Annotated in this window: 55 protein-coding genes (2 of these 55 running past the window's edge); 13 read left to right on the top strand and 42 right to left on the bottom strand. The window is 41.7% G+C overall.

What is annotated here, in order from left to right; genetic code table 11:
* The 4 genes from HFD85_RS16235 to HFD85_RS16220 all read left to right on the top strand — a co-directional run.
* Positions 1-747: the end of a fasciclin domain-containing protein gene (locus HFD85_RS16235; protein ID WP_167612236.1), read on the top strand. 1,212 nt of this gene lie to the left of the window's left edge; the window shows 747 of its 1,959 coding nt (coding positions 1,213-1,959); its start codon lies beyond the left edge, outside the window; it ends in the stop codon at positions 745-747.
* A gap of 113 nt (positions 748-860) precedes the next feature.
* Positions 861-2,399 carry a fasciclin domain-containing protein gene (locus tag HFD85_RS16230; protein WP_167612233.1) on the top strand — a complete coding sequence of 513 codons (1,539 nt, stop codon included), beginning with the start codon at positions 861-863 and terminating at the stop codon, positions 2,397-2,399.
* 55 nt (positions 2,400-2,454) lie between these two features.
* Positions 2,455-5,655 carry a SusC/RagA family TonB-linked outer membrane protein gene (locus HFD85_RS16225; protein ID WP_167612230.1) on the top strand — a complete coding sequence of 1,067 codons (3,201 nt, stop codon included), beginning with the start codon at positions 2,455-2,457 and terminating at the stop codon, positions 5,653-5,655.
* A 58-nt stretch (positions 5,656-5,713) separates the two neighbouring features.
* Complete coding sequence (locus HFD85_RS16220) at positions 5,714-7,369, top strand: RagB/SusD family nutrient uptake outer membrane protein (protein ID WP_167612227.1); 1,656 nt, start codon at positions 5,714-5,716, stop codon at positions 7,367-7,369.
* A 145-nt stretch (positions 7,370-7,514) separates the two neighbouring features.
* On the opposite strand, the gene HFD85_RS16215 is transcribed toward HFD85_RS16220, so the two are convergent.
* The 8 genes from HFD85_RS16215 to HFD85_RS16180 all read right to left on the bottom strand — a co-directional run bounded on the left by HFD85_RS16215 (position 7,515) and on the right by HFD85_RS16180 (position 30,003).
* Positions 7,515-11,483: an MG2 domain-containing protein gene (locus HFD85_RS16215; RefSeq protein ID WP_167612224.1), complete on the bottom strand. Its 3,969-nt coding sequence runs from the start codon at positions 11,481-11,483 to the stop codon at positions 7,515-7,517.
* Positions 11,484-11,639: 156 nt separating this feature from the next.
* Positions 11,640-13,643, bottom strand: a complete 2,004-nt coding sequence (locus HFD85_RS16210; protein WP_167612221.1) for a family 43 glycosylhydrolase — start codon at positions 13,641-13,643, stop codon at positions 11,640-11,642.
* 264 nt (positions 13,644-13,907) lie between these two features.
* The gene (locus HFD85_RS16205) at positions 13,908-14,612 is read right to left on the bottom strand and encodes a TonB family protein (RefSeq protein ID WP_167612218.1); all 705 of its coding nucleotides are present in this window, start codon (positions 14,610-14,612) and stop codon (positions 13,908-13,910) included.
* A 290-nt stretch (positions 14,613-14,902) separates the two neighbouring features.
* Positions 14,903-18,361, bottom strand: a complete 3,459-nt coding sequence (locus tag HFD85_RS16200) for a LamG-like jellyroll fold domain-containing protein (protein WP_167612215.1) — start codon at positions 18,359-18,361, stop codon at positions 14,903-14,905.
* Between the two features lie 179 nt (positions 18,362-18,540).
* Complete coding sequence (locus HFD85_RS16195) at positions 18,541-23,760, bottom strand: LamG-like jellyroll fold domain-containing protein (protein WP_167612212.1); 5,220 nt, start codon at positions 23,758-23,760, stop codon at positions 18,541-18,543.
* A gap of 383 nt (positions 23,761-24,143) precedes the next feature.
* Positions 24,144-26,807, bottom strand: coding sequence for a glycosyl hydrolase (locus tag HFD85_RS16190; RefSeq protein WP_167612209.1), 2,664 nt, complete (start codon positions 26,805-26,807; stop codon positions 24,144-24,146).
* A gap of 102 nt (positions 26,808-26,909) precedes the next feature.
* Positions 26,910-27,173, bottom strand: a complete 264-nt coding sequence (locus HFD85_RS16185; RefSeq protein WP_167612207.1) for a hypothetical protein — start codon at positions 27,171-27,173, stop codon at positions 26,910-26,912.
* A 34-nt stretch (positions 27,174-27,207) separates the two neighbouring features.
* On the bottom strand, positions 27,208-30,003 hold the full coding sequence (locus HFD85_RS16180) for an RICIN domain-containing protein (protein ID WP_167612204.1): 2,796 nt from the start codon (positions 30,001-30,003) through the stop codon (positions 27,208-27,210).
* A gap of 304 nt (positions 30,004-30,307) precedes the next feature.
* On the opposite strand from HFD85_RS16180, the gene HFD85_RS16175 reads away from it, so the two are divergent.
* A complete protein-coding gene (locus tag HFD85_RS16175) occupies positions 30,308-31,312 on the top strand; it encodes an arabinan endo-1,5-alpha-L-arabinosidase (protein WP_167612201.1) in 1,005 nt (334 codons plus the stop codon).
* Positions 31,313-31,325: 13 nt separating this feature from the next.
* Positions 31,326-32,936, top strand: coding sequence for an alpha-N-arabinofuranosidase (locus HFD85_RS16170; RefSeq protein ID WP_167612198.1), 1,611 nt, complete (start codon positions 31,326-31,328; stop codon positions 32,934-32,936).
* A 153-nt stretch (positions 32,937-33,089) separates the two neighbouring features.
* Here the strand turns inward: HFD85_RS16170 and HFD85_RS16165 are convergent, their stop codons facing one another.
* The 6 genes from HFD85_RS16165 to HFD85_RS16140 all read right to left on the bottom strand — a co-directional run bounded on the left by HFD85_RS16165 (position 33,090) and on the right by HFD85_RS16140 (position 50,002).
* Positions 33,090-37,823, bottom strand: a complete 4,734-nt coding sequence (locus tag HFD85_RS16165) for a rhamnogalacturonan lyase family protein (RefSeq protein WP_167612195.1) — start codon at positions 37,821-37,823, stop codon at positions 33,090-33,092.
* Positions 37,824-38,041: 218 nt separating this feature from the next.
* Complete coding sequence (locus HFD85_RS16160) at positions 38,042-40,537, bottom strand: glycoside hydrolase family 2 TIM barrel-domain containing protein (protein WP_167612192.1); 2,496 nt, start codon at positions 40,535-40,537, stop codon at positions 38,042-38,044.
* A 58-nt stretch (positions 40,538-40,595) separates the two neighbouring features.
* Positions 40,596-41,597 (bottom strand): glycoside hydrolase family 43 protein, encoded by a 1,002-nt coding sequence (locus tag HFD85_RS16155; protein WP_167612189.1) that lies wholly within the window; start codon positions 41,595-41,597, stop codon positions 40,596-40,598.
* A gap of 26 nt (positions 41,598-41,623) precedes the next feature.
* The gene (locus HFD85_RS16150) at positions 41,624-42,622 is read right to left on the bottom strand and encodes a glycoside hydrolase family 43 protein (RefSeq protein ID WP_167612186.1); all 999 of its coding nucleotides are present in this window, start codon (positions 42,620-42,622) and stop codon (positions 41,624-41,626) included.
* A 439-nt stretch (positions 42,623-43,061) separates the two neighbouring features.
* Positions 43,062-49,238: a cadherin-like beta sandwich domain-containing protein gene (locus HFD85_RS16145; RefSeq protein ID WP_167612183.1), complete on the bottom strand. Its 6,177-nt coding sequence runs from the start codon at positions 49,236-49,238 to the stop codon at positions 43,062-43,064.
* A gap of 218 nt (positions 49,239-49,456) precedes the next feature.
* Complete coding sequence (locus tag HFD85_RS16140; RefSeq protein WP_167612180.1) at positions 49,457-50,002, bottom strand: sugar-binding domain-containing protein; 546 nt, start codon at positions 50,000-50,002, stop codon at positions 49,457-49,459.
* Positions 50,003-50,352: 350 nt separating this feature from the next.
* On the opposite strand from HFD85_RS16140, the gene HFD85_RS16135 reads away from it, so the two are divergent.
* The 4 genes from HFD85_RS16135 to HFD85_RS16120 all read left to right on the top strand — a co-directional run bounded on the left by HFD85_RS16135 (position 50,353) and on the right by HFD85_RS16120 (position 64,482).
* Positions 50,353-54,390 carry a hybrid sensor histidine kinase/response regulator transcription factor gene (locus tag HFD85_RS16135; protein WP_167612177.1) on the top strand — a complete coding sequence of 1,346 codons (4,038 nt, stop codon included), beginning with the start codon at positions 50,353-50,355 and terminating at the stop codon, positions 54,388-54,390.
* A 686-nt stretch (positions 54,391-55,076) separates the two neighbouring features.
* Entirely contained in the window at positions 55,077-57,494 is a 2,418-nt protein-coding gene (locus tag HFD85_RS16130; RefSeq protein ID WP_167612173.1) for a glycoside hydrolase family 2 TIM barrel-domain containing protein, read from the top strand.
* 23 nt (positions 57,495-57,517) lie between these two features.
* On the top strand, positions 57,518-60,076 hold the full coding sequence (locus HFD85_RS16125) for an RICIN domain-containing protein (RefSeq protein ID WP_167612170.1): 2,559 nt from the start codon (positions 57,518-57,520) through the stop codon (positions 60,074-60,076).
* A 44-nt stretch (positions 60,077-60,120) separates the two neighbouring features.
* Positions 60,121-64,482: a family 43 glycosylhydrolase gene (locus HFD85_RS16120; protein ID WP_167612167.1), complete on the top strand. Its 4,362-nt coding sequence runs from the start codon at positions 60,121-60,123 to the stop codon at positions 64,480-64,482.
* A 130-nt stretch (positions 64,483-64,612) separates the two neighbouring features.
* Here HFD85_RS16120 and HFD85_RS16115 read toward each other — a convergent pair whose 3' ends face one another.
* The 14 genes from HFD85_RS16115 to HFD85_RS16050 all read right to left on the bottom strand — a co-directional run bounded on the left by HFD85_RS16115 (position 64,613) and on the right by HFD85_RS16050 (position 89,002).
* Entirely contained in the window at positions 64,613-66,103 is a 1,491-nt protein-coding gene (locus HFD85_RS16115; RefSeq protein ID WP_167612164.1) for a glycoside hydrolase family 76 protein, read from the bottom strand.
* 51 nt (positions 66,104-66,154) lie between these two features.
* Entirely contained in the window at positions 66,155-68,170 is a 2,016-nt protein-coding gene (locus HFD85_RS16110) for a beta-L-arabinofuranosidase domain-containing protein (protein ID WP_167612161.1), read from the bottom strand.
* Between the two features lie 25 nt (positions 68,171-68,195).
* The gene (locus HFD85_RS16105) at positions 68,196-69,191 is read right to left on the bottom strand and encodes a glycoside hydrolase family 43 protein (RefSeq protein ID WP_240925063.1); all 996 of its coding nucleotides are present in this window, start codon (positions 69,189-69,191) and stop codon (positions 68,196-68,198) included.
* Positions 69,181-71,043, bottom strand: coding sequence for a glycoside hydrolase family 127 protein (locus HFD85_RS16100; protein ID WP_206081997.1), 1,863 nt, complete (start codon positions 71,041-71,043; stop codon positions 69,181-69,183). Before HFD85_RS16100 ends, HFD85_RS16105 begins: the two co-directional genes overlap by 11 nt.
* Before the next feature lie 60 nt (positions 71,044-71,103).
* Entirely contained in the window at positions 71,104-72,186 is a 1,083-nt protein-coding gene (locus HFD85_RS16095; RefSeq protein WP_167612158.1) for a glycoside hydrolase family 43 protein, read from the bottom strand.
* Between the two features lie 5 nt (positions 72,187-72,191).
* Entirely contained in the window at positions 72,192-73,265 is a 1,074-nt protein-coding gene (locus tag HFD85_RS16090; protein ID WP_167612155.1) for a glycoside hydrolase family 43 protein, read from the bottom strand.
* Between the two features lie 489 nt (positions 73,266-73,754).
* Positions 73,755-74,750 (bottom strand): DUF4097 family beta strand repeat-containing protein, encoded by a 996-nt coding sequence (locus tag HFD85_RS16085; RefSeq protein ID WP_167612152.1) that lies wholly within the window; start codon positions 74,748-74,750, stop codon positions 73,755-73,757.
* A 102-nt stretch (positions 74,751-74,852) separates the two neighbouring features.
* Entirely contained in the window at positions 74,853-77,195 is a 2,343-nt protein-coding gene (locus HFD85_RS16080; protein ID WP_167612149.1) for an ABC transporter permease, read from the bottom strand.
* A 112-nt stretch (positions 77,196-77,307) separates the two neighbouring features.
* Positions 77,308-79,674 (bottom strand): FtsX-like permease family protein, encoded by a 2,367-nt coding sequence (locus HFD85_RS16075; protein ID WP_167612146.1) that lies wholly within the window; start codon positions 79,672-79,674, stop codon positions 77,308-77,310.
* A gap of 47 nt (positions 79,675-79,721) precedes the next feature.
* On the bottom strand, positions 79,722-80,795 hold the full coding sequence (locus HFD85_RS16070; protein ID WP_167612144.1) for an ABC transporter permease: 1,074 nt from the start codon (positions 80,793-80,795) through the stop codon (positions 79,722-79,724).
* A 181-nt stretch (positions 80,796-80,976) separates the two neighbouring features.
* Complete coding sequence (locus tag HFD85_RS16065; protein ID WP_167612141.1) at positions 80,977-83,325, bottom strand: ABC transporter permease; 2,349 nt, start codon at positions 83,323-83,325, stop codon at positions 80,977-80,979.
* A gap of 18 nt (positions 83,326-83,343) precedes the next feature.
* Positions 83,344-85,677 (bottom strand): ABC transporter permease, encoded by a 2,334-nt coding sequence (locus tag HFD85_RS16060; protein ID WP_167612139.1) that lies wholly within the window; start codon positions 85,675-85,677, stop codon positions 83,344-83,346.
* Positions 85,678-85,689: 12 nt separating this feature from the next.
* Positions 85,690-86,376, bottom strand: coding sequence for an ABC transporter ATP-binding protein (locus HFD85_RS16055; RefSeq protein WP_167612136.1), 687 nt, complete (start codon positions 86,374-86,376; stop codon positions 85,690-85,692).
* Between the two features lie 253 nt (positions 86,377-86,629).
* Entirely contained in the window at positions 86,630-89,002 is a 2,373-nt protein-coding gene (locus tag HFD85_RS16050; RefSeq protein ID WP_167612133.1) for an ABC transporter permease, read from the bottom strand.
* A 114-nt stretch (positions 89,003-89,116) separates the two neighbouring features.
* On the opposite strand from HFD85_RS16050, the gene HFD85_RS16045 reads away from it, so the two are divergent.
* Entirely contained in the window at positions 89,117-89,827 is a 711-nt protein-coding gene (locus HFD85_RS16045) for a DNA alkylation repair protein (protein WP_167612130.1), read from the top strand.
* A 165-nt stretch (positions 89,828-89,992) separates the two neighbouring features.
* Here HFD85_RS16045 and HFD85_RS16040 read toward each other — a convergent pair whose 3' ends face one another.
* The 14 genes from HFD85_RS16040 to HFD85_RS15975 form a co-directional block, all read right to left on the bottom strand.
* Positions 89,993-92,392: an ABC transporter permease gene (locus HFD85_RS16040; RefSeq protein WP_167612127.1), complete on the bottom strand. Its 2,400-nt coding sequence runs from the start codon at positions 92,390-92,392 to the stop codon at positions 89,993-89,995.
* An 11-nt stretch (positions 92,393-92,403) separates the two neighbouring features.
* Positions 92,404-93,882 carry a DUF4933 domain-containing protein gene (locus tag HFD85_RS16035; RefSeq protein WP_167612124.1) on the bottom strand — a complete coding sequence of 493 codons (1,479 nt, stop codon included), beginning with the start codon at positions 93,880-93,882 and terminating at the stop codon, positions 92,404-92,406.
* A gap of 6 nt (positions 93,883-93,888) precedes the next feature.
* Positions 93,889-95,427: a DUF4933 domain-containing protein gene (locus HFD85_RS16030; protein ID WP_167612121.1), complete on the bottom strand. Its 1,539-nt coding sequence runs from the start codon at positions 95,425-95,427 to the stop codon at positions 93,889-93,891.
* Positions 95,428-95,437: 10 nt separating this feature from the next.
* Positions 95,438-96,976 carry a DUF4933 domain-containing protein gene (locus tag HFD85_RS16025; protein ID WP_167612118.1) on the bottom strand — a complete coding sequence of 513 codons (1,539 nt, stop codon included), beginning with the start codon at positions 96,974-96,976 and terminating at the stop codon, positions 95,438-95,440.
* A 143-nt stretch (positions 96,977-97,119) separates the two neighbouring features.
* A complete protein-coding gene (locus HFD85_RS16020; RefSeq protein ID WP_240925062.1) occupies positions 97,120-97,533 on the bottom strand; it encodes an endonuclease domain-containing protein in 414 nt (137 codons plus the stop codon).
* A 90-nt stretch (positions 97,534-97,623) separates the two neighbouring features.
* A complete protein-coding gene (locus HFD85_RS16015; RefSeq protein ID WP_167612115.1) occupies positions 97,624-99,999 on the bottom strand; it encodes an ABC transporter permease in 2,376 nt (791 codons plus the stop codon).
* A 265-nt stretch (positions 100,000-100,264) separates the two neighbouring features.
* Positions 100,265-102,658, bottom strand: coding sequence for an ABC transporter permease (locus HFD85_RS16010; RefSeq protein WP_167612112.1), 2,394 nt, complete (start codon positions 102,656-102,658; stop codon positions 100,265-100,267).
* A gap of 224 nt (positions 102,659-102,882) precedes the next feature.
* On the bottom strand, positions 102,883-105,249 hold the full coding sequence (locus HFD85_RS16005) for an ABC transporter permease (protein WP_167612109.1): 2,367 nt from the start codon (positions 105,247-105,249) through the stop codon (positions 102,883-102,885).
* Between the two features lie 446 nt (positions 105,250-105,695).
* Positions 105,696-108,095 (bottom strand): ABC transporter permease, encoded by a 2,400-nt coding sequence (locus HFD85_RS16000; RefSeq protein WP_167612106.1) that lies wholly within the window; start codon positions 108,093-108,095, stop codon positions 105,696-105,698.
* Between the two features lie 264 nt (positions 108,096-108,359).
* Entirely contained in the window at positions 108,360-108,821 is a 462-nt protein-coding gene (tnpA, locus tag HFD85_RS15995; protein WP_167612103.1) for an IS200/IS605 family transposase, read from the bottom strand.
* 324 nt (positions 108,822-109,145) lie between these two features.
* The gene (locus HFD85_RS15990; protein ID WP_167612100.1) at positions 109,146-109,841 is read right to left on the bottom strand and encodes an ABC transporter ATP-binding protein; all 696 of its coding nucleotides are present in this window, start codon (positions 109,839-109,841) and stop codon (positions 109,146-109,148) included.
* Positions 109,842-109,903: 62 nt separating this feature from the next.
* Positions 109,904-110,272 carry a four helix bundle protein gene (locus HFD85_RS15985; protein WP_167612097.1) on the bottom strand — a complete coding sequence of 123 codons (369 nt, stop codon included), beginning with the start codon at positions 110,270-110,272 and terminating at the stop codon, positions 109,904-109,906.
* 163 nt (positions 110,273-110,435) lie between these two features.
* Positions 110,436-111,686, bottom strand: a complete 1,251-nt coding sequence (locus HFD85_RS15980) for an efflux RND transporter periplasmic adaptor subunit (protein WP_167612094.1) — start codon at positions 111,684-111,686, stop codon at positions 110,436-110,438.
* Between the two features lie 15 nt (positions 111,687-111,701).
* Positions 111,702-113,057 (bottom strand): TolC family protein, encoded by a 1,356-nt coding sequence (locus HFD85_RS15975; RefSeq protein ID WP_167612091.1) that lies wholly within the window; start codon positions 113,055-113,057, stop codon positions 111,702-111,704.
* Positions 113,058-113,528: 471 nt separating this feature from the next.
* Here HFD85_RS15975 and HFD85_RS15970 point away from each other — a divergent pair, with 471 nt between their 5' ends.
* Positions 113,529-114,893 (top strand): sigma-54-dependent transcriptional regulator, encoded by a 1,365-nt coding sequence (locus HFD85_RS15970; protein ID WP_167612088.1) that lies wholly within the window; start codon positions 113,529-113,531, stop codon positions 114,891-114,893.
* A 6-nt stretch (positions 114,894-114,899) separates the two neighbouring features.
* Positions 114,900-115,343 carry the 5' end (the start) of a sensor histidine kinase gene (locus tag HFD85_RS15965; RefSeq protein ID WP_167612085.1) on the top strand. It continues 894 nt past the right edge of the window, so 444 of the gene's 1,338 nt are visible here — the first part of the coding sequence; its start codon is at positions 114,900-114,902; its stop codon lies off the right edge, out of view.

Genomic DNA, 115,343 nt, shown 5'->3' with positions numbered 1-115,343 from the left:
TATCACGAAATTGACGGTATTCTTGTTTTTAATGGAGAGGTGGAGCGGATGCTTTCAACGAAGCGTCTCAGAATGGATGTGTCCAGTTTCTTTCCTGAGTTTGTCAATAACAATATACGTATTGGAAATTCCCTGATCGGTGGTGGTTTATATTCCGAACGCTGGCATATTCCTAATGGATTTTGTGAACGCATTAATGCGTCTTCAACAACCGAAGTTCATTACTTTAATGCTGATGACCGTTTCTGTGACTATCAGGGAGACGAACTCTTCCTGGCCGGTTTATACGATTTCGATATTACTACAGTAACCATTCCACCCGGAACCTATGAAGTGCGCTTTGGTTATCAGCCAACAGGTGGCCGTGGTGTAGCCCAGTTATACTGGGATGGAGTACCTACCGGAATTCCGCTTGATTTACGTATCTCAGCGAACGATCCGGATATAGGCTATCAATATCCCGGTACCGATGCCCGTGATCCTGAAGGCTTTGAAAACGACAAAGCGATGCGTAACCGGGGTTATATGAAAGGCCCTGCCAGCTTTAGAGTTATTGCAGAGTGGTGGTACAGTGGTGCGAGTGCACGTATGGAAGAACAGGCTCTTCGACGGATTTTGGGTATCTATACCTTCGATGAGTGGAGTACACATACTTTTTCGGTGAAAGCTGTTAAATCAGGTGAATTTATGTTCGACTACCTCGAGTTTGTACCGCTTGAAGTACTCGAATATGAGGACATTTATTAGAACTCAAACGAGCATGGTAAAAATTATTATTCAATACAAAAGATGTAGCTCTTGCGAGTTTCGTGAACTACATCCGCAAATTGAAAATATAAACGACTGAAAAGCAATTAGAAATGAAATACAAACGTTTAAAGGGCTTCGTCCCATTATCGGCTTTAATAGGTGTAATCCTTGTAACAGCCTGTACAAAGGAATGGGATGATCATTACGATGAAGGTTCTTTTGATTTACCAGATAAAACTGTAACAGAGTACATAAAGGAGCAATCAGATTTGAGCACCTTTTACGGCATGCTGGAGACGGCGGGTTACGATGATATTTTGAATGCTTCGCAATCATATACAGTCTGGGCTCCAAAAAACGAAGCACTGAGTGGCCTGGACCTGTCCGACACTGAGTTGGTAACAAGAACGGTAAGGAACCACATTGCCCGAAGCAGAATAACCACATCGGGAGTCGATAATTCCTTTATTCGAATGCTCAACAATAAATACGTAAACTTCGCCCAGGAAGGATCGGGTTACACTTTTGGAGAGCACAATATCTCTAATGCCAATCAGCCGGCAAAAAACGGCTTGGTCCACGTGGTCGACGGATATGCACCATACGTATTCAATCTTTGGGAATACATAGGACAAACCGATGGTCTCGATTCATTGCGTGAATACATTTACGGCCAGTCGAAAGTAGTATTCGATGCCGAGAACAGTACAGAAATTGGTACTGATGAAGAAGGAAATGTACTATACGACAGTGTTTTTATTGTATCGAATCCGGTTTTGGAACGGCTTGGTAACATTGATATTGAAGACAGTACTTACACTGCAATTATGCCGGATAATACCGCCTGGGATGAAGCCTATTCAAGAATAGAAGGTTATTATAATTTTCCGGAGGATGCCGGTGGTATCGAGCGTCAACGTGAGGTAACCCGTTACACGGTTATCCAGGATATGTTCTTTCGTGGCCGTATCAGCCAACCCGAGAATTATGATTCGCTCAGATCAACCTATGGAAATGTATTCCACAATCCGGCTGAATTATTCAAGGGATTGGATTATGAATCGCTCAGCAATGGTCTTGCCTATGTAACAGATCAGATGCCATTCGAGGATACTACTTCCTTTTTTAAGGAAATTAGAGTTGAAGCAGAATACGGCTTTGGCAGAACTAACACAGGAAGTAATATATACACACGCTCAAGCTACGGAACAGAATTTACAACTTCGAACAATTATTACATACTGGTTGAACCGACATCAACCGCTCCGCGTGTGGAATTCTCGATACCGAATACGCTTTCAGCGAAATACAATATTTACTGTGTGTTCGTTCCGGCCAAAATTGTGGATCCGAACAATCTCACACCAACCAAAGCAAAATTTCAGCTCACCTACATAAGAAGGGCAAGTGGAAGTACCTTCATCAAACGTGTTACACCGGAAAACAACATAACTGATACTGAGGGACTCACGAAGATGTTTGTTGATCAGTTTGATTTTGAATTTGCCAATGTTATCGATGCTGATAATGACAAAATTTCGGTAAAACTGGAAGTAATTAACGATGTGTCAACGCAGGAAGAACAGTCAGGTGAATTCGACAGAACAATGCGCATCGATTGTATCATTTTAGAACCTGTAATGGAATAGGGTCTAACTAATTTATGAGATGATAATGAACATAGACACTAAAATAACTAATACGATGAGGAAGCAATTCTTGCGAAAATTCCTGCGTTCGATCTTTATAGCCGGATCATTGGCAATCGGTTCTGTAGCTTATGGACAAACGGAAAACACAGCGGTTGTTAATTCTACGGATAATGATACAACAGTTGTCGATCCATCGGCATACATGGTAAAGGGTATTGTTCGTGATGCGAAAACTCAGGAACCGATTGTGGCGGCACAGATTCGGTCACAAAACCATAAGTCAGCGGCTACTACCGATGAAAAAGGAAATTTTGAGATCGAGGTTACATCGCCCGGTGAAATTCTGATAATAGTTGCGTACGACTACAACATGCGTGAGGTTCCTGTACAAGGCCAAAACAGCCTCGAAATAGATCTTTATTCTGACGTATTTAAGAATACCTATAAAGATATTGAAAGCTTTGCGGGACCTATCCGTTCCGCCTCAACCATTAATGCAATCAAAGGTTCGAAGGAGATTAATTATCCAAATTATCTTTCGGTTGATAATGCTGTCCAGGCGCAAATGAACGGAGATTTACGTGCTTTGAGCCGTTCAGGTAGCAATAGCATGGGATCCAGTTTATTTATCCGGGGATTAAATTCGGTAAACATGAATGCACAACCACTGTTTGTTGTCGACGGGGTTATCTGGAACAACTATTTCGACGTACAAACGGTTCACGACGGTTTTTACATCAATCCGTTAAACGATATTGACTTGAGTGATATTGAAAGTTTTACGGTGATCAAGGACGGAACATCAATTTATGGTTCGAAAGGTGCTAACGGTGTAATCCTGGTAACAACCAAACGAGGTGTTGATGTGGCTACCAAAATCGTTTTTAACGCCTATGCCGGTCTTACCGAACCTGCATCGTCACTCCCAATGATGAATGGTGATCAGCTTCGGATATACACTACCGATATTTTGGCTACCGCCAACCTGAATATGCCAATTGAGGACATGCCTTATTTGAATGACGATCCGAACTTCATTGATTACAAAAAGTACCACAACAATACCGACTGGGATGATGAAGTCTATCAGCGAGGTATTGCCCAAAGCTATAACATTGGCGTAAGTGGTGGTGACGACAAAGCCCTTTATTACTTCTCACTGGGTTACACCGGTAACTCGGGTATTGTTAAGACAACCGATCTGCAACGCATGAATGCCCGTACCAATGCCGACTTCTTTCTTTCCGAGAACATTAAACTGGGCATGAATGTAGGATATACCAGCGTTGACCATACCTTACTCGACGAGGGTATAAATCACTATACGTCGCCAACTTTTTTGGCCATGGAAAAAGCTCCGTTTCTGAATCCTTATTCTTTCACACCAACGGGAACTTTAACAACCGACCTCGAAGATGCTGACTTTTTTGGTGTTGGTAATCCAACGGCAATTATTGAGAATGCGCTAAATACCAGCAAACATTACCGCCTTTCTATCGGTTTCAAACCCGAATTTAGATTATCTCCGGCACTGGTTATTAGTACACAATTCCAATATGCCCTCGATAAATTCAAAGAAACTTACTATAGCCCGATCATAGGTGCAGTTGACCGTGAAATACCAGGTATTGGAATTTCAGAAAACGTATTTAAGGGTCAGCAAATGCGTAACATTTCCATTTTTGATGATACACAGTTGAAATTTGACAAACAGATCAACGAAATTCATACCATAAATGCCATTGCGGGTGTTCGCTATATTTCAGACTTTTATGAAGCAGATTATGGAGAAGGACATAATTCCGGATCTGATCAAAAACGTAACTTGCTGGATCAGGTTATTCGCTTCACTCATGGTGCCAACAACCGCATAAAATCTATTTCCAACTATCTTTCAGTAGATTACTCTTACGACAACAGATACATGCTTTCTGCTGCCGTTGCTGTTGACGGATCGTCGCGGTTCGGGCGCGAAACCCAGGGAGGGTTCCAGTTGTTCGACCGCAGTTGGGCTGTTTTCCCTTCGCTGAATGCAGCCTGGCTAATCTCTTCAGAGACTTTCATGGCTAATAGTAAAGCATTCAACTTGTTAAAACTTCGGGCCGGTTACGGATTATCAGGAAACGATGATATCGAGCCTTACGTTTGGAGTGCATATTTTGAATCAACCCGTTACATGGACAGGGCAAATGGATTGATTTTGGCCAATATCGGTAATACCGAAGTTCAGTGGGAAACAACAGCCAAAATGAGTCTTGGATTAGATGCGATTCTGTTTAATGACCGTTTGTCCCTGACTGCCGATGCATACTACAATAAAACAAAAGACTTATTGTTTCTGAAATCGCTGCCCGAAATTGCTGGTAACGGATATTATTGGGGAAATGGTGGTGAAATGTCGAACAAGGGTATCGAATTCTCTGCTGATCTGAAGCTGGTCAACCAGAATAATTTCAAATGGGAATTTGGAGCCAGCATCGGACATTATAAAAACAAAATAGAATCGTTACCCGAAGGTGATTACGTTACATCGATGTATGGCGCCGACATTCTTACATCAGTTGGAAATCCGGCCGGAGTGTTTTATGGCTATAAAGCTCTTGGGGTTTTCACCAGTGGAGATGCAGCCTCGGAAGCTAATTTGAGAATTATTGACGAAGACGGCAACTCGCATTACTTCGAAGCCGGTGATATGCACTATGAAGACGTAAACAGTGACGGTATTATAGATGATAACGACCGCCAGATTATCGGAGATCCTAATCCCGACTTTTTTGGCTCGTTTAACAGTACAATTACCATCAAAAACTTTTCTATTGATGCATTATTTACCTATTCGTATGGTAACGACGTGTACAACGCACTCCGCGCCAACCTTGAAGCTGGAAGCTCCCCGGTTAATCAGACAACGGCGATGCTTAACAGTTGGTTTTATGAAGGACAGCAAACCAGTCAGCCAAAGGTGAATTACATGGATCCGATGGGAAACTCAAGTTTCTCTGACCGCTGGATTGAAGACGGAAGCTTTCTACGTTTCAAAACATTGTCGGTAGGTTACACCGTACCTTTAAAAAGTTCTGTAATCGAGGGGCTCAAAGTATGGGTTTCAGCCAACAACCTGTTTACACTTTCAAATTACCTCGGACGCGATCCTGAAGTATCGGTTAGTAACGAGGTGTTGTTCCAGGGAATAGACGCTGGGATGCTGCCACAAACCAGAAGCTATTTTATTGGAATAAAAATGAACTTGTAACCGGCTGAAGAAATTGTTTGTAGCAAGCGGAATAGAAAACCGTATTAAAGAAAAAAAGATGAAGAAATTAAATCAAATACTACTCGGATTGATCGTACTGACAGTTTTTGCTACCAGTTGCGACACCTTACTTGATGTTGATTCTGAGCGTATCATGTATCCGGAAGATCACCAAATCGATTCACCGAATGACTCGATCTACTCGATGATTGGTATTTTTACACAATTCCAGAAGTTGGCTGAGCCCTATGTATTGCTGGGTGAGCTAAGAGGCGATCTTATGGATGTCACAGAAAACGCAGGTCTTGATCTGCTTGAGATCAACAATTTAGATGTCACTGTGGATAATCCATACAACAAGATTGAAGATTACTATTCGGTAATAAATCACTGCAATTACCTGATTAATAATATTGATACTGCAATCATTTCAAACGGAGAGAAATCGTTGTTAAAAGAGTATGCTGCGGCCAAAACAATTCGTGCATGGACTTACATGCAGATTGCTATGAATTATGGAACAGCCAAATATTATAACGAACCGCTTTTAACTGTTGTAGAAGCACAGAAAGATTTCCCTGAGTATTCTGTCTCAGAACTGGTTCCTTTATTAATTCAGGATCTTGAACCGGTAAAATTCGTAAAAAATCCGGGTGCAATTTCATTGGGTGTTGATATGACCAGCGAAAAGATATTCATTCCTGTTCCGCTAATGCTTGGAGAGTTGTACATGTGGAGCGGGCAATACGAAAATGCAGCCCGAGAATATTATTCTTTAATTGAAGATGAACGCTATGTTGTTAACGACAACTACAGTTCAACATGGCTTGTAGACAATGGTGTTTTCGTGGGTAGGCAATATATCGATTACATTGATATTTTCGAGCTCACGAATCGCGAACAAATTACCGTAATGGCCGGATCGAAAGAATTAGGGGAAGAAGATGAACTGTATAACATTACGATTGAGGATTATGAAGTACTTCCTTCCCAGGTAGCGATTAACAACTGGGATGCCCAAACTTACTACTACAACGAAAATGTAACAACTCCAGGAGATTTACGAGGTGATCTGGGATCATACATTGGCAGCGACTGGCGTTTAATTGTTAATGGCAGTAATGTTGTCGGTGGCAGTAACAATATGATTTTGAAGTATTTTCTAATGGGAGAGCGCGCCGAAGATGCGAAGGCGGCTATTCTTTACCGGGTAGCAACACTTTACCTGCGTTATGCCGAAGCAGTTAACAGAGCCGGTAAACCCAATCTCGCTTTTGCTGTGATAAAACACGGTATGAACATGGATGCACTTGAAGTGGATACCATCGTACCGCGTCACGAAAAATACAGCACTTACACCGACTCTACCGGTACCTTCCTTGATTACGTCGATTTTAGCAATATTGCGTTCGATGAAAACATTGGGGTGCATTCCCGTGGATGCGGAAACATGGACCGAGCCGCCGATTATGTAATTCCCGCATTCAGTTCATTAGCAGATTCAATTCTTTATGTAGAAGACAAGATCATTGAAGAACTCGCACTGGAAACTGCTTTCGAAGGCAACCGTTTTCAGGATTTGATGCGCATTGCTTTGCGTCGCGGAGATCCGGCATTTTTGGCCGATAAAGTGGCCGCCAAACATACCGGTAATGAAGCAGCCATCCGTTCAAAACTAATGGATGAATCAAATTGGTATCTTCCTAAAAAATAAAGTGTAGTTAATTAGTTCTAAGTGGATATTTAAAGTTAATAAGAAAGGAAGGCAGCGTTGTTCTGCTTTCCTTTTTTTTATGGAATCAATCCTTCAAAAGGAAACATAAAAGGCTTGTTACAGGCTATTAATGAAGTGGACAGTATTACTGCCTATATTCAGTAATATTAATCAGATACCTAACCTGATCCGGAATTTCTTTGGATGGAGGCAACAGCCAGGGTTTACGCCAGTCTTCAGGTTTATATTCCGGTGTGTTTTTGAAAACAAGCCGTTGATTCATATTCTCAGGGATCAAAGGCCTGTAATTCCTGCCATCTCCCGGGTTCCAGACTACTTCCCTCGATACCGTATTTTGCTGTTCCTTTTGACGGAATGAAACAGTTGAAATCGCAAACCGGGGTATCCATAATTCACTGTTATAACTCCAGCTGATTTCGCTGTGCTCATCTTCCAGTTCAAAAGTTTCCGGATCACCGCCGGCGCTCAGGAATTCATCTGGCATAAGGTACTTTTTACCTTTATCGCTTATGCACCAACTGGCCCACGCCAAGCCGAATGTTTCTGCATCGATCAGCAGTTCCCCACTGTAAAGCGCCCATGGAGAATCATCCACCTGATCAAAGTAAATATGGTACATTCTTCGCCCCTCGAACCACGTAACACCTTTTAAAATATACTCATACTGCTTTCTGGCTGCCCTGTTAAGAAACGACAAATTGGCAAACATGGGATCCATTACCGGGATGGCTCCATTGAACCTGTTTTGAGGAACGAAGTTAATTTTATCTTTAAAGTCATCCGAACGAAACCTTCTTCCGCTATTGATATGGTAATCTGCTAAGTTTGCAGATGATGGTCTTTTCCGTCTCTGCACAAAAGAATAGTCTGTCAACTGATGCAGTTCATTTCCGTTGAACAACAGTTCCCGATATGCTCCTTCAAGGAAATAATCCTTTTTATAATAATTTCTATCCGTATATCTGTAGAAGTTTGATAGTACTTCCATCACATCCAGAACTGAAGTAGAATCGGGTGAAGGAACCAACATAACCGCCCCAGACATAGTACTGTCAACTAATTGCGTCAAAGATTGATAACCTGATTTTGAAATCACTACTTCGCATGCATCCTCCAAACACGTTTCATCAACAGAAAAATAACCTTCAGGCGACGTGAAAGTGCACCAATTTTTGTTAGGGCACATAACCATTGCATAAGCTGCTCCCGAACTGTCGGGTAAAAGTATGCGATAATTACCTGGTAAAAAAGGAGCATTCACGGGATCCCTCGTGCTCATAAAATCATCAACGGAATCTTTATCGAACATTGGCTCCATCATTTTATACCTCAGGGCACCCATTGCTCCTGTACTCGATATTCCGTTTGCTTCAACACGAAAGGTGGCGGAGGCATCGGAAGTATAAAATGAAAAATCAGCTTTGCCTGAAGAGTCGGTACACAATTTTGGAAACCAGGCAAGCGTATTTCGAAGATCACTCACAATGCTGTCTGCATCAGCGCCGGAATAATTGGGCTGATAGAACTCTTTAACCCGTGTGAAACCATGAAGCGTAATATTGGACAGGCCTTTGTAATTAGTAGGGCTATACAAGCCAGCTCCGTCTTTGGTATAGATCGACAGAATAGCTGACGGGGTACTCATATTTTCCGAATCACCAATTAGAGCTTGCAATTCGTCCGGTGGATTTTCCGCATCCGAAACCTCACTTGTATTAAGAAACGAAGCATCACTGTTAAGTGTCGTGCGGGAACCATATTTCCTCGGAAAAATCAAATCGACTGAGGTAACCACATTCGGATCAAGAGAAATTAAATCGGAGAGTGTATAACTGCCCAGTGCCCCACGTATCAATCCATTTGTACCTGAAGCAGCAATTAACTCCCCGTCAACAAAAATAAAAAAGCGGTGCATTTTATTACCAATTAGCCGCATTGATATGCTGGGAGAATTTGAAAAGGTAATCGTTGAAGATTGAGGTGGCGGACCAATCCCGCCGTATCGATTATTAATTAAAGATGCCTGCTTAGTCTCCAAACGAAGGTTAGGAAAAGCATCAGAAAGGATGGTCAATAATCCGTACTGCCAGGGCTTCTCCTCTACCAGTTCACTGATCCTCTTTTTACCGACGGAATGCTCAGGCGAGCCATATTTTTCGGTCATTTCTTCTTTTTGTGACTTTGTTCTTTCTCCTTCCACGGTAACTTCTCCAATGGAATAGTCGGTGGTTACAACAAATGTATCTTTCGACATTGCCCTTACCAGTTGCTTTTCCAGAACACCTTTCTCAATTTTCGGATTTTCCGGTTTGATCTTAAAAATATCCGATGTTTGGGATTTTCTGTATGCTTCTACCTGATTTTGATAAGTGTCGACGGACCTGGCGTGGTAGTTGGTGGTCAGGTTAATCATTAAATCTTTTTTTGCTTCAATCCTGTTTTTTGTTTGAACAACCGCCCGTAATGTGTCCTCAAAGTCTTTCAGTAAAAAAGTAAATTTCCCATCCTCCCCTACTTTCTCCGAAAAAAGTTCCATATTCTTACCACCGGTGACCATCGTTACTACAGCATCTTCCGGGATTCGTTTACTTTTTGGCGATTTTTGAACCGTACCTGTTACATAAATTCCGGGTTCTTCAAGGAATTCCGGAATTGCAATGGTATCCGAGAGTACTTCCTGCCAGAAATAACGCCTCCATCCGTTTGTTAACATCAGAAGTTCAGATTTTACATTTCCTTCAACATTATTTTCAAAGAGAGAACTGTCCACACTTTTATAATCCGGAAGGTCGGTATAAAGTGTCAGGTATTGAAAAATATCAGGTGAATGATAAGCGGCATCAGGTATTCGATGGGCATCGGTTACCGACAGGGCAAAATCACCGTCAACAGGGTTCCCGTTTGAATCAGTAACCTGCATGGTCAGTTTCACTTCACCCCGGGGGCGGTCTGTCAAACTGCTTTCTATCAGATTAATGTTGAGTTTATCAGCCCCTTTAACAAAGAAAAGCCGCTCTGCCAAAGGATTTTTAGCTTCATCAAACAAAGTAAACTGAACAATACCGGATCTAAATTCCGACTTATCAATTACAATATCAACGTTCTGTGTGTTATCGAAATCAATAAAAAAAGCCTTTACAGGTATCCCGTTTTGCATACTCAAAAGAACGGCTGACTTTGTTAAAGACAAATTCCCTCTTCGGCTTACATTCACTTTAATCTGTTCTTGTTTGGTCATTTCCTTTACAGAAAATGCCAACCCATCGGACTGTGCGTCAGGAAGTTTATACTGTTGGGGATTTTGGTTTTCAGTGTTAACCCTGATAAAATATTCTTTACCCGTCTGAGGGGTAAGCATAAAAAATCCCTTTCCTCTCCATAGGGTTTTTGCCGCGCTAATAATTTCGCCGGTTTCATCTACAACAAGTGCATCCAGGTCAATTCCCTCCCCATTTTCATTAACAGCCTCAAAAGCTACTTTCGAGAGAATTCCTTCTATCAGGGTTCCTCCTTCGGGGAAGAAAGACAAATGGATTTCAGACGAATATGCTGTTTCTTCATATTCAACAGCAGTATCATTATTCCCGGCGCTTTGCAGTGCAATTATATCTGGCGGCAACTCACTTGTTTCTGCATCAATATGAATCTGTTTCGAAAAGTAGTAGTCACTTCCACTGTTTCTCATCCAGTTTGTGTAGGCGATCAAATGATAGTCGCCCGATTTCAGGTTTTGATCGAGTAGTATGCTCCCCCACGCTCTTCCTGCATTCAATTTAAATATGTTTTTTTGGCGGGTGATTCCTACCGGCGAAACCAGTTCCAAATACAAAACGCTCTCAGATTGATTGAGTTGCTGCGAAGAAGCGTTTAAGAGGAATGCACTGAACCAGAGTTCTTCGCCGGGCAAATATACCGGTCTGTCAGTTTGAACGAAGATTTTTTCGTGATGATTGATGGCATGGTATTTAGATACTTTGGGCAAGATATTTTCATCTGCATTCTGTGCTGAAGCTGAAAACACAAGAAATATTTGCAGGAATATTATACCACATATCCTGGAATTGGTTAAAGAGGCATGAAATTGAAAGTTCATTAATCAGGTTTTAGGCACATTATTTAACAAGAAGTGTATAACGAAACAATACTGCATCCTTCTATTTGTTAAATACAGCAGCAGGGAACAGCACTTAGTTACCCGTTCATAAGTTCGATGATGATCATACCTAAAACTCCCTGATCAGAAATCCCTCTAATTCTTTAGTATCTTTTTTACGAAGGATTCATGATCAGTTTGAATTACAAAAAAGTAAACACCTCCCTTATAACTACTGATATCTATCTTGTTAACACCACGTGTCGTTTCAAAATTACTTATTTTTTGTCCGGTCTGGGTAAGCACGGAAATCAAGGCATTCTCTTCACATTCAATGGTAACTTCATCAGAAGTCGGGTTTGGGTATATAAGAACTGTTTCGTTAGCGTTCGGATCATTAACAGAACTGGGTTTCCCCATTTGAGTAACCACAATCGTTTCTGATTTTCCACCGTTCGTTACCACGTAAATTCGGTTTCGTCGGTCAGCAGCAGTCGGATTTTCATCGTAAATGAGTTTTAAGGTGTCGTTTTGAACACCTGAAGTTTCTACACTCATCCAGGAGTCGTAAAAAACCTTGGCGCTCCACAATCCATTGCTTTCAACCAGGATGCTGCTATTTGTTCCGGCCGAGTGCTCAATTGTTAGTCTGCTTTCTGAAATTGACAGCGTTTCTTCAAAAGGAATCATATTCCAACGCAAAAGATCGTGCGAAATAACTGATCTGAGGTAAAGATTCACATCGCTGCTCGTAGCCGACGGAAGTCCCCAAACAACATCTTTTGTTGAAGGATATATGATGGTTTTGCCATTTGGGGAAGTTACCGTTCTGAATAATTGATTCACACTACCGTCATATTCGCCGGTAACCGCAAGAGAAGTGCTGCCGGCTTCTACATACATTCCTGGGTCAGCATAATTGTTTATGGAGTACTCGCCGCTTCCCATAGCATTAAATACCCACTTTTGAGTATCGAATACAGAGTCAGATGTATATTGATACAATTTCGCGCCTTCGGCTATATCATGCGATGAAATATCGATGACCTTATCACTGAATTCGTTCCTGATAGTATAAACACCTTCATCCACAAAATCAAGTGAAATGGATGGCCATCCATCCTCACCCCAAACCAGTTTAGCAAGCCCAAGCGTTGGCCCCCCCTGATTGTTCGCATCGGGATTGGGATAAAATCCATTCGGATCGTAGTAATGAAAAGTTACGTAATCCACTCCATTTTCGCTGTACATTCCAAAGTGGCCGGGACCAAAATAACGATCCTCCGTTCCCCGCGAATCATCATGTTTCAAAACAATCGTACCCCCGCTGGCTTGTCCGTTAATTTTAAGAGCCTTTCCCGTTTTATCGAGAAATGGACCACGCGGATTTGATGATCTTCCCATCACCATAAAATAGGTACTGGCAATTCCGGCACAACAACCACCCTTGTTGTAAAAAAGATAATAGTATCCATCGCGGTAAATCATTGAGGCTCCTTCTCCCTCACCATAGACGTAGCTTTGCGGACCAGTCCACGAATTGGCGATGCTCTTGCCGGGAAGATTTCCGTCGTATGATTTTGGTTTTCCGGAAACCGAATCGATCTCTGTTACTACAATACCCTCTTCATTAAAAGAGCCGTATACCATCCATATCTTTCCATCAGGGCCTCTCATTAATGACGGGTCAATGGCGTTCAATGCCAATCCCGGCTGATACGACCAGATCCCCAGAAAACCCTGATCGACCCATGCGAAATCCGGATCGTCGGGATTGAGTGTTTTATTGGTGACACAACCGATGGTGGATGTCATTGTCCCCCATTCTGAGCACGAATAATATAGGTAGTACCGGTCGTTCATGAAAATGATGTCCGGAGCCCAGAAATTTCCTCCAAATCCTCCGACGTAACTTTTTATCCAGTCAGGATAAACAGTTTTTGTAAATGGTGTTGGTCCCGCCTGCCATGTAATCAGGTCGGAAGAATACATGCTGTAAATGCCATCACCGGTTCCAAAAACCCAATAGGTATCGTCGCATTTAACAATACTTGACGGATCGTGAATACCTCCGGGCCATTTCTGCCCCAAGGCGGAAAACGTGATAAAAAAGAAAAACAGGGATGGGATAAATAGCTTAGTGTCAATTCTGAATGTCATTCAGTAAAAATACAGAAAGTTAAACAGTTCGCGTATTTATCCGTATCACTTTATTACTATTAATAACAGTTTTTTAGCACGTTTTTAAAGAAGTTAGCATCCTAATTTTCAACCATCAAATCTGAACTTCTCAGTCATCTGTTAAAGTCAATATAAGAGTTGGAGAAAATCATGAAATGAAGAAAAATGACACTCCCTAGCCGAAATTACAAAAACGATATTTTGCTTGTTTCAACTCCCTTTTACCTTCATATTCGCTTTATCCTATTTCGTCTCTTCTGCAAGAAAATGAAACGACTCATCAACACCGTCAATGTCTCCCACTCTTGCCCAATCCTCTTTTGCTTTATCAATATTGCCTAATTCGAAATAACAGATTCCCCGCATTATCAACAGGCTTTGATCATGGGGCAAATACATCAATCCGGCTGAATAAATATTTAAAGCATGCTTTGGTTTATCTTCCAACAAAAACTTTTTGTTCCCTTTCTTGTAATAGTACTCAGCAATCTCAGCGAATTCCTTATTGAAAACTTTCTCGTCTTGTCCCAGTTTGAAGGTAACCGACACTTCTTTTTCCATGGCAACGATATCATTGTTGTTTGTGCCAGGCTGCCACATTCCACCGGTTGATTTTATGGCTCGAATAACGGCATCATCAATATCTTTAGAGACGCTGTTTATGACTTTAAAATCCAAGAGTTCACCTCTTTCATTCACAACAAACCGTACCACCTCAGTACCTTCCAACTGACGATCATAGGCTGTCTTCGGGTACACAATCTGATCTTCAAGATACATATTGAAAGCGGCATTGTAAGACTTACTTTTCAAATCTGTTTCCTGTTCAGGTCCGGTAAACTTTGGTGGAGAAACCTTGATCTCTTCTAAAAAATTATTCATCCGTACCTGTCCACTCACAACGGAGGACGCCACGATAAAAAGCAGAAATAGTATTATAGCTTTCATGACTTTAAGTTTAATGTTTCCGAATTACTAATGCTCTACGACTATCCTGTACTTATTCAAATTGCAGATTAATAATCTTAGATACCTAATATCAATTCTATACACTTGTTCCTCTGTTCCAAATAGATCATACGAGATTTTGCCTAAAGTTGATGCAGTCTGCAATAAATTTGAATGAGCTCACTGCGTACAAGAACTCCGGCTTTAATTATAAGAAAAGCCATCGGTTAAAATGAAACCGATGGCTTTAAACAGACTTTATGTCTTTTCAGCAATGTAAACTATTGCCGTTATCTTGTTTTAAATACTTTGAATGTCTTTGAAGTATCTTCACATTCAACTTTAATCAGGTACATACCTCTTTCCTGAATAGTTAATGTTTCGTGGTTACTTTCGATTGTTTTTTGAGAAACCAACTTTCCAGGTAGATTATAAACGGAAATTATACCGCTTCTTCCAGATGTTTCAACAGTAAATTCACCAGACGAGTAGGTAGGATAAACTTTTATTGAAGCAGAATTAAATTCTTCGATTGAGGTTGTTAAGGAGAAATTAACGGTGTAGGTATTTATGGTGACACTATCCTCAGCAGTGACTTTTATGGTTGCCGAACCGGGCAATGCAGCCGGGCTATTTATAGCAGTGGTAGCATACTCGCTGGCAGCTACTGCTACTAATTCGGGAATGGCAGCGCTATCCAGTTCAACGTTATATTCCAGAATAGCAGGATCAAATCCCAAAACTGTGGTGCCGTTCACCCGAAGATCTGATAACGCAGCATCGGAAGATAGCTCATACAGTTCCCAGTTGTCGATATAACCGGTACCTGAGTTGAAGAAAACACCTTGCGATGATTTTAATTTAGAACCAGTTCTGAATTTAACGTCTACATCCTGCCATGATTCTTTTTCATCTACTTCGTAGTAAAGATCACCTTTGGAAGCATCCCAACCGTAAACCCCCAACCCAACTTTTGGATTATTGGTTGGTAAATCACAGTCATCAACCAGCATAGCTTTTATTAGTTTTACCGCATCAGCCAAGGCCTTTTTCTGCACTGCCTGAGAGCCCAGTCCGGTAATTTCTTCTTTTTGATTAATGCCATACGGCCAGTAATGAACCGGAGCCGGATTGTTATCTCCTGAAACAACCTGAGTAGATCCTCCGGTGATCGCTTTGACTACGCTGTTTCCGCTCTTACCGGTCCATTTTCCGTTAACCATGGTACTTTGCCAAGCCGTGGAAGTACCTGAGCCAAAATAATGAGCCATTTCGTGGATGGCTGTTCCCACCCACATATACCTTGAATTAGCACCAAAACCTATCTCACCATGATAACTGGCCTGAGCTGTAGGAATACCTGCATTGTACACTACCCTGATGTTTTCTATAAATGGAGTGTATTTGTTGAAATAATAGCAGGCACTGTCCATAGCTGTTTTTATCATCCTGTACTGCTCGGGAAATGCAGTACTGTCGAAAGCCATAGTAAAGGTAACATTCCCCATGTTTTCCCCGGTGGTACTGACTTTGAAGACTTTAGCTCTCATCCGGTACGAAGTGTTCGTTTTAAGTTTACCCGTCAGTTTTCTATCCAAAGATCCCGAGCCACTTACTTTTCCACTCCTGCTTCCACAATAAACATATTCAGGATCAGAATTAATGCTCTTATTTCCCCAGCCATCATTCAAATAGGTGTTACATGTCGGATCAACAATCAGATTTTCCCTGTCCGGAAACAAGGGTTGGAAACATTCATCATTTCGTGCTGCCAACACTTGGATGCTGTCTGCAGCTGAACCACTTGTCATGTATATAAACCCGGATGCAGCAGTGCTTCCGTCATAAGTTGCGGTAACTGTTTCTCCTGCTGCCCCAGATGGCAGTGATGCGACAGAAAGGGTAATTCCCTCGGGCGCCGTTAAGCTAATTTCGTTGCTTAAATTATAAGCTGTTACCTTAAATACGCCACTTGAACTGATCTCGTCAAAACCAAGGTAATCCACTGAAGCCTCAATGGCAGGATTTGAAGAGCCGATAACCTGCAAACTATCTTTGACGTCGCCACTTTCAAAATAAATATATCCTGAAGCCGAACTTTCTCCAACATAATTTACAGTTAATGAAACCCCATTTGCATCGGCGGGAATCGATGATTTAGAAACGGTGAATCCTTCGGGACTACTGACTAAAATGTCCTCGATCAAACTCATTCCGCTTACGGTAATAGTTTTTGATTCCGGGCTGTTAAATTCCAGAACAGACTGTGACAAATGAATGGCGGGTAAGGCATACATTTCCCAGTTATCGATATATCCTGTAGTTCCGGATAAGCCGTAGTTATTAAAAAAGATACCCTGACTGGCACCCAATGTGGCTCCGGTTGTAATTGTAAAATCTATATCCTGCCAGGTTCCTGAAGTGTTGAATGTTTTTACAAAATCTCCCTGCCCGTCCGACCATCCAAACATTCCGATTTGGAATGCTCCTCCAATGGTAAATACCTGTGCTCTTATTCGATAGACAGCATTTGTCCTGATCTTTCCGGTTAAAGTCACATCCAGCGAACCCCCATTCGTTCCGGTAACTTTTCCACTTGTCGCCCCGCAAAACGTGTAATCCGGATCACTGTTGATGCTTCTGTTTCCCCATCCTGAAAAAGATGAAAGATAAGTCACGTAAGGATCAGGGACCAAATTGTCAATACCTTCATACAGTGGAGTAAAACAATCATTCGAATATGATTTTACCGGAACATCAAGAACACCGTCACCACTGGAAAATGTAATATTCCCATCAACCACACTAGTTCCGTCATACGTAATTTTTACTGCAGAATTGCTTGCATTTGCAGGAAGTGTAGTTGGGTTTGCCGTAATTCCGGCAGGTGTTGAAACCGATATAATGGTGTCCAGGTTTATCCCGGTAATCGTAATTGTTTCTTCTTTGTAGCGATTATCAAAAGCTAAAGACTTAATAGATGCTGTAATCATTTCTGAAGATTCGGCCCCCTGTTGATATAAAAACAGTACCTCGTCATCTGAAAGTGCTTTATTGTAAATGGAGTATTTTTGTGTGTAGCCTTTCCAAAGTGGATCGCCACTGTATCCGCTCTTACATAAAAATGCCTTCGCTGAACTTACTGCCGAAAGTTGGTTAGATCCGGTTAATGAAGTTGAGCCTACTTTTGTTCCATCCACGTAAAAACTTACGGTAGTAGCATCAATTATACTCACCAGTTGATGTAACTGCCCATCATCAATAGCGCCCGACGGATTATTAACGCCGTTCTCGGCCATCCATGGCTCTGTAGTATTACCGGTTGAAATAGCCAGACGACAATTTCCCCCGTTCGAAGGAGCGGTAAAAATGTAGTTTGTCCCTTTCCAACCATCGACATCGGCATTGCCAAAATAGATTAACATTGTATTACCCGAATTCTGCCCGGCTGAAGATTTAAACCAAACTTCGGTTGTCAGCTCAGAATATGTATTAATTCCTATTTCATTGCCGGGAAATGAAAGGTATCCTCCGGCTGATGTATTTAAGGCTTTATTACTTATTGTTGCCCCACCCTGTAAGGTTCCGTTTGCTGACCCGATAATATCATTGGCCGTTCCATCATCAAAGGTCCACTGATGTTTCAGGTTCTCATTTCCAGGATCAGTTTGGGCTCCACACAGAATAGGATGAAATAAAAAGATAATTGCAAAACTTAAAATCCGAACACTTGTATTAAAACGATTCATAATCTTTTTTGAAATCTGAAAATTAGTGGAAGATCAAATTTTTAATTCAAGCAGCGCTAATAATTCAAAGTTGGTTGTTTCACCATTTCTGAACATAAAGGGCTGTCGAAATTAAATTCGACAGCCCTTAATATAAGCCTCTTGAACTTACCTACGAGCAATCTAAATTTTCAACAATATTATCTTGTTTTGAAAACCTTGAATGTTCTGTATGTATCTTCGTTTTCAACCTTCATAATGTACATACCTCTGTCGCGAACCGTAACAGTCTCAAGGCTGCTTTCGATTACTTTCTGAAGTACCAGTTTACCAGTAAGGTTGTAAACGGTGATTGTTCCATGACTTCCGTCGGTTTCCACTTTAAAGTCACCTGTTGAATAGGTTGGATAAACCCTAATTGCGGATTCATCAATATCACCTACAGAAGTTCCGTTGTCAACAAATACTTCGTAGTTATCAATGTAACAGTATGTACAATTTGATTCGTAATCACATTTGTTGAAACTTATGAAATCATCGGTAGGATTTTCTCCGGTTGTAAAGGTAGTGTCAATCTGCATCCATTCACCGTTAGTGTTGATAGCAAAGCCAAAATCAGGATCTGCTCCTTTAGCTAAGAATCCGATAGAACCATCAACAGTTTTTACCATCACACGTACACGGTAAGTAGTATTTGGCTGGAAATCGAATGGCGACATATCCAGAGCTGCATCACAACCATCGCCACCATTTCCAAGTTTCATCGATGAACCACCACAATAAGCTTCATGGCCGTAAACAAGGGCTTTTGATCCCCATCCCTGCCATTTACTCATATCTGTCATTTCAGGATCAGCTACAAGATTATTTGCATCCAATTCAGCTGAACATGAGCCATCTTCAATTACGATATCAACTGTAAAGTCTTTTGTAACTGTACCGTCTGCTGAAGTAACCTGAATCACTACTGTTGTTTCTCCTTCTGTTAAATCAACCGCGCCATCACCCGACACAGTTGCTCCGGAAGTAGTAGGAGTGGCTGTTAAAGTTACTGCGGTTGTACCTTCGGGAACCACCACTGCAAAATGGTTGCTTCCACTTGTGGCATCAGGTAATACAGTACCAACATTTGAACTTAAAGATGATAGATTAGCATCGGATGAAGATAAATACTCCCGTGCACGTTCTGCAATAGTAGCTTTGTCCATTGCACCCTGCCAGATATTAAATTCATCGATGGTACCCAACCATGTTGGGTCAGCAGTATATCCTCCTTTGCATAACCATGCATTGGCGTTACTTAAGTTGGCAATTGAATTATTCTCAGATAATGAATCTGTTCCAACCAATTCACCATCGATATACCAGGCGATTTCAGACTCCGTGAGTACACTAACAACATGATGCTTATCTCCAACACTTACTGGGTCACCCGTAACACCATCTTCTGCGTTCCAAGGTTCTGTAAGGTTTCCACACGAAATTCCGGTACGGCTTTCTGTCCAGCGATCGGGTGTAAAGAAATATCCATTACCACCAACAGCATTCTCATTTCCACCAAAATAGGCCATCATAGTAGCGCCGGTGTTATCAACATCTGAAAAGATAAAGCCTTCCAGCGTAATGGCTGTGTATGTATTTATCGCAATTTTGTCAGCCGGTAATTCGATGTAATCTCCATTGGCAGCGGCAGTATAAACACCGTTTTCGATTGTTCCTGCTCCTACCAGCGTTCCATCAGCATCGCCAACAACATCAATAGCTGTTCCGTCTTCGAAAGTATACGAGTGCATTTTAGTTAAACCGCCCAAATATTGGCTTGCACGTCGCGCGATGGTTCCAGCATCCATTACACCCTGGTAAATATTAAATTCATCGATAGAACCGTTCCAGCTCGGGTCGGCTGTATAACCACCCTTGCCCAACCAGGCATTATCATTGCTAAGCGCTGCAATCGAATTAGGCTCACTTACTGCAGCTTCGCCAACCAAAACACCGTCAAGGTAGAATTTGATTGCAGAGTTTGTCAATACACTTACAACATGATGCATCTCACCCACGCTAACCGGACTACCGGTAACACCTTGTTCAGCATTCCATGGTTCTGTAACGTTACCACAGGAAATTGCAGTTCGGCTTTGTGTATTTCTATCCGGTGTTACGAAGTACCCATTTCCGCCAACCGCGTTCTCATTTCCTCCAAAATAAGCCATCATGTTTGATCCGGTGTTATCAACATCAGCAAAAATAAAGGCTTCCAAAGTAATTTCGGTATAAGTATTGATCGCGATGGTAGTAGCAGGCAGTTCTACGTAATCTGAATCAGAAACTGAAGTAAACGCACCATCTGCAATAATTCCGCTTCCAAGAGTTCCGTCAGCGTCTCCCACTACGTCAGCAGCAGTTCCGTCATCGAAAGTGTAGGAATGCATCAGGGTATATTCGCTCGGAGCTTCAAACGAAACAATGTATGTTTTAGTTCTGAAGCCGTCTTCTGCAGTAACTACAATTGTATCCTTTACAGCACCTGATGAAACATCAATGGCACCATCACCTACTATTGTCGCATTCTGATCGTTAGGAACAGCAGTAACATTAACTGTAGTTGTTCCTAAAGGTACAACAACTGTATACATCGTTACTTCCGGATCGAATTCAGGAAGCAATTCACCGGCATCGACATTTATTGCCGACAAAGAGGCGTCGCGCGACAGACCTCCAAGAAATTCATTCGCACGTTCCAATATAGTGGCGTCATCTAATCCACCTTCCCAAATATTATATTCATAAATAGATCCATTGTAGTTAGGGTCGTTCCAACCGTCAACTCCTCTGAAAATATTGGCGACATCAGTACCAATAGTTCGGATAAAATCTGCTCCGTTAGTTGATACTTCAGAAACTACTTCCCCATCAAGATAATACTTAAGAGAAGACTGGTCGAGTACTGCAGCAACGTGGTGCTTCAGGCTGTCATCGATTTCATATCCTGGCAAAGCTGCTGTAATTGTACTGCTTCCGTTATTTGTTTCTATCCTTGACTCATTTCCTGACCGTGATGGTTGTATCCACAAACATCCGCTTCCAGGTGACGACGTTCCGAAATAAGTTAACATCGTGAAGCTTGTGTTTTCCATATCCCCTGCTTGCAACATCACCTCAATTGTAATATTGGAATAGGTATTAAGTGCAAGGGCTGCTCCATCCATTGAGATCCATCCATCGTTGTTAGCACCAGCTCCGGCTACCGTCGCTTTTCCATCTGCGATGGAAATCTTTTTACCACCAAGGGTACCATTAACCGAACCTACCTGATCATAAACAGTGGTTGCATCGTAAGTACCTTCTTCAAAAGTAAATTGATGTCTTATACCTGGCTCCACATAATGAATCATATATTCACGTGTATACTGAGGATCAGATGCCGCAACTGTAACAGTTATTGTTCCTTTTCCATCAGAAACACTAATGGTTCCTGTACCTGATACCGTAGATGAAGGATCCTTAGCTGTGGCGGCAACTTCAACAGAAGTCACTCCTGCAGGAATTGAAGCATAATACGTAGTGTAAGCAGGATCGAAAACAGGAGTAAACGTTGCACCGGTCATTGTAAGGCTTGACAGGTGAGTCTCATACGAACTCGCAACATCTTCAGGAAACTTAAGGTTCCATACGGTGTATCCTGCGGCATCCATTACTGATCCAGGCCCTTTATCAGAGAAAAGAGGTGAACCAAGCTGAGGATTGTTCGGACTCAACATATTATTGGTTGAAGGAATATTCTGTCGAGCTACCGAAATGATCTTAAACCTGCCTGGAGCAAATTCATTCAGTATAAAACGGGCACTGTCGAGTTCATTCGAAGGAAGATCAGGATAAACTTCCAGATCATAAGCAGCTCCGGTACGGGAAAGACACATATAGTGGCCATCCTTATTCTGAATATAATACTGTCCCTCTTCTCCGCTCTCCACAAATTGCCAAATCTGTGTAGTTGAGTCAAGAACAGCTTCTTCCAGAACAACCTGGTTAAAAGTAGCGCCGCTTTCAGCTGCTACAAAACCATTTGCTTCATGCACCAGGTAAAAGTCGGTTCCGGTAACAAAAACGGAGGTGTATACTTCAACAGTATATACCGATGTGTTTGTAGCATCTTCAGAGGTAACAGTAATCGTAGCCGACCCCATTCCATCAACTAAAGTAACTGTTCCATTCCCAACAACTGTTGCATTATTCCAGTTCGCCACACCTGTAACATCCACTGAAACGGTTCCGTTTGGTACAATGGCAACGTAAGCTGTATCATACATATCGAAACTGGTAGTAAATGCACCTGCCGATAGATCAATACTAGCTAAGGTTGCTGATGCTTCACCCGGTTCAGGGAAAACATCAATATAATAAGATTGTTCTGTAACACCATCAAGAGCTGTTACAACAATTTCAGCAAAATCTCCTTCTTCTTTGTCAAATGTCAAAACTCCATTTTCCAGTTCCTCACCCAAACCATTGTATATCGTTGTTGTTGCACCACCAATAGCTGGTTTTGCACCAATGGTTATCGATGTTGTTCCATAAGGTACTTCTACTTCATAAAAGTCATTATCAGCAGTAAAAGCCGGTTCCAAAGCACCAGGAGTAACTGTAATTGTATCAAGTGTTGCATTGTAAAGATCAAGGCCTAAATACACTCCGGCGCGCTGACCAATGGTAAATGCGTCGAGCGTACCGTCGTAAATATTGAATTCTTCCAGCCAGCAATTGTAGTTCGGATCTGGCCATCCATCCGGACCTTTAAAAAGTTGAGCGATATCAGTACCGATTGTACTAACATAATCTGCTCCGTCGGTTGGTGTTTGGGCAATTACAACTCCATCCAAATAATAGATGATTGCGTCAGCATTCAATACTGCAACAAGGTGGTGTTTTAATCCGTCATCCACTTCGTATCCACCTAAAATTGCGTTAATCGTGCTGCTTCCGTTATTTGCTTCAATCCGGGTTTCTGTTGCAGATCTTGTAGGCTGTATCCAGAAACAATTTGTTCCCTGGGATGTGCTACCAAAATAAGCAAGCATGGTGTAGGTTGAGTTCAGCACTTCACCTGTTTCCAGATATGCCTCCAGGGTAACAGCGTTATACGAAGCCAGCGCCAGTTCAACACCGTCGAAAACAACATATCCGTCGGTATTTGTGGTGGCACCGGAAACAACACATTTTCCACTGTCAATGGAAATTGCATCACCAACCATGGTTCCGTTCAAGGTTCCCGTCTGGTCAAAAATGGTAGTCCCCTCATATGTCCCTTCCTCAAAGGTATAAGAGTGTTTAAGAGTTGCCTGACCATGTGCCACGGACGAGCAGAGAAGCCCGGCAAACGTGAACAAGGTCAAAAGTCCAAGAAGTAAATTTTTCCTCATAATGTATAAATTTAATTTGATCTATAGGTAAAATTAGAATGGAAAGTTAGCTCTATAATATTTCCTCAATGATCACATTTTCGACAAATAACAGTTACTAATTCGTCACCGGATTTCAAGCGTTTATGATTTGTTTTAAGACATCAACATTATCAACCACTTAGTAATCGCTTATGTTGAAATAGCTTCTGCTTGCAGCTAGTGAAGTGGTATAATCCATTAAAAGACCTTGAAAGGACAGTGCATCAGCCAAGGTTGTTTTATCGTGTAATATTTTAGCAACTATTATCATTTTCAATCCAAATTTGATCCGTTCGTTTACTGCTAATCCGATCGTGCAAGTGCTACTTTAAACGAAAGAAAATATTCTTTTTTGTAGCTAATTATTGATTCACAATCAACTTAGCCGGCAGGCTTCCGGGTACTTTTATAACATAAATACCTGCAGAAAGCGAACTTATGTCTAATGAATTTGAAACAAGCGATTTTATCAATGTGCTTCCGGTCATATCCAGGATTTCTACCTGCATTGGTTCTACGAAATTGAAATACACCGTCTGTTTTGCCGGATTAGGATAAAATATTACCGGATTTTGAGAACTTATTTCCGGAACTGACGTCCCTACATCTGGCTGATCAGCAGCCAAGTCCATAACCATCCATCCGAATTCATCGGTTCGCATTTCTGATTCTCCTCCCGACAATTCACGTTGCTTTATTATTTCAAAACTTGTATCTCCCGTATAGGAATATCGCAAGGTGGAAGCAAAGTTATCTTCAGCCGATAATAAGCCTGCAAATATGGCTGGCTCTGTATAAGTAGAATCATACGCTATTTCAAGAGGTATCGAAGAAATACCATTGCCCCCGGCGTTTCTTCCTACCGTAATGCGTTTACCATCTATTACCCCTTTTCCTGGATCAATAGCAAAGAAGTTGACCGTTTCAGCACTTAATGTTGCGGTAATCGCCTCTTCGCTTTTCAAACTCATTTCGAATCCGTTTGCTGTAACATTTCTTACCGCAACTGTAAGTGGATAAAAATTTGTTCTTGTACCGATTGTACAAAAAACCACAGGAGCCTGTTCAAATGCTTTGTTAAAAGCAACAGTAGTCCATTCACGTGTGACACCTGTTACCTTTTGAACCTCAGCCTGCAATCCCTGGAATTCGTATGTCCCGGCGGCTAACGACAAAGAAGCTAATAACTCCGATTTTTTAACCTGAGGACTGCTAAGATACGTCCATGGATAAAAAACGAAATCAAATGCCGTATTGGACATGCTATTGATTCGTTGCGACATCGGAAACGAATTATTTGCACTTGGTATTCCTAAAACCGTAACTGGTGGAGTTGAAAATCTATTGGAAAAATACGCCGAATTTATATACAGGCTATTCACCTTGAAATTTCCAACCTGAACTTCATTTTCGCCTGCTGTTTGATAGTAGGAAACAACATTGGAAGTCAGGAAATTACCCTGTGCCGTTTGCAGCATTAAACGGTAGGAAATGTTTCCGTATACTTCCGGATCGAGCGGATCAAGATAAAAATCCTCTGAATAATCCTCCGTGGTGTAAATGGTTTCGAAATTGCCGTCATCTATTTTCCTCTGCAGAACATACTGTTTGGAAAGTTCTCCGTTAGGATCAGTCCAACTCACACGAATTGAATTTCTTAATGAAAAATACCGCATTGAAAGTTCAGGGGCTTGGAAATTCCAGTGAGGAATAACTTCAAAGTTTCTGTTGAAAGCTTCCGTCGACTTATTGGCGGCATAGTATTCTCCGGCTTTTGTAAGTTCTCCGTTTAGAACAACTGCTCTTCTGTCCTCAACCCAGTTATAGATTGAATAACGTTCTATCCATGGCGTTTCATCAAAGAAATCGACAATAGCTTTAATTTTATCGTAAGCATAATTTTCATTGGCTGGTGTTAAAGCCGGTGTATCATCAGGCCACCATTCGTTGGTCCAGTTTGCCCCATAATTCCATTCTGTTATCCAGATAGGTCTTCCTGTTGCCTGGTGTACCCAGTTAAGCGAACTATAATAACTGGATGGATTATTGCCCCAGTACGCATGAACAGCCACAAAATCGACCCTGTAATTCAATTCATCACATCTTTTCACAAAATCAATAACCCAGTTAAAATCGGTTGTTGCAGGGGCTCCAAGCCTTAATCCTGATTTCATATATTCAGGCCAGGCAGCTATGGCTTCAGCAACTGTAACATCCGATTGCTCTGTATGGTCGGGTTCGTTGTAACCCAGCAGATGCGAAACATTATTCTTGGAATTTATTACATCCCAACCAGGCCATCCCAGATTCTGTTTGATAGGAACATATTCCGTATTATTTGTTGTTACTCCCCCGGCGTTCCAATCGTATCGCCAGGTGCTTTGGGTGATTTCCCATTCTGCTTCGTTCCATCCTGCCCATCCTTTTTTGGTTACCCACTCGTATTTAAATACACGGATAAATGAAACTTTTCCGCTAAGTAAATCCGGCAGGTTAACTTCCAAATCTGCATCGTTGGCAATAAATACCCTGCTATAACCGGTTCCTTCCGAACTGGTGGCAAAAGTTACCATGTAACCACGTTTCAACTTAAACGATTGAATGGCATTATCAAATTCACCCAAACTGTTATTGTAAACATTTGGAGCATAGGTATTCTGATCGCCCTGATAATCTTTTCCTTTATACACAGTAAGCGGTTTATAATCACTTCCATGAGGTATAATTACTGTTCCATGCTCATAAATAGCCATACGGCCATTCACACCTATACTAAGTATTTCACCATTTATCAAAATGCCTGATTGGTATGCTGCAATCACTTCTGAGGGTCTTATATTATCGAAGAACAACCAGGCATCTTCGTGATCAAGGCTAACCGTACTGTTTATCAGCGCTGAATCGGTTGCGCTGATGTGTAATTCATGGGCCGATGCAAGCACCCTATTTTCATTTACCAGGCGATCAATTGTTTCCTTTTCGGATGCATAGGCAGAAAAGCTTAAACCAAGTAATGCCACCAACATGAAAATAAAATTGAATTTAAATCGCACGGAACTGAAATTCAAATTGATATTCAATAATTCTAATTTTTGTCTTGTCTTTACTAACTCCATGATTTGAATCTTCTATAAGTTACTTTTGGTCGATAGTACTAAATTCGAAAGCGTCGCTTCACTTTTCTCAATTTTCATCTTCATACAGTTTTGGTGTTGCATTCGAATTACATCTTTCTTTTCAACCGATAAACTGTTCAATCGCTCAAGCTTTTCAAAATAGTCCGTTAAATCCCAAAATTCTATGAACGGACAATCAGCTTCAACATCGTGAAACGGACAACTTGAAATAGGTATTACCAGGTCGGCGTAATCTATATTTACAACTGTGGCCATTTGTTTTCAATTTTAAATTCCGGTAGGAATCGGTTTAATGCCGAACAATTATTTTTTTAGTCGTTAATTCTTCGCCATTTGTGAGCGTTAACAAATAAATGCCTGCGGGTATAGCAGAAACATTTAATTCTCCATCGAATTTGTTGCCGAGTTGCTCTTCAAGCACTAAGCTTCCAAATACATCATAAAGTTTCAAACTGGCATCGCTTTTTAATTCCCGGTTCGAATAACTGAATTTCAATACCTTGTTTACAGGATTCGGGTAAACTGCAAAACTTGATTCAAAATCTTCAGCTACAGTAGCTACATCAGTTTTAATATCCTCGTAGATCGCAGCAATTTCTTCTCCGCTTAATTCGTAATTATATATCCTGAAGTCATCCAGTGAACCGTTGAACAAGCGAACAGATTTCTGGTCACGTCCAATGTAATTCAATATCGGTTTGAATTCAATCGGCCGGATATTTATTTCTGTGGATTCCTTCACCATTTCGCCATTCAAATACATGCGCACACCAGCTTCTCCGAGTGTTATGGCAATATGTGCCCACTCCCCTTCCGGCAAGGCTGTTGTAGTTAGTCTTTTCTCTGAACCACCATTCTTAATTGCAAATAGCATCGGAGTCAGGTACATGTATTCCGAGTCATCATTCGCAAACTCAAAAATGCGTTGAAGAAGCGATCCACCATTCCAGTGCACCCATGTTGCTATGGTGATTTTCTCCTGGCTGGCGATGGTTGCCGGTAACTGTATAAAGGCATCTTCACCGTTTAATTCAATGGCTGAACCAGCCGCTTTTCCCTGAACGTAGCCAATTGCTCCAAAAGTAGCACCATGATTTAGGTTAATACTGCTGTCGCGTGTATTTTCATTGAATTTATAATGTGCCACTAAATCATGATCTCCGGTGGTTATTGCTTCTACTTCGGTGGAATAATCAGAGCTGTTCAGTGATTTATCGACTGCTTTAATTTTGTAATAATACTGGCCGCCGATGGTACATGTATTGTCCACAAAAGCTGTCGACTTCACATTACGCGCTATGGTGTTGTATGGTCCACCAGAAGTCTCGGAACGAAAAATAGTATACTCCTCTACATCATCTTCGGGGCTTGCAGTCCAGTCCAAACGAACGGATTCGGCATTTGCCGTGGCAACCAGGTTTGTTGGGGCATCGGGAGCATCGAACTCTACCGGGGCATCAACAGGAACAAAACGCCACTGCTGGTTTGATCCGCCGTCAAAATCCCATTGCTGAATATTTGCTCCATTTGCGGTACTGTTATTTGCAACCTCTAAGCATTTTGCACTGTGACGACTTCGAATATAAAACCAGCCGTCTTCGGCATATTCAAGGTACCATTGCTGGTTGCTTCCTTTTGTATCGTCCCAGATTGCAATGTTTCCTCCATTTTCCAGCGACCAGTTATAGACATCAATTGATTTACCACTATTCACAACCTTAAACGAAAAATAGCTAAAATCGCCACCAACGCGTGCGTCAACAGGAGTAACATTCCATTGCTGATAAGTAGCTGCGGTACTGGTTGCCTGTCGTACGTTTGTTCCCGCGGCAGTTGATCCACCGGCAACTTCCATCACTTTCCCGCTGTTCCTGTTAACCAGAAGGTATCTTCCATTGATTATTGGCTGAATGTCATCGCCCCACGTAATGTTGATGACTTTTTCTGCATTGGTTTGGCCTTGCTGGTATCCGGTACCTCCCGGCATTTCCAGGATAAACTGTCGTTGAGGGCCATAACCATCATAATAAACGTCCCTGTCTTTAGAAATGTAAGTATATGTGGTGCTTACTGCCTGTCTTTCCGACGAGCCGCAGAAAGCCTGTACTTTACCGTCCTGCCCTCTGTAAACCGATGCAGCCGTCCAGTTCGGTCGATGTTCTGCATACCCCAGGCGTTCACCCTTGGTAACCTTACAAAATTCTCCGCGGGCATATTCTGCCCAGCCCCACCAAATTCCGGTCTGCAATCCGTATTCCAGTCCAACCATGGCATCCATCACATTATGCATTTCGTCGGCGGTTGCATGATCACCATTGGTCCTCACCGCCTGAAAAAATTCAGCATAGGTGTCAAAACTTCCTGCAAGCTGGTGTGTATTCCCTTCTTCCAGTCCGGCCGGATTCAGGTAATTGTACCAGTACAAGGCCTGATCATTATTAAGGGTGTTCCCCCCGGAAATACGAATGGAATCGAAGCGGGGAATTTTATTCAGCTCACGGATGATGTTGTAAAAGTCATCGATGGTGCCCTGTCCTGTATAAGAATAATCGGGTTCATTAAACGGCGAAACTGTAACAACATCGAAACCAGCCTCCTGATGCATTTTTGTTGTTACATCGATTAGATTTGCCCAATTTACGGCATTCCCCTGGAAATAAGAATGTACGCTTGGATGATCGCAGTTGAGTGCCACTTTGGTATTTGGGCCCAATAAATCGTTGATTATTTTGATTCGCTCTTTCGTATAAATCAATGCACCGCCTTGTAATGCAGTATCTCCAAGTAAAGGTTCGGTTGGCATGAAAGACGACCGGATAATATCCACATTTTCGGGTCCCATAAATGCCATACCCCGGATTATATTGTTTTTGTCGCGCCAGGCCAGATCCAGCCCCCAGTTTACGTCTTTATGTTCTCCGCTCTCAGAAAGATTAAAACTTAGGGTACGATCGGTAAGCGGAAATGCCTGAAGAATATCGCCGGCACTTGCGGGTACATCTGACAGTTCCGGGTTTTGTGCCGCAACCGGGAATAATTGAAACCCAAATAGTATTATTAGTATAGTTAGCTGTCGTATTCTCATTTTTTCACTCAGTAGGACTATTTAGTGAATCTAATTACTCGTCCGTTTTAGTTCAATAATTTGTACCTCACAAAGCTACTAAGAGCGTGGATTTACAAATGTCATGAATAGGTCAATCAAGAGTTAGAAACTCTGCAAATGTTTGCCACCGCTTGATAGTTAAGATTGCAGATTAAACAGTCAACCAATAATTATGAATTATAAAAGGTATCTGCTAAATTTAGTCAATTCTTGAAAATCGATTTCTAATATCAAATATTTAAGAAAGTCGTCCTGTCAAACGATGAAATAAAAACTAAAAATTATGAATAGAATTTACATTACGCTCCTGGCTTTACTTTTGTTTACGGGTATTTCCGAAGCACAGAAAATCAGTGTACACGATCCTGTGATGATACGTGAAAACAATACTTACTATTTGTTTTGCACCGGCTGGGGAATCAGCGTGTGGTCGTCGCCGGACATGAAGGAATGGAAACGCGAGCAAGCTGTTTTTTCGGAAGCACCTCAATGGGCGAAAGAGGCAGTAGAAGGTTTCAGAGGACATATTTGGGCTCCGGATATTTCTTTTTATAAGGGGAAATACTATTTGTACTACTCAGTATCGGCATTCGGTAAAAACACCTCGTGTATTGGGCTTGCCACCAACAAAACACTTGATCCGAACGATCCGGACTTTCAATGGATCGATCACGGAAAAGTAATTCAATCATTTCCGGGCGAGACCAACTGGAATGCCATCGATCCGAATTTAATCGTTGCCGATGACGGAACTCCTTACCTCACTTTTGGTTCGTTTTGGGATGGTTTAAAATTGGTAAAAATGAATCCTGAAGCCACAGCGCCAGCAGAAGATTTAAATGCAATTCCTACAATTGCATCGCGTAAAAAGTCATCGAAAGAACCTAATCCACCGTCTGTCGATGACAATCCGAAAGATGCAGGAGGTAATGCCATTGAAGCACCCTTCATTTTTAAAAAGGGTAAATATTACTATCTTTTTGCTTCCATCGATTATTGTTGTAAAGGTGTGAACAGCACCTACAAAATGATCGTTGGCCGATCGGAAACAATACCCGGCCCTTATCTCGATAAAAATGGAAATTCGATGGCAACCGGAGGAGGCACAATCGTTCTGAAAGGTAATGAAGACTGGTACGGTGTTGGACATAACGCCGCCTGTACTTTTGACGGGACAGATTACCTGATTTTTCATGGCTATGATGCACATGACAACGGAAAGTCAAAACTGATCATCAAAAAAATGGATTGGGATAAGGATGGATGGCCAATTGCAGAAGAACTCTAACAACAACTATACTATGAAACAAACGAACCAAATTTATGTATTGCGCTGCCTGGCGCTGACAATTATTGCCGGATTGATAAGTTCAACATTTTCGATGGCACAAAATGCGCGTATTAAAATAGATATCGACCGGCAAATTGGAGAGATTAACAACAACATTTACGGAAATTTTGTGGAACATCTTGGTCGGTGTGTTTACGGTGGCATTTACGATCCAGAGTCGCCTTATGCTGATGAAAACGGAATACGCCTGGATGTTCTGGACGCTGTGAAGGATTTGAACATCCCGCTTCTACGTTATCCGGGAGGTAACTTTGTTTCGAATTATCACTGGAAAGACGGTGTTGGCCCAAAAGATGAGCGGCCACCACGAATGGAACTTGCCTGGGCCCGGCTTGAAACAAACCAGTTTGGAACAAATGAATTTGTGGATTATGCCCGAAGGATTGGCACCGAACCATATTTTGCCGTAAACCTGGGTACAGGAACCATTGAAGAAGCACAGCAATGGGTAGAATACTGTAATGTAAAAGAAGGCCCGTATTCTGCCGAATTACGTAAAAAACATGGCTATGCAGAGCCCCACAATATCAAATACTGGAGCCTTGGAAACGAAATGGACGGCTTCTGGCAAATGGGCCATCTCAATGCTGAAGATTACAGTAAGAAAGCCCGTGAAGCGGCTAAACTTATGCGTTTAACCGACCCTTCGATAAAACTAATCGCAACCGGGGCCTCCAATTTCAGGCCGAATAATGATCCGCATGAATGGAACGCAACCATTCTTTCGGAATTAAAAGATGTGGTTGATTATATCGCTCTGCATATGTATGTTGGAAACCATCAGGACAACTATTACAATTTCGTTTCATCGCCACTGGTGCTTGAAGAACGGACCAAAGTTGTAAAGGGAATGATTATGCGTGAAATGGAAAAAGCTGACCGTGGAAACCGAGACCCGATATATATCGCATGGGATGAGTATAATATTTGGTACCGTTGGCGGCAGGAGGAAACAATGACCGGTGAACGTGCGCTCGAAGAGCGGTATAATCTTGAAGACGCATTGGTGATTGGTGGCTTTTTAAACGCTTTTATCCGAAATGCGGATATTGTGAAAATGGCCAATATGGCACAATTAGTAAATGTAATAGCACCCATTTTTACTGAGAAGGACGGAATGTTCCTGCAAACGATTTACTACCCGCTGCAACTTTTTGCCAACAACATGTTCGGAACCTCTCTTGACGTTTTTGTGGATTGCGATACCTACGACACCGATGAATTCTACCTGGGACTGGCAGAACAGGCAACCCAGCAAAAAAATGTACCCTACCTCGACGTTTCAGCTGCATATAACGATGGAGAAATAGTTATTACTGTAATTAACCGTCATAAAGACAAAGCCATTGCTACCGATTTATTTTCGCAGGAAGGCTTGTTCAATGGCGAGTTCGAAGTTTTTGAGGTTAATGGACCGGATATTAAATCGGAGAATGATTTTGGGAAAACAACTGTAAAAACAGTAAAGAAAGCTTCACTTACCTTAAATGAAGCAAGCTCGTTTACTTATGAATTTCCGGCACACTCGCTGACTATGATAAAAGGAAAAATCACACAATAATTCCATCCAATTCCACTTAAATAAGTTTTAAAAAATCAACATGAATTAAAACAGAACATCCGAAGAAATTATTCTTCGGATGTTCTTTAAATTATATATGATAATTGCTACGAATTGTCTATCGATACCGCAAACAGAGCGCTATGAATGAAATTATTTTTTCACCAGTTTTTCAATTATTTCTTTATCGGTGAAGGTTACTCTTAAGAAATATATTCCGGCCGGTTGATCCTGCAGGTCAAGTTCTATTCGTTCTGAAGAAACCGGGACATCAGAATAAATAATACGCCCATCCATATTCGCAACGGAAATGGATTTTATTGAATTCACCGTATTCCTTTTTAAATAGAATGTTCCTGTACCCGGATTAGGATAAACAACAATATCAGCTTTTTCGAAAGTATTCACAGAAGTAACAGAAGTAACACCAAGAATACCTGCTGAAATGTTCGAAAGATCCCACTCCAGCCCTTCACCGGGTGTTGCAGGTTCAATAACATCAAACTCTCCGCCAACACTATCCGCCTCAAACAGTTCAAAGCTGTTGCCGGCTTCAAACGCTACTCCACCCACTTCTGCTACTTTTAATGTTCCATCAAGTGTCAACATACCCGAAGTTTTAAGCACATCATTTTCTTTAGTAGCATTATTGATTTCAATTTCAAGAATGGCGTCGTTTACCAAAACTACATCTTTATCAAAAGTAAGTATTCCAAGTCCATCAGTTCCCGGTGCTACAATGGCGCCTTCATAAAGTGTTAAATTACCCCGTATGGATCCTTCTCCCGAAAGTATCCCATTACGTCTTACAATTACGGGCGCATTTATTATATTTTCGCCTTTACGAATACCTCCCGATAAAATGGTCAGCCTGTCATTAATATTTCCTTTTCCGACCAGGCTTCCCTGAATATTCACCATCCCATTTAAGTTACTGGATGCACCCATGTTGCAGGTTGCATCGGAATAAATACCCACCGTTCCGTCGATCGATCCGTTTCCTTCCAGCATGGCTCCTTCTCTTACAAATACGCCTCCCGAACCAGTGGCACTTCCGGAAATATTATCAACCGTTAAAGTACCTTCGTAAACGTTGGTTGAACCGCTGTAATCATTGGCGTGAGTAAGTGTCCAGTTACCTGTTCCGTACTTATTAATGTTTGCTACTCCGGTAATTAATCCGGAATAAGTTGCATCCTGATTATTGAATCCGACGCTCCAGGTTCCGGGTGCCAGCGTGGAACTACTGCTTCCTGAAAGTGATCCGAGCTTGGTTTCAACATTTATCAGGTTGTAGGCATAAACTTTACTGCTTAAAATAACCGAAGCATTTTCATATCCGTACCTGTTATTAATACGCCAATCGCCACCGTCTCCGTCGGCCGTTACCTGAATCGTTCCGGTAAAATTCGACCAATCGCCATTCAAGTCGTTTCGTATCCATGGGGAATAAAGGATTAGTTTTCCTGAACCAAAAAGTTTTCCGGTGAGTGAACTTCTGCTGTCTAACTTCAACGTTCCGGTTTTTCCTTCAGGAACAACGATATGCCAGCGACAACCATCGGTATAGGAATATGAATTATCGTTCATGGCAAGTGTTCCTCCGTTTAGGGTAACGGTATCTCCCAAACCCCAAATATTAGCAGGATCGTCGGCCAGTTGCAAGGTACCTTCATTAATTATTGTTCCCTTATGCGAGTTGCCGTTTTTCAACGACAAAGTTCCACTGCCGTTTTTTATGAGTCGTCCATTTCCATGAAGAGTACCTGCAAGCAATAAATTACCGTAGGTATTGGCAATTGTGATCGCTCCGTCGTTAATACCGAGTGTAATGTTTTTATCGGTCGACATGCCCGTGTTATTCGTCACTTCCAACTCACCACCATCTATAATTATATTTGCTGCTTCAGCTGAAGCGGCCCCGATAGCAGATGCGTAGCCTGCGTTTACCAATTCCTGAACACGGAGCGTTCCTTCTTCGATTATTGTGGCACCTGTATAAGAATTTTGGGTCAGGATTGTTAACCTGCCACTACCTTTTTTAATAAGATCTGCAGGTCCTGAAAAAGAACCTGATCCTTTAATCGTATAGTTTTTCTCCGCATCAAAAAGAAAATTTGAAATGGCATAATCATCCAGTATTTCAACGTTTGTCTGTAATCCGCTGTCATCAAAAATGACGGAATCCTCTCCAAGAAAATAGTCAGCAGTTCCTTTGTTCGACCAGTTTAACCGGTTAAACAAATCCCACTTATTATCTACTGCACCGCTCCATATAATTGTTCCCGGCATACGTGTATCTGCTACAACGAGTTTGAGTTTATGATCCTCAAATTCAAGCGTATATGGTGTTCCTTCAATGCCTTCAATCGCGATATCTTCCAGGTTTCCGGTCAGAGTATCGCTCACGGTCATCAACACATACTCACCTGCAGATAATTTCCCATCCACACGATTAATTGAAATGGTAGTCATGCCAGTAATAACGAGAGCTCCATCAACCATAATCATATCGTTGGTTTTGGATGACGCGGTAACATCATCAGTTAAATCCATATAAATGGTTGAACTCTCCCTTGTTTCAAGGACTCCGTTCACGCGCGTTGTATCGGTCTCGACAGTAGCTTTACTCACGATCAGATTAGCATGTTTTTCCAGAACAATGCCTTTATTAAAAGTACCGTTTCCGGCCAGTGTTGCGAACCTTTTTACAAGTACCTTACTATTTTCCAAAGTACCGTTGTTGGTTAGTTGACCATCCCAAACACGTGTTATGCCCGTATAGCCATTGCTATTGTTAAGGATTAGATTTCCACTACCCGATTTGGTAAGATCGGTTGTTCCATCAATACTTCCAGAGCCGGCAAAAACATAATCAATCGGCGAGATAACCCTTATATCTTCAGGTTTTAATGAACCTTCGAGAGTAATAGCCGAATTGTTATCGCCAGAAATATCGAAGAGCACTTTGTCACCTTCTTCAAAGTTTGCTGAATTACTATTCGAGATCCAGGCTGAGGTTGTTCCAATATCCCATTTGCCTGAAGTCCACACTTTCTGACCGGGGAAAAGTATTGGTGCGGGCGGTACCGAGTCCATGTCTGTTCCGATAAAAAAGCCTGGATGAGGTGGCTGATTATAGGAGTTTGGTTGCCACCCAATTGCTGCACGATATTGCGGATCGTGCATCAAGGTATAGATCTTTTGACTTGTAATATCTGTTGTTGTGTACAGTCGCAATGCCTTATTATCCGAAGTTCGCCAAATTACTTCCTCACGCCAGTCACCCAGAATATCGGCACTGACTGCCGGATTACCTTTTGTCCAGTTATCCGACAAGGTACCCGTTGCATACAGTAATTGAGTATTGGCGCCATTGTTGTATTTGGTAATGGTACCAACTCCATAATTGCTGTACCAGGCATGATCGAGCATTTCACGAGACAAATCACCATCCCACCAAATAAAAAAGTTCATGGAAGCTGGCGGTGTTAAATTTGTAATGGCATCGCCCGTTGAACTCAGGAACGGAAAACCGGATGGTCCCCACATTTCCATCCCCGGATAATCAGGAGTGATGTCGGCACAACCTGCCCGCCCCATGTCGCGACCAATATTGGTATAATGTAAAATTTCGCCGGTGCGTGCATCTCGGTAGTTACCTCCTGCAGAGTTTTCCAAACAGCCAAAAAATTCCAGTCCGTCACGGTCCGGATTAATATCCGTTAGATGTTGTGCATCGCCATGACCCAGTTTCGTTGAATATAGCCCTTGTCCATTATCATCCATAACCATCGAGCCGTAGTTAACTTCATCCCGACCATCAAAATCAACATCACCTTGTGTAAGGTTATGGTATCCCTGCTGTGCATAATCCGGATGATTATTGGAATCGAAATTCCAGTTTTTGCTTAAACTACCATTTTTAAATTTCCACGATTCCATCACAATTCGTTCGTATATTCCACGACTAATCACCACGCTCGGTGTTTTTCCATCCTGATAGGCGATCGTGAACATACACTTAGTTGATCTGTGACCTCCATCGTCCCTGCCCCAATCGGTGATATTACCTCTCGGAATGTACGATGCCCGATCAAGTTCCTTCCCGGTTTGCCCATCTAAAACCGATAGATAATCGGGGCCTTCCATGCGGTAACCTACACCTGAAATTGAATACCTGTAATCAATTACGCCATCGTTGTCGGCATCGCCAATATTATTTCCTTCGCCATCAATAAATCCGTCGGATGTTCTTAAGGTTACCTCGGCTTTGCCATCACAGTCAAGATCCCAAACCAAAAAATTAAATTCAACATCGTTATAGATATTTGGTCCCATGTTAACGGCCCAAAGAAAGGTTCCATCCAGTTTATAGGCTTCCAGGTAATGATAGTCGGAAGATTCTGCACCACCGGTTGCCAAACGCTTCACCACGATTTCGTATTCGCCGTCGCCATCAAGGTCTCCAACCGAAGCATCATTCAATATATAAGAAGAACTTCCGCCATTAATTTCACGAACCGGAATATCGATGTAATTCTTGTCCCAAACGCTGGCAGATTCTTCTCCTTCCTGCTCCACACCCTTAATCACGGTCTTAATCGTATAAGTTGCACTCGTCGTTCCGTGTGTATCCCAGAAATTACTGGCTCCGGTTATGGGTTCACTATTTATCATTGAACCGTCCCGGTAAAGGTTGTACGCTACATCATCCCATTCAGAACCAAGTACGCGCCAACTTACAAATACCCCTCCCGTCTTTTTCACAGCAACCAATCCATGATTAAGCTGCTCCATATAACGCTGAGCCATTACATTTGAACTAAAAATAATAAGGAATACAGGGATAAATATTTTTAAAAACTTTACTGAATTTTGTTTCATAAGTTGGAAAGCGAATTGACTTAAACCTGCCAATTCTTGAATTTAATGGTTAATAAAATATATTTAAAACGCTAAGGTCTTGTTTCATCAAATGTTCAGACTTAAAATCAACACTATCAATTAATTAATCATTATAGGATTGAAATTAAATCGTTTTATTTTTCAATGTTTTTATTTAGTACCGATACTTTCTGTCTTCATCTGAAAGTCACAGAGCACTACTTTACTTCTATTTCTGCAATTGCCGGTTTTAGCCAATTTGCTGAAAATCTCACTTCAATACTATCGGCTTCTGATCCTGCTTTTATATAAGCAATCATTCTACCATGAAAAACCCGTTGCTTATTGTCGGTATAATCCGACATATCGGAATTATTGCTGGCTTCGAGCCCCAGTAAACGAGCGTCACCATGAATCTGACACTTCACCTCATCATCCGACAACATTACCGGTGCACCTTGCTCATCCACAACCTGAATAACAACCTGGGCTACACCTCCCTTTTCAATGGTGCTTTCTTCTGAAATTACTTTAATGGCGTATGGTCGTCCTGAAGATTGAATCGCATACTTACTTATCTGATCTCCAGCTTCATTCAGGCCAATCACTTCAAGTTTGCCGGCCTTATAAGGAATGTCCCAATAAATGATACCGGTTTCTTCATCGTACGGCTTTTTCTCCCCAACTTTTTCGCCATTTAACAAAAGTTCGGCCTGAGCAGCATTGGTGTAGCATACCACGCGAATTGACTGTCCATCCTGATAATTCCAGATCGGCCAGGCATCCATCGAAGGCACTTTTTCTTCGCGGTTTCCACGGCCGCTTTCAGCTTCCAGTTGCGACCAAACATCATTCATCTGACTGATACTTCCGCGGCCCGGTGTTGGGTAGGTTCCCAGGTAAGCCATTGGTTTATCCGACCATAATGATTGACGATAGTAACCCCGTGGTTTAATAAATCCACCAAAATCGAGTAGGCCGGAATAAAAACCGCGGGATGGCCAGCGACCTGATTCTCCCAGGTAGTCGATACCTGTCCACAAGAACTGACCAAAAACAAAATCGCGTGAAGTCACTGCTTTCCAGGCTGCCATATCGTGACGGTTCTCACTTCCGAAAAGCACACGCTCCGGATATTCGGCATGATCGTGGTCGTATAAACTTTCGGTGTAATTATATCCTGTAATATCCAACGCAAACGGATATCCCGTCTGGTTCGACATAGCAACTCCGGCTAATCCTGCTGTTGTTGGCCGCGACTGATCGTACTGTTTCACCACTTTTACCAGACGCTCAGCAATATCTCCCAATCGTTTGGCATCGGGAGCGTCTTTTTTGTATCCTCCAAAAATGGGCTGGGTAAACCCGGTTTCTCCGCCACCATCCAAAACCGGATGCGAATACGGATCGTTCGGGTAATCCACTTCGTTGCCAATACTCCAGGCAAAAACCGACGGATGATTGCGGTCACGTTTCACCTGATCTACCAAATCTTTTTCGCCCCACTCTTCAAAGAAATCATAAGATCCCTGATAACCCGGTGTACCTACGTTCCATCCTTCCAGCCATTTCCGTTTTGGGAATTCCCATTCGTCGAAAGCTTCATCAAGCACCAGCAGGCCAATTTCATCACATAGCTCATAAAGATCTGGTGCCTGCGGATTATGGCTCGTACGGATGGCATTAACGCCAATTTCTTTTAAAGTAAGCAATCGTCTTTGCCAAACTTCACGAGGTACAGCAGATCCAAGTACACCACCATCGTGATGCAGACATACACCCTTCATCTTCATCCATTCTCCGTTGAGTGCAAAACCTTTATTCGGGTCGAATGTAAAATCGCGGAAACCTGTAACAGTGCTTGCTTCGTCAACTGGTTTCCCATCTTTCAAAACTGAGGTTTTCAGGGTATATAATGCAGGCGACTCAACCGACCAAAGCTCGGGATCCGAAACTTTAAGCGCGGTTTGTACTTTCCCTGTCTGATTGCTTTCTAAATTTATTTTATCGGATGATTTTGCGACGACATCGCCGGAGGCAGAGATCAATTCGTTTTTAACCACTAAGCCCGAAGACTGTCCGGTTTCGTTGGCTACCTCAACTTCAACATTCAGGTTGTAGCCTTTTTTCTGCTTTTCGGGCCAGGCATACACACCCCATTGCTCAATATGAACAGGATTGGCATATACCAGCCAAACGTCGCGATAAATGCCCGAACCGGTGTACCAGCGCGAATCAGCTGAGCGGCTATGATCAACCCGAACATCAATCTCATTTTCCTCACCAAATTTGATGTATGGCGTTGCATCGTACATAAACGAAATGTACCCGTTTGGACGTATACCCAGGGAATGTCCGTTTACAAAAACCTCACTTCGGTTGTAAACACCTTCAAAATACAGGTATACTTTTTCGCCTTCTTTTTCCTTCGGAACCATAAGATCCTTCCGGTACCATCCGATACCTCCGGGTAAATAGCCTGTTGCACTTGCCAAGGTAGGGCTTAACTGTCCTTTTACACTCCAGTCGTGTGGCAAATCAACCGTCCTCCACCGCTTGTACCGAAGATCACTGAGTTGTTCATTGCTATCTTTCTGCAGGATAAAACTCCAGCTATTGTTGATTTTTTCAGCTTTGCCAAAACCAGGTTGAGCCTGTAATGAGCCCGCAATGGCCCATATTGCAATAAGCACAAGTACAGTTTTTAGTTTCATATCATTTTATTCGTTAAAAATTAGCAGTTAAAGTTAGTATAAATCGCATCCCGAAAAACTAACGCAAACCTTCCGGCAATCCCCATTTATCAATTAATCGTTGATATTCCTTTTTTGTGATGGGCAAGACAGTACCGTGCCGTGGGTGAAAATTCATACTGATATCATTATCGATCACTTCAAAATGCTCAAGGTCTTTACTTTTTGTAAACTGATATCTACCCGATCCATAAACATCGTACATCAGTATCCACTCATCCGAATTATTCAGTTTAAAAACTCCTGAACCTTCTACCCGATCAGTTTCCCTGTCCACACGATTGAAATTTGGATAAGTGTACCCTTCGGTTAGCTTGTCAGAGATAGCCAGTTTAATTCCGGGTGCACCACTTTCCGATTTATGGAACATATAGAACTTGTTGTCTTTTTCAATTATATCCGCATCGATACATGCGTTATTGGTAGGATTGTACAACAACTGCTTCGGGGCAGATTCCAGGGCTGTAAAGTCTTTGTTTGCATATGCGAAATAGATAATATCGGGATTATGACCCTGCTTCATCGAAAAGTAAACCATGTACTTTCCTTCAGCTTCATCATAGATGGTTTGCGGAGCCCAAACCCGGTCTACATCGCCAAACTCATCCGGGAAAGTTTCCGGAATATTTACTACCGAACTTTCCCAGTTAATCAAATCGCTTGATTTCATGAGGATCATCGCGTAATTATTCCATCCTTGTTCGGGCACATACAAATCAGTTGCCACCATGTAGAATGTTTTATCGTCGCTTCCACGCAATATATGGGGATCGCGGACACCACCAGAAGTGCTGATTTTTTTGGAATCCAATATCGGTTGATTGTTATTCAGTGCCCGATAATTGTAACCATCGGTGCTCACCGCGTAGCGTATTGCTTCCTGGCCTGGTCCGTTTCCTGAAAAATAAGCAAACAAATAGGCCTCGTAATTTTCAGGCTGATTGCTTCCGTTTACAGCTACAGCCGCACTGACAAAGAATACGACAAAAAATATTTTTTTTAGTACTAAAAGAGATTGCATTTTATTTATCAATAATGGTTTTAAATTTATTTTACGGGCTCAACACCTTCAGTGGTCATTTGAACGCGCTTTAGAGAACCATCCTCGTTATAATACAAGTAATCGATACAAACCGACCGACGATAGCTCCCCCCTTGTGTCTGAATGGCTCCGTTGTGATACACGAAGTACCATTTGTCTTTAAATTCTACAATTGCCTGGTGGTTGGTATTGCTGTTACCTGCAATTTCATTCAAAATACCTTTGTACTCCCAGGGGCCGTTGATGCTTTTGCTCATGGCATAACAAGTCTTTTCCGGGAAACCGGAGGCGTAGGAAAGGTAGTACCAGTCATCCTTTTTGTGTATCCACGGAGCTTCGGTAAATGCAGGTAATTCAACCGGCATAATCGGACTGTTGAGTTCTATCATATTGTCTTTCAGTTTGGCATAGTAGCATTGCGTATTGCCCCAGAAAAGGTAGGCTTGTCCGTCATCGTCAATCCATACACTGGGATCAATATCATCCCAGGAAATTCCGGTCCACTTAGTCGTCATATCGTTAGTCACTAATGCCGAGCCCCTTGCATCGGTAAATGGCCCTGTTGGCGAATCTGACACCGCAACTCCGATGGCTTTACCATGAATAGTAGCATGTTCTGAAGTGGTATACCAGTAGAATTTACCGTTTCGCTCGATTACCTGACTGGCCCACGAACTGTTACCGGTAGCCCAGCTAAAATCGCTGCATTTCAGCGGCAGTGGATACTCGGTCCAGTTTTTCATATCTTTTGAGGAAAACACCAACCAGTTAGGCATGTTGTACCCTCTTCCATCGCCCGTATCTTCACCGGCATAAACATAGAAAACATCGTTATAAATAAGCGCAGCCGGATCGGCCGAGTATTTATGTGTTATTACCGGATTGCCGGCAGCTTCGAAATGAAACACTTCATTGTCTTCTGTTTGGCCGAAAGCTGCAGAAATTACAAACAAGCCTGCCAGAGTTGCCAATACTTTCATCATAGTTTTTCTCATCAAATTCATACTCACATATTTTACCCGGTTAATTCGACTCTGAAATTCGGTACAATTTTGCTCCGAGACGGTTAGTTTGCTCATGCTCATCTACTGGATTGGTTCCCGGCGACATTCTAAAAACCATAGGTATACCGGTTTGATCAATGGCTTTGCGGATCGTTTCATCAGGTTTGTTAGAATAGGTTTCATAGAAAAGCTAATTATTCACACTTTATTTTACGGCAGCCATATATAACACGACAAAAGTAATGCTATTCAACCTCAGGATTTGGAACAAACTCGTCAAACAATAATCAATAAATGAGCAATACAAAAACCAGACAAACACTTGTAAAATTACACGCAACGTTCAACTTTAAAGTTTTAGTGTTTATTCATGTAATTGTGAATTCAGAAAAAAGGGCTACCCAAACGGATAGCCCTTATAATTCATTCTGAAAAACTACTATTCGGTTTTTAAAACCTTCACAACTTTATTGAACCCTCCGGTTTCCACTCTTATGAAATACATTCCGGCGTGTGATACATTAACTTTCTCAATTGCAGAGGTAGCATTTATATCAAGCACGACCTGTCCGTACATATTATAAACTTTGATATTACCTGGCTGAATTCCATCAAATGCAACATTAAATTCCTTTGCAGAGATTGTTGGATAAACTTTAATCAACGATGTTTTAAAATCATCGATTGCCGTATTCGTATCAACAGTAATATTCACATTATATGTTGAAGTAGTACTTCCATCTTCAGCTGTAACAACAATTGTTGCGCTCCCCGATCCTGAAGTCATATCTACTGTTCCTGTACCTGCAACCGTAGCATTGGTATTATTTACAACGGCATCAACAAGGGCACTCTCTGTCCCTATAGGGAGAAGAACATCGTATGACATGGTATCAGGATTGAAACCATCAACTGTGGTTCCATCGATTGAAAGATCAGCCAGCGTCGCATCAGAAGAAAGTTCAGAAGAAACGGGGAAAACTTCCCAGTTATCGATCCAACCGACTTCACCATTCATACCTTCGCAACTGTTGAAATACATTCCAAAATTACTGATATCTTCCCCGGTGGTAAAGGTTGTATCCAGCATTTCCCACATGTCGTTGTGTTTCGATTCGATTACATGATCAGGCACTGCTGTTCCAAACCAGCCAATTTTGAATTTTCCTGATCCACCTACATATACCATAGCCCTCATACGATAAGTGGTATTTGGTGTAAGTTTACCGGTAGCATCAAGATCCACGTCCAAAGATCCTCCACAAGATCCCTGAACCTTCATGGAAGAAACACCGCAGTATGCCTCAGTGCCGTAAGCAATTATTCTTGTTCCCCAACCAGCATACATACTCAAATCTGTCATTTCCGGATCAGGAACAATATTATCAGGATGCAGCGAAGCTGCGCAAGTTGCATCATCGAAAATAATGTCAACGGTGTATTCATTGGTAATTGTACCATCAGCTGAAGTAACTTTAATAAGTACAATAGTATCACCTCCGGATAGGTCAATTTCACCATCACCTGAAACAGTAGCAGCGGATACATAAGGTATAGCCGTTAATGTAACAGATGTTGATCCTTCAGGAACCAACACAGCGAAATGAGTGGTTGTACCGTCTACTTCAGGAGCCACAGTACCAATATCCGAAGTTAAGGCAGAAAGTCTGGCATCAGAAGAATTAAGGAAAGCATCAGAGTGCTCCTGCACCATGGACGGATCCATAACACCATTATAAATATTGAATTCATGAATCGATGCATTATAATTTGGATCGTTCCAGCCATCAACCCCTCTGAAAATATTTGCAACATCGGTACCTATTGTACTGATATAATCGGCTCCGCCGGTTGATGCCTGAGCCAATACTACGCCATCGAGGTAATAAATAAGTGCATGACTGGAAAGAACAGCCACCAGGTGGTGCATTTTATTATCATCCACTTCGTAGCCACTTTTAATAGCGTTAATGGTGGTACTGCCATTGTTGGTTTCAATCCTGGTTTCAGTACCCGATCGGGTTGGTTGAATCCAGAAACAACCATTACCCGGTGTTGAAGTTCCAAAATAGGCTAACATGGTAAAGCTTGAATTCAGTGTCTGGCCTGTTTCCAGGTACGCTTCAATGGTAATACCGCTATGATAGGTATTCAGTGCGAGGTCTGCACCATCTAAGGAAATCCAACCATCACTATTTGTTGTAGCACCTGACACAGTGGCTTTGCCGTCGGCAATAGAAATTTTACTTCCACCCAATGTTCCGTCAACCGATCCGATTTGATCATAGACCGTAGTGGCATCAAAAGTTCCTTCTTCAAAAGTATAGGAATGCATCATCTCCAAATCTGAAGGCATTTCGAACTCAATAGTATAAGTTTTTTGAGTGGTTCCATCTTCGGCGGTTACTACAACTGTTGCTGTACCGCTACCCGTAGAAACATCAACAGCTCCAAGGCCTTCAACGGTAGCATTCTCATCGGTTATAATAGCTTCAACATTTATAGTATCCGCTCCTTCAGGAATTACTACCAAATAACTTGTTGTACTTGCATCGAATACTGGGGTTAATTCACCAGGATCAACTGTTAATGAAGACAATGTCGCATCATGAGAAGCACCTCCTAAAAATTCGCTTGCACGTTGTGCAATGGTAGAAGAATCGAGTTCGCCCTCAAAAATATTCAGTTCATCAAGTGATCCTTCCCACTTTGGATCTCCGGGGTAAACTGACGCTCCAATATAGGCAAGATTATTACTTACGTTTTCCAACATGTTTGCATCTGATAATAAATCAGTTCCAATCAGTTCACCGTCAATGTATAATTTGATTTCAGTTTTATTAATCACGGTAACTGCATAATGTGTTTCTGTATCAGCTATTTTTCCGGCATTGACTGCACTTTCAGAAGTCCATGGGTTGCTATAGTTTTCGCATGAAATAGATGTCCTGCTGTAATCATCATCATTCCGGGTAGGCTGCCAAATAATGTAATCTGCTCCCATCCAGCCATTACGGGTATCACCTGCAGAGAACAGCGTAGTAAAACCTCCTAATCCCTCTGCTTGTCTAAAAACCGATTCAATAGTAACTCCCCTGTATTTTGACATCTGAATTTTTTCAGCAGGCAATTCCACATAACCGGTTCCCGAGATTGTTAATTCTCCGTTTGCAACAACGGCATCGCCTTTAAGAGAACCGTCGGCACCGCCAATAACATCGTTGGCGGTACCATCGTCAAAAGTATAAGAGTGTGCTAAGCTATACGACTCTTTAGCCACTATACTAACTTTATAAGTGCGGGTAATGTTCCCATCCCTTGAAGTAACAACGATTTCTGCCATCGCACTGTCGTTAGTCAAATAGTAAGTTCCCGCTCCCGCCATACTGGCCTCCGGATCTCCCTTTTCCGCACTTAATTCAACAGAGTCGGTACCGACAGGTACGATCAATTCATAATCCATAATCTCGCTGTCAAAATCAGGTTCGAGAAATCCGGTACTGGTTGTCAATGAAAGTAATGAAGCATCATCAAAGTTGGGTTCGATCTGCACCACGTATGCTCTTCGGTTACCACTTCTCGATGTAACATATATTTGCACAATTGTAATACCGCCATCAACACGGTATTCACCGGTTCCAATAACAGTGGCAGATTCAAAACGTGGAACTGCATTTATCTCGATAATGCTATCCTGAACTGAGCTTAACGAATATTTTAAATAATAAGCATCTCTGCTTGGCATGATAGTCGGAGTAATCTCTCCTTGTGGGGAGGACAATGAAATTAGATCAGTATTGTCACTCTCTCTGTCATAGAGCTCCCAGTTATCGATGTACCCTTTCGTGCCATTTGCACCTTCGCAATTATTAAAATAAACAACTCCTGAGCCAGGATATGAATTCGTGGTAAAAGTAGCCTCAAAATCTTCCCATTCTCCATGTGTATTTGGTACAACCAGATTTTCGCTACTATGATTCCCCCATTGATCACCATAAACATTTTGTGCACCGATGGTAAATGTACCATTCGTTTTTACTTTGGCACGCACCATATATGTTGTATTGGGAAGCCAGTTAATTGTTTTGGTATCCAAAGAACCTCCACATGAGCCACTGGCATCTACTTTGCCAGCTGATGTCCCACAATAAGCTTCCAAACCATAAACAATACTGCTGCTTCCCCAGCCCCCCCAATAAGAATCATCAGTGATCTCGGGATCATCAATAAGATTATTTGCAAATGCCCCTCTATAGCAATAAGGATCTTCAACAATCAAATCAATGTTATATGTTTTATTAAAGTTTCCATCGAGGGAAGTTACTGTTATCTTAATGGATTTTGATCCACCGGACATATTGATTGTACCTGTACCGCTTATGCTTGCGCCCACTACTTGCGCAGCAGCACTGATATCTATGGAACTCAGGTCTTTGGGGATAACTATTACATAATCTGTTAAGGTTTTATCAAAGGCAGGAAAAAGTGTTCCAGCACTTGCACTCAGCGATGATAAATTGGCATTCGAGTTCTTTAGTAAATCAGCCCTGGCAGCAATGGTATCACTATCCATTACGCCGTCATAAATATTAAACTCTTCAATTTTCCCCTGCCAGGTTGGATCGCCCCAGGGTGCCAGCCCTAACCAGGCGTGAAGTTCCTCAATTGCATTATCCGGTGCAGCCGTTTTCCCAATTCTGACACCATCTGCATAAAATAAAATTTCTGAATCTGTCATGATGGCCACAACATGATGTAAGCCGCCGTCATCAGAATTATTTACTTGTATTTTTATATTATTGTTTTTGTATAGTCGATATTGTCCCCAGGTTCTTAATCCAGTCATTAAACTGTTTGCACCCCCGTCACCACCAAAATAAGCTGCCCAGTTCCAGTGTCCGTCATTCGCTCCAATCTTTGAGGAATAAATAAATTCCATGGTCATGCTATTGTAGGAGCTTAATCCTAATTCAGTAGGAACAAAGCTTACATATTCTCCCTCCTTATCAAGAACTAATTGACCACCAGAAATCGAAGCACCACCCACTAAAGTACCATCTGCATCGCCGATCACATCCATCACTGTATCTGAATTAAAGGTCCCATCTTCAAAAGTGTAGGAATGCATCAGCTCTATTGCTTTAAATACAATCGTATACGTCTTCTTTGTTGATCCATCTTCCGCTGTGATTTCAATATCGGTAGAAGCTTCACCATCTGTTAACGTAATTGTTCCGGTTCCCGAAGTTATTGAAGCATTTGAATCCGTTTTTGTTGCAGAAACATCAACCGAAGTGGTTCCCTGAGGTAACGTAGCAAAATAAGAAGTAACAGCAGGATCAAAATCCTGGACAAGGCTTCCTGCTGACAGACTGATACCTGATAATGTTGCATCGTTACTGGGACCTTCACCATAATAGTACAATCTAAAGTTATCAAAGGCTGTCCAGTTAACAGCAATAGGTGCCTTCAACTCATATCCAATGGTTAATGAGCCGTTCGTAACCGAAATATAATCAACGGAGTATTCGCCTCCTGCACTTACTTCGGTACTGGAAACACCTGCTTTAAGAAATGCACCGGAATGCAATGGATTGGTAGAACCAATGTTCCATGAATCAACTTTTTGTTTAACGGCATGTGCACTAAACACAAGTTCATAAATACCATTGTCAAGCCCATTTAGCGTTTGCGTGATTGAACTTGCCGGCAGATAAGTTGAAGCGCTTATCCATTGTTCAGAAAATTTTGAACCGTCTTTTGTCCAGCCAATACCACTGGTTGACTGAATCCAAAAATTATCATTTGTCCAACCTGCCAGGTCGCTTTCAAAACTTGGATTTACTATTGAATCGGTTACGTCGGTTGGCGTCAATTCGGCCAGAAGATTTGTTGCCGCTGTAGCGATATTGGCAGTCACATCCGAATTATAGATTGAAATATAAGATGTAATATCAGGCCCACCTGTAATTTTCGTCGCATAGTTCATGTACTTATCCAGCAATACTTTTGCTTGGTATAAATCGTAATTGGCCTGCGAAACAAATTTCCATTGAGTATGATCGCTCGCCGGCTCGTTATACCTTACCGAAACTGCGATGCCTTTGTTTGTGGTTCTTGAGGAAGTTTGTGCCCCCAGGAAAACCGATGAATTATAGTAAGATGCAGTACTTGAAACCTGAATGGCAAAAACATGATTGCTTCCATCTGTTTCTGTAATATTCCATTTATTATTGGAACTACCATCAGTAAAAATCCATCCGTTTCCATCATCAACTTGAAACAGGTATCGGCCACCTGCAGGAGTCCCGTTGTTAGTATATTGAAATGTCCATTCGCCGGCGGAATTCACACTAGTCCAGGAAACGATGGCATTCGATGCCAGATCTTTTGGTTGTGCAGATATAACAGCTTCCGCTGTCCATTCACCACCACGATTTAGGAAAGCATCAGCACCCACATTATAAATATAATAAGCGGTTCCTGAGGTAGGAACTTCCCCGTAATAACTGGGAGCCTCCCAGGTTTGTGCCCATGCACCATTGTTGATTATGCCAGCCAAAGCAAAAAGCATAAAACCAACCCAAATCTTTTGAAGTAGAGTCTTTTTGTTCATAAGTCTAGTTTTTAAAAGAATAGCTAAATTTTAATCCAATATTATTGAGTCAAATCTTTATTAAGGCTCATTTTTTCAGCAAATAACTGTATCATTTTCAGCAAAAGATTATTTAATGCACCAATACAAAACTCATTATTAAGCACTTAAAAAACCTTTCACAAGAATGATTTCCCTTCTGCGAAAATCAGAAATGGACATTTGTCGGCTAAATGTTATTATTTGAAAATTTGCCTGTTTTTCAAAACCGGTACATCTTTCACCTCTAACCAAACATGCTTAAAAATTCCAGTGGGATTTTGCCATCCGGTATCTTCTTTTTTTGGAATTGCAATACGAATAGCAATTACATTCATCCCTTCAAAATTTATATATGGAGTTAAATTGGTCTGCACAAGGTTATTATCAACGTTCCGATCGTCGATTTTCGCTCCGTTAATGAACATTTCGTTTGGATCGGAAATACCCTCAAAAACGATTACAATATCCTTATCCAGCCAATTTTGAGGAATCTCGAAATGTTTGCGATACCATACAAATACTGATGTGGCCGAATCATTATTTGCTTTCGGGTCCGGAATAAAAAACATTTCATCCTTGCTAAAATCGTATGGTAAATCAAAGGAACACCAGTTTTTATCGTTGTAATCGACTTGTGATGCAGAATAATTATTGTCCAGACTAAATTTCCAGTTTAAATCGAACAACTGTTTATGACTATCGCCGGTATATTTTACATTGCAACTCACAAAAAAGCATACCATCAAAAATAGTTTTATGGCAGAGTTTATATTGGTTTTTAATATGAAGAAGTTTCTTTTCAACTTATCTGGCCAGGTCTGATTATCATGTTCTATTTTGATCCTTACTTAATACAACTATTAAAGAAATATTAACCTTGTTTGCTTTAGATTGATTGCAATGCCGAATAATTCTTGCACCCGGAATTAAACTCCCCATAAATCTAATTATAGTCCATTAAAAGAATGCAACATAGATTCGTCATTTATATGTAAGGAATTAGTCATCGCTCAAATCACTTCAAGATTCCCAAATAGCATTGAAGATTTTGATTAATTTTACCCCTGGCAGAAGCAATTAACAGTAAAAAAGTATGATTTCCAGCAAACCAATTAAACTTGCGATTCTCATTATAATAGGGCTTTACATTAATTCCTATGCATCGAAAGTTGAAAAATTTGGAATAGAAAGAGGATTATCCAATGCCAACGTGGTTAGTATTACCCAGGACAGAGCAGGTTTTATTTGGATATGCACCAAGGATGGACTAAATCGGTTTGATTCAAATACATTCCAGGTATTTAGAGCATCTTCAACGAATCCAAACTCCTTGAAAAGTAATGTACTTAATTTTGTTTATGCCGATAAATTTGATGATGTGGTTTGGGTGGCTTCGGAGAAAAACGGATTAGATGCCTACAATTACAAAACGCACGAATTCACGCACTTCGAACACGACTATGCCAATCCTGAGACAAATGACCTGAGTGCAAACGGAGTTACCTATATTGATGCTGACGACAAAGGTAATTTGTGGATTGCAACTTATGATGGCGGTATTGATTTCTTAGACAGAAAGACTAGCCATTTTACCAATTACAGTCAATCAAATGTCGATGGTTTGATTTCGAATTATAACTGGTGCGTGATGTACGATTCTGACGACAGAATCTACGTAGGCCATGTCACTGAAGGATTCAGCATAATTAATCCGAGAACAAAAACGGCAGTTAATTTCAAACACGACCCCAACGATCCTCATTCTCTCACTGATAATACGGTTACCAGTTTTCTTAAGGATTCCAAAGACCGTATCTGGATTGGAACGCGAAACGGCCTTAATCTTTTTAATCCCGAGAACGGACGAATGATTAGTTTCAAGAATGATCCAAACAACAGCCAATCCATATCCAGTAATTTTATTCAGAAAATGATCGAAACTCCTGAACACAAACTATATATCGGCACCGAAGGGGGTGGATTGAACATTCTGAACTTAAAGGACCTGGCCTTTTATTCTGATCCTTCGGAAGTAGAGTTTGAACATATTTTGGCTTCTGAAACACCTGACGGTTTGTCCAATCTATCTGTACAAACCGTTTTTCAGGATTCATTTGGGAATATATGGTTGGGAGGATATGGTAGCGGCGTAAACTTCATCCCTAAAAAAGATCCATTTTTTAATACCATCAACTATTTACCATTGATAGGAAATTTAAACAGCCTGAATTATAAATCAGTCGAAGATATTTGCATCGATAATAAAAACAATGTTTGGGTAGCAAACGGTTTAGGAGGAATATGTATTTACAACGAAAACAAAAAAATCGGCCAAATCCAGGCGATCAATGGCGATCCCAAATTCAATGCAATGTGTTTACACGAAGACTATGAGAATAATATATGGATAGGCACAGCCGATGGACGAATTTACAAGTACGATGTTCAAAAAAAGAGCTACCAGCTACTTAAAGTATTTGATAACCTGAACAATATTCCCATTTACAATTTTTTTGAGGATTCGAGGAAAAATCTTTGGATGAGTACAGACATTGGCCTTTATTTTTATAACATCGAAACTAAAAAGTCGGGCATTTACACTACCCGGAATTCTGAACTGATTGATAATAACGTGAGGGCTATAGCAGAAGATGGAAATGGAAATATATGGGTCGGTGCACTCGGAGGCGGTCTTGCAGTGTACGACGAAAATTTCAAACGGCTTTATGACTTTGGCAGAAGCCATAATTTTTATAACGTAAGTTACATTTATAAAGACTCAAGAAACAGAATGTGGATAGGAAGTCAAAACGATCTCTTTATTTTTAAAAACTACAATGAAGATGAAGTTTTGCGAATTGGAAAGAGTTCAGGATTGGCAGAATCAACAGTAAGGGCAATAATTGAAGGTAGGTCGGATAACGAGATCTGGTTGAGCACCATCAACGGAATCAGCCACATCGACCTTAGTACCATGCACATTAGTAATTTCGATGTTAGTGATGGAATCGTTTATGGAGATTATGCCAACGGATCGGTTGCAAAAACAGATGACGGAGAAATTTATTTTGGTTCGCAAAATGGAATTACCTGGTTCAACCAGGTTCTTGAACAAACATCACGGGAAATCCCGACAGCTGTATTTACAGGTTTTTCAATTGCAAATACGAACAACTATCTAAGTCAGTTTTCCGATGTACCCTTCAATGATAACATGACTTTAAAACACAATCAAAATTCTTTTGAAATCAATTTTAATGTATTGGATTATTCGCTGGCTAACAAGGCTGAATTTGTGTATCATATGGAAGGTTTAGATGATGGATGGTTTCTTGTAAATACCGAGAATGAGGTAACTTTCAGAAATCTGAAACCAGGATCTTATGTGTTCAACCTAAAAACACGGATTCAAAACCGCGAGTCGGAAGAGGTAAGCTCTTTATCCATTCGAATTGAGCCTCCGTTGTGGTTAACCTGGTGGATGAAATCGATCTATTTAGTTTTATTTACATCCATGTTTTTGTATGTCATTCGATTTTACAAAAGGAAGTTGAAGGTTGAGAGCGACTTGATTCTGGAAAAAAAGAGTCGCCAGCAGGAACATGAATTAAACGAAGAGAAACTCCGGTTCTTCACCAATATTACGCACGAGTTGAGAAGCCCGATGACGTTGATTTTAGGACCTTTGGAAGATCTGATTTCAGACGAGAATTTAAAACCTGATCAGCTGAAAAAACTCCATATGATTCAGCGTGTGGCTAATCGTTTACTCCAAACGGTAACCCAGATTCTGGAATTCAGAAAATCAGAAAATAAAAGCCGCAAATTAACGGTTATCAAGGACGACTTTGCCAAATACCTTTACGAAATTGGAGAAAAGTACAAAGACCTCAATAAAAACAAAGACATCGATCTTCAAATAGCCATTCCTTCTGAACGGATCGAAATGTTCTTCGATACAGAGATCATTTCGATAATTACCGACAACCTCTTATCGAATGCATTTAAATACACAAAATCCGGTACGATTAAACTCGAATTAAAGTTATTCGAGGAATCCAATATTGAGTATGCTGAGATTCTTGTTTCCGACACTGGCTACGGTATTTCGGAAGAAGATCTTCCACATATTTTCGACAGGTACTACCAGGCTCGTCACGCAACTCACCCAACCAAGGGAACCGGAATAGGTTTATCTCTGGTTAAAAACATGGTTGAGCTGCACGAAGCTGAAATTAAGGTGACAAGTACATTGGGTGAAGGAACTGAATTTAAAGTCAGGTTCCTGGTTAAAAACAGTTATCCGGATGCGGTTCACTATCAACCTGAAGAGCCTCATATGGAAGAAGCCCAGGAGAATTCGAAGAATGTAATTCTGGTAGTTGACGACGATCCGGAGATTGTGGAATACATTAAGGAATCGTTGAGTGATACGTACAGCGTAATTACTGCAGAAAACGGTGAGGCAGGTCATGATGCAGCGGTAGAACAAATTCCTGACATCATTATTAGTGATGTAATGATGCCAATAATGGATGGGATTGAGATGTGCGAGGTTTTAAAAAAGGACGTTAGAACCAGTCACATTCCAATTGTATTGTTGACTGCAAAAGGATCGATTCACGATCAAAAAGTTGGTTACGATGCCGGTGCCGATTCTTACCTCACCAAACCGTTCAGCAGTAACTTATTAAAAAGCCGACTGAAGAATATTATCGACGCCAGAACTAAATATTCATTATCCACGTCTTCAAAATTCAAGCAAAAGCAACAGTTGCTTAACGACTCCATTGGTGAGCTGGATAAAGAATTTTTACGACAACTTACTTCGGTTATAGAAGAAAACCTGGAAGATGAAGAAATGAACATCTCTTATGTGGCAGCTCAGTTGAACATGAGCCATTCTACCTTGTACCGAAAAATTAAGGCGCTCACTAATTTAACAGCCAACGAGTTCATCCGGAAAGTCCGCATCAATTTTGCCGAACAGCTTTTAATTACGGGGCAGTACAATATTTCTGAGATCATGTACCAGGTGGGCATTAACAGCAGCAGTTATTTCAGGCAGTGTTTTAAAGATGAATTCGGCATGAATCCGAGCGAATACCTGCAGAAACTAAAGGAGAACTAAGAGCTTTTACTTTTTACTATTTTGAATGTTCTCCAACAAGAGGGTATTCTGCGAGCTTTCATTGCACCAAAGCCATCTTCCTCCTGTTAAAAAACCTCAGGTTTTAGAAACGAATCGCTTCCATTTTCGATTAAAACAGTATTGCCCAATTGCGGATCACCCAATCAAAGCAAAGGATGTACAAATGTTTGAAATCCACAAACACTCACAAACTCAGGAATCTTTTCATACTGGGTAAAAGCAGCATAAGAGATTTTCTAATTAAGCTAAATCGTTCCAAGCAAATACTTCCGGTTATACTCATTCGCTTTGCGAAATCTTTTTTTCAAATATGAATTAGATGGGATTAAACAGACATACGACGAAATTGTGACGCTTGTGTCCTAATATCAGTCCCGCACTTTTGTAAGAATTCCCCATCTTGCATCCATATTTTAAATCAATAAACCTGGTGAAAACAAGAATTCTGCGAGTGCTTTTAAAGTTAAGCTTCAATTTAGTTAATGCACAAAAATTTCAGTGGACCTCCAGTACCGATGAAAATTTTTGGAGTCAAACTTCAATTAAACCCGAAAAGAAATCAAATATTCAAGTAAAGTCTCTTTCGTTTAATAATCTCAATGCGGCTTAAAGTTGAATTGGCCTTTACGATCTTGTTTCAGAACTTTTAAAGCAAAATCGAATAAATGAAACTATACCTTGCCATCTTCCTGATATTGATTTTTGGATGTACTCAAACCGAAAATCAGCTAAGTACTGATCGCAAACAAAACTTCGATACCAACTGGAGGTTTTATCTTGGTGACGATACAGACGCATCGCAAACCGATTTTAATGATGAATCGTGGCGAACACTCGATCTGCCCCACGACTGGAGTATTGAAGGGAATTTCGATCCCGCGAATCCGGCAGGAAACGATGGTGCTTACCTGCCTACCGGAATTGGCTGGTACCGAAAACATTTTGAAGTTCCTCAGCATTGGGAAGGGAAAAAGGTTACTGTTTATTTCGGTGGCGTTTATATGAATTCCGAGGTTTTTATAAACGGGCAATCGCTTGGAGTTTATCCCTATGGTTATTCGTCGTTTTATTATGATCTGACACCTTACCTGAAAATTGGTAGTGAAAATACAATAGCCGTTCGTGTAGATAATTCACATCAAAAAAACTGCCGCTGGTACAGTGGTTCCGGAATATACCGTCATGTATCGCTGATCGTCACCGATCCGATCCACATCGCACAATGGGGAGTTGCCATAACGACTCCTGAAGTCAGCGAACAGGAAGCAACTGTTGAAATTAAAACGACTGTAAAGAATGAAACTTCCTCGAAACAGGAAATTACACTTTCAACGCAACTTACCGGAAACGAACAAGAGACGCTTGGAAGTGATGAAGCAAAAGTGGAATTAGAAGCGAATTCGGAACAGGAAATCATTCAAAACATTACTGTTGATGAGCCGGAACTATGGACACCCGAAACGCCTGATTTATACTCTGCAACAGTTAGCATCAAAAAGGGGGAACAACTCATTGATAAAACCAACCATTCATTTGGTATTCGAAGCATCGAATTCAGTGCAGAAAAAGGTTTTTTACTGAACGGTAAAGAGGTACTCCTGAATGGTGGCTGTGTGCATCATGATAATGGATGTCTGGGAGCTGCAGCATACGACCGTGCCGAAGAACGAAAAGCGGAATTATTGAAAGAGGCCGGATTTAATGCGGTACGTACCTCCCACAACATTCCTTCGGAGGCTTTTCTCGACGCCTGCGACCGATTGGGATTAGTGGTTATCGATGAAGCTTTCGATGGGTGGCGTGAAATGAAAAGCACGTTTACCCCAATTGAACATGATTATTCTACCTTGTTCGACAAATGGTATAAAACTGATGTTCAGGCTATGGTAAAAAGAGATCATAACCATCCGTCAATCATCATGTGGAGCATCGGGAACGAGATCATTGAACGAACTTCACCCGAGGCAGTCGAGACTGCCCGTAAACTGGCCAAGGCCGTAAAAGAAATCGATACAACCCGACCTGTTACTTCAGCCATGACAACCTGGGGCCAGGGCTGGGAAATTTTTGATCCGCTGATGGCCGAACACGATGTTTGTGGTTACAATTACCAGTTGCACGAGGCAAAAGCGGATCACAAGCGGGTACCCGACCGAATCATCTTCCAGTCTGAATCTTATCCAAAAGACGCCTTCTTCTGCTGGGATTTGGTGAAGGACAATTCATACATCATCGGTGATTTTGTATGGACAGCAATTGATTACCTGGGAGAATCGGGTATTGGACGCTGGTATTACGAAGGCGATGTTCCGGGAGAACATTGGGAAAGAGACCTTTATCCATGGCATGCTTCTTACTGTGGCGATATCGACCTGACGGGTTGGCGAAAACCGATTTCGCATTACCGCAGCATGTTGTATAATGAAACCGAAAAATTATATATGGCCGTTCGTGAACCTGAACAGAAAGATTCAAAAATTATTACAACGATGTGGGGAACCTGGCCAACATGGGAAAGCTGGACCTGGCCGGGTCAGGAAGGGAAAGACATCGAAGTGGAAATTTATTCGAAATACGAAAAAGTGAGGCTGTATTTAAACGACGAACTTATTGGAGAAAAAGCGACGGGCAGAAACGAAGAATTTAAAACCGTTTTCACTCTGGCATACCAGGTTGGTGATTTGGTTGCAGTTGGCGTAGACGGCGACAAGGAAATAGAGCGTACCATTTTGAAAACTGCCGGACAAGCATCCAAAATAAAATTGACTGCTGACAGAACTGAGTTAAAAGCCGATGGTCAGGATCTTTCATTTATTACAATTGAAATGACCGACGAGGCAGGGATCGTCGATCCAAATGCCGCAAACCGTCTCCATTTTGAAATTGAAGGCCCGGGAACAATTATTGGCGTAGCCAGCGGAGATATAAAAGATACCGATCCTTACGTGGCCAATTCACGGAAAGCATTTCACGGAAGGGCATTGGTAGTAGTGAAAAGCACAAAAAATACGGGCACAATAACTCTTAAAGTAAAAGACACCTCGATAGGTGATGCTGAGCTTAAACTGACCGCACTGGATTAAAAAGATTAATACAACAAATAAATATGCTGCTTCGAAATATAATTTATGCTTTAATAGTCCTGTCTCTGGAATTTGTTCCGGGAATTAGCAGGGCACAGATCACTGAACCTGATGCCGGTAAAACATATTACCTGATTCATTCGAGTGGAAATGTAGTGGCCGAAAACAGCGAAGAGCGGGCAGTCCTTCAGAACTATTCAGGTGCCGACAATCAACTTCTGGAGTTTATTTCTGCCGGATCGGGATATTATTCGATAAAACTTGCAGGTGAGAATAAATATATCGCGCTGAACGGCAGCTGGAACACCTATTTCATTACTGATTCATCCACCGATAATTCGAAATATGCCATTGAAAAAGTTTCCGGCTCTTTTGTTCGACTCAGGTGCAAAGCCAACAACAAATACCTTGGTACCGATAATACAACAAGCGGCTCGTCGATTTATTCCGATAAAAGCGGTAGCGACACCAGGCATTACTGGTACATTTCAGAACATTACGGCCCTGCACCGGTTGATACCATGAGGTATCTTATAAATCCCAATGCAGCTTTTACTAACCCTTTTGAAGGTTGGGGGGTGTCGCTTTGCTGGTGGGCCAATATGTGTGGTAAGTGGAGCGATGACAAAATTGATGAAATCGTTGACTGGCTGGTTAGTCCTGAAGGATTGAATTATAATATATTTCGTTACAACATTGGTGGTGGCGACGATCCACTAAACCGGAATTGTACAGCTCATCACATGGCAAATGGAAAAGGAATTCGAGCCGAAATGGAAGGATTCAAAGATTCGCCAAATGCTGAATACGACTGGAGCCACGATGCTGCCCAGCGTAAGATTATGCTGAAAATTAAAGAAAAACGGCCGGATGCTATCTTCGAAGCGTTCAGCAATTCTGCTCCTTATTATATGACATACAGTGGTTGCAGTGCCGGCAACGTTAATGCATGGGACGACAATCTGAAACCTGAGTTTTACGAGGAATTTGCCAATTACCTGGTTGATGTATGCAAATTTTACAAAGATTCATTCGGTATCGAATTCAAAACCCTTGAACCATTTAATGAACCGGTCACCAATTACTGGTCGGCAAATGGCGGACAGGAAGGTTGTCATTTCAGTACAGCTGCACAAATAAACTTTTTAAAAGTCCTGTCCCCTGTCTTGCAAGCATCAGGTTTGAATACTATTATTTCAGCTTCGGATGAAACAAGCACAGCACAATCGGTAATCGATTTTAACGCTTATATTCAGGATGGTACTGTACTTGGTCTGGTAGACCAGTGGAATACACATACCTATGGAGCTACCAACAAAGACAGGGCAAACCTGCGGGTGCTTTCAACAGCCTACAATAAAACATTGTGGATGAGCGAAGTTGGAGCCGGAGGTTCCGGAATTGCAGGAAACCTTAACCTGGCGCAGAAACTCATTGATGACATCCGATATATTCGTCCCGAAGCGTGGCTCGACTGGCAGTATGTTGAAGAAAACAACGATCAGTGGTGCACGGTTAAGGGTAATTTTGCCTTGCAAACCTATGCCAGGGTTAAAAACTTTTACGTGCGTCAACAATTCAGCCGTTATATAAAAGCAGGATCGAGATTTCTGTCAGTTCCAAACGATCAAATGCTGGCAGCGCTAAATCCTTCCAAAGACTCACTGACCATAGTATTACTGAATAATTCTTCTACCGAAGTTTGTCACCGGATCGATTTAAAGATATTCAGCCAGTTCGGCAATTCGATTGAAGCGACCCGAACTTCAGAAACCGAGAATAACGTAAGCATTACAGATTATGAATTAAACGATTCAACATTTGTAATTACGCTTCCGGGATACAGTGTAACAACAGTAGTATTACCTGTGACATTCGAAACAGCAGCGAATCAGATTAAGACAGGAATACCATACCTTATTCTGCCACGTACCGCCAGTTTGCCAATAAAATCGACCGACAATTCCGTAACAATCGGTAGTTATCTCTATGGCGATTCCACCCAGTTGTGGACTCTTACAAAATCAGGGAATGGATATACGATAATGATCCTCGCCGGAGAATACCTTACTGATGCCGGCACCTACAGAGCTCAAACATCCTCAATAGAAAATACATCAAATCAATCTTTTAAAATTGAAAGTGTGGGTGATGATTGTTACAGGATTCTTTCGAACAGTACAGGAAAATCACTGGATTTGGAAGGCGAGAACAATACCGCAGGTACCTATATTGGTTTTTGGTCGTATGGAACAAGTCCTGCGGTCAGTCATCGTCAATGGATGTTTGTACTGCCGCCATCCGGAAAACAAAGCGATATTCCAAACGGTATTACGGAACCGGACCTGGCAGATAAAACAGAGCAAATTCGACTGTTTGGTGCAGATAACTCCATAGTTTGCCTGCAAACACCCGGTTCAGCAACTCAACTTAAAGTTTACTCCATTTCAGGAGCTGAATTACTGCAACAGCATACAGAAGAAACTTACACCCGAATTCCCATTCGTTCAGGAATTTATATCGTGAGTTACAAAACGAATTCAAAAAATAAAACGGAAGCCCGAAAGGTTTTTGTTAGGTAAAAAACAATTGACCAGAAATCACCATTAAAATCCAAAAACAATAGATGACACTTATTAAGCAGCCAATATTCAAAAAGACCTACCTGTTTCTGTTCTTACTGACAACAGTTTTTATAAGCCAAGCACAAACGCTTAAACTCCATTATAATGCTGAACTGGGGACAATAAATGAAACCTCGATCAGCGATGCATCGGGAAATGGTTTTACCGGAGAATTATTGAACGGTGCTCAAATTGCACTGTACGACAACACAAAAGTTATGGATTTGGGCGCCAGCAATGGCTATGTTGATCTGGGCGCCGGTTTTGGAGATTTGGTAAATACCTTAGGCGATTTTTCGGTGTTTTGTAAGTTGTTTATCCCCTCCTCTACTTCCTTAAATGCGAACGGAAACTTTGTCTGGACTTTTGCCAATTCCAATAATATTGCGAGCGATGCAAACGGATGCCTGTTCTTCAGCGCAAAAAACAGCCGCTATGCCATTTCGCCTGACAGATGGACCGGAGAATCGGGTATTCAAACCGGATCAGCCACAGGAAAAGGGGCCTGGGTAACCATAACCTATGTACAGGAAAACGGAACCGGAACACTGTATTACGATGGTCTGCAAGCCGCAAGCGGTGCCATTTCCATGACACCTTCAGAATTGGGAAAAACAGCCTTTAATTACCTGGGAAGATCGTGCTACGCTGCCGACGCCTATCTCAGAGATGCCAAATATGCTGATTTCAGAGTATATGACGGAGCCTTGAGTTCGGAGCAAGTTGAAGCATTATCGGGCTTGAAAACCAGTTCGGCAGCAGTGGAAATTCTGGCAGAATACGATTTTACTTCCACATCCGACACCAAAGGGAATTATACCGGCTCGTTGCAGAACGAAGCCCAACTTACCACATTCGGATCAGTTCCTGTTCTCGACCTTGGCGATCAGAACGGCTATTTCGATTTTAGTGCAGCTTTGGGGAATATCATCGCTACGTTGGACAGCTTTTCGATTTCAACGAACATGTATATTCCGGAAGGAACAAACATCTCCGGTGCCGGTAACTTTATCTGGACATTTGCCAATTCTGATAATATGCTTGCTGATGCCAACGGGAATATGTTTCTCACAGCCAGAACAACGCGGTACGCTATCTCAAATACCGGTTACCGGGACGAAGTGATGGTGAATGCCAACCAGGCGATAACTAAAGGGAAATGGGTAAATCTGACTTACACTCAACTCAACAACAAAGGTTACATTTATCTGGATGGAGAGCTGCTTGCAAGCAATTCAATTCCGATATTGCCAAAGTCACTTGGCCAAACCACCTACAATTTTCTGGGACGTTCCTGTTACTCAGGTGATGGATATCTGAAAGGGGCACAATTCAGCAATTTCAGGATCTATCAGGGAGCCGTCAATAAAACTGAAATTGAAACGATTGGTGCTGAAAATTCAGTTCTGAATCGCGCACTCGACAGTATTATCGTCGCAGATGCCCTAAACTCTCTTACTATAGAAAATAAAGATTCAATTCGTTCGGAAATCACTTTACCGAATAACCTGGGTAATGCTATTCTGGTAACCTGGTCCAGCTCAAACGAGTCGGTTGTTACGCCCGACGGCACTGTATACCGCCCTGCTTATGGTTCTGATCCTGCAACATTGACTTTAACTGCAACTTTAACCCGTAATACTTATTCTGACTCTACGAAATTTGAGATTACTGTTCTTCCACAATATTCCGACGAAGAAAGTGTGGAGATGGACCTTTCAGGACTTGTCATTGGGGGTAATACCAGCAATGCACGCTCAAGCGTTGATTTACCTTATAAAACAGCAGAAGGATCAAAAGTAAGCTGGAGTACAGATTCTCCTGAATTCATCAATACCTCCGGTCGTGTACTGAAATTGTCGCCGCTCGGACAAGGCAAAAAACAGGTAACCTTAACAGCCACCGTTACTAAAGGGACTGTTACCGAATCACGCGATTTTACCATTTATATTGCTGAAAAAGAAGATCGATCGGCTTATTTGTTTACCTATTTTACCGGGAATACTCAGAATCAGGAACAGATTAGATTTGCGCTTAGCAACGACGGATTGAATTACACGCCACTCAATAATGGAAATCCGGTGATAAACTCAGCAGATATAGCCATGAAGCAGGCTGTTCGCGATCCGCACATCCTTCGCTGCGAAGACGGGAAAACCTTTTATATGGTAGTCACCGACATGAAATCGAGCGAAGGCTGGACCAGCAACCGGGGAATTGTTCTGCTGAAATCGACCGACCTTGTGAACTGGACCAGTGCGACTGTAAACTTCCCTACCCGATGGCCCGGTGAGTGGGCCAATGTGCTACGCGTTTGGGCACCGCAAACCATTTACGATCCGCTTGCCGGAAAGTACATGGTCTATTTCTCGTTGTTAACCAGCGATGGAAAGGTGACCTACGATAAGATTTTTTATTGCTATGCAAACGAAGATTTTACCGATCTGGAAGGTGAACCACAATACCTGTTCGACCGGGGCTCTGCAACCATCGATGGAGATATTATTTACAGCGAAGGTGATAATCTTTATCACATGTTCTTTAAAAACGAAGGCGTTGGTGGAATCAGCAAAGTAACTGCTAAAACATTGACAGCTCAGAACGGTGAACCGGCCGGCTCACAGTGGAGCAATCTTATCGATAATGTGGATCAAACCAGCGAAGCTGTAGAAGGTGCCGGAGTTTTCCGCTTAATCGATAAAGATGAATGGATTTTAATGTACGATTGCTACGGAGCAGGACATTACCAATACTGCCTGTCATCGGATCTGAAATCATTTCAATATGTTTCTGACAACTACGAAATTAATGCGCGTCACGGTACGAGCATTGCAATTTCCGACGAAGAAGTGCAAAGACTTATTGAGGCATTTCCATCCACCGCTTTAAATACCATTGATGGTATTGGAGCGCGCAATAAAAACATCAGAAACAGTGGCATCGATATTAATAACTCGACAAAAGAGATTCGTATTCCGCTTTATTACGGCATCGATTTAAGCTCTTTCAATCCCGAATTTTTCGCGACGCCGGGTACCACAATTACACCTGCCGGTGATCAGGATTTTTCGGATGGAAGTGTTACGTATACCTTTACGCTAAACGGAACCTCAGTAAGCTACAAGGTTTATGCTGAAATAAATGCCAATCCGGTGCTTGAAGGATTTCGCGCCGATCCGGAGATTATGTACTCCGAGCAAACCGGATTGTTTTACATCTACCCGACGAGCGATGGATACAGTGGTTGGGGAGGCTGGTATTTTGATGTGTTTTCGTCACCCGATCTGGTAAACTGGAAAAACGAAGGAACCTTTCTTGATTTGGGTAGCAGTCAGGTGAGCTGGGCCAGTGGCAATGCATGGGCTCCCTGTATTGAAGAAAAGAAAATTGATGAAAACCATTACAAATACTACTTCTATTTTAGCGGCGAAAGCGACGGAAAGAAAACAGGTGTTGCAGTTTCGAGTTCTCCGGGTGGGCCCTTTGTCGATTCAGGTTCGCCAATGATCAGTTCTAATCCGAACGGCATTGGTGGACAAATAATCGACAGCGATGTATTTACCGATCCGGTTTCGGGCAAAAGCTACATTTACTGGGGAAATGGATATATGGCTGTTGCTGAATTAAATGAAGATATGATTTCATTAAAAGAAGGAACGACAAAGCTTATTACACCACAGGGAGGCACCCTAAGTACCTATGCTTACCGCGAAGGCGCCTATGTTTTTTATCGCGCCGGCTTGTATTATTTCATGTGGTCGGTCGACGATACCGGGTCGCCCAATTATCATGTGGCTTATGGTACCTCATCATCCCCAACCGGCCCGATTACCGTAGCATCTGATCCGATCGTTATTGAACAGGATCCTGTCAATGAGATCTACGGAACTGGGCACAACTCCGTCCTTCAGATTCCGGGCAAAGATGAATGGTACATTGTTTATCACCGCATCAATAAAAACTATTTAAATAATGGCCCGGGTTATCACCGCGAGGTTTGTATCGACAAATTGGAGTTTAATGCGAACGGAACAATCAAACAGGTAACGCCAACTCATAAGGGGATTGACCCCGTAGTAATGGGAAATGGGACGGTCGGTATTGCTGATGTAAATCAGGCTAACAAGGTATTCCGAATTTATCCTAATCCCGTTCAAAACCGTTTGTATGTTAGTTTCTTTGATAAGAAAGAAAAAAGCGGTTGTGTTCGAATACTGGATTTAACCGGCAGGATTCTTATGGTAGAACCTTTATCTTCTATCGAAAGTGGTATCGATTGCTCAAATCTGAAGACCGGTATGTATTTATTAAATATCAATCAAATGGGAAAATCCCTGACAACTAAGTTCATCAAATCAGAATGAGATTATAAAAACACCCTAAATATAAATTAAACAGTGTCCTGCAAGAATATGACTCAGTAAATCGCTGAAACAAAATAAATTGCCCCTTATTTCAGAAAACCTCCTGTATTTTTTAAGCTATTGTCGAATTTTATTTTGATAGCTCAGCTTCGTATTTCGATAAAACGGCAAAAGCTGCTGCGTAGGCAAAACTAAACATGCCTTCCGTTTGGTTTTTTGCAGTATCAGCTTTCCATCCTTTTAACAGGTCGGTCGGCAATATGCTATTCTTGCTGAAATGTGCGTACCCATAATCAAGGTTTTGCTGAAAACTGGAAATGTACGGATCAACAGCCTTAATATGAGGATAGACATCAACATAGGCGCGTAACAACACACCGTTGAACCAGTTTCCAAAGCCTCTTGAATTGTATTCAAAATAACCAGGCAAGTTTTCCACTGGCTTTGCAAAATATTGAAATGCAGAATCGGCTAATTGCCTTGCATCCGACAGGTAGACATTTTCGGCTGTATCTCCAAACAAGTCGGCTGCCCCCGACAGCATAGTACCACTATTGTAAGAAATGGCAGGCCCAACGCGATCCTGACAAACGATTCCTTTGCGATAGGTTTTTCCGTTTATTCTTTCGTTTTGTGGTTTCGGCGGTTCACAACCACCCATCATGTCGTCGTAAACTCCATCGGCACGCAAAAGCATATCTTTTTGCCAGGCATAAATTTTCCGGGCAAAATTAAGGTAATATTCGCTCTTTTTTACCTGTTCTGTTTTTCGTGTTTGTTTGTCGGAAGCATCAATGAAATGATGAGTTATTACATCGTTTTTACCACGATAGATTTCCGAAAGCCAAACCAGCGGACTTATCATCGGTCCGTTACTGCAGGAATGTTTCGTCACATAGCCCGGTCCCCAGGTAATTCCGCCTACTTCCCTGCCCGTTTCATCACGCGTACAATCCCAGCCATCCAGAACATATTCAGTGAGGTATTCTGCTTTTTCAAGATAGGCCGGATTACCGGTTATTCTGTACGATTCAATCAATTCGCGTATCAGCCACATCTGATCGTCGTACACATTTTCGATGCCTGCGACTTTTGCCGCACCTATTTTATCAGCACGGTGCACGCCATAAACCGACCATTCTTTAGTCTGCGTATAAGAAACCAGCTGAAATGTGCCGAGGTAGTAATCAAGATTGTTGTAAAGGTTCTCCAGTAGCTTGCTGTAGCGGTCGAAATCCTGACTGAATACTTCCGCCTTTCCCAGCTTGTTTTGTGCCTGTATGGCATGTAAAATCGCGTTGACAGCCTCAATTACACTGGTGTACATCCAAACGCTTCCGGTTTCCTTCGACCGTTCTTCTGTGAATGGATTATAAAATCGTGCCATTGCCATGCCCTCTCCCGAAAAATGCATTTCAAATGCCTTGTCTGCAATTTCAATTGCATGTTGCAGGTTCTGTTCCGAGCGCTGCTTTTGCGGTTGAGGAAATTCAGGCAGTACATTGTTTACGTCCGTTTTTTCGGCCCTTGCGGTTTTAATTTTATCGCCCGCAGGCTGCCACCAGGTAAAACTCGTTAAGGCACAAAGTGCGATGAACAACACAATAAAACTTTGTTTCATTTTAGATTATTAGTTGGTTGAAATTATAAGCGTAAATAAATTAAAGGCAGGTTATTTAACCGATAACTGATAAACCGGAAACTGAGCGATGCGTAACGTAGTACAACCATAAGGAATTAAGGTGATCTCTTCCTCATTCTCTTCCACAATCCGGTATGGCCACGCCGGAGAAGGTGTTTTTCCTGCCATGTTCCGGTCCTCTGTCCAGATCGGCATTCTTTTCCCTTTTGTTTTTACTGTAATTGGTGCATTCTCGAGGTTCCAGGGATTGGGCTGAATCTTATCAGCAATTTCGATTTGAAAGTCGGTGTTTTCAACAGTCTTTTCCCAAATGGCGTAATTCCAGGGCGATTTCGGAAGCACTTCCCAGAAAGTATCGTCGTAAGCGTCTTTCGTAACTTCGCGCCATTCTTCCTTTATTTTGAGGGCATATACCAGTGGTCCGCGCTCGATACCCAGCGACATTTCGTGCCAGTAACTAAAACGAAAATCCATTCCCAGATCCAGTTCAACTTTATCACCGGGTTTCCATTCGCGATTCAGTATTACAATTCCGTTTTGTGCTTCAAGTTGTTGAGTTGCATTGTTAACTTTTATACTGAATGAGCTGCACCACTCCGGAATTCTCAGGTGAAAAGGAAATTTTACCGGATCTTCACTTTCAATAGTAAATTGAATTTGTTCTTTAAACGGATAGCCTGTTTCTTCTTTTATTGTAACTAAATCTCCGTTGGCAACTTTTGCAGTTACAGTAGTCGGGCCATAAACCAGTGCGGCCAATCCGTTGTCGGCTGTAGCATACCAGGTATTCTGAACAAACTTTGGCCAGCCCTGGTGCATGTTGGTCAGACAGCACGGATAGCCAGTGGTAGTTCCGAAAACGTTACGTCCTTCCCTGTCGTTAAAGAAATTACGCTCGTCATCGGAAACCTTTATCTGGTTTACCTGCTGAAAATATTGTTTCCGCATGTAATCGTCGGTACTTTGGGTTGGCAAGACATTGTATGCAATTTTTTCAAGATAATCGGCATAATAAACATCACCGGTTATCGGCAGAATACTTTCGAAGCAATACATCATTTCAACTGCTGAACACAATTCGGAACCTTGTGTCGGATCATTTCCGTGCATACGTTCATCGGCACCATACATCCCGTTCACAAAACCATGCACTTCCTTAATCGAAGTCAGGCCTTTTTTTACCGATTCCAGATATTTTTCTTCAGGATGTTGCTGGTAATAAATAATCGGTTCCTTCAATCCCTGAGCCACATTCACACAATGCAGATCGGGAAGCGGATTTAAGCGGCGGATCATGTCTCCGGCATAAACTCCGGTCCAGTCAAAAGTTTGTTTATGAATTATTTCTGCCAGGTCTAACAGGAACTTATCGCCGGTAATGTTATACAACCAGTAAACGACGGCCAGATTGTCTCCTCCCCTTCGGTTAGCCCAGAAAGTGACATAGCCCAACTCATTTTCGGGCAGCATTTTTAACTGGTATTGGAGATAATTTGTCATTAATTTGATAACACGTTCGTCGCCGGTAGCTGAGTAATATTGCTGCAGCACTTTCAACATCACCATTTTGGGCCACCAGTCGTTACGCATGCCCTGTTGTGTTCCCGGAATACGTTCGTAATTCTCGGGTAACGGTTTTGGACCGAAGTAACCGTCTTCCTGCTGATTATTGATGCTCCACTCGATCCATTTTTGAGCTTTGGCTTTAAGTGCGTCATCATCGAGTAAATAAGCCAGCGGCACTAATCCGTCGAGCCAGTATGGACCGCGTTCCCAACCATCGCCTGTTCCTCCGAGCCAGCCGTTATTATCGCCACACACCAGTTGGTAAATACTGTCGAGGTGACCGGTTAAACCATTAGCTTGTATCTTCAGCATTTCCTGCAAAAAGCCTTCGGCATGAATAGCACCAATTGGTAATGCAGTGTAAGGTTGTGCCACCAAAGGAACCCGGTTGGTAATGTAATGTTCGTTTCTTTTCTCTTTGCTAAAGGCAACCTGAACAACAAACAAAAGAAGAACTGAACTAAGGTAAATCTGTTTCATTGGTTAAGTTTTGGTTATTAGTTAGTTAATCCAGTGGTCGCGGCTGAACGCCTTCGAAAGTGATTTTCACCGGTTTGATCAAACCGTTTTCATCAAAGTACATCCGATCGATACAGGTTTCGCGGTGGTTTCCATCGGTTTCACCCAATGGACGGCGATGATAAACAATGTAATATTCATCCGTTCCGGGAACATGAATCACCGAATGGTGTCCCGCTCCAGTCGCCACATTCGGATCTTGTTTCAATATCTTTCCGATTCTTTTAAACGGGCCAAAAGGCGAATCAGCAATGGCATAAGCCACACTGTAATTCGGTCCTGTCCAGCCGCCTTCGCTCCACATAAAATAGTACTTGCCGTTGCGGATAAACATAAACGGGCCTTCCACATAACCTTCGGGCGTGATCTCTTTAAAAGTTATACCATCATCAAAAGGTACAAAACCGGTAAAATCGTCTTTCATTTTGGCAATATTGCAATGCCGCCAGCCACCGTAAATCATGTAATACTGGCCGTCTTTGTCGTGAAAAACAAACTGATCGATAGGTTGCGCACCGTTATGAAATTTATCGAGCAGTGGTTTGCCCAGGTAATCTTTGTAAGGGCCTTCGGGTTTATTGGCAACACCAATCCCGATTCCGCCTTCTTCGTTATCATTTTGAATATCGTTGGCGGCAAAAAACAGGAAGTATTTCCCATCTTTCTGAACAATGGCCGGAGCCCACATTGCACGCCAGGCCCATTTTACGGCAGTTGTGTCAATAATTCGTTCGTGTTTTTCCCAGGTCACCAGATCTTTCGAAGAAAAACAATCCATAAAAACCTGGTCATTGTAGGGTGCCGAATACGTCGGGTAAATCCAGTATTCATCGCCAAAAACGATTCCTTCGGGATCGGCGTACCAGCCTTCAAAAACCGGATTATGGTTATTGCCAACTCTTTTTTGTGCCTCTGTTTTTACAGACAACAAACTCAAACCAAAAATCAATAATGCGAGATACTTCATATTTTTAATCTTCATAATTTATCCAAACTTTCATCCTTCCCTCTTCACGATTATCCCAGGCAAAATAAGGGATCAGCGTAAAATTCGTGTCACCGGTTTTTCCTTCGATCTCCAACATTCCGGTCAGTTTACCTGAAGCTTTTACGGTTTTGAAAATGCTGGTTTTCGATAATTCAATTTTATTCCAATTAAGGTTTGCCTGATCCGTTTCTTCAACACAATAAACCAGTGGCCCGCGCTGTATGGCTCGTTTGCCGACATTCGCTTCTACACGTGGATCGGCAGCAACTACTTCCACCGGCATATCAAGAATCAACGATAGTTTATCTCCTTTTTTCCAGCTTCTATCCAAAGCAACATAACCGTTCTCTTGCCTGCTTATGTTTTGTTTTTTACCGTTTACCGAAAGCGAAAAACTTTTGCACCATCCCGGAATTCTCAGATTCACAGGAAAAGAAGCTTCCTTTTCAGGCTGAACTTTCAGTTCTACGTTTCCATCCCAGGGATAATTGGTGTGCTGAACAAGTTTCAGTTTTGTAGTACCGACTTCCATCTCTGCAGTGCTTCCGACATACAAGTTCACAAACACTCCTTTTTCATAGGAAGTGGCGTAAATATAACTTCCAACAGAGGGTAAAAAGCGCGAAACATTACTGGGGCAGCAGGCACATCCGTACCAGGCACGGCGATGATGATGACCCTCGGATTCGAGCGGATTTACATAGAAAAACAGGTCGCCTTCGAGCGAAACGCCTGCCAGCACCCCGTTATACATTGAGCGTTCCATCACATCGATGTATTTGGCATCCTGAGAAAACAGGTTCATGCGATTGTTCCACAAAACCATTCCGATCGATGCACAGGTTTCGCAATAGGCTTCCTTGTTCGGCAGGTCGTAATCGTTTGAAAATCCTTCGTTCGACCCCGAACTTCCGATTCCACCGGTGATGTACATATTCCGTTCCACCACATCTTCCCAAACTCGTTCAAGACCAGCCACATATTCCGGCAGATCCTTTTCTGCGGCCACATCCGCCATTCCCGAAAACAGGTACATAGCGCGTACAGCGTGACCTTTTATATCTTTGATTTCTGAAACAGGAACATCATCCTGGCAATATGCAGGGCCCCAGTCTTTATTATCCCATATGGCACCTTTCCCGTAACCGTGACCACGTTCTTCAAGCAGCCAGTAAGACAGATCGAGGTATTTCTTATCACCGGTTTCATGGTAAAGTTTTACCAGGGCCAATTCAATTTCTTCGTGCCCCGGAACCCAGTGTTTTTTACCCGGTCCAAAAGTTGCACAGAGGTAATCGGCAAAGTTGGTAGCCACATTCAAAAAAGTAGTTTTCCCGGTAGCTTTATGATGAGCCACGGCAGCTTCAATCATGTGTCCGCCACAATACATCTCATGCTTTTCCATGTCGGTCCACCTGTCTTCAGGATGGTTCAGGGTATAAAAAGTATTCAGGTAACCATCAGGCTGCTGAGCTTTGGCAATGTAACTAATCCATCTGTCGAGTAAAGCTTCATGTTCCGGATTTGGATTATTGATGAGTGAATAAGCAATGCCTTCCATTGCCTTGTACACATCCGAATCATCAAAATAAATCCCCCCATGCCTGCCTTCCATCAAACCGGCGGCTTTTATAAAATTATTGATGCGTTCGGTTGAATCCTGTGTTTGCGCAATACAGGTTTCCAAAGTGGCGTCTGCATGTGCTTTTAAGCGAGCGTTCCAGAATTGATCAGTAATCTTCACCCGGTTAAAAGGCACCGGCTGAGTGGAATAGGATTGTGCAAAAACATTCACACCCATCAATAGCGCAACTAATAAAAGTGTGATACGATTAGATATCTTCATTTTACAGGTTTATTGAATGGTTTAGTTGGTCGAATTTACAAATTACAACTGACTCTTTACCTAATTCTCTTTGGTTGTTGGCCCATGAACGATCAATTTTCCGTTGGCATCGATTTCCATCGGGTCGATAAAGACCACACGCTCATCTCCGGTTTTTGAAGTTCTTCCGTGATACACACAGAGCATGGTTTCACCATCAGGCGCCACAGTTACTGAATTATGCCCGGTACCGGTTACAACACCGCCCTGTTCCACATTTTTCTGTAATACCGGGTTATTATCGGCTTTTTTGAAAGGCCCGAGCGGTGAATCAGAAGTTGCATATCCTACGGCGTAGTTTTTCCCTCCAAAGTAGTTGGCTGAATACATGATGTAATAGGTATCTTCGTTTTTAAAGATGTACGAACCTTCTGTCCAGCGGCGGTTTACTTCGCCTGAAGTTACTGAACGACTCTCCCACTCGGCTTGTTCATCATCCATCTTAAGCGGTGGACGCAACAATAATTCCGGTTCTCCGATTATTCCTGAAAAATCAGGTTGAAGCTCCACGCCATACACCCAGCTTTCTTCAATCTCGTTGAACATTCCTTTTTCGCGAGCCCAATCGGCCACTTCACTTTCAACCGGATTTTTGTAGCAGCAACGCGAATAATACAAGTACGTTTTCCCATCTTCAAACCAAAGATTTCCGTCGATAACCGGATATCCCGGGTCAAAAATCGGACGATCCATCAGATCGGTGTATGGCCCGGTGGGATTATCGGAAACAGCCACACCGATGCGGAAGTTTTCGAGTTCGTTGGTGGGATTCTCGCGCCAGTCGGCACTAAACAGCAGGTAAAACTTACCATCTTTTTCGTACAATTCAGGAGCCCAGAAATTGGCAACATTCCACGAATCATCGGTATTCCCCTGGTAAATTCGTCCTTCGTCTTTCCAGTTTTTCAGATCGGAAGACGAATACATTTTAAAGCCGTCTTTTACGCCGCCGGTCCCGATCATATAATAAATCCCGTCTGATGCTTTCAAAATGTAGGGATCACCAAATTCAACGGGGATAGGATTTTCAGCCTGAAATTTATTCGGAGTACAGGCTGCCATGAAAAGCATAAGCACGAAAAACAAAAAATAATTCTTTTTCATATCAATTAGTTACTGTTAATTAGTTTTTCAACATCAATTTCTCCTGAAGGCCGTTTCAAAGATTCGCCGGCTTTTACGGCTTCTCCGAAGTCAGGCGTTCCATCGGCATTCCAGGTAAAGGGCTGCATGCGCACATCCCTGTCCCAACCTGGTTCGGTACTTTTTTTCGAATGGTAAATGATCCAATCCTCGGTTCCGTCGGGCGATTTTACAAACGATACATGACCCACGCCGTTTACCGAGTTGTTTCCTTCGAAAACCGGGCCTTTTTTTATCCAGCTTTTCGGATCAAGCGGATCGGCATCCTGACTTTTCAACTGCAACATTCCCTGGCGGTATTCTTTTAACCACGATTCACGACAAGAATAGACGATAAAAACCTGATCGTTCCGCATTAAAATCTGCGGGCCTTCATTCAGGTTAAGCGGGCCTCCGGTTTCCCAGCTTTTTTCGGGCGACGAAAGCAATACCCTTTTACCTTTTAAAGTATAAGGATTCTCCATTTCCTGAATATACAAGTGTTGTGGAGTTGCATCGGTATCCATTTGCTCGAGCCAACCCGACCAAACCGCATACAATTTCCCGCCGTGTTTGAAGACAGTCATATCAATGGCCCAGATATTTTTTGAAATGTCGCTGGGATCGTCGCCGGTATTCAGCATTCCCATATCTTCATAATCGCTATAAACATTATCGTTTGACGAGCGCAAAACCCCTGTTCGCTGATGAATAAAAGGTGGTCCCGATTCTCCTGCAGCATAATAAACGTACCAGTGCCCGTCGATAAAATGTATCTCGGGAGCCCATACACAGTTACTGTTCCAACCCGTTGATGGCGCTTTCCAAATGAATTTTGCCTCAGCTCTTTTGGTCATCAATTTAGAACTTGAAACAGCAATTCCATTGTTACTCGAATAGCAGTAAATATAATCGTCGCCCTGTTTTACCATCCACGGATCGGCACCATTCCAAACCGGATTGGTAAACGTGTCTTTAACTCCATCTTTTGGAAGTTCTTGGCTTTTGCTACAAGCAAAAAATGCGACTGTAATGAATATGGTTAAGAATCCTTTTAACATTTAATTTTCTTTAATGAACCGTACTTTAATGTGCTGTTAAAATAGTGGTTTATTAGCAGACTTTAGCCTTAAATTATTTCCCACTACTGTTTACCAAACTAATGCATGGCGCCAAATAATGTTGATGCTCAACCAAATGAGGGGTAAAAAAATAATCGTCAATTTTCATTATATCGTCGCCTTTTCTAATTACTAAATCAAATGTGCCGATATGAATTTTCCGTTCGACTTCCCATATTTCCCCACACCAAATAATCTAAAGATTAAAGATACTTTTCTGATTTGAAATTTTTATGTTAATGGTTCTAATGACTCTGAACATTGAAATTTCATAAAGCCTCCACGCCTTCTGCAGAATCTACCAACTGGTTGCAGAACGCTGGAGGCCAATGATAAAAATATGCCAGCTTCGCAAAAATAAAAGCCCGGCAATCTTAATACTGCCGGGCTTTCCCTTCTCTTTAATGTTATCAATAAATTTATTGTATTTTATTCATAGCTTACGTTTACATTACCACCCGATGAATGGATATAAACAGGAATTCCACCGTTGTTCATGGTTCCGTTGACACGATTTTTTTCTGCTTTCCCTGAAAAATTCTGAAGTTCAATATTTACACGGTCCGATCGTAAATCCAGGTCCATGCCCAGATCACGGCCACCATGAATTACAGCATCCACGCCACCACCGCTCGATTGAAGGTGTAACTCTTTTGATAAATTACTGATGTCAACACGCACCGAACCACCACTGGAACTCGCCTTAACATAGGCACACTCACCGGAAACACGCACGCCACCGCCGCTGCTTGAAGCATCCACATCGCCATGAACATTCGATACGGTTACTCCTCCGCCCGAACTGTGGGCGTTAATACGGCCATTTGCATCGGTAACAGTAACACCGCCACCACTCGAGCTCAAACGAATATCTCCGTTTTGGTTGGTAGCTGTAACGCCGCCACCTGAAGACCGGGCTTCGGTTGAACCACTAACATTTTCCAGCTTTACGCCGCCGCCACTACTCGAGAATTTATGTGTTCCTTCCACACCATATACTTTCACTCCGCCGCCACTTGAATGAACATCGCACGACATTTCCCGGGGAACGAGTATGGTTAATGAAATACCGACGTTGTTCCAGAAATTCATTCGCGACTTGCGCTCGACTTTGGCGGTTACAACAGAACCACTTTTTGAAAAATCGATGTCAAACGCTTCCAGTACCTCCTCCATCATTTCGTCGGACGACGATAAAACTTTACCATTCTTTCTAACAAAAGCCTGAATTTCAACTTTTGGCTCATCGTGTGTTTTTACAACTACTCCACCACCCGACGAAGATGCTTTTAGCGTGCCGGGCTGGTTCATATCGAAAACCTTAACAATTGTAGGTTCATCATCTTTCGAAAATACATTCAATGAAAGCAATGCCATCAGCATTACCAGCATCGGATACTTTTTAAAATTCATCAGGGTATTCATAGTCATTTCTTTTGGTTAATTAAGTTGATAGCTATAAGACGCTTAAGTTTCCGAAGAGTTACAATTAATTTGCATGAGTATATGAAAACTGACTATCGTGTTTTATTCGTACCTGAGTGCTTTTACAGGATTAAGTTGCGATGCCCTGATTGCCTGGTAACCACTCGACACCAAAGTTACCAGCAGCGATATTCCCAGAACAATAGCCACATCCACAACATGAAAGTGGTATTTGAAATGCCCTGGTGTAACATTCTCGAGTAAACGCCCAACCGGAAAAGAAATAATATTGGCTGCTACTACAAAAAGTACAAACTGCCGGGTTATCAACGGAAGGATCTGTCCGGCCTGCGCTCCCTGTACTTTTCTTATCCCGATTTCCTTTATTCTGCGTTGCGAGGCAAAAACAACCAGGCCAAACAGTCCCATGGCTGCGATGATTACCGCCAGCATGGTAAAAAAGGCAAAGGTATTTTTTGCATTGGTCCAGATTCTTAGAGCTACCCGATCGGCGCCGGCATCAAAACCTTCCACTTCGAATAAAATGTTCGGAAATATATCCTTTAAAACAGCATCGATCTGAGCCAGACTCTGTTCTTTTGCTGCAGGATTAATTTTAAAAGTTAAATCATTATAGCTCCCAAATCCAACTTCGCGCTTAATTAAAACATACGGCCTTATGGGGTTGTGAACATCTTCAATATTGAAATCCTTGATTACACCTACTACCGTACGTTTTTTCCCCTCAATGTCAATCCATTTTCCAAGTGGATCAGTCCAGCCGTAACGTTGAACAGCTGCTTCGTTTATCAAACACGAATTCTGATCGGAAAGAAAATCATCCGAAAAACTTCGGCCCTGAAGGATTTGCATTCCCATGGTGTTGATGTAACTGGCAGAGGCACTGTTCCACCGGGCATGTGAAAAATCATCCGTTGGCCCGTCTTCATATTTGATTCCTGTTCCCCAGTTGGAATGGAGGGGGGAATTAATAGAAATGGCCACATCTTCAATTCCCGGGTATCTTAAAATTCTTTCCCTGAACTGCTCAAAAGTTATATCCGATTTCAATTCAGGCAGGGAACAATACAAAAGATCATCTTTCACAAAACCAAGGTCTTTCTTTTTCATATAATCCACCTGCCGGTACATCCACAAACTTGATGAGATAAGCACAACGGACAAAATGAACTGGAAATAGACCATTGCCTGCAAACCTGTAATCCGGCCCATTCGATACGATGTCCGGCTCTTAAGCACTGCAACCGGTTTAAAGGCAGAGATCACCAAAGCGGGATAACTTCCTCCCAGAAAACCGGTAAGTAAAACAGTGAGTAACAGAAACAGTATGAATAAAGGTTTCTGAAACAGTTCCAGTTCGATATGACGATTTACAACATTATTAAACAAAGGCAAAAGAAGGTAGGAAAGCGCAATGGCCCCCACCAACGCAATACCTGACAATACAATAGCTTCGGCCAAAAATTGCAGACGTATCATGTTACGGTTACTTCCGGAAACTTTGCGTACACCTATCTCAACAGAGCGAAGTGTAGAGAACGATGTGGTAAGGTTCATAAAACTTACGCAAGCTAGCAACAGGGTTAGTATTCCGATAAACGAATAGAAATAAATGACGGATCCCCGGTCGTCGCGCGGGCCCTGGTTCAAATGCAATTTCGATAAAGGACGGAGATACACTACCTGTTTGGCATTCTCATCGAAATCATTCAGTACATTTTGAATCTTGCTGTTAACGGTTTCAGCCAAAACATTGGGTTTAAGTAGTACCATGCATCGAAATGAGGAATTGTACCAGTTGTCGCCCAGATCGCGAAGCAAGGCTTCGTTAGAACGGAAGTAAGTGGCCTCAATTGACGACTGCTCCGGAATGTCCTTCATTATTCCGGTTACCCGAAGTTTGTTTTTCTGATTATCGAGCAAGATTTTCCCCATGGGATCTTCGCCGGGGAAGTATTTCTGAGCCATTGTTTCGCTCAATACAACAGCATCAACATCGTCGAGTACAGTATTTTTATCACCACGGATCAGTTCGTAAGAAAACATATCGAAAATGGCCGACGGGGCAAAATAACCGTCAGGTTCGTAATATACATGCTCCTCATCGGGCGAAAGGTATTCGCCCCAGATTTCTCGAAGTATTATGGCATTTTCAACTTCAGGAACATTATCGCGCAGGTATTTGGCAAAAGGTACAACAGTTTGGTTAATGTCATCCATCCTGTCGCCTATCCGGTACGACTGTACTCTGTAAATACGGTCGAAATGCTCGTTGAATTTGTCGTAGTCTTTCTCGTATTGAATATAACGGGTGACTAAAATAAAGGCTGCCAATCCCAGCGAAAGACACATGATCTGTATAAATGACAGTGTTTTCCTCCTTTGGATATTTCGCCATGCTATTGTTAAAAAATGTCTGATCATTTGTTCTTCTGTTTTCGGTTCGACTAATTTCAACTATTGCTTAGTTTTTAAATTCATGTTATCACTCATATCTGAGTGTCTCCAACAAGACTATTCTGTCAGGATTATCGGCTTACTCATACCTTAAAGCCTCAACAGGATTCCGTGTTGCAGCCCGCCAACTCTGCCAGCTTACAGTTAGTAAAGCAATTCCCAGCGCCAGCACTCCGGCCAATGCAAAAATCCACCAGCTTAAATTGGTTTTCAAAGCAAAACCTTCGAGCCAGCGGTTTAACGCATACCACGAAATCGGCACCGCAATCACAAACGAAATGGCTACCCAACGTAAAAAATCACTGTTTAGCAAGGCAATTACTTCGCCTACTTTTGCACCGTTTACTTTCCTTACTCCAATTTCTTTAATCCGACGCGAGATGGCGTAGGATGAGAGGGCAAACAAACCGATACAGGAAAGTACAATGGCCACCAGCGAAAACCAGGTAATTATTTGTTTAATTTTTTCATATTCCCTGTATTGTTCATTCAGTTTATCCTCTGCAAAAAAGAAAGATAATGCAGACTCCGGCTGGGTAGTTTTCCATTCATTTTTGAGTAATTCAACCACCTGCAGACTGGTTCCCGGTTTCGATTTGACACACAGGTAACTCCAATTGGTATAATTTTCCTGTTCGGTAAAAATATGTGCAACCGGTTGCATTTCATACTGTGCTCCCTGATAAGCAAAATCCTCCACTTCTCCGATAATTTTGTTTGCAGTACCCGTTCTGACGCTTTCGTGAAGAATCTGATCTCCCACACTTCCGTAGCCCAGAGTTTCCATGGCTTTTTTATTTAAAACCAGGTTTCTCTCGTAATTTCGTGTTTCATCCGAAAATCCTTCTCCATCAAGCAGTTTAATTCCAAAGGTTTTGAAATAGTTTCTTCCTACATATGCTTTGCGAAGGTGAATACTTTCAACATCACTTCCTCCTTCAGTATAAAAGGTATTATAGTTATGGTTGTAATTTCCGGGAGTGCATTGCGAAAAGCAAACTGATTCGACAAACGGGCTTGATTCCAAATCCTCGGCAATTCGCTTATATTTTAGCGATGCAGCCTCTAAATCTTTAAACTCCCAGCCACTCAATTCGGCCACCACCACATTTTCCTTATCAAATTTGGGATCCTGGTTTATCATAAACCGAATCTGCTTTTGTACCAAAAAAGTACCTGAAATAAGCGCTATTGCAATTGCAAACTGCACAACAACAAGCGAGTATTTCGACATTCCGACTTTCCCATTTTTAATTGCCTGACCGCGTAAACTATCCATCGACCCCATTCGAGCTAAATACACTGCGGGTATGGTTCCCGAAAGCAAGCCCACCAAAAGCCAGATAAAAACAAGAACCGGCATCAAAAGCCTGTTTTGTGTGAAGCTAAAATGGAGCCGGGTATCGTACAACTGGTTAAACTGAGGAAGAAAGATATTAGCGAGAAGCACTCCGAGTAAAAGAGCAATAAAACTGACCATTAACGATTCTGTCATGATTTGGCGAATCAGAAAACCTTTTCCTGCTCCAACCACTTTTTTCACACCTATCTCTTTTGTTCGCCCCAGCGAATTGGTGATTGTCAGGTTGATGAAGTTTACCATTGCAATACTTAAAATCCCAATTGCAATTACTCCAAGAATGATAATGAGCGTCCGGTTTGATTCCTGTTCGGAATGATAATTTTTAAACGCAAGCAAATTCATTTCGGGTTTCTTATTCTCGCCTGTTAAAAAATTTGCTTCGGCAATTTGCTGCATTTTATCGTATATACTTTCCGGCTTTGTCCCGCTTTTTAGCAAAACATAAGTCATTGAGAATGTGTTGTACCAGTCGTGCACCTGTTTTACCCAGGGAGAGATAGATTCCCCGGTTTCATACGATGTAACAATGTCGAATTTTACCGAAGAATTATCGGGAATATCCACAACACCGTTCACGGTCAGGTAATTATTGCCGAATTGCACTTGCAACTTTTTCCCGATAGCCGACTCATTCCCGAAAAAACGCTCCGCAAAATCTTTACTTACAACTGCGTTATACTTTTCTTTAATATGATCACCGGTACCCTTTTCAATAAAGGGAAAAGAAAATACCGAGAAAAATCCCGTATCAACATAATGAACGTTTTCAGGTGAAGCTACGTCTTCGTAAGCAAGTCGGTATCCGTCCCAGTCAAAAATCCGGGTTCCGTTCTCAACTTCCGGAATCTGCTTAAGCATTTCAGCCAGCAACAAGCCTTTTGTTTGCTCTCCCTTCCCTTCACGTACACGATAAATATTCTCGAGATTCTTATTAAAATGATTGTAAGTAAAATCGTTATACACGTAAATGAAAAGAATTAAAAAAGCCGCTATTCCGATTCCAAGCCCCAGAATATTGATCAGGAGATAGCTTTTCTTTTTTAGTAAAAAACGGATGCTGTTTTTAAAATGCAAAAAATTCATCGATCTATATTTTGCTAGGTTTCACTTTTAAACTTTACAACTCAAAATTATTCGTATCGGAGTGCTTCAACCGGATTGCTCACGGCCACTTTCAAAACATGATAACTAATTGTTATGAATGCGATTATAGCTACCAAACCAATTGCTACCACGAATTCGCTTATTCCCAATGGTTCTTTATACGCACCCGGCATCGTTTTGTATATGTAAACTGCGGCCGGACAACCTACCAAAACGGCAAAGCCAAGCATGCCAATCACTTCAGTAGAGAGCTGCCAGTAAACGGATGACACTGAACTTCCCAACACTTTTCGGACGCCAATTTCTTTTGTCCGGCGTTTAATGGTGAACAGGATCAATCCGAACAAACCAATGGTGGAAATAAGCAGTGTAACTACAGCAAAGAACAAAAACATGCGCTTCATCGACTGCCAAAACGGAATGGCCTCATCCAAATAAAAAGCTACACTAAAATCCTTGAATTCAAAAGGATCGTTTGGAAAGATCGTTTCAAGCTCGCTGGTTACTATGGCCCTCGCTTTTTGTTCGTCGCCGTTAAAACGTACACTTAACAAGGTTGAACCCGAAATTATATTGCTATTCAGAAACATCACGTAGGTTGGTATCGGATTGTGAACCGAATAAGGGTGAAAATCCTTTACAACACCGATAACCGGGAAAGATCTTCCCTCTAATGTAACCTGCTTGCCGATTGAAAATATGTCGAAGATGGAATTCTCACTCCAGTAACCGTTAAGTTCGTACAACTGGCTGCCGTTGGGAAGCGTAAAAAATTGCCCCGAACCTTTCGCCCCTCCTGAAACCTCACGCATCAGTAATACCTTATCAACCTCCGGCACATCTTCCATCAGGTGAAAACGATAAGCCGCAGGGCTGTAAGTACAGAAGTTCGTAGGATAAGAATCTTCCTGTTTGGTCTGAACACGGTAGATTCGATCGTAATTGGTGTTGAATTTATCGTAGTTGATCTCATAACTGATCATCACGCTAAATAAAATGAACACCGCGAATCCGATAATTAGATTAGTAAGGTTGATCGCCGTAAAAACCAAATTATGACGGATATTCCGAAGAATGTTAAGGAAAAAATGCTTAATCATTGTCTTGGGTTTTAATAATCCTCAATTTGTTATTCTATCTCATTTAGTTGTATATGTTTGCTGCAACATCGCAGTATATTTTCATTGCTTAAAGTTTCCTTTCCGTTGCTCAGTCTTAAGTTTTGTTACTCATACCGAAGAGCTTCAATCCCGATGCTTCGATCGGGATCTCTGCTCTCCTCTATTCATATCGGAGAGCTTCGACAGGATTTCGCGTAGCCGCTCTCCAGCTTTGCCAGCTAACCGTTAACAAGGCTATTCCCAGGGCAAGTTTTCCGGCCAGTGCAAAAATCCACCAGCTCAAGTTGGTTTTGTATGCAAAGTTTTCAAGCCATCGATTCATGGCATAATACGCAACAGGTGTGGCAATTACAAAAGCAATTAATACCCATTTCACAAAGTCTTTATTCAACATTGAAAGGATTTCCGAGACCTTAGCTCCGTTTACTTTACGGATGCCGATTTCTTTTATCCGGCGTTGGCTGGCAAAAATCGACATGGCAAGAATTCCCATCGCACAAATAATAACTGCACTTATAGAAAACAATGAAAACGTCCGTCGAAAACGAACTTCAGATTCGTACATATTTTTAACTGCTGAATCAAGAAAACTTACCTCAACAGGAAATGCCGGGGAGATCTGTGAGGCAACTTGGTTAATTTTTTTCAGTGTTGAAGAAAGTGAATTAAAATCGCCTGCCTGAATAGTTGCCAAACCATAGGAAGCATAACCCTGATTAATAATCGCAAGAGGACCAATCGCATTTTCAACTGATTTAAAGTGAAAATCCTTCATTACCCCGATTATTTCATAATCGAAATTATTATTCATTTCGAAGGTTCCGCCAACGGGATTCTCAATATTAAATTCCTTCAAAAATGTTTCGTTAACAATTACCTTATTCTTATCCTTTTCAGAGGCGTCGGAATAAAGCCGCCCTTGCACTATTTCAAGGTTCATAATCGAAAAGAATTCGGCATCGGCACTAAAAGTTGTAAAATGGACTTCGTGTTCCTGTCCATCCAGCTTTAACCTGGTTCCCCAACTCGACAATTGTTTTCCCGGATAAAACTGAGACATCGACACATTTTGCACTTCCGGTATTTTCTCAAATTCATCTTTGATAATGTTTTTATCCAACTGCGGAGTAAGTTTAACCGCTATGGTATTCTCCTGGTTGAAAACAAGATTGTTGCTTCCAAATTCAACTTGTTTGTAGATAAGCGTTGTAAATGCAATCAACACAATCGAAATCACATATTGCAGCGTAATCAATCCGTTTCGCAAATACGTTTTTTTTGAATTTTGATCGACTGATCTTTTAAGATTATTAACGGCCTTTGACGACGAAATACTAAAGCCGGGAATCAAACTTAAAATAAGGCTAAAAACCAGAGTTGCTGTAAATAGAATGCTTAATAGTTTCGGGCTGGAAATAAGTTTTGTACTGAATTGAATGCCGGTATAGCTTTGAATAATTGGAGTAATTCCGGCCATTATAACCAGGGCTAAAATTACGGCGGCTATAAACACAAGAAAAGTTTCGCTCAGCACTTTCCTGAAAATGATGATCCGCGTTGCTCCGATAACCTTTAAAACACCTGTTTGTTTTATCCTTTCCATCCATTGCGACGACGAGATGTTTATAAAGTTCACCAATGCAATAATCAGAATAAGTACGGCTACGAATAGCAGAATTAAAGCTTTGGTTTTGTCTCCCATGCTAACATGATGAGCTCCGAATGTTTGCAAATTTGAGAAATAGACATCTTTCAATTTTATCAAATGAATCTCCTCAACCCACTTTTGAAATTCTTTAGGAAATACCGAAAAAATGGTTTTGGCCACCTGCGTCGGATCGGCATTTTCGCCTAACAGCAAGTAGGTTTGAAAATTAGACCAGCCCCATTCTTTAAATTCTCCTTCGCTTGGCTGAAGGATTTTGCGGGTTTCGATTGAAGTAAGGGCACTAAAATTGAGAAAGGAATTTCCGGTTGGTTTTTCAATAACTGCCGATACTGTTAACAGTTTTTCGTTGTTATATTTTATTGTTTCTCCAAGAGCGGAATTACGTCCAAAAAGTTTATTCGCCAGCGGTTTGGTAATTACCACCGACATGGGATTATTCAACGCAGCAGCACAATCTCCTTCAACGGTTTTGTAATTAAAAAAGCTGAAAAAATCAGGATCTGAAAAGATAAGGTCGGAGGTAATCGGCTCCCCGTTCTCTGTTTGAAAAACCGGAGCTTGCCAAGTGCCTGCTACTCGAATGGATGCTTCCACTCCCGGAACTTCCATATCGATATGTGGTTTTAATATGGCCGGAGTGTTCATTCCTGCGCCCGGTTTACCAATCAGGTAAATCCGGTCTCCACCTGCATGGTGCGTATCGGTTGTTAATTCGTTATAGCAATAAACCGACAATATGATTACGAATACTAAACTTATCGCTAAACCAAACAAATTGATCAGGTTAATCGCTGGTTTGCGAATAAAATTTCTGATTATTGGTTTTAATGTGTTTTTCATCGCTAGATGCATATTAGGTTATTCATACCGAAGTGCTTCAACCGGGTTCCGTGTTGCTGCTCTCCAGCTTTGCCAGCTGACAGTCAATAGTGCAATTCCCAAAGCCAGCACGCCTGCCAGTGCAAAAATCCACCAGCTCAGGGTGGTTTTGTAGGCAAAACTTTCGAGCCATTTATTCATGGCATAGTATGCAATTGGTGTGGCTATTACAAAAGCTACAACTACCCAAACCACAAAATCTTTGTTCAGCAGTACCAGTATTTCGGATATTTTAGCGCCATTTACTTTACGCACTCCTATTTCCTTGGTACGGTTTAAACTGATTAAAAATATCTGTCCAAGGATGCCCATACAAGTTAGAACGATAGCTATCAGCGAGAAGAAAGTTATGGACTTTGCGAGCTTTTCTTCTTTGGAATACATCGCCTGAAACTGGTCGTTGTAAAAGGTAAATTCCATTGGATCGGTGGGTAACATGCTTTTCCAGACTTTCCGGATCTGATTGATTTGCTCGCCGATATTTCCGGGCAGAAGCCGCATCGAAAGCGTGTTAAATTCGCGGTCGGGGTTATACATCAAAGCTACCGGGGTTAACGTTGAATGTAGCGATTCGACATTGAAATTATTGACTTTGCCAATAACATTGTAGCCACCTTCTCTGCCATTATTATATTTTCTGCCATCCAGATTTTCCCAGCCATAACGTTTTACCGCCGCTTCGTTCATCAGGCAAGCCTGGTCTTTATCGCCCGACAGGAAATTCCTTCCGTCCAGCAATTTCAGGCCAAAAGTTTCGAGGAAGTCGTCGGAAACATAAATACAGTTTACCATAAACTCATCACCTTCTACCCCACTTCCCATACTCATGTTAATATGACCGGGATATCCGTTGCTTAGCGTGCTGCCGGTTACAAAAGGAAGTTTGCCAACCTCATCTTTCAGGGCTTTCTGGTTTTCGAACAAAAACGGAAGTTCTACTCTTAGCAAATGTTCTTCGTTAAAACCTAAATCATAATGTTTTACATACTGAAGTTGTTTGTAGATAAGCATCACAGCAGCAATCAAGGCAATGGATACCGTAAGCTGGAACGTAAGCATCGCCTGTTTCCCGAGCTGTTTGCCGGTTCGTTTTCTGCCTGCCGAAAGGAAATCGGTAATGTTAAACCTCGACAAAATATAAATGGGGGCCAGACTATTCAGCAGAATAATACCAGCAATAGTAGCCGCGAAAACAGGCAACAATTGATAAAAATCGATATTGTTAAAATTGATTTCCTTACCAAACAGGATTTCAGTGGCAGGTAAAAATAACGAGACTAATAATACAGAAACCAGCAAAGCGATAACTATCCCAATCGACACTTCCAGAAACGAATCGACCAACAAGTGCATTTTACCGGCACCGTTTGTTTTGTTAATACCAATTTCTTTCATTTTGGCGTATTGCATCGAAACCGTGTAACTGAGGTAGTTGATACTCGATAAAAGAATTATAAGAATGGCAATTGCCAGGAAAACCAGCAGCATTTTTGAATTGCCTTTGGTATGTTCGTCTGTCCATCCAAGATTCATTGTGGAAAGATAAATGTCGGATAAGTTTTGCAACGCCAGGCTGTCAACAGTCGTATTGTACTGCCCAATGGAAGCATTCAGCGTTTCAGCAAACTGCGTCGGATCAATCCCATTTCTCAGCATTAGAAAATGTTCAACAGGATAAATACAAACACCATTATTACAAGCTTGCGACATCTGGAAATCTTTGTTTTCGCTGTTTAGCAAAAGTTCAGCCTTAAAACTTGAATTGTCAGGAAGATCTTTCATAACCGCGGTTACCGTAGCAGTAAAAAACTCCTGCTTAATGGTACGCCCTAAAGGATTTTTATCACCAAAAAGTTGCTTAGCCACCGACTCTGTTATTACGGCCGAATTTAGCTGACTAAAGGGTTTATCTTCAAGGCTGGAAAGAATGGGTATTGAGAAAACATCAAAAAAACGATCGTTGGTAGAAATTATATATTGAACCCGGGCATAATCTTTAGTCTCGGCATCCTTAATCGTCATCGGGAAATAGGAGAAGCCAAGCGGACAGGTTTCTTCAACATCGGGGTATTGTTCAGCAATTACAGCGTTGATTTTGTAATCCAGTCCCGACTCATTCTTTTTAGCATCATAAAGGCGATAAATCTGTTCATGCCGGGCAAAGTGTTTGTTTACATTGTGTTCTGCGTTGTAAAACAAAGCTATTAAGATACAGGCTGTAAAGCCAATGGCAAACCCACCAATAATAAGCGACGAATACAGCTTATTCTTCAGCAAATTACGAATGGCAAGTTTTAATTTAAAACGAATCATCTTTATGCGGTTTTATGACCTGTTAGTAACCGGATAATCTTCCTGCACCAGTCCGTCAACCAGCTTTACAATGCGGGTTCCGTACTGTGCAAATTTTTCGTTGTGAGTCACCTGAATAATCGTCATGCCTTCTTCGTTCAGTTTTTTTAGTAACGACATGATCATTTCTCCCTGCTCGGAATGCAGGTTTCCGGTAGGCTCGTCGGCCAGCAGCAGTTTCGGACTGCCGATAATGGCACGCGCTACTGCAACCAGTTGCTGCTGCCCGCCAGAAAGCTGACTGGGGAACAAATCTTTTTTGGCAACGATATTAAAGCGGTCGAGCAGGTCGGCCACCAGTGCTTTGCGTTCTTTGCCTTTAACGCCTCGGTAAACCAGCGGAGTTTCGATGTTTTCGTAAACATTCAGTTCGTCGATCAGGTGAAATGCCTGAAAGATGAAACCGATATGGCTGCGATGGTACATCACCTTTTGCTTTTCCTTGATCTGGTGGGCAGGCTCGTCCCAGAAATAATATTCGCCGGCACTGGCTTCATCGAGCAGCCCGATAATGTTTAGCAAGGTGGATTTACCGGCGCCACTTGGCCCCATTATTGAAACAAACTCGCCTTGTTTTACTTCGAGGTTTACACCTTTTAAAATAAATGTTCGCTGAAAACGCGAATCGTAATACTTGTCGATTTTCTTAAGTTGAATCATATTTATTTCTAATTATTTCAGGTTGATGAGTATGGTATTCCAAAATCAATGCCCCTCACATATAAAACTACAAATCAAAGAGTTAAATATATCTAACAAAACGGAAGTGTCCAATATTTTTACAGATTGTGTAAAATATTTTGTCGATTTCTAAATAAATAATCCTTCAGGATTTTAAAACCCTGAAGGATTAAATGATTCATGTAAAAGAGGTTTCCAACCCGATGTTTCGGACGGGATCTTTACTCACGCCCTATTCATACCTGAGTGCCTCGACAGGATTTCGGGTGGCCGCTTTAAAACTCTGCCAGCTTACTGTAAGTATGGCAATCAGCAAAGCCATAAATCCGGATAAGGCAAAAATCCACCAGCTAAGATTGGTTTTAGTGGCGAAGTTTTCGAGCCATTTATGCATGACAAACCAGGCAATCGGACAGGCAATAACAAAAGCAATGATCACCCAGCGAATAAAATCTTTATTGAGCAGGAACATCACTTCGCCAATTTTTGCACCATTAACCTTTCTTACACCGATTTCCTTTCTTCTTCGTTCGATAACAAAAAGTGATAAACCAAACAAACCAATGCAGGAAATAAAAATGGCAACAAAGGTGAAATAGCGGAATAAGCCAGAGATTCGTACTTCAGAATTGTAAAGTCCTTCAATCTCATCGTCGAAGAATTTTACTTCGCAAACCGACTGAGGTAATACGCCGGCCCAGGCTTGTTTAATATTTTCAATTGTTTGTTTGAAAACAGTGGGATCGATACGAACAATAATATAATCAGGGTTGCTGAAAAGTGGTGTTATTACCATCGGTTCAACGCCCCGGTGCAACGATTCAAAATGAAAATCGCTAACTACGCCTGCAATTGTTCCTTTCTCCTCATCACCCGATCGTCCGAAAAACTTTCCTACCGGATCCATCAACTGCATTCGTCTCACAGCTTCCTGGTTCAATATTATTTTTGGCGATTTTAGTGTTTCCTGATTCTGAACTTCCTCATACGATTCCGGGAAGTTGTTTCCTTCAGCCATTTCAATGCCCAGTGTTTCAAAATAGTTCCGGTCGGCCTGCATGTTACAAATCAGCACCTTATTCTCCGGATCTTTTCCTTCCCACTCGAAGCCCCACGATGAATTTCCACCGTAAAAAGGAACGCGGTCTGTCCGTGTGAGATTTATTACTCCCGAAATCCTGGTAAACTCTTTTTTCAGCACTTCATGTTTGGTCTTTGCTTCGCCACTAAGTGGAAGATAAACCAGATTGGCATGGTTGTACCCCAGATCGTAATTATTTATAAACCTCAATTGCTGCGAAATCACCAGTGTTCCGGTTATTAATACTACCGATAGAACAAACTGCAAAACCACCAGTACATTCTTCAATCCGAGCTTTCCATTTCGGCCGTTATGTGCCTTTTTTATGGCCTGTGCCGGACTAAACGACGATATATAAACTGCAGGGTAAACTACCGATAAAACCAGAACTGTAACAACTACACCAAGCAGCATCATTAACATGAACTTATTTTGCAGTAAACCAATGCTTACGGTTTTGTCAGAAACCGACCGAAATGCCGGAATAAACAACAAAACAAGAATAATACTAAGCAGTAAGCTCAGTATAATCATCATTCCCTTCTCCTGGAGAAACTGGTTCAGAATTGAAAATTTATTGGCTCCAAGTACTTTTCTGATCCCAACTTCGGGGCGACGCTGCTCAGCTTTGGCAGTCGACAAATTGATAAAATTGATGGAGGCAATAAGGATAATGATAAAAGCAATTCCCAAAAACTGGTAGATGTATTGAATACGGTTATTTTTTCCGGAGAAAGAATGCAGCCGTTCTTTCTGAAATGGGAAAAGATAGAGCGTTGTATTGTCCTGACCACGCTCTTTTAAAAAGTTCGTGATCTTGGCGTTCAGTCCTTCTGCATCGGCGTTTTCGGCCAATACCAAACTGGTTCGTGGCCAGTTGTTTCCCCAGCGGGTTGGATCAACACCATATTCATTCTGAAGAAACCGAATCGGAATCAGCACCTTAAAACCGATGGATGAATTTTTACCAATTTTTTTAGCGACTGCACCTACTGTAAGCGACTGCCCATCGTTAATTTTAATCGTCTTCCCCACCGCCGGTTCGTCGCCAAAAAGGCTGGCAGCGACTTCTTCATCGATGATCATTTTATCGGGGGCTGACAAAGCATCTTTTTCACCTTCTTTTATTTCAAAGGAAAAGACTTCCATGAACGAACTATCGACACAAAGAAACGGCCCGTCCTTAATTTCCTTATCGCCGTAACGCATCAGGTGATCTCCTACATAAGCAAAAGTCGTTGCCTGCTCTACCTCGCTGAATTCTTTGATAAATTCCTGTGCTAGCGGAAATGGAGTGCTAGCAGTGAACAATTCCTGTCCTTCGGAATACTGCTGGTGCTCGTATACGGTGTAAATCTGATCGATATTTTTATGAAATCGATCGAAGTTCAACTCATCAACCACCCAAAAGAGGATGAGTGTTACCACTGCAATGCCAAGCGAAAGTCCTAAAATATTGATTACCGAGAATATCCCGTTTTTTCGGATGTTTCTCCAACCGATCAGTAAGTTTTTGAATAGCATAATAAGGTTTAATTTAATCCATGGTTCTTAATCGATAGTATAAAGACCTTATATTTAGAAATTCGTTACACTTCTTTGAATGTTTTCTATTTTTATTGTACGAAAAAAACTACCATGAACATTTCGGAGATCGTCGATTCAATGTATGAAGACCTTCTGAAGGTTTCTGCATTCAGGCATAATACGCTTGGTGTTCCGGGATTTCACACGTCCATGAAACGCCTGGGAGTTAATGCTACCCAAATGAGATCTGTAATAAGTGAATGGAACAAAATTTTACATGATTTTACTACCGAACAGTGGATTGAACTTTGCATTCAACTGACACAAAACGGTGTTTTTGAGTGCCAGATCATGGCTTACGAAATCCTATGGACACATAAGAAAGTATTAAAAAGCCTGAACCACAAACAAATTCTTATTCTTGGCGAAAGACTGGATAACTGGGCTTCCACCGATGCTTACGGCACAATGATCGCCGGCTGGCACTGGCGCGAAGGCACGCTACCTGAATCCCAGATTCTTGCCTGGCTAAACAGCGACGACCGCTGGTACCGCCGCTTAGCAGTTGTCTGCACGGTTCCTTTAAACATCGGTTCGCGTGGCGGAAGCGGGGATCCGAAACGAACGCTGATGATTTGCCGGAAAGCGCTTGCCGACCGCGATGATATGGTTGTAAAAGCAGTATCGTGGGCTCTGCGCGAACTCTCGAAGACAGACAAAAAAGCCGTAGAAAACTTTATGGATAAATACCGGGAACAACTTCACCCGCGTGTTCGCCGCGAAGTGACTGCCAAACTTTTAACGGGTAGAAAAAACGGATAAGGGGTTAAAAACACTGCTTTTTCTTTACCCCTAAATCCCCTGAAGGGGACTTGTTTGTATCTCCTATTGACGTATCATCTATTTTATATTCTAGCTCATTTTCTTCACAAATCTTTTTCAGTGCTCGCTACCAGAAGCCCCTTTAGGGGTTTGGGGTAAACTAAGTTATTCATATCGTAAGGCTTCAACAGGATTTCGCGTGGCTGCCCGCCAGCTTTGCCAGCTCACGGTCAGTAATGCAATTCCCAGCGCCATTGCTCCGGCCAGTGCAAATACCCACCAACTCAGGCTGGTTTTGTAGGCAAAGTTTTCGAGCCATTTATTCATAGCGAAAAATGCGATCGGCGTTGCTACAATAAATGCTACGATAACCCATTTTATGAAGTCTTTATTTAGCATTGTGAGGATTTCAGAAACTTTGGCGCCGTTTACTTTTCTGATGCCGATTTCTTTGGTACGCCTGTCAATTGAGAAATACGCCATTCCCAATATTCCAAGAACAGAAATTACGATGGCCAGCAACGAAAATGCGGTAGTGATGTTTTTCAGCCGGGTTTCATCCCTGTATTTCTCATCCATCAGGTCATCGAAAAAGTGATAAGAGAAGCCCCGGTTGTCGGTATATTTCTGGTACACATCACGAATATATTTTATGGTTTCAGCTTTATTGTTCGGAGCTATTCTGATATTCATCGTTTGAATTGCCTGCGGATCGTTTGTAATTACCAACGGACCAATGGGCTGATGCAAGGTTCGGAAATGAAAATCCTTAACAACCCCTACAATCACATTATTCCCAATGCGTTGCCCGACCGGGTCTTCAAAACCAAGTACTTTTTCTGCCTTCTGGTTGATAACAATCGGTATGGAAATGGCATAGCTTTTCCCCTCTTTCCTACTTTCGTTGGCCTTTTCATTTTCCTTCCAGTAATCGTTGCCAGTCATTTTCAGAAATTCTCCTTTAACTATTTCCAACTCATAGGTTTTGGCAAAATCTTCGTCGGCCCAAAACAGGGATGCATTTAAACTATCGGTGCGCCCCAGACTGGTCAGCGGAAGCGAAGTTGTCCAGCCAAAATCCACCGGGGCATAAACACTCGCTGTTACACCAAGAACATTAGGATTTCGCATTAATTCCTGTTTAAACGATTGATTCCCGTACCACAAACCGGTAGGCACCACAACCATATTTTCGTGTGTTAAACCTAAATCTTTGGTACGCACGTAATTCATCTGTTTAACAAACATCGAAGTTGCAACAATAAAAACAATGGCGATACAAAACTGAACGGTCACCAGCAAACGGATAAATGGTGTTCTCGAACCGCTTATACTCCCGCCTCTGAATATTCCGGAGGGATTTAACGATGCCAGGTAAAAAGACGGGTAAAGTCCTGCAACCAATCCGGTAAATAAGGAAATAAGTAAAAGATTTCGGATCAGCCGAAATGAGAACCGGAAGGCGATTTCTTTTCCTGCAAAATTGTTAAACCACGGTAAGATGAGCCATAAAACAAGCAGAGCTACAAGCATGGCCGCAAAACTATGAACGAACGACTCCCCCATAAACTGCCGGATAATATGGAATCGCCCTGCCCCATTTACTTTCTTGACTCCAATTTCGGTGGAGCGTTCTGAAGCCCGCGCAACAGAGAGTATCGAGAAATTAAGCGAGGCCATCAGGATAATTAAAAGTGCAAGACCAGAGAAAATCCAAACGTATTTGTAAGAGCTGATGTTTTTATCGAAACGATTCGGTTCATAATCAGAATGCAAATGGATATCAGTGAGCGGTTGAAACAGTAGCTTGTCAGTTTTATTCGAATATCTGCTCAGGTGATTCGTAATCTGACTTAAAAACGAGTCATCAATAACTGCATCTTCCCGCAATTTCACATAAACACGATTAAAAGACTTGTCTCCCCAATGATTGGAATAACCTTCCACCGTGCTGTTTACCTCGGGAAAAATATAACCAATGTCGATGTGTGAATTTTTAGGAAAACGCATCACTCCGGTAACTGTGTACATCTGTTTTCCATATTTGTCGATGATGATTGTTTTACCTAAAGCGGGTTCGTTTCCAAAAAGTTTTTGAGCCACGGTTTCGGAAAGAATGATTCCCGATGCATTTTCTATAGCATCGAACGCATTTCCTTCAATAAAAGGGAAGCCGTTGAATATGAAAAAGAAATCATTTGTAACCCATGATTCACGGGCTTCGATTTTTTCGCCCCCTTCTTCTTTTTGAAGTGGTGAATCTTCCGAGCTGGAATAAAGATACGTGGCGTATTCAATCTGCGGATAATCTTTTTTCAGTGTAGCAGGCAGCGGTCGGTACGAACCTGATGATTTTACAATTTCGTCGCCTTGTTTCGACAAGGTTAACACCCGATAAACGCGCTCATAGTCCATATGGAATTTATCGTAGCTCAATTCGTTCATCACCCACAGGTAAATTAACAGCCCCGAAGTAATTCCAAAAGTAAAGCCAACAAAAGTGATAAGTGAATAAACAGGCTTGCTTCGTAGGTTTCTAAGGCTTGATTTTAGTGTGAAATTCATTGGATTATACTTTATTCGTAAATAGCTATTATCCGATCGTTTTTGTTTAATTTTTTTACCGGAAGCCCGGTTGTATCTACCCCCATCAGTACCTCTCCTGAAAAAACAGAATAAGGTTTTCCTACTGCATTAACATATTTGGGCCATATAAAAGGCATCGCATCCAAATCGTTTTCAATATTTATTTCAGGAGGTGACGGCCAGATCATTTTCCCTTCAGGAACAAAAGGAGCCTCATCAACATAAATAAGCGTCGTTGCTTCTTTCCTTTTGTCATAAATTAACCGGCTGTATTTCAGGGTTCCTGATTTTGCAGTATTGGGGCAATCATAATCTTTTGAATAAGTAATAAAAAGATACTGGTCGGTCTCCAGTAACGACTGAAGTATGAGTTTATCTTTCAGGTCGAAACCCGGATCGATACCTCCAAAAGCCGACGGAATACCCATGTCGCCAAAATCAAAAATATATTTGGGGACTAAACGATTAGGAGGCATTAAACAATAAATGGTATCGTTATAAGATTGCCGAAGGTGAAGAGTTTGGTTGAAAAAATAGTTGTTGCCATCATCAACACCTCTGTATACATGCTTCGAAAAGTTTTCGATCGGATCATTATCGCGGAAAGTGCAAATTGTATCGTCTTTTGTTGATAATACCGAAATAAACGGCAGTGCTTCTGATACGGGTTTCCTGTTTTGTGCCAGGGCTTTCATTCCCCCCGGGAGCGGGTAAAGTGTAGTACTCTTCGAAACAAACTTATCAGAGAACTGTGCATATTTTATTCCCTTCGGTTTATTCTTGGTCTGCTCTCCTTCCTGTGTGGGCAGCACTAATGTTTCAGAACAATCTGTTTCATCATCAAACTGGTAATACGATGTTGTCTGGTTTTCCCTGTCGAGGTATTTATAACACAATTTGCCATTAGCATAAAATATTTGCCATGCCATTTTTGTAGCCGGATCGGAAGTCGCCAGCATAGTGCCGCCACCGGGAGCTTGTGTAACTTTCAATTCATTTCTACAAACAAATCCAAGAAATCTTCCATCCAAATTATATTGAGCAACACCTGCCTGAAAAGAAAAACCATAAATGTGTTTTTCACCAACAACAATATCTCTAAATCCGGAAGCATTAAAAATACTATCCGGGCCGGGTTCCAACAGAATGTATTCAACCTTATTAAACAGGTGCGAAAGTTTAATTTTTTGCGGATTCTCGCGGTTCCCTGCGATGTCAATAGTCAAAGGAGGATAATTTGAATCCACCGAGCGATCTTCCGGAAACCGAAAGCCTTTGGGTAATTTTGCAATGGAATCAGCAAACTGCTTTTCGCTTTCGGCAAGGAGTTCAGCTTCATGTGCCCGCTGTTCTTCTTCGGTAAGGATTTGTTTTACCAGTGATTTTTCATCGGTTTTCAGCTTATTTCTGCCACAGGAATATATTGCCAAACCCGATATTAAAATCAGAATATAGCCGAATGTCTTCATCTTTTGTTATTTAACAATCATTAAAACATTGTCATCAGCGGCAAGCATATTCGCAAAATTTCGCAACTCGTTTTTCTTTTCAATCGGAGCAGTTGAGTTTTCAAAACCTGTAGCTTTTATGTGTGCTTTCAATTCACTCCCTTTCAGAGAAACCAGGATTTCGCCGTTTCGCCCTACCATAAATGATTGCGGCCAGACCGGCACTCCGCCGTCGAGATCATTTTCCAATATCGGCGCTTCGTAATCGGTTGGCAAGCCTTCTACAATGGCCAATTTGTGTTTGGCCTTTGAATAAATGGCACGATAAAGTTTCAGTGTTTTATTTCTTCTGTTATTCGGACAATCGTAACTGTCTTTAGTGAATGTGATAAAAAGATAGTCGCGGGTATCGGCAAAATCCTGCAAAATGATTTTCCCGTTTAAATCGAAACCGGGATCCACTCCCTCCTGCATGGTAACTTTGTACTCACCAAGATGAAACACATACACCGGAAACAATTTATTGGGAGGAATTACCTGGAAAATAGTATCGTTGAAATTCGTCCTTACAAAGAGCTTACCGTCTTTTTCGTACTGTGTTCCCCGGTCGGTACCCCGCATCAGGTTTTTGGTATAATTTTCCAGCTGTTCTACTTTTGCAAAAGTTGCCAACGTATCACCTCCTGTTCCCAATATCCCAAGCATATTTTTTCCGTGCATGTTTTGCACATAGGTATTGCGATCGGGAGAAAACACTCCCATTCCCTTGTATAAATAATCCGGACTCATACTAAACATTCCCTGGTGTTTTCGTGCCGGGGGTGTTCGCGTATCGCCATGTCTTAAATCTACCGAAACAGTCCCAAGCCCGATAATTGAATCCGTGTTTTCCGAACCAGGCTGATTCTCAATCATAAGAGAAGCTGCTGCGCAATTATATTCCATGATGTATCGTTGCCCTGTGATATTATTCGAGTAGGTATAAAACAAATCATCGCCACGCCCCCAAACCGAAGTACCTCCCCCAACAAGCGTGTAATCATTCCAGAAGTGTATCCGGTCTTTTGGCAAGTCAACATTCACACCTGTTAATTCGTTTTTTACGACCGATCGAATAAATTCACCTTGCTTTGAGTAGAGATGGATACCGTATAAATTGGCCGCAACTAGATAATTATCCATCAGGTAATATTTAAACTTCATGTCGTTGGGTAGCGTTGAATCCGGCAAAGCCTCCATCCTGATGTATTTTACTTCTGTTGCAACATCTGATAATTTGAAAGGACGGATACTGTCAAGAGACCCTGCAATATCGATTACCATTGGCGGATGCTCAGGGTCAACTCCCCGTTCTTCTTTAAACCGAAAGCCTTTAGGCAATTTAGCAATGGAGTCAGCCAGCTGTTGTTCTCGTTCAATACGCAGTTGTTCTTCGTGTGCCCGTTGTTCTTCTTCGGTGAGGATTTGTTTTACCAGCGATTTTTCATCGGTCTTCAGGCGGTTGCTGTTGCACGAAACTGCTATCAGCAAAAACACCAAAAGATAGATACTGCTATTGTTCTTCATACGTATAGATTCATTTTATTACCATCAGAATTCTTTCATGATCCGCTACCTCCTCCGAAAGCTTTTTCAAAGCGGATTTCTTTTCTTCAGGCGCATTTGAGTGTAAATATTTATCGGAGTTAACATGTTGCTTAAGCTCATGTCCGAACACAGGAATGAGTATTTCGTTGCCCTTATCGGAATTATAGGTTGATGGCCACACCGGAAGTCCTCCGTCAATATCATTTTCAAGAATATTTGGCGAATAATCCAGTGAATCAGCCGGAACCAGTTCCAATTTCTCATTGGCAATATCGAATACACCATAAAACTTTTTTACCAGCTTATTTCTGCGGTTATTCGGACAATCATAATTGTCTTTTAGAAAATTGATAAAGATGTGCTTGTTAAAAACGGCAAACCCGCTTGGAATAATTTTACCTTCGAGACTTACACCCGGATCAACTCCATCCTGCTTTTCAACTTTATGCTCTCCCAGGTTTAACACATAAACAGGAAATAAACGGTTTGGTGGAATAATTTGAAATATGGTGTCGTTGTAATCGGTGCGAAAATAATGCTTCCCGTTTTTTTGATAGGTGAATCCCCTGTCGACTCCGCGCATTATACTTTTTGTATAATTTTTCACCTGCTCGTTTTTCGAAAATGTTGCCAAAGTATCGCCGCTGTTACCAAAGATTGCAAACATATTTTCTCCGCTTAAGAACTGAATGTATGTATTGTTGTCAAGCCTGTAACTACTCATCGTTTGTTTCATCCGACTCCGGTCAAGCAATTCCGTTGTTGCATTTTTACGTAGAACCATAGGAGGAGGCAAACCGTGATTAAAATCCAGGTCAATGTTCCCCTTCCCAATAATCGCATCGGGAGTTTCAGGATTATTGACGGTTGACATTGAAACAGGAATATTACTGCAATCCAGCTTCATAATAAATTGCTGTCCGCTTATGTTGTTCACATAGGTATAGAACAGCTCATTTCCCTCGTTCCACAAACTAAAACCGGCGCCAATTCTTGTAAATGATGACATGGTTGTTATCATATTCTTTTCCGGCTGGTAGGTTATACCTGTCGATTTGTTGCAAACCACATTGGTTACAAATTCACCTTTCCTGGTATAAAGAACTATTCCGTAAAGGTTGGATGCGACGATATAATCGTCCAGCATCAGGTAATTGAACTTCATTTTAGGATGGAAGACAGAATCCTCAGGCTGTTCTATTCGGATGTAGTCGATTTTAGAAGCAAAGTCGGAAAGCTTAAATGATTTGAAGTTTTCCAGGCTTCCGGCAATGTCGATTACCATTGGCGGATGTTCAGGGTCGACTCCCCGTTCTTCTTTAAACCGAAAGCCTTTGGGTAATTTTGCCAGCGAATCAGCCAGTTGCTTTTCACGTTCGGCACGCAACTGTTGTTCATGTGCCAGCTGTTCTTCTTCGGTGAGGATTTGCTTCACAAGTGAATGCTCATCGGTTTTGAGTTTGTTTTTATTGCTGCACGAATGAAATAAAACAACAATACATAAAAGAGAAAGTATTAGTTTGATCATTTTCGGTTTTATTATGGCTCGTATTTAACAAAAACATTGCCAGTTTCAAATTTTTCATTACGCGTATCGAAGTACCTCAATCCCGATGCTTCGATCGCGGGATCTGTTGATGCTGTCCGCCAAGTTTTTTACCCCTAAATCCCCTAAAGGGGACTTTTTTGTATCTCCGATTGGCGATTTAAACATTTCTGCTTTATCGAATTAATTACTTTTTTTATATCATTTTCAATCTCTTCATTTGTGAATCTTACTACCTCGATTCCCCAATAATTTAACTCAGCAGTTCTTCCAATATCATATTCATTTTGTTCTTTAGATTTATGAATTCCTCCATCAACTTCAATTACAAGTTTTAATGGATGACAGTAAAAATCAGCGATAAAAATGTCAATTGGATGTTGCGAACGAAACCGTAATTCCAATATTTTCTTTCCTTTTAGTTGCTCCCATAGTAACTTTTCTGCCCCAGTCATATTCTTTCTCAGCATTTTCGCTTTTTCAAAAATATGAGGCTTTGCGCCGTAAAACATTGAAATATTATCGTTTATATCCATCATCTTTTTCTTTAAACCCCTTCAGGGGTTTGGGGTGAACTATTATTCGTATCGAAGTACCTCAATCCCGACGATGCTGTCGGGATCTACCCCTTACTCGTATCGTAAGGCCTCAACAGGATTTCTTGTGGCTGCCCGCCAACTTTGCCAGCTTACCGTTAGAAGCGCAATTCCCAGAGCCAGCATACCGGCCAATGCAAAAATCCACCAGCTTAAAGTGGTTTTGTAGGCAAAGTTTTCGAGCCATTCATGCATGGAGTACCAGGCAATCGGCGTTGCAAATACAAAAGCAATTATCACCCAACGTACAAAGCTTTGGTTGAGCAGTCCTAAAATTTCTGAGACTGTTGCTCCGTTAACTTTCCGGATACCAATTTCCTTGGTGCGTTGCTGCGAAATAAAGAGCGCCATGGCACTTATCCCGATCATACTTATAAATATTCCGATGGCCGAAAAAGCAAAAAGAATCCGGCTAAGTATGGTCTCAGCTTTGTATTGTTCCGCGAGCCTGTCGTCGAGAAAGAAATAGTCCAGTTCCTGCCCCGGATAATAGGTGTTCCAGCCTCGTTTTATGGCATCCATTCCGCCCAGAAGATTATTGATACGAACATGCGTAAAACGCGCACGATTATTCGATTCATCGAGCCAGAAAGCAAAATCGCCAATGCTTTCATGTGCCGAACTGTAGTTAAAATCTTCGGCAACGCCTATAAAGTTAATTCGTGTTTCTCCGGGTCCAAGTGGTTGTGCATCCGAATAAGCTTTGAGATTTTCCATACTGCCGTGTCGTTCAAGCAAACGTTTATACAGGTGATTATTGATAACCATCCCCCTCACGGTGTCGGTACCCGGAGTGATCCAGTTTTCAACCAATTTGATGTTCATTGTTTTCAGGTAATCGTAATTGGCAAAAACAAATTCTGCCGAACCTTCGAGTCCAAGGCCATCGAGCGGCATGCCCTGCGCCGGGTAGCCAAAATGCTGCATGGTTAATCCCACCGATTCAATGGACGTTTGTTTTTCGAGTTCGCGCGCAAAAACGGCCGGATCTTTTGATAAATCTTTCACATTGAGAACCACCACATTTTCCTTATCGAAACCCAGCGGTTTATTCAGTACAAAACTTATTTGTTTGTTTACCAGAAAAGTTCCCGATATCAATACGATAACAATGGCAACCTGCACCACCAGCAGCGATTTCAGCACATAACTTCCTGTAAAATTGTTACGGCCTGCCAGAATATCGATCGTTGTATTTCGCATCAGTAAAAATCCAACAACAAAAATCGCGGTCAGCAGAAGGCAGCTAATCAAGACTCCGGCCATGGTCAAATAAACAATAGGTTCGTTATAATATACACGGAAATCAATCTCGAATAAGCGATTGATTACAGGTTCCAAAACTTCGATGGTGAGCAGGGAAAAGCCAATTGCCACAACACAGATTACAGTCACCTCGAGAAGAACCTGGGCAAGAATCTGCCTGCTGCTCGCTCCGATCGAGCGTTTCAAACCAAGTTCCTGCGATCGTTTTATCAGCTTGGCAATCGAAAGATTGGTAAAGTTCAGCAAGGAGATCATCAATATCACAAAGGAAATTAGGATGAACAAAGTGATGTTTATTTTGCTGGAACTTTCGCGTAATTCAAAGCGATAATCCGATTTCAAATGAATATCATCCATCGGAAATAAGTAAAAAGCGTATTCCTGCGGGCCGGGTATTGTTTTCAAACTGCTGGCATCGTAAAAAACGCTTACCTTATCGGCAACAAGTTTTGGATCGGCACCATTCTGAAGTTCGAAATAGTTGTAGGTCCACTGGATTTTTCGATCAGGCAGCGAGGCATAACGTTCGTGTAAGGCTCCGTTTTGCGACAACAGCAACTCGAAACGAAAATGTGTTTTGGGATGCGTATTCTTCACTATTCCGCGGATTTCGTAATCGCCCAGATCGCGCAAATACTGCAAAGCCTGAACGTTGATCAATTCACCGATAGGCGATCGCTCTCCAAAATGTTTGCGTGCAAATGCCTCAGTAACAAAAACCGTGTTTGGTTTCAACAATTCTGACACATCGCCGGCAACTACCTGCACGTCGAACATCTTAAAGAATGCCTCATCTACCGACATTATATTTTTCTGCGAAAAGGTATTTTCTCCCAGTTTTATGGTTCCCAGGTCGCAATGTGTAAACTGCGTGGCCAGTTTTACCTCAGGAATTTCAGCCGAGGCAGAATGAACAATGCCCATGCTTCTCGCCCACACGGCATTGTCGCGTCCACCCGGAATGGAAGTTACCCGATAGATATTTTTGTGATCGGGAATGTGTTTGTCGAAACTCTTTTCGTTTGAAACGTGAATGAATAAAATCAGAAAAGAAGAAATTCCGATCACCAAACCAAAAATATTAATCAGAGAAAAGACTTTGTCTTTAAACAAGCGCCGTACTATGAATTTTAGATTGTACATCTTAGTTATTGGTTTTTATAGTATTATTTCTCAGCATATTTGCTTTTTAAAAAAATGAGGCTCTGCAATGTTTAATTTGAAGCATTATCGCTTATTGCCACTTCTAATTAGTTAAGTCCTTCATTTTTATTGCCTCTAAATCCCCTAAAGGTGACTTTTTTGTATTCCGATTAGTGTAATATCATTTATCATATTTCTATTTCATTGTAGCTCCAACTACAATTCTATTCTCAGGCCCAAAGCCCCTACAGGGGTTTGGGGTATATTACTCATAGCGTAAGGCTTCAACAGGATTCCGGGTTGCTGCCCGCCACGATTGAAACGCTACTGTCAATAATGCAATTCCAAGTGCCAGTAATCCTGCCAAGGCAAAAATCCACCAGCTCAGGTTAGTTTTGTAGACAAAGTTCTCGAGCCATTTATTCATGGCGTACCAGGCAGCAGGCGTGGCTATCACAAACGCAAGCACAATCCATTTTACAAAATCTTTATTGAGCATGGCCAAAATTTCCAACACATTTGCACCGTTCACTTTCCTGATCCCGATTTCCTTGGTGCGCTGTTGGCTGATCAGCAAGGAAAGTCCAAGCAATCCCATTGAGCAGATGAAAATGGATAATAGCGTAAAAACAGAAAGTAGCCGGGCCTGCAAAATCTCAGTTTTGTATACTGCCTTGTACATCGTACCCACATATTCGTAATTGAAAGGATAGGCCGGAAATAGTTTTGTCCAAACGGTTTGCATGTCGCGGACGGCTTCCTCTTTCATGCCCGGTTTGTACGAAACCACAAAATTGAGCAGCCACAGATTTTCACGTTTAAAAAATACAAGTGGCCTTACTTTCTTCTTTATACTCGAAAGGTGAAAATCTTTTACCACACCCGTAATTTTCCCTTTTGGAATGGTAATGGCCGGAACCGGAGAAATAAGCTGAAATTCTTTTCCAACAATCAAATCAGGGGCGGCGTAGCCCAGTTGGTGCATCGCCGCCTCGTTGATAATGTACTCACCCGAACCTTCGGCATCTGCGTTATCCGCTGAAAAGTTAGTACCGCTTAAAAACGTGAGGTCGAAAAGCGAAGCAAATGAATAATCGCAGGGAAAAACCCCCAATTTTTCCATTGAATTTTCCTCTTGTTCGTATCCTTCCAGTTCGAAAGCGAACATGTCGTTGGCTTCTCCGCCGGGAGGCTCCATCATTGCCGATACCGATTCGATGGAATTGTATTTCAAAAGTTCAGCTTTGAAAACATCGAACTTTTGCTGGACGCTGGCATGTACCGATTCGAAACAAACAACGTTGTCTTCCTGCACCCCCATCGAGCTTTTCATGGCAAAATTGGTTTGCCGCGAGATGATCAGAACAGCCACAATCAGTGCAATGGCAAAGGTGTATTGAAACACAATGATTCCTTTGTTTACTGAAACACTTTTTGAGAATAGCGGTTTTGAATTTCGTAGTGATGAAAATAAGCGGTCAAAGTTTTGTTTCAGTACGGGCTGTAATCCGGAAAGAATTCCCAACATGCTGAAAAGTATAACAATCAGAATCAAGGGCAGCAGGTTTCCGTTTAGAAGATCGACTCCAAAATGACTTTGAATAAGCGAATGCACAGGAATAGAAAACAAGACGAACAGCAAAATAGAAGCCGTAACTATGAATAAACTCTCGGCAATAAAATACAGTAATCCGGCATGTTTCGACGCGCCCAGAATTTGATTCATCGTCATAAACTTAGCGCTGAAACCGGCCATTCCCAGGTTAAGGCCGGCATAGTTACTCATTGAAATCAACAACAGAATCAACGCTGCGATGGCCAGCACAAAAATGTTCGTCATGTTTCCGTTTGGCTCAATTTCACGAAGTTTATCGGAGTGCAAATGGATATCGGTTATGTTTTGCAAATGCGCTTTTGTCTTTACCTGATCTGCCGTCATATTGCTGTTGGCCGCTATGAATTCGGCGTAACGCGACGTAATATTTTGCGGATCGGCATTGGGTGCCAGCAAGAAATAGCTAAATGCCCAGCCCTGCATTTCTCCCTGCGCGAGCGTGGCAATAAAATCGGGATGAAAATGACTGTTTTGCGGAAAGTCTTTCATCACGCCTTTTATCGTATAATCGGTTTTATCGGCATAAAACTGTCCCGGCGGAATGGATATCACCTGACCAACCGGATTTTCACTGCCAAAAACTTTTTTAGCAAAAGATTCGGAAACCACCATCGAGGCAGGTGACTCCAATACGGTTTTACTGTTTCCAATTAGTAGCGGAGCATCAAAAACCGAAAAGAAAGTGCTGTCGCATTCAAACGCTTCGTTTACATCGTAATATTTTTCGTCGTGTAACACAACACCACCACGCACCGGAGCCAATCTCACAAACTCGTCAATATCAGAAAAGTAATCGGCAAGTTGCGGAATTTGTTGCGCATTGTAAAAACGTGCAAAATGACCGTTTCCAAAAGACTCCGGAGTTGTAATGGTGAATCGATAAATCCTGTCCGAATTTTTATGGTAGGCATCATAGCTCAATTCATTTTTCAGGAAAAGCGATATAAATACAATTCCGGTTAAAGCCAGTGCCAGTCCGAGCACCTTAATCAAATTAAGAAAAGGATGTTTCTTTAAGTTTCGTATTACAAAGCGTATGATCATTCTGGTTTATTTTACAATTCGAGTCACAGTACATTTATTCCAATACTTCAACCGGGATATGTTGGTGCTGTCCTCCAATCTTTTTACCCCTAAATCCCCTAAAGGGGACTTTATTGTATCTCCGATTGGCTGGTTATACATCTCCTTTTAATTGGTCCAAATTTTAAGTTATCGTTTATACTCATCATTTTTTTTAAGCCCCTTCAGGGGTTTGGGGTGAACTACTATTCGTATCTGAGAGCTTCAATAGGATTAATGCGAGATGCTTTATAGGAATGAAACAACACGGTAAGCAAAACCACGATTGCCGCGACGATGAAAGCAATTACAAAAAAGCCGAAATTGATGCCGACTTTGTACGAAAAGTTGCTTAACCACTTGTTCATAAAGTAATACGTTACCGGCACGGCCAGTAGCGATGCGATAACAACCATTATAAAATTTTCTTTTAAAAATGAATAAACAATGGTTTTCTCTGCGCTGCCAAATACCTTTTTAATACCTATTTCCTTCGTCCGTGTTTTTGCAATAAACAAAGTCAAACCAAACAAACCGAAAGCGGCAATAATCAAAGAGAAGAGGGCAAATATTGAAATGATTGTACTCAGATTTTTTTCAGAAGCATAAATCTGTTCAATCAGATCTTCAATGGGTTGGTACTGAAATGAGCGGTCAGGCGCCATCTCTTTCCATTTTGTTTCCAGCATCGGTAGCAGATTATCCAAAGTACCGGGAACATAGTTAATCGCCACCTGCTGAATGTATTTATCGGTCATCGTGATCATGATCGGGGGGATGTCGCTGTGGATGGAATGCAGGTTGAAATCCTTTACAATCCCGATGATCGTTTTCCCGGCATATTGTTTCCCAACCGGATTAGTAATTCCCAGGTCTTTTATCGCAGTTTCGTTAAATATGGCTGAACCGTTCAAGTCACTTCCAAATTCTTCTGAAAAACTCCGGCCTTCAATAATATTCAGGCCCATGGTTTCGGTAAAGTTGTAATCAACGGCCATCCCTTCAACTTTAACCTTTTCGGTTGGGTCATCTTCCCTTGGAATCATCATCGACATTGAGCCCTGCATGGGAAGCCCATGCATCGTTCCGGCTGCCTGGATTACATTGGGCAGCGTACTAATTTCGTTTATAAATGCACTGTACTCCTTGAAATTACGCCCCAGTTCGAACAATAAGATGTTTTTATTCTGATAGCCCAGATCCTTTTTCAACGCAAATTTATATTGCGAGCGGATAATCAATGTCCCGGATATAAACGAGCAGAAAATAACCAGCTGCACCACAATAAGTGAATACCTTAAAAACGATCTCCTTTTCCCTGATGTAACTTCATTTTTCAGAATACTGATCACGTTCAACCTCGACAAAAAGGATGAAACATACAACCCTGAAATTAAACCGATTACAACTGTCAACAACAAATAAATTGCTATGTAAACCAATATATTGGAGTGAAGAATATAAAGCTTGGTTTCAAACAGTTTTTCGGCATAAGGTTTACCCAGCAAAGCCAGCCCCAAGGCAATGGGCAACACGATCAGCGAAAGGAATAAGGCCTCACCCAGTAACTGGTTTCGAATAGAATTTACAGCTGCTCCGTTGGTTTTCCGTATTCCAATTTCTTTGGTACGGCCCGAAGAAACCGCAGTTGATAAAATGATATAATTGAAAGCAGCCACCAGAATGATAAGCAAGGCTATCGCCGAGAAAATCCGAATATTCTTCATGCTTCCCTGAATGCCCGAATTCATAACTTCGGCAGAATGCAGGTAGATATCAGACAAACTTTGAAGCTCATAATTTTTTGTTGGCTTCTCGCCCATATTTTTAAGCTCGAGGTCGCGAAATTGCTGATCGAGTGCTGCCGGATCAACGTCGGGTTTTAGCATAACCCACGTATTCCAAAAATCAAGATCCCAGTTTACATCGGCATTTGTAACCCTGAATGCCTGATTGATGGGCTCAAGCGTCCACGTGCTGTTTATAAAGCAATCGGCTCTTAAAGTTGAGTTTATCGGAATATCATCGAATACTCCTTTTACAATAAATAACTGTTCCTGTCCATTAGCCATTCCAATTATTTCCTGCCCAACAGGATCCTGATCGGGGAAAAATTTATCTGCTTGTTTCCGTGATAATACAATGGAGTTTCGATCGTCGAGAAGGTTGTCTTTTGAGCCGCTTAATGAAAGACTAAAAATCTCGAAAATTTCAGAATCGGTTGCTACAGTCTGGTAAACCGGGATAAATTCATCGTTCAATTTAAGGCTGAATCCCCGCATAAATCTTGCCCTTGTTGCATATTCAACCTGAGGAAATTCGTCTTTTATGGCCGAGGCCAAAACATAAGGCGTTCCGGCCATGGTGTTCTTAAACTCAAGGTAATTATTCACAACCCTGTATATTTGCTTTCTGTTTTCGTAGCCCCGGTTGTAGCTAATTTCATTTATGATGTACAACAAAATAATAAAGGAGGCAGCCAGGGCGAGCGAAAGACCGAGAATATTAATGCCGGCAAAAAGCCTGTTTTGTTTTAAAAAGCGGAGTGTAGTTTTCAGGTAGTTTTTAAACATGGCGATTAGTATTTAAGATTTTATCATCAGTATTTGAATCTTTCAAAATTGCTGTTTAACTAGTCATTCGCTCAATCCCGCCTTTTCTTTTAATCCTTCTGAATGACGATTTTTGGTTTGATTTTTACTTTTATATATTTCTAATCATTTAATTCTGTGGTCCTTATCCTAAAACTTAATTCGTACCGAAATGCTTCGATCCTGATGCTTCAATCGGGATTTCGTTTTATACCTCCGTACTTATAAGTGCCAGCGGCACGATGTTTTGGTAGCAATAGCAATACAGCGTTGGCAAAAGTCCCGTAGGGACGGTGTTTATTTCTATTTCAATTTATCGTCATCTTCATTAATTGTTTCATTCGTTATTACCTACAACACCATCGCTACGCGATTTAATTTGAATCATCATCACATTCTACCATAACTGCGTCGCGCTGCGACTTTGTCTACTCATATCGGAGAGCTTCAACAGGATTCCTATTCGCCGATCGCGTATAATTTACAGCGGCAATAAAAGCCACCATTACCAAAACAAAGAGACTGCAAGCCACAAATATTCCCCAGTGGATCGGTGCTTTGACCGCAAAATTCTGCATCCATTTGTGCGACATGATCCAGGCTCCGCTTAATCCAAGCAAAACCGCAGGAATAGCGATGTACTCCAAATCGGCGATAAACACCGTCAGGATATCGCGCAAGTTGGCGCCATTAATCCGCCGGATAGCCAATTCCTTTCTTCGGCGCGCTGCTTCGTTGGAGGTGTAACCCAGCAAACCAATAACAGTAATCAACAGAATGATCGCGTTTCCGGCCATCATCGCATTTCGGAAACCTTTTGCATCCTGGTAAGAATACTTTTGTTCCATTTCGAGGCTTTTTACCACGGCATCCTGATAAGGCAGAAAGCGGTTAAAAATGCTGCTGATAGTTGCGAGCATCCCGGTTTCAGCATTTTCCTTTGCTTTTACCAGCACATAGAATGAAAACGATGAGCGTTGCGCTTTTACTTGTTCAAACTTTTCACGCGGGTAATAGAAAAAGACCGATGGCCGCTGATCGGGATCAATAATATTCTTCACAATAAAATCAGGGAAAACACCACGAATCGTCGTCTGTCCGTGCTCACTTATCCGAATCTGTTCTCCAACTACATTTTCCCAGCCACTGAAGACCTTCAGTTTCTCTTCAGCCTTCTTGCTGATCAGCACATCGTTGGTAACCGCATTATCCGAAGCAAAATCCTCACCTTCAGTAACCGGAATATTTAATATCGAAAGGTAGTTTTCATCCACAAAATAAAAGTCTGCAATGTTGAACAGTTCTTTGTCGTCGTCAACTAAATAGACATTATTCCCCGATGCTCCTTCAATGGGGACACCAAATCCAAGGCCAACAGTTTCAATTCCGGGAACAGCGCTCAACTCGTTCATCACCGTTGAAATTTTTCCGGCGTCCATTCCACTTGTAGAAGCATAATAAACGCCTTTCGACCGGTAACCGTGGTCGGCTTCGAGAACACCGTTGTATTGCATGGTCACAATAACAAGTGTTGTCAGGATAAAGGAAGCACCCAAAAACTGGAACGAAAGCAGTACCAGTTTCCACCTGTTTCTTTTTTGCTGATAATTGCGAAATGCGGTTGCCACCGGAATACGCGAAAAGAAACGCCCCGGCAGGTAACTGGTTAAAACCACCAGGAGAATAATCAGTGCGATCAATGGCAGAACGACGATGGGATTCAAAACCGAAGCCAAACTGTGCCCAACCTGGGCCTCGGCCAGCGGTTGTAACACCCAAATGAGGATAATTGCACCAATCAGCGAGATCGCGAACAGAATAAATGTTTCGGAGAATATGATCTGCTGCAGGTTTCTGGACTGTGCTCCGCAGGTTTTATGAATGGCTGAACTTTTGGCACGCTTAATCAATGCACTCAAGGTCAGCAAAGTGTAATTCATTAACGAAACAAATAGAACAGCAAAGGCAATGGTCGCCAAAATAATGATCATGTCTTTTACCCCCGAAGAATACATGCGTTTTATGGGTTCGAGCGTGTATTTCAACACCAAACCGCCCTGTTGTTTTTCGAGCTCTTCAATGTCCTGGTATTTCACCTGCATTTGGCGAATGGCGGGCGCCAAACTTTCAGGTTTTACACCCGCTGCCAGTTTCACTGCCGCATAATAACGGTCGTTTCCCAGCCAGTTCGTTGTACCATCGTAAGCGAAAAAGCGGCCGGTGGAACTCATTGAAATCAGCACATCGTACTCGTAATTGGTGTTTTCGGGCAATTCCTCAAAAACACCGCCAATGGTAAGTTTCCTGTCGGGGTACGTTTTAAGTTCGATTACTTTCCCGGTAACGTCGCCTCCCATTTCAGCGGCAACCTTGTTCGATACCATACAAGTCATCGGACTTTTGAGAATTTCCTTCGCATTTCCGGTGATCATTGGCCGTGGAAGCACATCGAACAAAAATTCGTCGGCCAGTGAGAAATCTGCTTTGTAGCTTTTTTTATCTTCGGTATAAAATACCGATGAACCAATGCTATTCAGGCGGGTAGCAGCTTCAATGCCGGGAACTTCAGCTTTCATTCCAGGAGCCACTGCCCCACTCACTCTCGGGTATGTTTCCAGTTTGTTGGCAGATTTATCCTGCTTGAAACTTTCCTGAACGATATAAACCTGTCCGGCATCAGGATAAAAACTGTCGAAACTGTAATAATACAACACTTCCGACAACAGCAAAATCCCAAAAGCCAAGCCGGCGGTTAAAGATATAATGCGTGTGGTTGTATGTTCACCTTTTCGAAATAGTCGTCGTATTGCGAGTTTTAAGAAGTTCATTACCTCGTTGTTTTTTAGTTTGTTTTCTGATTCTGCTCGAAAATTTCATACTTGTTTTTAAAACACCATCGCTACGCGATTTTTGTTTCTGTTCGTTATTATTTTTCTACCAGAACTGCGTCGCTACGCGACTTTTTATTCGTTTTCAGCGCCATTTATGGACTTAGCAACTTGCATTCTACCTCTCGAAGTGCCAGCGGCACGAAGTTTTGGTAGCGATGGCGACAGTGCGTTGGCAAAAGTCCCATCGGGAGGTTGTAAGTTTCAATCATAAAATTCGAACAAATAAGCATCGTCATATTTTATATCGTTCTTTCTTAATAATTCGAGGTATTCAGCTTTAAAAGATTGATTCCCATGGTGTTCTTCCTGTTTCATAATATAACTGATAACATTGTTTCTTTGAGAGCGTGAATAGGTGAATGCGCCATAACCCGCCTGCCATTCAAATTTACCACTAACGAAATCCTTTGTATTAATCCATTTCGACGATTTGGCTTTTACATTTTTCAAAACATCAGAAACCGAAATGGAAGGATTCAATTCGAAAAATATGTGTACGTGATCTTTATAGCCACCAACCGCCAAGGAATAATTATTGGTTTCTTTTAATGTGCCGGCGATATACCGGTGTAATTCGTCTCTCCATTTTTCTGAAATAAAATTGCCTCTTCCTTTTACAGAAAAAACGGCATGTACATTCATTTGCGTAAAGGTGTTAGCCATCTTCTATTTCTTTGTTGATACCATATGGAACGAATAATTATTCATTGTATTAAAACACCATCGCTATGCGATTTTTGTTTTCGTTGTTATTATCTCTTCTACCATAACTGCGTCGCTATGCGACTTTCTCCTTTCATAATTTGGGGGTTTAATTGTACCCTTTCCCTTCTCTTCACTTCTTTAAGTGCCAGCGGCACGATGTATTGGTAGCAAAGGCAACACTGCGTTGGCAAAAGTCCCATTGGGACGGTGTTAGAATTATTATTTTGGACTTCTCGAAACGTTGTCCATCCGGGACTCCAAATCTACTTTTCCGTCTGGCTCCTAGAGTATTTCAGCCATTCTTTCGTTTACGTTTTCTGTCAGTACCTGGCCATCGAAAAGGTTGATCACACGGTGAGCAAAACCTGCATCGTGCATCGAGTGTGTTACCATAATAATGGTTGTTCCTTCGCGGTTTAATTCTGTTAAAAGGTTCATGACTTCGAGGCCGTTTTTAGAATCAAGGTTACCGGTAGGCTCATCCGCAAGGATCAGTTTCGGGTTGGCAACCACAGCACGACCAATGGCAACACGTTGTTGCTGACCGCCGGATAATTGTTGCGGAAAGTGTTTGGCGCGGTGTCCGATTTTCATGCGCTCCAACACGGCATTTACCATTTCCTTGCGCTCGCTGGCTTTCTTTTTCAGGTAGATCAACGGCAACTCAACATTTTCATAAACTGTGAGTTCGTCGATCAGGTTAAAACTCTGGAAAACAAAACCGATGTTTCCCTTGCGCATCATGGTGCGCTGGCGTTCTTTGTAGTTACCAACTTCGGTGCCGTCGAAAAAATAATTTCCCTTACTCGGATTATCGAGTAACCCTATAATATTCAGCAAGGTTGATTTACCACAACCTGATGGCCCCATAATGGCTACAAATTCTCCGGCTTTTACTTCAATGTCAACTTCATTTAAAGCAAAAGTCTCCACTTCCTCAGTACGGAAGATTTTTGTTAGTTTTTCAGTCTTGATCATAGTACAATTTGCTTAGAGCAAAGCGGAAAGGGCTAAGTGTTAAACCCAATCACGCTTCACTTTCAATTAGTATTTTTTAAAATTGATTTTCTGAAATTTGTAATTTTTCTGCTTAGCGCATCTAAATCATTTAAAATATGGTCCAATTCTTCCTGCTTTATAAATTGTCTTCTGAAAGCAACAAATGAAATGTTGGCAGTTTCAAAAACTGACCTTCTGGCGAAATTCAAAAAATTGGCGAAATCCTTATCTGAAAAGGAACCTGAACCTTCAGCGATGTTATTGGAAATACTTAATGATGCACTTCGCAACTGTTCGGCAACACGAAAACTTTTTGCATCCGTCAGCTTTTCAGCTAAGTCGAATAAGCGGTCGTTCATCTCGATCGATTCTTTCCAAATATCCAAATCCATAAATCTGAAATGTGCCATAACTTTAGTTTTTGCATGGGGCAGAGAGCAAGGAGCTAGGTGAAAATTCTCATCTCTCTTTTACCAATTTGGTTAATATTCTAATTGTCTTTTTATCTCAATTCCATCCTTATTTATATCCCACCTAATGAACTATTCTCTCTTGGCTCTTTGCTCTTAGCTCTTAGCGAAGTATCAGTTTATCATTGTCGCCAAATAAATCATAGCCAGAAGTTATTACTTTCTCTCCGTCCTGCAGACCATCGAGAACTTCATAGAATTTCGGATTTTTGCGGCCAATTCTGATGTTTCGCTTGGTAGCGAAAGCTCCCGAAGGATCAACTACATAAATCCATTGTCCGCCGGTGCTGTTAAAAAAGCCACCGAGGCTAACAAGTGTCGATTGCTCCGGCTGTCCCAACTGCAGGTTGATGTAATACGTTTGCCCGGTACGGATATTTGTTGGCCGCTCATCGGTAAACACCAGGTCGATCTGGAACTGAGAGTTACGAACTTCAGGATAAACCTTTTTCACTTTCAGGTTAAAAAGACTGTTCTGGCGCTCGAATGTTGCACTTAAACCTGCCCGAACGCGGTCGATATAATGTTCATCGATCAGTGCTTCTATTTTGTAATCGGTGAGCACGTTTATTTGTCCGATTCGGGTACCTCTTCCAATACTTTGCCCAATCTCAGCATCCAGCATTCCGAGCTGACCGTCTACAGGAGACTTTACATTCAGGTTGTCCAGTCGTTCGTACACCAGGTCGAGCGTTTTCTGCATCTTTTTCAGGTCCTCTTCCAGCTGGATCATTTCTGTGGCCATGATCATCGAATCGTTGTCAGCCTTCATTCTGTTGATCTTCTGCATTTCAAAAGCATATTCGTAATCTTCTTTTGCTGCCAGGTAATCTTCCTTCGATGCCAGTTCATCTTTGTATAAAGCCTGCTGCTGCTCGTAGTTTCTTTTCTTTTTAATGATATCGAAATCCGAATTCAGCAGCAACCGTTTCGATTCAATGCGGGCCGACTCGAAACTTATTCGTGTTTGCCGTAGCATATTTTGTTTTTGCGCCAGGTTCGACTCGCTGTTCATAATCTCCTGGTATAAAGACCGGTTTTCGAGTACTAATATTACATCTCCTTTTTTCAGATCGGCCCCTTCCTCTATTAAGCGTTCCTTCACCTGCCCGCCTTCTTCGGCATCGAGGTAAATGGTTGAAATCGGCTCAACAGTTCCGTTGGTTCTTATGTAATCGTTAAACTCGCCATACTTTACTTCTTCGATAGTAATTTTATCACGGTCAACTTTTAAAGACGAAACATTCGCGTCTTTTAAAATTTTAAACATCAGGAATACAAAGGCCAGTGCCCCCACCACGTAAATGATGTGCTTGGGTCTGATGCCCTTCTTTTTCTCAATTTTCCTGTCCATTCCCATAGCTGCAACTTAATTATTTGGTTCTGTTTGAAATATTGTTTTCCCCATATAAAAATCGAGGGTTTTTCTTTTAATCAGATACATAAGTTTCGTACGAAGCAATTCGCTTTGTGCATTCGAAAGCAAATTTTTGCTGGCATAGAAATCAATAATGTTAAACATGCCCTGCTCCTTTTTCTTTTCAGCGACCTCGAATGCCAGCTGGTTCGATTCGGTTTGTTTTTTAGCCTGAAGGTATTCGGCTGAAACGGCAGATAAATCTTGACAATAGGATTCGATTTCGTAATACAGCTGATTTTTGAAATTCTCGAGATCCACCTTTTCTTTTTCCAGGCTCAGCTTTTGCTGCTTGATTTCGGAACGCGATGCCCAACGGTTAAATATAGGTACCGAAAGTGAAACTCCAACCGACTGCGAAGCATTGTTTTTAAACTGACTTTTAAATCCAATAATATTTCCGTCCTGATCGGTACTTGTTTCGGTGTAACCGGTGTAGTAACCACCGCTTAAATTCAGCGAAGGATAAATACCACCTTTTGCAATCGACAGTGCCTTTTCAACCGCATTCAACTGTTGCATCTTAGCGCGTACTGATGGCAAAAACTGCATAGCCAGCATAAATACACTGTCGGCATTTTCATACACCGGGTATTCAATCAACTCTGAATCCTTAATGTCTTCAAGCTGCAAATCTTCATTAACCGGAAAATTCATGCTTCGCTTCAAATTCAACAAAGCTGCTCTGTAACTGTTTTCGGTTCGAATAACCAGTAGCTCTTCATCGGCCAGACGGGCTTCAATTTCAAGTAATTCGGTACGTGCGCTTAATCCAACTTCGGCTTGCTTTTGCACCTTTTTCAGGTTGAGTTCCGAGAGTTCCTTTTTTTCCTTAACAATCTCAAGAAAGCCCTTGTAATAAAGTGCATTGTGAAAATCTTCCATCACCTGAAAACCAATCTCAACACGCAGGTTTTTCTCATTCTCAACACCTGCCAGGTACATAAAACGGTTGTAGGCAACCTTATTGTTCATTATAAAACCAGCAAAAATTGGCATCCCGGCATTTACAGAATAACTATTTGAAGCATAACTGTTAGTGGTATAAGTATTATCGTTGGGATCGACTGACCGGCCAAAACTTATATTGTAACCGGTTCCGGCGCTGACGTATGGAAGTCGGTTTCGTTTCGATTGATTAAGTGCTTCCTTGTATTTCTGAGTGGTAATGTTTTGAGATTCTATATCAAGGTTGTTCTCCATGGCATAGCTGATGCAGTCGTTTAACGACCAGGAATCCTGAGCATGTGCGGCATTGAAGGAAACCGTTACCGAGAGAACTAAAATTGAAAGAATATTTTTTAGCATAGCAAATTCATAGTTTTCTGTAACTAATGCCAAAAAAGTGCCAACAATATTAAAAGCTGATTATCAATCGATTAACTCGAACAGCATATATGCGCTGTAAATAAAATTGACAAATTGTGTAAATTTTTTTGACAGTTCATTTGAATAATATCTTGTTGGGTGTACCTTTGAGAAAATGATAATAAACTGAAATGCAATGCTTTAAAACACTGTAGGATGTTAAGCGAAAACTTTTGCATCAAATTTGAAAACAGGGAAAAGAGGTAATGTGGCTAAAGCCAGTTTTTTAAACAATATTCATCCGTTGGCTAAAGCCAACGGGAATAGATTGAAAAATTTTGAAACTCAAAATTGCTGCCATCGAGCTTAGGCAATAGGAAAAGATTGTAAAACAGTGAATTATTGCCGTCGGTTTTAACCACGGTAAATGAAATAAAACAAATTTGGCTTTAGCCACATAAACAACAAACCATGTCAAAAGGCAAAATACTGGTTGTCGACGATAACAAAAGCATCCTGAGTGCTCTGGATATCTTACTTCAGGATGAATTTGAAGAAATCGTCACTATTTCAAATCCGAATCAGCTACCATCCTTGGTGGAGAGCCAGGGATTTGATGTTATTTTACTCGACATGAATTTTTCGGCCGGGGTAAATTCCGGCAACGAAGGATTGTATTGGCTGGGGCGCATAAAAGAACTTCAGCCCGAGCTGGAAGTGGTGCTTTTTACTGCTTATGGCGATGTAGAATTAGCAGTGAAAGCGCTAAAACAGGGAGCTACCGATTTTATTCTAAAACCATGGGATAACGATAAACTGAAAACTACCCTCCGCAATGTGTTGAAGTTGCAGCAATCGAAAAAGGAAATTGTAAAACTGAAGCAAAAACAGCGTGCACTAAAAGGCGAAATAAAGAAAGGGAATCATTTCATTATTGCGCAATCGCCGCAAATGAAGCACATTATGAACCTGGTGCAAAAAGTAGCCGTAACCGATGCCAACGTACTGATAACCGGCGATAATGGTACGGGTAAAGAACTAATCGCGCGCGAACTGCACCGCTTATCAAAACGTTCGGAGGAAATTCTGGTAACAGTTGACATGGGTGCCATTAGCGAAACGCTTTTCGAAAGCGAACTGATGGGCCATAAAAAAGGAGCTTTTACCGACGCCCGCGAAGACCGCACCGGGAAAATAGAAAATGCTAACAGCGGCACACTTTTCCTCGATGAAATAGGCAACCTTCCACTCCACCTTCAACCTAAATTGCTGTCGGTTTTACAAAACCGGCTGGTTACACCGATCGGCTCAAATAAAACCATTCCGGTGGATGTGCGCCTGGTTTGTGCCACCAATTGCAACCTCGATAAAATGGTAAACGAGGGAACGTTCCGTGAAGATTTACTCTACCGAATCAATACCATTCAAATTGAAATTCCCCCGTTACGAGAGCGCCCGGAAGATATTGAAGCCATTGCCAATTATTTTGTATCGATATACAGCCACAAATACCGCAAACCGAACCTGGGAATAACACAGTCGGGGATGTCGAAACTTGTTTCGTACCAGTGGCCCGGAAATGTGAGGGAACTGCAACATACCATTGAAAAAGCTGTAATTTTAAGCGATACCAATGATTTGACACCTGACGATTTCTTTTTTAAACCGTCGATGACCGGTTTGAATGATGTTTTTGACGGGACAATTGAGGAAATGGAAATTAAAATGATTTCGAGGTTATTACAGCGAAACCGCAATAACTTAACCGCAGTGGCAGAACAGTTGGGAATTACACGACAGACCTTGTACAACAAAATGAAAAAATACAACCTTTAAAAAACGATGGCCAGCCGAAACTTTTACTACAAAATACTTGTACGTGTGCTTTTGCTTTTGGCGAACGCCCTGCTTCTTGGCTGGTTTATTTTTGGCAACGGGGTTCAAATGATCAGCATTTTCTTTTGTTTTATTCTCATTCTTCAAACCACTGAGCTGATTCATTTTCTGAACCGCACTAACCGCCAGATTGCCTTCTTTTTCGATGCCGTTCGAAATGATGATTCCACCTTAAATTTTCCGGAAAAAACCGGCAACAGATCATTGAATGAGCTGAACAGCAGCCTCAATAACCTGAATGATCTGATCAAACACATCAAATTCGATCTTGAAGAACAGGAACAATATTTTAAAACCATACTAGAGCAGGTGACGGTAGGAATTATCACTTACAACAGCCGTGGTAATATTTTTTTGGCGAACACCTCTGCAAAGCGGCTTTTACAAAAC

It is taken from the genome of Maribellus sediminis (assembly GCF_011799805.1).
Lineage (GTDB): Bacteria > Bacteroidota > Bacteroidia > Bacteroidales > Prolixibacteraceae > Draconibacterium > Draconibacterium sediminis_A.
Note: the sequence above shows the minus strand (reverse complement) of the source record. Positions and strands in the feature narration are given on the sequence as shown.

Bases quoted from the DNA above. Each gene is read 5' to 3' on its own strand.
- HFD85_RS16230 (WP_167612233.1), top strand. From the start codon at position 861: ATGAAATACAAACGTTTAAAGGGCTTCGTCCCATTATCGGCTTTAATA.
- HFD85_RS16225 (WP_167612230.1), top strand. From the start codon at position 2,455: ATGAGGAAGCAATTCTTGCGAAAATTCCTGCGTTCGATCTTTATAGCC.
- HFD85_RS16220 (WP_167612227.1), top strand. From the start codon at position 5,714: ATGAAGAAATTAAATCAAATACTACTCGGATTGATCGTACTGACAGTT.
- HFD85_RS16215 (WP_167612224.1), bottom strand. From the start codon at position 11,483: ATGAACTTTCAATTTCATGCCTCTTTAACCAATTCCAGGATATGTGGT.
- HFD85_RS16210 (WP_167612221.1), bottom strand. From the start codon at position 13,643: ATGACATTCAGAATTGACACTAAGCTATTTATCCCATCCCTGTTTTTC.
- HFD85_RS16205 (WP_167612218.1), bottom strand. From the start codon at position 14,612: ATGAAAGCTATAATACTATTTCTGCTTTTTATCGTGGCGTCCTCCGTT.
- HFD85_RS16200 (WP_167612215.1), bottom strand. From the start codon at position 18,361: ATGAATCGTTTTAATACAAGTGTTCGGATTTTAAGTTTTGCAATTATC.
- HFD85_RS16195 (WP_167612212.1), bottom strand. From the start codon at position 23,760: ATGAGGAAAAATTTACTTCTTGGACTTTTGACCTTGTTCACGTTTGCC.
- HFD85_RS16190 (WP_167612209.1), bottom strand. From the start codon at position 26,807: ATGTTGGTGGCATTACTTGGTTTAAGCTTTTCTGCCTATGCATCCGAA.
- HFD85_RS16185 (WP_167612207.1), bottom strand. From the start codon at position 27,173: ATGGCCACAGTTGTAAATATAGATTACGCCGACCTGGTAATACCTATT.
- HFD85_RS16180 (WP_167612204.1), bottom strand. From the start codon at position 30,003: ATGAGAATACGACAGCTAACTATACTAATAATACTATTTGGGTTTCAA.
- HFD85_RS16175 (WP_167612201.1), top strand. From the start codon at position 30,308: ATGAATAGAATTTACATTACGCTCCTGGCTTTACTTTTGTTTACGGGT.
- HFD85_RS16170 (WP_167612198.1), top strand. From the start codon at position 31,326: ATGAAACAAACGAACCAAATTTATGTATTGCGCTGCCTGGCGCTGACA.
- HFD85_RS16165 (WP_167612195.1), bottom strand. From the start codon at position 37,823: ATGAAACAAAATTCAGTAAAGTTTTTAAAAATATTTATCCCTGTATTC.
- HFD85_RS16160 (WP_167612192.1), bottom strand. From the start codon at position 40,537: ATGAAACTAAAAACTGTACTTGTGCTTATTGCAATATGGGCCATTGCG.
- HFD85_RS16155 (WP_167612189.1), bottom strand. From the start codon at position 41,597: ATGCAATCTCTTTTAGTACTAAAAAAAATATTTTTTGTCGTATTCTTT.
- HFD85_RS16150 (WP_167612186.1), bottom strand. From the start codon at position 42,622: ATGAATTTGATGAGAAAAACTATGATGAAAGTATTGGCAACTCTGGCA.
- HFD85_RS16145 (WP_167612183.1), bottom strand. From the start codon at position 49,238: ATGAACAAAAAGACTCTACTTCAAAAGATTTGGGTTGGTTTTATGCTT.
- HFD85_RS16140 (WP_167612180.1), bottom strand. From the start codon at position 50,002: ATGGTATGCTTTTTTGTGAGTTGCAATGTAAAATATACCGGCGATAGT.
- HFD85_RS16135 (WP_167612177.1), top strand. From the start codon at position 50,353: ATGATTTCCAGCAAACCAATTAAACTTGCGATTCTCATTATAATAGGG.
- HFD85_RS16130 (WP_167612173.1), top strand. From the start codon at position 55,077: ATGAAACTATACCTTGCCATCTTCCTGATATTGATTTTTGGATGTACT.
- HFD85_RS16125 (WP_167612170.1), top strand. From the start codon at position 57,518: ATGCTGCTTCGAAATATAATTTATGCTTTAATAGTCCTGTCTCTGGAA.
- HFD85_RS16120 (WP_167612167.1), top strand. From the start codon at position 60,121: ATGACACTTATTAAGCAGCCAATATTCAAAAAGACCTACCTGTTTCTG.
- HFD85_RS16115 (WP_167612164.1), bottom strand. From the start codon at position 66,103: ATGAAACAAAGTTTTATTGTGTTGTTCATCGCACTTTGTGCCTTAACG.
- HFD85_RS16110 (WP_167612161.1), bottom strand. From the start codon at position 68,170: ATGAAACAGATTTACCTTAGTTCAGTTCTTCTTTTGTTTGTTGTTCAG.
- HFD85_RS16105 (WP_240925063.1), bottom strand. From the start codon at position 69,191: ATGAAGATTAAAAATATGAAGTATCTCGCATTATTGATTTTTGGTTTG.
- HFD85_RS16100 (WP_206081997.1), bottom strand. From the start codon at position 71,043: ATGAAGATATCTAATCGTATCACACTTTTATTAGTTGCGCTATTGATG.
- HFD85_RS16095 (WP_167612158.1), bottom strand. From the start codon at position 72,186: ATGAAAAAGAATTATTTTTTGTTTTTCGTGCTTATGCTTTTCATGGCA.
- HFD85_RS16090 (WP_167612155.1), bottom strand. From the start codon at position 73,265: ATGTTAAAAGGATTCTTAACCATATTCATTACAGTCGCATTTTTTGCT.
- HFD85_RS16085 (WP_167612152.1), bottom strand. From the start codon at position 74,750: ATGAATACCCTGATGAATTTTAAAAAGTATCCGATGCTGGTAATGCTG.
- HFD85_RS16080 (WP_167612149.1), bottom strand. From the start codon at position 77,195: ATGATCAGACATTTTTTAACAATAGCATGGCGAAATATCCAAAGGAGG.
- HFD85_RS16075 (WP_167612146.1), bottom strand. From the start codon at position 79,674: ATGAATTTTTTGCATTTTAAAAACAGCATCCGTTTTTTACTAAAAAAG.
- HFD85_RS16070 (WP_167612144.1), bottom strand. From the start codon at position 80,795: ATGATTAAGCATTTTTTCCTTAACATTCTTCGGAATATCCGTCATAAT.
- HFD85_RS16065 (WP_167612141.1), bottom strand. From the start codon at position 83,325: ATGAAAAACACATTAAAACCAATAATCAGAAATTTTATTCGCAAACCA.
- HFD85_RS16060 (WP_167612139.1), bottom strand. From the start codon at position 85,677: ATGATTCGTTTTAAATTAAAACTTGCCATTCGTAATTTGCTGAAGAAT.
- HFD85_RS16055 (WP_167612136.1), bottom strand. From the start codon at position 86,376: ATGATTCAACTTAAGAAAATCGACAAGTATTACGATTCGCGTTTTCAG.
- HFD85_RS16050 (WP_167612133.1), bottom strand. From the start codon at position 89,002: ATGCTATTCAAAAACTTACTGATCGGTTGGAGAAACATCCGAAAAAAC.
- HFD85_RS16045 (WP_167612130.1), top strand. From the start codon at position 89,117: ATGAACATTTCGGAGATCGTCGATTCAATGTATGAAGACCTTCTGAAG.
- HFD85_RS16040 (WP_167612127.1), bottom strand. From the start codon at position 92,392: ATGAATTTCACACTAAAATCAAGCCTTAGAAACCTACGAAGCAAGCCT.
- HFD85_RS16035 (WP_167612124.1), bottom strand. From the start codon at position 93,882: ATGAAGACATTCGGCTATATTCTGATTTTAATATCGGGTTTGGCAATA.
- HFD85_RS16030 (WP_167612121.1), bottom strand. From the start codon at position 95,427: ATGAAGAACAATAGCAGTATCTATCTTTTGGTGTTTTTGCTGATAGCA.
- HFD85_RS16025 (WP_167612118.1), bottom strand. From the start codon at position 96,976: ATGATCAAACTAATACTTTCTCTTTTATGTATTGTTGTTTTATTTCAT.
- HFD85_RS16020 (WP_240925062.1), bottom strand. From the start codon at position 97,533: ATGATGGATATAAACGATAATATTTCAATGTTTTACGGCGCAAAGCCT.
- HFD85_RS16015 (WP_167612115.1), bottom strand. From the start codon at position 99,999: ATGTACAATCTAAAATTCATAGTACGGCGCTTGTTTAAAGACAAAGTC.
- HFD85_RS16010 (WP_167612112.1), bottom strand. From the start codon at position 102,658: ATGATCATACGCTTTGTAATACGAAACTTAAAGAAACATCCTTTTCTT.
- HFD85_RS16005 (WP_167612109.1), bottom strand. From the start codon at position 105,249: ATGTTTAAAAACTACCTGAAAACTACACTCCGCTTTTTAAAACAAAAC.
- HFD85_RS16000 (WP_167612106.1), bottom strand. From the start codon at position 108,095: ATGAACTTCTTAAAACTCGCAATACGACGACTATTTCGAAAAGGTGAA.
- tnpA (WP_167612103.1), bottom strand. From the start codon at position 108,821: ATGGCTAACACCTTTACGCAAATGAATGTACATGCCGTTTTTTCTGTA.
- HFD85_RS15990 (WP_167612100.1), bottom strand. From the start codon at position 109,841: ATGATCAAGACTGAAAAACTAACAAAAATCTTCCGTACTGAGGAAGTG.
- HFD85_RS15985 (WP_167612097.1), bottom strand. From the start codon at position 110,272: ATGGCACATTTCAGATTTATGGATTTGGATATTTGGAAAGAATCGATC.
- HFD85_RS15980 (WP_167612094.1), bottom strand. From the start codon at position 111,686: ATGGACAGGAAAATTGAGAAAAAGAAGGGCATCAGACCCAAGCACATC.
- HFD85_RS15975 (WP_167612091.1), bottom strand. From the start codon at position 113,057: ATGCTAAAAAATATTCTTTCAATTTTAGTTCTCTCGGTAACGGTTTCC.
- HFD85_RS15970 (WP_167612088.1), top strand. From the start codon at position 113,529: ATGTCAAAAGGCAAAATACTGGTTGTCGACGATAACAAAAGCATCCTG.